Source organism: Sphingomonas oligophenolica, from assembly GCF_039522915.1.
Taxonomy (GTDB): domain Bacteria; phylum Pseudomonadota; class Alphaproteobacteria; order Sphingomonadales; family Sphingomonadaceae; genus Sphingomonas; species Sphingomonas oligophenolica.
This window is the reverse complement of the sequence record NZ_BAAAEH010000029.1, coordinates 1-93,738: the sequence shown is the minus strand read 5'-3', so window position 1 is coordinate 93,738 and position 93,738 is coordinate 1. Positions and strand designations below refer to the sequence as shown.

Genomic DNA, 93,738 nt, shown 5'->3' with positions numbered 1-93,738 from the left:
GCATCATGTCCATCGGCATGCGCGGCTGGGCTAAGGAGTTCTGACTAATGGGACTTGGTATAAGGGACGTGTTCTAGGCTACTGGACGGCAGCTATCGGGCGCATTCCTGATAGTCCGGCCTGCCAGACGTCAACGACTGCTCCCGCCAGAAGCGGTGTTTCCCATCGCAACCGGGAATGGCCAGCTATGGTCGGTAAAGGCCATCCCGGTGGTGGGTACAAAGTGTAGACTTTGACCCCCTGAGGACGCGAGCCTCTGTCGAACGCGGGCGCGTCGAGATCAACCCACCGCTACCGGCGCCTTTATGGCGCCGGAGGATGGAACCACCCAAAGACTCAAACCGCGATAGAGAAGCTGCCTTGGCAACCACCAGACCCGGTCGTTCGTGCCACCTGGCGGGAGGGTACGCGTTCGATTTTGACGCCTAGAATCGGTACCTTGCGCCGACCTTGAAGTTGCGCCCCTGGCTCGCCACGGTACCGGTATCCGGGGCGAGGGTAGGGCCGGAGCCGCCGATGCTCTGGAAGCCGCCGCCCCACATCGAATAGTTGCGATTGACGAAATCGAAGGCGTTGAGCGCCTGGAAATAGACTGTCAGTTCGTGACCATGATCCCAGGGCATCTTGAATGTCTTGGTGATGTTGAAGTCGACATTCTTGTAGCCAATTCCTCCGGGCCGATGGATGCCGAAATTGGTGAGATAGCAGCCACCGCCGCCGGGCGCCGTGGTGGGAACGTTGCACAAAACGCCGCCATAGGATGGCCCGGAGGACAGGGTGACGAAGGTGGTTGCCTTGATGTCGAAGGGCAGGCGGACGGTGCCGGTTCCGACAAACCGCCACCGTTCAAGGCCGCTCGAATTGCCCCATCCCTGGGCGCCGATGGTCGGCGCGTCGAAGTTGAAGGGATCTCCGATCGAGGCGCCGTTCCGGGTATCGTTCGATCGCGTGTTGGAGACGGTCAGCGTCGTGCTGAAGCCCCAGCCGGATTGATCAGTGTAGGGCTTGTCGGCCTGCAGATACAGAGCGGCATAGGTCGCTTTGCCGTCGCTGTTGCCGATGAAGATGCTGCCATATCCCGGCAAAGGCGCAGCAAATATGGCTGCCCCGGAATAGAAGATGCCGTCGGAGAAGACATTGCCGTTATAGGTATAAACCGGGTTTCCACCGGGGCTGTAGGTTCCGTCCGGGAGTCGGTTTCCTACCACTTCCTGATAGATGTTATGCGACTTGATGTAGGCAAGCGTTATGGACGTATTGACCACGCCAAACCGCTTTTTGACCGCGAAGTTTACCTGATCCGAGTAAGGCATTTTTGTTCTATTATTGAGCAGGTGCACTTCGCCGCCTTGCGATGCTCCCAGCGCGCGCAGCGCCGCAACGTCAGTTGGAAGCGGGTGACCCGGCGTCGGATATATAGTGGCGACCGATTCATACTGATCCTTGATCGTCTCGATCGCGGAATCGATGAACAGCGAGCGGTTATAATAGCGGCCGCCGCCAAGGGTGAACACAAGATCGCGATCGCCCTTCACATCATAAGAGATGCCAAGCCGAGGCTGAAACGCGCCCATGAACGGCTTACGGTTGTGCCCGGTCGAAATATAGTCATCGGGGTTTATGCCAGCCGCTTTCCACCCGGGATATGCGCGCAGGGCAGCCGCGATGGCCGCGGGCGTCACGAAATCCTCGTTCGTCGCATTGGACTCATAGTCCCAGCGGATGCCGCCGCTGATCAGCCAGTGGTCGTCCGGCCTCCAGTCGTCCTGGATGAACGCGCCGACTTCGGTGTTGTTGGCCGTGACCGGCTTGACCGTGGCGGTATTGATGGTCGCAGCATAAGGGGTCGACGCGCCAACGCCGGTGAAGGTCGCGGCGTCGTAGAAATAGGTGCCGTTCCCATTATTGTCCTCGAGGCGCTGCAGCTTCGTGAAATTGACCTTCAGGCCAGCCTTAACGGTGTGCGCACCGCCAAAGAACGTCACATTGTCCTTGAACAGCGTCTGGTACTGATGATCATCCTGCGCGAAGTTGGTTCCGCCGAGGATCAATACCCTCGAGGCGCCGATGTTGACGCCGTTCGTTACGACGTACGACGAACCGGCGACGTTGGGTATCGCCCCGTTGGCTGCGGCATCGCGCGCGAAAATGAATTCGTTGAGCCAGCTGTCGCCGCGATGGTTCCAGGTGAGCTGGTATCGGTGCTCGTCATTGCGATTATTGGTCGATGCGTCAGTCGTCGTCACGCCGCCATTGATCTGAAGATTGGCCTCCTTTCGGATAAAGGCGCTGACATTGACCGTATCGCGCGGTGTCGCGAAAAAGGTCAGCTTGCCAAAATACAGCTTCTCGTCGAAATCAGCCGGAAAGCTGCCGTTATATTGAGATCGCGCGCTTTGAGCATAGGCGGCTGCAGCCGGGCTTATTCCAGGGATAGTTCCCGAATAGACGTTGATGTCATTGGCACCGAAGGTCTTCTTCGTTCCTTCGAAATCGACGAAGAAGGTCAGCTTGTCCTTTATGATCGGGCCGCCGAGGTCAGCACCATAATATTTCGTGTCGAAATTCGGCTTCTTCCGGTACGGAGTCGTCGCGTTGTTGATATGGCCGGGCCGATCGTCGTAATTCTCGGTGATGAATGCCTTGGGCTGCCATTCGCCGAAGACTTCTCCGTGAAAGCTGTCGCCACCGGTTTTCGTAACCGAGGAGATGACGGCCGAACCGGCTTGCTCGAACTCTGCCTTGAAATTCTGCGTCTGGACATCGAACTGGTCAACGGCCGACGCCGGAAACGGGTTACCTGAAGACAGGTTCTGTCCAATGGTGCCGCCGTGGTTCACCAGATTCTTGATGCTGATGCCGTCGATGAAGGTGTTCGTGTTGTCCGAATTGATTCCGCCGGCCTGAACCCGCCGCGCCTTGCCGCCGAATGTCGGCGCTTCGACGGTGACCCCGGGCGCCAGGGCCGCAAAGTTCAGGAAGTTGCGGTCGCCATTCGGCAGATTTTCAAGCTGGAACCTCGAGACGTTCGTGGTGACGGTCGTAGCCTTGACGTCCTTTGCACGCGATGCCGTCACGACGACGTCTTTCGTCGTTGCCGCTTCAGCGAGCAGGTCTGCGGTAACCGCCTGGCCCAGCGGCACCACAACCACGACTGACTTGTCGCCGGAAGCGACGCGGTACGTGCTCGGCGGCAACCCGGGCAGGATATAATTGCCGTTGGCGTCGACCCTGGCGGTATCCTGATGGCCGGTGTTCGTATCGGTGAGGGTCACGATCGCTCCGGCGGCGGCGCCGTCGACATGCCCCTGGACGGTCGATGTCGTCTGCGCGGCGGCCGGCGCGGCGAGGATCAGGGCGCCTCCGCCCAGAACGGTGGTCGCGAGTGCCGCGCGCAGGCTCGCCTTCATCAGCTTGTTCATGTCGTCTCCCCTTTTTCGAAGCGGATGCCCGCCCCGTTATTGTTCTTTGGTCGTGCTCGAATCGGCCAGGCGCACGGTTCCTGTCCGCATCGGCGCGGGGCGAAGATTGATTGTGATGCCGCCGGCCGTAGCCATGCCTTGCCTCAGTCCTTCCCCGTTCCAGCGCCATGCTGGACGGAACGATGTATCGGCCTCTCACGAGCCGCGTAACCGGTTCCAGGACTTGCTTGGTAACCGGTTTCATGCGCATTCGCCAAGCAGAAAATATTCCGTTCCGACGCGCCGCGGCGATTCGGGAATGCAGATGGGCAGGGGAGATGTTGCAGTGGCTCGAATCGTCTCCCGCCGCGATCTGCTGAAAGGCGCGTCAGCGCTCGCATTCGTCTCGGCGTCGTTGCCCGTTCTGGCCAAGCGCGTGCCAGCGCGTGATCCGTTCATCGAGCGCCTGATCGCGACAATGAGCCTTCAGGACAAAGCGGGTCAGCTGTCGATCTATAGCGATCCGGCGCGCACCGACGGGCCGGTGATCAATCCCGGCCTGGCCCGGCAGAGCATGGAATCGCTCAAGGCGGAGATTGCCGCGGGCAGGATGACGGGCCTGTTCAACGGCATCGGCGTGGCCGCCGGGCGCGAGCTGCAACGGACCGCGATCGAGCAGAGCCCGCACGGGATTCCGCTGATCTTCGCCGGGGATGTGATCCACGGCATGAAGACCGCGTTCCCCGTGCCGCTGGGCGAAGCGGCAAGCTTCGATCCCGAGCTTGCCCGGCGCACCGCGCGCGCCGCGGCCGTGGAAGCGAGCGCCAAGGGCATTCATTGGGTCTTCGCGCCGATGGTCGACATCGCGCGCGACCAGCGCTGGGGCCGCGTGGTCGAGGGCGCGGGCGAAGACACCTGGCTCGGGCGACACTTCGCCGCGGCGCGCGTGCGCGGCTTCCAGGGCGACGACCTGAAGGCCGAGGATTCAGTGCTTGCCTGCCCGAAGCATTTCGCCGCTTATGGCGCGGTGATGGGCGGCATGGAGTATAACAGCGCCGACATCCCGGAGACGAGCTTGCGCGAGACGCATTTACCGCCGTTCAAGGCCGCGTTCGACGCCGGCGCGCTTTCGACCATGTCGAGCTTCAACGACATCGCCGGCGTGCCTTCGACCGGCAACCGCTATCTTCTGACTGACATCCTGCGCGGGGAATGGGGATTCAAAGGTCTGGTCGTTTCCGATTATACCTCGGACGAGGAGATGATCCTGCACGGCTTCGCCGCCGACGGACCCGATGCCGTGGTCAAGGCGCTCGACGCGGGGTGCGACGTCTCCATGCAGAGCGGACTCTACAACAAGCATTTGCCCGCGCTGGTGAAGGCAGGGAGGATCTCGATGACGACAGTCGATACCGCGGTGCGCCGTGTGCTTCACGTCAAGCAGGCGCTCGGGCTGTTCGACAACCCCTATCGCTCGCTCAGTGTCGCGCGCGAACAAAGCGATGTGCGCCTGCCGCAGGCGATCGCGCTGGCGCGCGAGGCAGCGTGCAAGTCAATCGTCCTCCTGAAGAACGACGGCGAACTGCTGCCGCTCGCCAGGTCGGCCAGGATCGCCTTGATCGGGCCATGCGTGTCCGACAAGAGCGACATGCCGGGGCCATGGGCGAGCTTCCCCGATGTCGCGACCTGCGTGACGCCGGAGGAGGGCTTTCGCGCCGCGATGGGGCCGGATGCGACGCTCATCGTGGTGCGCGGCAGCGATTATGAATCGCCGCTCGATGGCGGGATCGATCAGGCGGTCGCGGCGGCGAAGGCGTCGGATGTTGTCGTGCTGGTGGTCGGCGAAAGCGCCGGCATGTCGGGCGAAGCGCAGGCGCGGGTCGAGATCACGATACCCGATGCGCAGCTCGCGCTGGCTGACGCGGTCGCCGCGACCGGCAAGCCAGTGATCGTGCTGCTGCGCCACGGGCGGGCGCTGGCACTGACCGGGGCGGTGCGCGCGGCGCCGGCGATCCTCGCTACCTGGTTCCTCGGCTCGGAAACCGGCAATGCGATGGCGGATGTTGTGTTCGGCGATCGCGCGCCGCAGGGTCGCCTGCCGGTCAGCTTCCCGCAGGCGTCGGGGCAGGAGCCGTTCTTCTACAACCACCGCACCACCGGCCGCCCGCAAGTGACCGACGACCGCAACTGGAAAGCGCGATACCGTGAAGTGACGAACGAAGCACTCTACCCGTTCGGACACGGGCTGACCTATTCGACCGTCAGCTATTCCGGCACCGAGGTGAGCGCGCCGACGCTTGCCGGCGGTGGCTCGATCGCGGTGTCGGCAATGGTGACCAACACCGGCAAGCGGCGGGCGCATGAGGTGGCGCAACTCTATATCCACGACAAGGTCGCGAGCCTCACGCAACCGGTGCGCGCGCTGAAAGGCATGAAGCATCTCGACCTCGATCCCGGGGAGAGCGCGCGCGTGTCGTTCATGCTGACCCGCGCCGATCTGGCCTTCGTCCATCCCGATCGCCGCGCCTTCGCCGAACCGGGCGCGTTCGATGTCTGGGTTGCGCCGTCATCGGTCGGCGGCGTGCCGGCAAGGTTCGTGCTCCTGTGATCGCGTTTCGGAAAGCCTGCGCGCGATTGATCGCGGTCGCTCTGGCGCTCATGCCGGGGGCCGTAATGGCGAAGACGGTCGATCATTATGTCGCCGAGCAGAATGGCGTGACGATCGAGATCAGCGCGCCGCGCGCCGACGTCGTCCGTATCCGCGCCGGCAAGCAATCGCTCCCCGAAGACGCGTCCTGGGCTGTCCCGCCGGCAGTGCGCAGCCGGCGCGTGCCCATCGAGGTCACGACATCCGGCGATGATACCGAGCTGCGCACCGCCGCCCTCGTGGTGACGCTCGATCGCGCCACCCTGGCGATCACGATCCGCGATACGCAGGGCAGGGTGGTGCTCGCCGACGCGCCCGGCACCGCGCTTGATATCGCCAATGGCGGTTTTCGCCTCCGCAAGGCGATGCCGCCCGACGCGCATTATTTCGGGCTCGGCGACAAGACCGGCTCACTCGATCGCCGCGGTGGCGCGTTCACCTTGTGGAACAGCGACCAGTTCGGCTTCACCCCATCGACCGATCCGCTCTACAAATCTATCCCGTTCGTGCTCGGGCTGGACGGTACGGGCCACGCCTTCGGGCTGTTCATGGACAATAGCTGGCGCAGCTTCTTCGATTTCGGGAAGAGCGAGCGCGCGGCTTTTTCCTTCGGTGCCGAAGGCGGGCCGGTCGATTATTATGTGATGGCCGGGCCGGGGCCGAAGGACGTCGTCCAGGATTACGCCTGGCTGACCGGCACGCCGCCGCTGACGCCGCGCTGGGCGCTCGGTTTCCAGCAATCGCGCTGGAGCTATATGAGCCAGACCGAGGCGCAGGGCATCGCCGACCGGCTGCGCGCCGACCGCATCCCGGCCGACGTGCTGTGGCTCGACATCGATTATCAGGATCGCAACCGGCCGTTCACGATCAACACGAAGAGTTTTCCCGATCTGCCGGGCCTCGTGCAAAAGCTGAAGACGCAGGACATGCACCTGGTCGTCATCACCGACCTGCATATCGCTGACGCGCCGAACCAGGGCTACAAGCCCTATGACAGCGGCATCTCCGCCGATGTCTTCATGAAGAACCCGGACGGGAAGCCGTTCGTCGGCACGGTCTGGCCCGGCCCGGCTCTGTTCCCGGACTTCACCCAGGCGCCGGTACGCGCCTGGTGGGGCGCGCAATATCGCGACTTTGTCGGGATGGGCGTGGCCGGTTTCTGGAACGACATGAACGAGCCGGCGGTGTTCGAGCCGGTCACCAAGACGATGCCGCTCGACGTGGTCAACATGATCGACGAGCCCGGCTTCGCAGCGCGCAAGACGACTCAGGCCGAGGTTCACAATTTGACGGGCATGCTCAATTCGCGCGCCACCTATGAAGGCGTCCTCAAGCTCGCGCCCGACAAGCGCCCGTTCGTGATGACGCGCGCGTCGTTCGCCGGCGGCCAGCGTTATGCCGCCACCTGGACCGGCGACAATTCGTCGAGCTGGGCGCATCTCAAGCTTTCGGTGTCGCAGCTCGTCAGCCTAGGGCTCAGCGGCTTCGCTTATGCCGGTGACGATATCGGCGGCTTCGCCGGCGATCCGCCCTCGCCCGACCTGCTGACGCGCTGGATCGAGGTCGGCGCGTTCAACCCGATCTTCCGCGACCATTACCAGAAGGGCAAGGCGGAGCAGGAGGTCTGGGTCCACGGCAAGGAACAGGAGGATATCAGGCGGCGCTACATCGAGGAGCGCTATCGCCTGATGCCGTACATCTATGGGCTCGCCGACGAGAACAGCCGCACCGGCCTGCCGCTGATGCGGCCGGTATTCCTGGACTATCCGGCGGTGGTCTCCAGGGGCGACCGGCTCGGCGGCACCGAGGACCAGTTCATGCTCGGCGGCGATTTGCTGATCGCTCCGCCGACGACCTGGGAATCGCCTGCCCCGTACAGGATCATACTGCCCGGCCCGGGCTGGTACGATTACTGGACCGGCCTGCCGCTGACGGGAGCCGCGACGACCGAGACGCCGGCGCTGGGTCATCTGCCGGTGTTCGTCCGGCCCGGCACGATCCTGCCGCGCCAGCCTCTCGTGCAGAGCACGGTCGAGACGCCGAAGGGCCGCCTGCAGCTCGCTATTTATCCCGGCGCTGACTGCCAGGGCGGGCTGTATCTCGATGACGGGGAAAGCTTCGCCTACAAGAGCGGCGCCTATCTGCGTCAGCGGATCAGCTGCGATGCCACTTCGCTGTCGTTCGGCAACCGCGCGGGCAGCTTCAAGCCGTGGTGGACAGGGTTCGACGTGGTGATCCACGGCTGGACCGGCCCTGCGCCCAAGATCCGGCTGGACGGCAGGACAGTGGCATCGACGGTCGATGCGGCGGCCCATACGGTCAGCTTCGCATTGCCCGACATCGCGCATCCGGCACGCGTCGCGATCGGCGGGTGAGCGCGCGATGACTCCGGAACTGCGCCGCATCGGGGCGGGCCGGAGCCCGGTGGTGGTGGTCGATGATTTCAGCGAACGGCTGCCCGCGATCGTCGACCTTGCCGCCGCGATGGCGCCGTTCCCGCGGATCGTCGGAAACTATTATCCTGGCCTTCGCCGGATCATCGACGAGCGCGATGAAGCCGCGTTCGCCTATGTCAGCGAGACATTACGCACGGCGGCGCCGTTCATCGGCGGCGCGTTCGAAGCGGATGCGTTCGATCTGATCGAGGCGAGCTTCTCGATGATTACCGCGCCGCCCGCGACGCTCAGCCCGGCGCAGCGCGCCCCGCATTTCGATTCGACCGATCCCGATTACATCGCGGTGCTCCATTATCTGAGCGACACGCCGGGGACCGGCACCGCTTTCTACCGACAGCGGTCGACGGGGATCGAGGTGGTCGATGAGGCCAATATTTCCAGCTTCGTCGCCACGGCGAAGCGTGACGCTGCCGGGCGACCGGCCGCCTATATCAACGGAACGGACGCGCATTTCGAACAGATCGGCGCGGTGGAGGGCGTGCCCGACCGGCTCGTCATCTATCGCGGCAATCTGCTCCATTCGGGGATCATCCCGCCCGACATGTCGATGAGCGATGATCCGCGGACCGGTCGGCTGACCGCGAACCTGTTCGTGAAGGGGCGTCGGCCGTAGCGGCATCTCATCCGTGACGCCCGATCCTCATGTCCATGCCGGGTCGTGACGGGGCCGATCACAGATGTTTGTCGAACCAGTCGAGCACGCGGCGCTGGATGTCTTCCTGGTGCGCGGGTTCGTGGAACCAGTGCGGCTCGCGCGGATACCGCACCATCTCGGCCTGCTTGCCCAGCATCTTCAGCCCGCGATAGAATTCCAGCCCGAGCGTGGGCGGTACACGCGTATCCTGCTCACCGTGAAGTACGAGCACCGCCGCCGTAACCTTGTCGCTCAGCAATCGTGCCGGGGAACTGCGATCATAACGGGCGAGGTGCCCCGGCACGTCGCCAAAATAGCCGAGCGTGAAGTCGGGTGTGTCAGTGATCCGGGAAAAGGCGGTCAGGTCAGTCGGTCCCGCGCCGACGACCGCCGCCTTGAAGCGGTCGCCATGAGTCACTGCCCAGGCCGACATGAAACCGCCATAGCTCCAGCCGCCGATGCCGAGCCGATCGGGATCGGCGATCTTCTGCGCGACCAGCGCATCGACGCCGCTCATGACGTCCTGATAATCCATCCCGCCCCAATCATCGCCGACCGCGCGGGCGAAGTCAGTGCCCTGGCCATCCGACCCCCGCGGATTGGGCAGGAACACGACATAGCCGTGTGTCGCAAGCATCTGCGCCCATTCGTGCCAGCTGCCGAGCCAGCCGGACCACCAAGCCCATTCCGGGCCGCCATGGATCTGCACCACCATCCTGGTCGGGGTGCCCCGGACGTAACCGGGCGGCGTGACGAGGACGCCGAAGATCGTCTTGCCGTCCTTCGAGTTCTGCCAGCTGATCTCCTGAACCTTGCCCAGATGCCAAGCTGCAACCTGCGGATTGGTCCGCGTCACGACTTTCGGCACGCCACGCGCGACCACCCAGACGTCGGCGGGCCGGTCAGGGCTCGACAGGGCAAGAGCGATGGTGCGGCCGTCATGGCTGACTGAATAGCCGGCCGCTTCGCCGTCGAACGCGGCGACCGGAGAGGCCTTCCCGTCAATCGACAGGCGCACCAGTTTCGAGCGCGTGCGTTCGAACGACAGGGCGAGGATTGACCGCCCATCCGGTGACCAATGCGTGTCGCTCAACAGGCCCGGATAGTCGGCCGCGATGCGCGTGACCTTGCCCGAGGCGATATCGAGCAGCCGGGGCGCGAGCCCGATAAAGCCTGGCTGGAGGATTTCCTCGCTCAGGATCGTCCGGCCGTCGGGCGACCAGTCAGTCGGTCCGGCGACATTGTCGAGTGGCGTCGGCGTGACGGCGCCGGTCGTGAGGTCGAACAATACTACCCGCGAATGATAGAAATACTCGTTGATCGACACCGTATCGGTGACGTTGAGCGCAAGGCGCTTGCCGTCGGGCGCCCAGCTCGCGCTGCCGATATTGAGATTTTCAAGCGCCGGCTGGTGCGCGGCGTGACTGGCGATATCGACGATCCACAGTCGATTGAGGTGCTTGACCGTGTCGACTTCGATTGAATCGCGCTTCGCGGCGAGATCGGCTTTCTCCTCGGCAGTCGGCGGATCGGCCGCGAGCAGCGCAATCGACCTGCTGTCGGGAGACCAGGCAAAGCTGCCGGCATCGCTGGGGAGGCTGGTAAGCTGTACCGGCGTGCCGCCCGAGGCCGGCATCAGCCAGATCTGGCTGGGCAGAGGTCTTTCCGACGTGCTGCCACGATCGGACAGGAAGGCAATCCATTTGCCGTCGGGCGACCAGGTCGGATCGCTGTTGACGCCTTTGGTCTCGATCAGCGCCCTGGCCGGGGCGCTGCCGTCGGCGGGCACTGACCAGATCGCGATATGCGGCGAGCCGAACGTCGAGATCTGATCCTGCACCGGAAACAGGATGGTCTTGCCATCGGGGGATATTCGCGCCGACCGCGTGTCCTTCAGCTTCATGATGTCAGCCGGCGTGATCGGGCCGCCGGCATCGGCATCAGGCGGCGGCGAGGCCGCGCCGAGAAGCAAGGCAGCGGCGACCAGGAGTCCGCTATGCGCCAGGCCAGGTCGCCGCCCCACTCTCATCTCCTAAAAGCCGAGATCGATCCGCATCCCGACCGTGCGCGGCCTGATGATCGAAAAGGCGGGGCTCGTCTGTCCGGCGAACGGTCCGTTGAGCAGACCGCGCTTGTCGAAGATGTTGTTGATATACGCCATTACGCGAGCCTTTTCGAACAGGGTGACCGAGGCACGGGCATCGAACTGGCTGAAGCCCCCGCGATAGGTCGGGTTGCCGAACGCCACCGGTGCACTCGAGATATAGCGATGCGCGAGCTCGAAGGTCGGCGCGATCTTCATCTCGGGGAAGTCGAGGACCGCGTTGTTCGCGACCGACCATTTCGACGAACCCGGCAGCTGCGTGCCGGCTGCATAGCCGGGCCCATAATTGTCCGGCAGGAAAGCAGTGAGTGCCGCCTCCTGGTACGTCACATTCGAGCTCAAGCTGAGGTGACGAACCGGTTTGACGGTGCCGGAGAATTCGATCCCGACGATGTTCGCGCTGGCGGCGTTGACCACGTAAGAGAAGTAATTCGGGCCGGGTCCGAATTCGCGCGCCTGGATGTTCTTCCAGTCGATCGAGAATACGGTGGCGTCGATCAGGATACGGTTTTTCAGCAGGCCGAATTTGACCCCTGCTTCGTAATTGTCGACCTTGTCAGCGGCATAAGCGGTGGGAATGGTCGGCAACAGGCCCGCATTGGGGTTGATTCCGCCGACGCGATAGCCGCGCGAATAGGTCATATAGGCGAGGAAACCGGGCGCCGGACGGAACGAGACGGTCGCCTTGGGCGTGAAGCCATGGTCCTTCTGGTCGAGCGAGCCGGTCTTGTCGACGGTGCTGCCGCTAACATAGCCTGCCTGGTTGGTGACGGTCGCCTTCGCTTCGTTGCTGTAATAGCGGCCGCCGACCGTGATCTCGAGCGAGGGCACGGGGCGATAGGAGAGCTCGCCGAACACGCCGAAATCCTTGTTCGCCGTATCCGAGATATAGCCATAGAGCTGATCATGCGGCGCCAGCACCGAGCCGGCCACACCGCCGAAATCGGCTGGATGCGCGTTGATATAGGCCTGCGCGCCGGGGGCGAGGGTCTGGTCGTAGCTGAATTTGGTCGCATAGATGTAGCTGGTGCCGATCAGCCAGCGGAACGGCCCGTCGCCCTTTGAGGTGAGGCGCGCTTCGCCCTGCTTGATGTTCGCACTCGCGTTGGTGATCGAGATCGGCGCGAGTGGCCCGGTGGTGTGGCCGTTCAGGAAGCCATCATAGGAAGCGTCGAACTGGGTGAAGTTGGTCTTCTTGTCGACCGACCCGAAGATCGTGAAGGTCGCAAAGCCGAGATCCTGGTCGAGGCGCAGCGAGTTCAGGAAGAAGCTCGTCTTCTGCGGTTCGGGATTGGCCGTGAAGCGCGTCATGTCGGCGATCGAGGTCAGATAGGTCTCGTCGTCGAGCTTGGTCTCCTGATAGGTCGAAAGATAGGTGATCTTGGTGCCGTCGGCGGGTGTGAACACGATCGAGCCGCGCAGGCCGCGCGTACGGAAATCGTCACTACCCTTGACGCCGGTGCCGGTATTATCGGCGAAGCCCGCATCGAAGCGCTGCAGCGCCATCACCCGCACCGCGAGCTTGTCCTTGATGATCGGCACGTTGAGCATCAGCTTGCCGGCATAGTTGACCTGGCCGTTCGCATGGTCGGTATAGCCGACCGAGCCCTCGGCGGCGGCGTGGATGCCGCTCGTGTCAGCCGTCTTCACGACATAATTGACCAGGCCGCCAAGCGTCGACGAGCCGAACAACGTGCCCTGCGGGCCACGCAGCACCTCGACCCGGTCGAGATCGAAGGTGTCGACATCGGGGATGCCGATCGGGAAGCCAGGCTCGACCAGCGGGATTTCGTTCAGATAATAGCCGGTCGTGGTCTGACCCTGCTCGTGATAGGTGGTGGCTGAAACGCCGCGGATGATGACTTCGGAAACGCCGGGCTGATAGTCGTTGAACACCACGCCGGGCAGGCGGACGATATAGTCCGACAGGCTGTTGGCATTGGCCTTGGCGAGCTGCTCGCCGGTGACTGCGCTGATCGGCATGGCGACATCGCGCACCGACTCGCTGCGTTTGGTCGCGGTTACGACGATATCCTGGCTGTTCGAGCTGTCCGGCTCGGCCTGGGCGAAGGCTGGCGCGGCGAGAACGGCGGCGACCGCCACGCTGGCCACGGCACTGGCCCGAATGAAGCGAGAAGTGCGCATGATCTATATCCCCTTTGCCATCGCGGCTGGGCGCCGCGAGGAACAATCCCTGGTCCTTCGTGCTACATCCCCGGGCTGGCGCTTTGTCGCGCCTTGTCCGATGGGCGGCACCAGTGCCGCACGATCTCCCTGAAGGGACAGTGGCACCGCTTGGCTAGCGCAAAACATCCAAAATAATGATGCCGAGGGGACCAAGCTCGCACCTGCTGGCCCCTGCGGCAAGGCCGAATTGGATGGTTCGCTCATGACGGACGGCGATATGCTTGCGCGATGACCGCCGCCGAAGGAAGCAGACCATGATCGATCGCCGCATGTTCATCGGGGCTGGTGCTGCCTTTGCAGTTGCCGGTCGGGTAAGCGCCTTCGCCGCCGAAAGCGGCCTCGATATCGCGCTGATCAACGTCAATGCGTGGACTGGCGTGCCGGGACAGAAGCGCGCGACCGCGATCGGCATTGTCGGGGATCGCATTGCGGCAATCGGCGCGGACGCGGTGCAAGCCCGCACGACGCGGGCGACCCGGGTGATCGACCTGCAGGGCGCGTTCGCGATGCCCGCTTTTACCGACAACCATACGCATTTCCTGCGCGGTGCGGTGACGCTCACCCAGGCGGATCTGCTGAGTTCAACGAGCCGGCAGGATTTCGCTGACCGGCTTGGCGCCGTCGCACGCGCGCGGCCGGGGAAATGGATATTGGGCGGCACCTGGGACGAGCAGCGGCTCGGCGGCGCGCTGCCCACCCGTGAGTGGATCGACGCAGCGACCGGCGACACGCCGGTCGCGGTGCCGCGGACTGACCTGCACAGCTATCTGCTCAACACGGCCGCGCTCAGGCTCGCCGGCATCACCCGCGACACCCCTGACCCGGCCGGTGGCCAGATCGTGCGCGACGCGCGGGGCGAGCCGACCGGCGTTCTCAAGGACAATGCGAAGGACCTTGCCGAACGGGCGTTCCCGGTGCCGACCGACGCGGATACCGATGCGGCGATGCGTGGCGGCGTCGCGCATGGCCTGAGCAAGGGCGTGGCGCAGGTCCATAATCCGGAGATCGACTGGCACAGCTATGAAGCGCTGCGCCGGCTGCGCGCCACGGGCGAGATGGACATGCGCTTCTACGCGTTCGTGCCGGCGGTCGACTGGGCGAAGATGGTGGCGATCGTGAAGGCGGAAGGGCGCGGCGATGACTGGCTGCGCTGGGGCGCGATCAAGGCATTGTGCGACGGCTCGCTGGGCTCGCGCACGGCATTGTTCCGCGATCCCTATGCCGATGCCCCCGGCCAGCGCGGCGTGCGGGTGACAAGCCTGGCGGATTTGCGGGAATGGATCGGTGCGGCTGACGCCGCCGGCCTGCACGTCGCGACCCATGCGATCGGCGATCAGGCCAATGAAGATGTGCTCGATATCTATGCGGCGGTGGCGGCAGCCAATGGGCCGAGGGACCGGCGTTTCCGCATCGAGCATGCCCAGCATCTCCGCCCCGCAACGATCCCGCGTTTTGCGAAGCAGAAAGTGATCGCCTCGGTCCAGCCCTTCCATGCCATCGATGACGGCCGCTGGGCGGTTAAGCGGATCGGCGAGGCGCGGCTCGAGGGCACCTATGCGTTCCGTTCGTTGCTCGACAGCGGCGCCACCGTGACCTTCGGGTCGGACTGGCCGGTCGCGCCGCTTGATCCGTTGACCGGCGTTTATGGTGCAGTGACGCGCCGGACCATCGATGGCGCCAACCCGGATGGCTGGCTGCCCGGGCAGAAGGTCAGCGTCGAGCAGGCTCTTACTGCCTATACTCGCTCCAACGCCCATGCCGGCTTCATGGAGGACCGCAGCGGCGTGCTTGCGCCCGGCTATTATGCCGATATCGCAATTCTCGATGCTGACCTGACGGCGATCGACCCGCTCAGGATTCCTGCAGTGAAAGTGCTGCACACCTTTGTCGGGGGCAAGACACGGTTCAGCGCGTAGCGGCGGCAAGCTTTTCCAGCGCGGCGCCGGCCTCCGCCGCGCTCAGGCTGGCAAAGCCGAGCCGTAGGCCGCGTGCCGCGCCTTCATGCGTGGCGAAGGACTGCGATCGGGCGAAATGCACGCCGAGCGCCGGCGCACGTTCCTCGATCCGGTCGAGATGGGCGATGTCGGGAAAGCGCAGCCAGAAGGCGAGGCCACCGTCCGGTACCCTGAAATCGACTATATCGCCCAGCGTCCGGCGAAGGCTGTCGGCAAAGGCCGCCCGTCTCGCTGCATAGACCTGGGTCACCTTGCGGGCGTGGCGACGCACTTCGCCCTCCGCGATGAGTTCGGCCACTGCCTCCTCGGTCAGGGTGTTGCCCATGCCGTCGACCAGCGAAATGCTGTGCGCGGCCGCGTCGATAAAGGCGGTCGGCGCGGCGATATAACCGATGCGCAGCGCCGGCAGCAGCAGCTTGGAGAGCGAGCCGACATAGATGACGCGTGCCGGCGCATAGCTTGCCATCGGCAGCAGCGGCTGGGAGTCGAAATGGAACTCGTGATCATAATCATCCTCGATGATCGCGAAATCGAACTGGCGGGCGAGCTCGAGCAGGCGAAGCCGCCGCTCCGGCCGCAAGGCAACGGTGGTGGGGAATTGATGGTGCGGCGTCAGGAAGATCGCGCGCACGCGGTATGCCCGGCACTGGCGTTCGACATCCTCGACATCGATGCCCTGTTCATCCAGCCCGACCGACACGATCTTCGCCCCGCAGGCTCTGAACGCGGCGATCGCGGGCTCATAGGTGAGCGACTCCATCAGCACCGCGTCGCCGGGCGAGACCAGGGTGCGCGCGGCGATGAAGATCGCATTCTGGCTGCCGCGGGTGATGCAGATGTTCTCGGCGCTGACGGCAAGGCCGCGTTCGGCCTTCAGCATCTCGGCAATGCCGCTGCGCAGCCCAGGCACGCCGCGAGGATCGCGGTAGAGCAGGCGATTGTCGCGCGTCGTCCGCCGCACGGCCGAGCGATAGGCGCGTGCCAGGGTGTCGGCCGGAAACAGGCGCCCGTCCGGCGAGCCCTCGTCGAGCTTCACGCCGCTGCCCGCGACGAGCGCGAGCGGATGCTCGGGCGGCGCGTGAAAGCGATAGGCCGGGGTCTGAAGGTCGGCCTCGGACAGGCGCAACGCCGCGGGCAGCTTGGCGCGGCGATCGGGCAGCGAATCCGATACCATAGTGCCGCGCGTGCCGCTCGACGTCAGCCAGCCTTGCGCGATCAGATCCTCATAAGCGAGCACCACCGTCTTGCGATTGACGCCGAGCAGACCGGCCAGCTCGCGGCTGCTCGGAAGGAAGGTGCCGGAGGGAAGGCGACCCCGCTCGACCTCATGGATCAGCGCCCGGACAATCTGGAGATAGATCGGCGTCGCCCGCTTCGGGTCGATGCGATCGTCGAGCACCACTTTCCATGGCCGCAGCATTGGACCGGTAACTCCTGCAGAAAATGATGCACAAGGGAGCCAGTTACGCTTACCGCCATGGCGCGGCAAGCAGCTTGGCCCCCGCCGATTCTGGATTCTGGGGCTTGTTCGAACCGGGCGGGCGATTGATCGTGGCGCAACAGCCGGGCTGTTGACGTAGGGGACGATCGAACGTGGACAGGCACGAGACCAATCAGGCGGAGCAATTGCCGGGTGATGCCGGGCAACCTCCGGTGCCGCCACCGGCATCGCCGTTTCTACGCTTCGGCGATGCCGATATCGTCGATCTCATCGGGGATTATCCGCTCGCCTGGCTTTGCCCGGCAAAGGGCGGCGATGCGGGCCTGCCCAGCCTGTTGCCGCTGTTGCCGGAGATTGACGCCGATGGGCGGCTGGTCGGCCTGATCGGGCATATGGCGAAGCGCAATCCGCTTTACGCAGCGCTGTCCGGGGATCCGGCCGCGCTGGTGCTGTTCACAGGGCCACAGGCCTATGTCTCGCCCGGCCTGGTGACTGATCCTGCCTGGGCGCCGACCTGGAACTATGCGCAACTGCGGATCGCAGGGACCGTCGCGTTCGATCCGGAGCGCGGCCATGAGGCACTGGCGATGCTGGTCGAGGCGATGGATCGCCACGCGGGCTCAGGCTGGACGGTGGCGATGATGGGTGAGCGCTATGCCCCGATGGAGCAGGCGATCATCGCTTTCCATATTGCCGTGACGCGCATTGAGGGCAAATTCAAGCTGGGCCAGGATGAATCGCCCGAGCGATTGCGCGAGATAGTGGCGGGCCATCCTGATCCGGCGCTGGTGGCCTGGATGGAACGCTTCAATCCCGGACGCTTCTAGCTTTCCCACGCTCCCTTTTGCGGGCGGAGACGCGGCCGGGCCGGCGTTTGAGCCAGAGATAGAGCGCGGTGCCGCACATCTCCAGCGTGGCGAGGCCGAGGATCAGATCGAGCACGATGCCCGGCCAGCCGATCATCTGTCCGGTGTGAAGCGGAAACAGCGCCCGACTCAGCGCCTGGCCGGCACTGTCGGCATAGGGGCTGTCTTCATAGACGAACGTGCCGGTCGCATCGTCGAACCAATATGTCACCGGCCCAAGCGCGCGATATTCCTCGATGCCCGACGGCGTGAAGCGGAGGCCGGACAGCCCGCGGACCGGTTCGCGCTGATAGACTGCGGGTTGCCATGTCAGTTGTCGCCTCGCGGCCAGCAGTTCGGCTTTGCGCAGCAGGTCAGGGAAGGCGGGAGGGTTGGCCTTGTGCCCCGCTGGGGCACCGTCGAAAGGCGAGGGGCGGGGCGGGGACAAAAGCTGCACTGCCGGCAGGAATGCCTCGCTGAAGAAGTTCATCGCCACCGAGGTGAAGGCAAGCACCGACAGCGGGAGCAGCAGCCACAGGCCGCTCGCGCGGTGAATGTCGAGCAGCAGCCGCGGCAACGGGCTCGACCGACGGAATTGCCAGATGCGTTTCCACTGGCGGAACCAGGGGCGTCGGAGCGGCCAGGTGAGATAGACTCCGACCAGATTGCTGAGCAGCCAGACAAGGGCGACCACGCCCATCAGCCACCGACCCCAATCCCCGGCGAGCAGGGTGTAGTGAAGCAGATAGACGCCGCGCATCAGATGGGCCCGGCCCCAGCCGGCTTCGGTACGCCGGGTGCCGACGACATGTCCGTCGCGGCAATCCAGAAAGACCTGGTCGAACGAGAGGGTTTGAGCGCCGCGCGGCTCGACCAGCACCTCGACGGTCCGACCGGGTTCGGCGCGGACCGGGAAGGTGGTGGCTGCAAGCTCGGGGTGAGCGCGCTCGAGCGCGCCGGCGGCTGTCGCCGGGTCGATCGGACGCGATGTGGTGCAGGAGAATAGTTCGGGATTGAGCCAGGCGTCGAGCGGCTTCTCGAAGCTCAGCACGCAACCGGTTGCCGCAGCGATCGCGAGGAACAGCAGCATGAACAGGCCGGAATAGCGGTGGATCGCGGTCCATAGCTGCCGTCGCTCGATCTGGGTCATGCTCGCGTGTCTCCCGCCAGGCGGAAGGATGCCCGACGGCGCACGTGTCTTCTACCGCCAGATCGATCGACGCGACGGGGCCAAGCGGTCAGCGGGAGAACCGCTCGACCAGCCACGCCGCGCTCTCGGCCACTGCCCGCTCTGCGATTGGCGCGATCGATACAGCCTCGAGGAAGCTGTGCGTGGCGCCGCGATAGATTTTGCAGCGCACCATGTTGCCCGCTCCCGCCATGCGCTCGGCAATCCGACGATCGCTGTCGGCCAGCGGATCGCACTCGGCGACGATGTGAAAGGAAGGCGGCAGATCGTGCAGCGCCGCGCGGGCGGGCAGGGCGAGCGGATCGTCCGGATAGGGCGCCGGCCCCAGATAATTGTCGAGATATCGGCCCAGCTCGGTACTGGTCAGCAGCTTGCCGGGACCGCCATGATCGCGATGGCTTTCGCCGGTGAAGTCGTCATCGAAGAAGCCATAAGCCAGGAGCAGGGCGCTCAGGGGAGCGTTGCCCTCATCGCGTCGCATGAGGCAGGCGGACAGTGCCAGGTTGGCGCCGGCCGAATCCCCGCCGATCGCGACGCGCGTCGGATCGATCCCCTGGGCCTGACCCGTTTTCGTGACCCAGTCGAGCACGGCCATCACCTCGTGCAAGGCCGTGGGAAAGCGCTGCTCGGGCGACAGAGCATAGTCAACGCCGATGACCGTTGCGCCCGAGCGAGCCGCATATTCGCGCATGATGCGATCGTGCGTGTCGAGGCTGAAGGTCGTGAAGCCACCTCCATGCAGATAGACGAACACCGGCGCGAGGCCGCCCGGATCGGCGGCTGACATCAGCCGGATCGGAACGGCCCGTCCGGGGCCGGGAGCGGTGAGATCCTCGCGGCGGCGCATGACCGGTCCGCCAAGCGTCCAGCGCCGCCGCACCTGCTCGGCTGCAGCACGCTGTTCGGCGAGAGGCAGGCGGTCGAGGTTGGGAAACTCGGCCCATGCCTCGTTCAGCGCATCCACAAAGGGCAGCAGGTCAGGGTCGATTGTCGAGGGCATGGCTGACGCTAACAATGTTCAATACCATCGCCCAGCGTGAATGCTCGCGCCGCGCACCTCGGGCATCGCTCCGAACTATCGAGTGAGAGCAGGAGCGCAGTGTAGTTTAACGCGGTCGCCGTACCTTGGGAGCGCTTCCCCTATCGCGACAGGAGACGGTATCCCCAGGGTGCCAGCGTCATCGTCGCTCCTTCCCGCAGAGTCGTGGTGGTGCCGTCACGCTCATCGTGGAACGGTCCGTCGATAGGCCCATCCGTGAAGGTTATCTTCTGCGTCTCGCCCGAGAAGTTGAACACGGCGAACACCTGATCCGCGCCCTTCCGACGGACGAACGAGAAAACCTTGTCGGGATGATCGTTGACGACGCGGACCATCGGCGCACCCCATGGAGCATTGTCGAGCGCCGGGTGCGCCTTGCGGAAGGCGATCAGGCGTTTGAACAACGCTGCATTCGGATGGTCGCGCCAGACGATCGGATCGCGCTCGAAGAAGGCGAGCCGCTTCGGATTGCCGGCTTCCTGACCGTTATAGATCAGCGGCAGGCCGTCGCTGACGAAGCTCAGCGCGGTAGCGGCGGCGAAGCTCTTGCCGAACAATTCCTCGTCGCTGCCGTCCCAGCTGTTCTTGTCGTGGTTGGTGGTGAACAGCATGCGCATCGCGCCGCGCGGCCAGGCGCCGTCGTTCCAGCTGTAATAGGCGAACAGCCCGCTCGCATCGCTTTTGCCGGTCCCGATCGCGTGCATCGCGTCCCACCAGTCCCAGGCATAGGTCGCGTCGAAGGCGCGCGCGTGATAGTCGGGCCAGTTCCATTCGGCGAGCATGAACACCGGCTTGATCGCGGACAGTTCGGTGCGGGCGTTATTCCAGAAATCGACCGGGACCATGCCGGCGACGTCGCAGCGGAAGCCGTCGAAGCCGATGTCGCGCACCCAGTATTTCATCGCCGCGGTCATGTACTGGCGCAGGGCCGGCTTGTCGTAATCGAGGTCGATGATGTCCGACCAGTCGAACCATGGCGTCGGGCGGAAGCGACCCTTCCAGTCATGTTCGTACCATTCGGGATGCTCGGCCACGAGCTTGTTGTCCCAGGCGGTGTGGTTGGCGACCCAGTCGAGGATGACATGCAGCCCCAGCCTGTGCGCGGTGGCGATGAACGCCTTGAGGTCTGCGACGGTACCGAATTCGGGGTTCACGCCATAATAGTCGCGCACCGAATAGGGGCTGCCCAGCGTGCCCTTGCGGTTCTTCACGCCGATCGGGTTGACCGGCATCAGCCAGACAATATCGATGCCAAGCGCCTTGAGGCGGGGCAGCTGCTTTTCGGCGGCGCGGAAGGTGCCTTCGGGCGTGAACTGACGGGTGTTGAGCTGGTACAGCACTGCCTGCCGGCTCCATGCCGGGTGCTGGATCTTTACATAGGGCTGCGGCGTGTAGCGCGACGGAGTTGGCTGGGCGGCGGTGGGCATCGCGAAAGCGGCGATCAGCAGGGCCATGATCCAGCGCATATGCGGTCCTTCAGGCAAGCTCGGCCAGCACGGCCTTGTGGTCACGGAAATTGAGCGAGGCGCGGCGCAGCAGCTCGTCGATCGCAGCCATGTCGTGGCGCTGAGCGGCCGGCTCGGGCGCGTGCATGCGATCATCGTCGGGGAACTGGCCATAGCCGGCGAGCAGGCAGTGCCAGGAAGTCGCCGGGTAGTAAGCGGCGATGCCTTGGTCGGCGATCTCGCGTTCGAGATCCTTGCCGGTGAACCAGCAGGTCATGATCGCCTTCAGGGAATCCGACAGATTCTGGTTGGCGGCATTGTCGCGCCAATAGGGCGTGTCCGTGCGGCGGTTCATGCGATAATGGCAGACGATGTAATCGCGGATGCCGTCATAGCGCGCGGCGATGCGCTGATTGAACGCATCGCGGTTGGCCGGTGTGAAGCCGCCCTGTTCCCAGGCGGCGATGAAGCCCTCGACGGTTGCCTGGACGATGTGCAGCGCGGTCGCCTCCAAGGGCTCTATGAAGCCCTGTGCGAGGCCGATGGCGAGGCTGTTGCCCGCCCAGCTCTGCTCCACGCGGCCGACCTTCATCGTCAGGTGTCGCGCCGGCACATCATCGCCCAGCCCGCGATACGCGCGCAGTTCGGCTTCGGCCTCGTTGGCCGTGGTATAGCGCGAAGCATAGACATAGCCGTTGCCGGTGCGGCTGGTCAGCGGAATGTCCCACGCCCAGCCATTGCTGAGTGCAGTGGACTTGGTCGCGGCGTTGGTCCCGCTCGGGTCGGCCGGCGTCGGCATCACCACCGCACGGTCGTTGAACAGAGTGTCGGCGAAGGATCGGAACGGCACGCCGAGCGCCGCCTGATGGATGACCGAACGGAAGCCGCTTGAATCGACGAACAGGTCGCCGGCGATTGTCTCGCCATCCTCGGCGATGAGGTGAGTCACCGCGCCATTGTCGATCGCGACGTCGACGATGCGCCGCTGCAGATGCGTGACGCCGCGCCCGAGGGCATGGTCGCGCAGGAAGATACCGACGAGATGCGAGTCGAAATGATAGCCATAGCTCGGGCCGAGCGTGAATTCCTCGGGGGCGATCGGAGCGAGGCGCTGCGCGGCGAGGCGCGGCTGGAGGAAGAAGCGGTCGGGATGCGCCCACACGTCATTGCCGAAGCGCCGCGCCTGGCAGTTGAAGAAAAAGGCCGGCGCGGTGTGGAGGTCGAGCGGGCTGGGGAAGGGGTGGAAATAGCTTTCATGGCCAGGCCGGTCCGACCAGCCATGGAAGGAGATGCCGTTCTTGTACGTAGCGTTGCATGCCGGCATCCACGCCGCCTCGGCGATGCCGAGCGTATCGAAGAACGCCTTCAGTTGCGGGGTCGAACCCTCGCCGACGCCGATGATGCCGATCTCGGGGCTCTCGATCACCGTAATCCGCGCGGTGCCCGGCCAGCGCTGCGCGAACAGATTGGCCGCCATCCAGCCGGCAGTGCCGCCGCCGAGAATGACGATGCGACCGGGTGCCCTCATGCGAGCAACCGATCTGCTATGCGAACGATCACCGCCCGGCCACGAAGCGGATCGCCTCGCCGCCACCCGGGGCCAGCGGCAGGCTGATCTTGTCGCCCTTGCGCACCGTCCGCTTCTCGATCGTGATCGCGTGGCGTGCGTCGGTGCGATAGTCGGCGGCGGGGCCGTCGCGGTAGATCTGGGCGGTATAGCTCCTGCCGGAATCGAGAAAGTCGAGCGCCACGTCGAGCGTGCGGGCATTCTCGTCGGTCACTGCCCCCAGATACCAGTCGTTCGAGCGGCGGTCCTTGCGCGCGATGGTCACATAGTCGCCGACCTCGCCATTGAGCACGCGCGTATCGGACCAGTCAGTCGGCACGTCCTTGATGAACCGGAAGGCGCCCGGGTAGCGTGCGTAATTCTCCGGCAGGTCGGCAGCCATCTGGATCGGCGAGTAGATCACGACATAGAGCGCGAGCTGCTTGGCCATGGTAGACAGGATGTCCGTGCCGCCACGCCCTTTCAGGCTGAGCACGCCCGGCGTGAAGTCCATCGGCCCGCCGAGCATGCGCGTGAAGACGAGATTGGCTTCATGCTCGGGCGGGTTCTTGGGCACCCCCCACGCGTTATATTCCATGCCGCGCTGGCCCTCGCGTGACACCCAATTGGGATAGGTACGGCGCAGGCCCGTATCCTTGATCGGCTCATGCGTGTCGATCGCGACGTGGCGTTTGGCCGCCTCGTTCACAACCAGCAGGTGATGAACCGACGCAGCCTGCCCCTCGTGCCATTCGTAGCGGATCGCGCCGTCCGGGCCGGTTTTCGTCTTGAAGCCGCCGGCGTCCGAGACATAGCCGGTCTTGACCGCGTCGATGCCCAGCCGCTGGTCAAGATCGAAGGCGGCGCGCATCTGTTCCTCGTAATGCGCGGCATTGGCCGAGGTCTCGTGATGACCGATCAGCACCACGCCCCTGGATTTGCCATAGGCGGCGAGGCCGGGAAGGTCGAAGTCGGGATGGGGCTGCGTGAAGCTGAAGCTCTCGCCATTGGCGAACCAGTCGCCGTCCCAACCCTGATTCCAGCCCTCGACCAGCACGCCGCCGAACCCGTTCTTCGCGGCGAAATCGATCATCGCGCGGGTGTTGGCGGTGGTCGCGCCATGTTTCGGTCCCGACGCCCAGCTTTGCGTGTCGAGATGCATGCCCCACCAGATGCCGACATATTTGCGCGGGTGGACCCAGGAAACGTCACCGAGCTTGTCGGGCTCGTTGAGGTTCAGGATCAGCGGGTTGGCCATGTACAGCCCGGCCGCGTCGGGCGAGATCAGCATGACTCGCCATGGTGTCGGGAAGGGCGCTGCGCGACTGACCTTGGGACCGGTCGCCGCCGGGGTCAGCACTGCCTTCAAATTGCCGCCGACCACCTTGGCGATGTTCATCCCGGCATAATCGACCAGCGCGGCCTCGTGGAAGGCGATATGGGTGCCGTCGGCGAGCTTCACCGTAAGCGGCGTCTGGGCGATGCCGATCTCGGCCACCGGCGTGTGGTGATAGAGATATTCCTCGCGGTTGGATTCAAACGCCTCGCACCACCAAGCCTCGGCCGGTTGCGCGAGATTGAACTGGGTCAGTTCCTCGGCGATGTTGGCCTGGTGCAGGCTGGCCTGGTCGGGGAATTCGTAGCGAAAGCCGACACCGTTATCGAACACGCGGAACACCACGTCGAGCGCGCGGTGCAGCGCGCTGGTTTCGCGCAAACGAAGGCGAAGTTCCCGATAATGATCGCGCACGTTCGTCCATTCGCCCCAGGGCTGGCTCCATGTGTCGTCATGATCGGTGGCCGCCTGGCTTTCGAGCGCGAAGTTGCGCAGCATCTGGGGCGCGTCGGTGAACAGGAAGCCGAGATGCGATTCAGCGATCAGCGGCTTGCCGAGCCGGCTGATCTGATAGCCAGCACGACCCTCGCCGTTGAGCGTCACCTCGACCTTGATGCTTGCATCGGGCGAGGCGACGCTGGCGACGACCTGCGCCGACGCGGGCGCGGCGGCAAGGGCCAGCAGGGCAAGCAGGGCCGGGAGGAAACGCATCACGTGCTCCTTATGCGCCAGGTTCGGCGACCAGCGCCGCGAACGGCGCGAAATGCCAGTCGGTCACGTCCCCGACCTGTTCGACCATCCGCCACGCGTCGCGCTGGTCGGGCGCCCAGTCGCGTGGCGCTTCCCCGAAGTTGAAAACGCACAGCAGCCGTTGATCGGCGGCGATGCGCTCGAACGCGAGCAAAGTGTCGGACGCCTCGATGACGCGGATCTCGCCGGTCAGCAGCGCCGCGCTGGCGTTGCGGAAGGCGAGAAGGCGGCGGGTCAGTGCGAGCATCGAGGTGCTGTCGCTCTCCTGCTGGTCGACCGCCAGCGCTGCGTGATCGGGGCCGGTCGGCAGCCATGGCTCGACGATCGAAAACCCGAGATGCGGCGCGCCGGCGGACCAGGGCATCGGCGTGCGCGCGCCGTCGCGACTCAGCGTCAGTGGCCAGTTGGCGATTGCCTCGGGATCCCGCAGCCGGTCGAACGGGATGTCGACCTGGGTCAGGCCGAGCTCCTCCCCCTGATAGAGGAAGATGTTGCCGCGCAGGCAAACCAGCAGCAGCATCTTGAGCGCGGCGAAGGTTCCGCGATGCTCTGGCGTCACCCAGCGCGACAGAGCGCGGGGTGCGTCGTGATTCTCGAACGCCCAGCTCGGCCAGCCCGTACCCGGCGCGTCAGGCCATTGCTCGACCGCCTCGCGCACCAGCGCCGGGGTCAGCCGGTCTGCATAGAGGAAGTTGAAGCCATAGGCTGAGTTGAGCCGGCGCCCTTTCGCGGTGAAAGCATGCATCTCGCGCTCGGGCGCCTCGCCGCCGACTTCGGCGACGGTGAAGCGCGCGCCATATTGGTCGACCAGGGCGCGCAGCCGCTCGAGGAAGCCCGGGATGTCGGGGTGGCTCTGGTTGTGGATGTGCTGCTGGAAATCGAAGGGCCGGGTGCGCACGCCATTGGTTTCGGGCGCGGGCGGATTGTCGCGCAGTTCGGGGTCATGCATCGCGAAGTTGATGGCGTCGATGCGGAAGCCGTCGACCCCGCGCTCGAGCCAGAAGCGCGCGGTATCGAGCAACGCCTGCTGCACTTCGGGCAGGTGCACGTGCAGCTGCGGTTGGGCGCTGAGGAAGTTGTGCATATAATATTGCCGGCGCCGCGCATCCCATGTCCAGGCCGGGCCGCCGAACACCGACTGCCAGTTGTTGGGCGGGCTGCCATCGGCCTTCGCGTCGGCCCAGACATACCAGTCGGCCCTGGCGTTGCCGCGGCTTGACCGGCTCTCGCTGAACCAGGGATGCTCGTCCGAGGTGTGCGAATAGACCTGATCGATGATCACGCGCAGTCCGAGCGCATGGGCGCGCGCCACCAGTGCGTCGAAATCGGCAAGCGTCCCGAAGATCGGGTCGACATCGCAATAATCGGCCACGTCGTAGCCGAAATCGGCCATCGGCGAGGTGAAGAAGGGCGACAACCAGATGCCGTCCACGCCGAGCGACGCGACATAATCGAGATGCGCCGTGATTCCGGCGAGATCGCCGATGCCGTCGCCGTTCGAATCAGCGAAGCTGCGCGGATAGATCTGGTAGATCGCGGCACCGCGCCACCAGACGCGGTCGGTCGTGAGATCGGAGGCGGGAAGGGGCACCCGGACGGTGTCGGTCATTGGTGCGCCTCGCAGACTGCATAGTCGAAAGCGCCCAGCGTGACGGTGACGCTGCCCGGCGCGCTGGCACTCGCTGCGCAATGACCGGCCAGCGTGGTGAACGCGGTCGAGCCGGGCTCGACCTTGACCTGCCGCGTCAGTGGTTCGGCCGATGTGTTGAAGACGAGGAGCATTTCCTTGCCGCTTGCCGGATCGAAGCGCGAGACGGCGACCAGGCCGGGCTTGTCGTCGCGCGCGCGCAGCACGAGCCGGCCTCGGGTCAGCGCGGGGTGCGACAGGCGCAGCCGGGCGAGCGCCGCGATCTGTTTGAACAGCGGATGGTCCTCCCCGAAATGCGCCGTGGCGGTGGTCGTGTCGCTGCCGATCAGCGTGTCGTCATTATAGACCGCAACCTTGCTGGCGAACATGTCCTCGCGCGCGTCCTGGTCGCCGCCATCACCGGCGAAGCCCTGCTCGTCGCCCGAATAGATCGTCGGCACGCCGCGCCATGTCAGCAGCATCGCATTGGCGAGCATCTCGCGCTTCAGGACCTCGTCGTCGCTCGCTCCCGGGAAGGCCTTGCGAATGTAGAAGCCGAGCCGGCCGGCATCATGGTTCGAGACGAAGGTCGGGAGGGTGACCGCTGTGTCGAAGCCATGCGCGTAGAGCGCGTCGCCGAGCACCAGTCTGTCCCAGGCGCCGAATTCCTGTTGTCCGGTGACGGCCTCGAGCACTGCCTGGCGGAAGGCGAAATCGAGCACTGCCGGGAGCTTGTCGACGATCGTGGCGCGCGCGAGCAGGCCCACATCAAGCGATTCATAGGCGACTTCGCCGAAGATATGGAAGTTGGGAATGCCCCTCGCTTTCGCCCGGTCGCGCATGGCGGGGACGAACTGCGCCCAGAATTCCGGATTGACGTGGCGCGCCGTGTCGATGCGGAAGCCGTCGACGCCAAAGCGGTCGATCCAGTCGCCGAAGATCGCGATCATGCCCTGCACGACGCGCGGATTCTCGGTGTCGAGATCGTCCAGCCCGGCAAAATCGCCCAGTGTCGCGCTCTCGCCATAATAGGTCGTGTTGCCGCGATTATGGTACCAGCGCACGTCGTTGAGCCATGCCGGCACCTTGATGTTCGCCTCGGCCGGGGGGACATAGGGCGTATAGGCGTAGGTCGGATCAGTCAGCCGGGCGAAATTCTCGGGCGTCTGCACATCCTCGCCGAGAAAGCCCGGATTGATCGCAGCGCCCGCCGGGCCGCCGCGGCGCTGGAAGGGATAGTCGGCGATCGAACGATAGGGGCAGGCGCTACCAGGCCCGCATTCGCGATACTGGATCACGTCGGCGGTGTGGTTGGCGATGATATCCATATAGACCTTCATCCCGCGCGCATGCGCCGCATCGACCAGCGCCTTGAAATCCGCATTGCTGCCGAGATGCGGGTCGACCCGGGTGAAATCAGTGATCCAATAGCCGTGATAGCCGGCGGATTCCTGGCCGCGCGCTCCTTGCACCGGCTTGTTCTTGAAGATCGGCCCAACCCAGATCGCGGTAGCGCCAAGATCCTGGATATAGCCGAGCCGGCGGATCAGGCCCTTGAGGTCGCCGCCATGATAGAAACCCTTGGCGGTCGGGTCATAGCCGGTCTTCAGCCGGTCACCGGTCAGCCCGCCGCGGTCGTTCGACGGATCGCCGTTGTCGAAGCGATCGGGCAGCAGGAAATAGATCACCTCGTCCTGCGGCAGGCGCTCGCGGAAATTGGCGGCCGGCGTGGTCTGTGCGGGCGCGGGGAGCGGCAGGGTTGCCGCGACCAGCAGGGCAAGGGCGCCAAGGCGCATCGAACGGCTCATCCCACCCTCTCCCGGCGCGCGATCATGACCGTGCACCATATGTTTGACCGCCTCTTGAAATCGCCGCCGCGCGAAGCCAACCCACTGACATACGTATTCAGGCGACAGCTCATCTCGGCGCCGCACAGTGCCGGGCGATGAAGTCGACATGGCTCGTCATCCGGCCGGCCTCGCGGGCGTAGAGCAATTCGATCGTCTCCATGAACTCGCCAAGGTCGCCGCGCTCGATCTGGTCGGCGAGCGGGTGATAGCCGTGCGGGACCACGCCCTGGCCGATCAGTACCTGCAACCAGCCGACCTCGGTGAAGAGCTCCTCATGCTCGCGCACGATATTGCCATTGGCCCGGAACAGCGCGATCTTGCGCGCCAGCGTGTCGGGCAATTCCATCGCCCGGCACTCCTGCCAGAAGGGCTCGTCGCGCTGATTGGCCTGGTAATGCAGGATCAGGAAGTCGCGGATCCGTTCGATCTCGAAATCGGTCTGGCGGTTATATTCGTCGCGGTCGGCGGCCGCGACATGGCGGCCGGGCAGGAGCTTGAGCAGCCGCGAGACAGCCGACTGGATCATGTGGATGCTGGTCGATTCGAGCGGTTCGAGAAAGCCGCTCGACAGGCCGATGGCGATGACGTTGCGCTCCCAGGCGCGCCTGCGCTTGCCGGCCTTGAAGCGCAGCGGACGCGGGTCAGCGAGCGGTTCGCTATCGAGATTGGCGAGCAGCAAGGCCGTCGCTTCGTCATCGCTGAGGTGGCTGCTCGAATAGACATGGCCATTGCCGACCCGGTGCTGCAGCGGAATGCGCCATTGCCAGCCCGCCGTCAGCGCGCGGGCGCGTGTATAGGGCGTGAGCGGGCCCGTACCGGCGCTGGGCACGACCAGCGCGCGATCGCAGGCCAGCCAGTGCGACCAGTCCTCGAAGCCGCTCTCCAGCGTCTGCTCGATCAGCAGACCGCGAAAGCCGGTGCAGTCGATGAAGATGTCGCCAGCAACGCGCTCCCCGGACTCAAGCAGCAGAGCGGCGACATCGCCGCTCTTGCCGTCGCGGATGACCTCGACAATCTTGCCCTCGGTGCGCTCGACGCCGCGCAACTCGGCGAAGCGGCGCAGATAGGCTGCGTAGAGGCCGGCATCGAACTGGAAGGCATAGGGCACAGGCGGGACGGCCGGGCCCGTCAGCGGAGCACCGCGGTGCATCTTGTCGGCGCGCGCCGCGACCTCGTTGAGCGCATAATGGTCGAGGCTTTTGGCGAGGCCCAGCCGGCGCGCGCGCAGCCAGTAATGCTGGAAGGCGATCAGTCCGACATCGCGACCGACGGCCCCGAAGGCGTGCATGTAGCGCGCGCCGGGGCGCGACCAGCCGTCGAACTCGATGCCGAGCTTGAAGGTCGCCTGGGTCGCGCGGACGAAGGCGTCCTCGTCGAGACCGAGCGCCTCGTTGAACAGGCGGATCTGCGGGATCGTCGATTCACCGACCCCGACCGTGCCGATCTCCTCGGATTCGATCAGGCGGATGCGATAGCCGGTCTCGAGAAAGCGGTCGAGCGCCGCCGCCGTCATCCAGCCGGCGCTGCCGCCGCCGGCAATCACGATCGTGACCGGGTCGGGCTGTTCGGTCACGCGCATCCTCTCTCGGTCGTCATGTGAGCCCTGTATCGACCCGCGGGGCGGGTAAAGAAAAGGGCCGCCGGCAATGGTCATGCCGGCGGCGCCGAGTGAGACGGGGGGCCGTCAGAACTTGTAGGTCAGGCCGAGATAATAATCGCGGCCGTAGCGCTGATAATCGATGACCTGGCGGCGATCATTGTTTTGATAGGTGATGAAGGGCCGGTCGGTGAGGTTCTTGGCCTGTGCCAGGATCGCCAGGCCCTTGAGCAGTCCATCCTGGAATTCATACCCGATCTGCGCATCGAGAATGCCCTCGGCCACGACCTGACGATAGGTCGGGGCAGCAGACAGGCCGGCGACCTCGCCGAGGAAAGTCGAGCGGTAGCGATAGCTGCCGCGAATCTGGAAGCCGTGCTTTTCGTAATAGAGCTCGCCGCTCGCGACATATTTGGACAGGCCCGGCAGCGTAAGGGCCTGGGTCGGATTGCTGGCCAGCTTGATGGAGCTATCCGAATAGCTGCCGCTGCCGAAGAAGCCGAAACCGTCAAGCGCGCTCGAAAACGCCTTGAACGGCAGCGACAACGTCACCTCGGTGCCGAGCATATAGCCGCGACCGGTATTGGCGGGCGCGGTGACCGGACCGGTGGTCAGGTGATTGGCGGTGACGATCGCTTGTTGCGCCGGCGTCAACGCGCCCAACAGCGGGGAGAAATCATAGGCGTAGCTGTTGCCCGGGTCGACATAGTCGGTGAGGTGCTTGAAATAGCCCGCGATCGCGAAATAGCCGCCGCCCCGGAAATATTTCTCGATCGACACGTCGATATTGGTCGATTCATAGGGCCGCAGCTGGACGTTGCCGCCGGTCGAGCTGAACACCGGGTTCAATGCCGGGTTGGTGTTGTTGGGGGCGATGTTGCCGATGTTGATGGCGACGTCCTGAGTTACCCGCTCCTGGTCCATCCGCGGGCGGACCATGGTCTGCGATGCGCCGAGCTTCACATAGCCGTTGGGGATCAGTTCGAGCGAGAAGGTCGCCGACGGCAGCACGCGGTTATAGGTTACTTTCTGATAGGCCGGCGCAATCGTCACGACCCCGGCCGGGCTGACGCTGGCGATTTGCCCCGTCGAGCTTTGCTCGGTGTGGATGAACTGCGTACCGATACTGGCCTTCAACGCGCGGCCCCCGACCTCCCCGTCGATGTTGAGCTTGGCATAGCCGGTCCAGACGCTCTCGGAGACGGTGTTGTCGCGGACCAGCGAGCTGGGGCGGTTGTCGTAATAGCTGTTATAGGCGTTGTTGTAGAGATACATGGGGTCCAGCGCGAGCACCGCCGGCACGCCGAGATAGCCGAGCGGGACATTGGTCCCGAGGATGGCGCCGGCCGGGATCGCCTCGGATGTCGGGGTGCCGCTCGCAACGGTGCAATTGGTCCCGCCGCCCTTCGGACAGAGGAAGTAGGACGCGTAGGCGCTGGTCTTCTCACGCCGGCTGAAATTGCCGCCCACCTCCCAGCTCTTGAGAACGCCGGCGTCGATGTCGCCGTTCAGCGTCGCGCGCAGCGACTTGAGATCGTCCTTGAAGCTGGGCTGGTTGAGGAAGCCGGCCTGGACCACCGGTTGCGTACCGTTATAGCCCCAACCCTGCGGGTCTGTGATCTTGAAGATGCTGGTATTGGTGTAATCCAGCGTCGGCACGATGCTGTAGATGCCATTGGCCAGCTGAGTCACATGGATCGTGTCGCCCGGGCCGCTGCCGCCATAACCGGTGCCGGTATAGTTTTCGAGCAGGAAGTCGGTGCGCGTCGCGCGCGACCAGCTGGCGTCGACGTTGAGCCTCAGCTTGTCGCCCAGGCGGATATCGTTGTTCCAGCCGAACGAATAATTGTCTGCCTTGCGATCGTTGAGATCGTTGCGCTGGATGCCGTGGACGCCGGTGAAGGTGGTCGAGGTGGCGAAGCCGCCGGTCTGCTGCACGCCGCTCGCGGCGTAGGAAAAGCCAAGCGGAAATTCGATGCCGCGCAGCTTCTGCGTTTCGCGGAAGTGCGAATAGAGCGCGTCGAAGGTCGAATGGAAATTGTCGCTCGGCTGCCATTCGAGCGTGGCGACCGCACCATAGCGCTTGAGTATGTTCGACTGGACATAGGGCTTGGCGCCACCCAGCACATAGGGGTTGGCCGCGGTTCCGCTGCCGGCATAGCCCCATGCATTGTAGCGCTCGTCCTGCGAGGGATTCTGGCTCGCCGAAACGCCGATCGCGACGCCGAACGTGTCGTTGGCGAACTTGTCGACATAGGTCGCCGAGGCGCGATAGCCGTAGCGCGACGAGTCCGGGTTGAGCGCCTTGAGACCATTCATCTCACCGCGCGCCGAGATGACCAGCACGCGGTTCGCCTGATCGAGCGGACGCAGCATACGCAGATCGACCGTGCCCGAGATGCCCGAAGCGATCAGCGAGGCATCGGCGGTCTTGTAGACATTGACGTTCTTGAAGAACTCCGACGGATACTGGTCGTACTCGACGCCGCGATTGTCCCCGACAGTGACCTGCTCGCGGCCGTTGAGCAATGTGGTGCCGAAATCGGGGCCCAGACCACGAATCGAGAGGCGCTGGTCGCGGCCTTCGAGCCGCTGCGCGGTCACGCCGGGGAGGCGCGCGAGCGAGTCGGCGATCGACACGTCGGGCAGCTTGCCGATATCCTCGGCTGAGACCGAATCGACGATCAACGTCGATTCGCGCTTGATCCGCGCCGACGAGGCGAGGGAGGCGCGGATACCGGTGACGACGACGTCCTGCCCGCCGTCATCGGCGGCGGGGGTAGCCGCCGGGGCGTCCTGCGCCAGAGCAGCTTCGGCGCCGACCAGCGACGCGACTGCGCTCAGCGCGATGGCGCTGGCGCGCACCGCAAGGCGGGTTCGCGCCGAGAAACGACCATTGTCATGAGAAACCTTCATTCAAATCCTCCCCTTGCGCTGATGCGCAGCCGCCGCTCGCTCGTGGCGATCGATCTGCCTGTCGATTAGGCGCCGAGGCGGTGCCGTGGGAAGCAAGGCACATACGTATTCACATGGCGTTCATCCGGCGCCGGAGCCGGCGCGGCAATTTTGCGGCGCTAGCGCGGGCCGAGAAAGGTGTTGACGGTCAGCCGACCGGTCGAGGGGTCGGCGCTGAGCGCCATGTCCTCGGGAATATCGGCACAGTGCAGCGTGGTGCTGCGATAGAGGATCGCGCGGTTGAACACCGCGTCGAAGCGCGCAATCTGTTCGAACAGCGGGGTGTCACCCGCGATATAGGCGGGGCCGGGCAGGCCGGTTCGACGCAGATCGGCATCGAGCGCGGCGCGATAGGTACAGAGCCGGGCCGCATCGATGCTCTCGAAACCGGTGGCGCGGTGGCGGTAGAAGGCAGTGCCGCCGCGTGGGTCCGGCGAGAGATAGTGGAGCAGCGCCAGCCGCCCGTCCTCGACCCCGTCGAAATGTGGCAGGCGCTGGATCGGCGCCAGCGCAGACGCCGGCGTGGTCACCAGCGAGTAGAAGGCATCGATCACCTCGAACGGCGCGAGGCCGAAAATATCGGCGATGACCGGCGAAAGCGCCTGGAGCAGGTCGCGGAGCATCACCGGCGCGACCACCGCGCGTATGCCGGGATAATGCTCGCCGATCGGCCGAAACGACAGAAAGGCTGCGTCGTCGGTGAAGCGGCACGGGTCAGGCGCGAAGCCATCGATCACCACGACCGGCTGCTGCTCGTTGCCGAACCGCTCGACCTGCAGGCGCCAGTTGGTCGTCGTCGCGGTCATCGCTATCCTCGTTCCTTCGCTCGCCATAACGCGCCCTGACTACGCCAACCCCGTCCCAAGGGGTAGCTTCCCCCCGGCGCCCAACAGGGCTAGGCACTTAGGATCAAGGCCGCAAAGGTCCCACCTGTTTGGATGGAGGGTGATCGCCCGGCATGTCGGTGCAGGACAAACCGACCAGTTTCGATATCGCCGCATTGGCTGGCGTATCCCAGCCGACCGTGAGCCGCGCGCTGCGCGGCGATCGGACGGTGAGCGAGGGAACGCGCAAGCGCATCGAGGCGATCGCGCGCCAGCTCAACTACACCGTCGACAAGAATGCCTCGTCGCTCCGACGTGGCCAATCGAACACCCTGGCGCTGCTGTTCTTTGAGGATCCGACGCCCGACGATTCGCTGATCAACCCGTTCTTCCTGTCCATGCTCGGGTCCATCACGCGAACCTGCGCGCTGCGCGGCTACGATTTGCTCACCTCGTTCCAGCAGCTCTCCAACGACTGGCATGTCGATTACGAGGACAGCCGCAAGGCCGATGGCATCATTTTGCTCGGCTATGGCGATTACGAGGACTATCGCGCGCGGCTCGACCAGCTGGCCAAGCAAGGCACGCATTTCGTGCGCTGGGGCTCGGTCCGCGCCGGCCGGCCCGAGACGACGATCGGCTGCGACAATCTGCGCGGCGGTGGGGATGCCGGGCGCCACCTGCTCGGCCTGGGGCGGCGCCGGATCGCCTTTCTCGGCGAGGCGTCCAGCCATTATCCCGAGTTCGAGGATCGCTATCGTGGGCTCACCGCGGCGCTCGCGGCTGAAGGCATTCGGCCCGATCTCGGCCTGCAGGTCGATGCGATCACCACCGAGGCGGCCGGGCATGACGCGGCGCTGCGGCTGATCGGGCGCGGCATCCCGTTCGACGCGATCTTCGCCGCCAGCGACCTGATCGCGATCGGCGCGATGCGTGCGCTGGAGGAAAGCGGGCTGGCCGTGCCCCATGATGTCGCCGTGGTCGGTTTCGACGACCTGCCGGCGGCGAGCCTGGCGCACCCGCCACTGACCACCGTTGCCCAGGATTATCGCCGCGCCGGCGAATTGCTGGTCGATACGTTGCTCGCGCGAATCCGGGGCGAGACGACCGAAACGGCGCTGCTGCCCCCCCGCCTGGTGGTGCGCGGCACGACCTGATTCCTTGGCTGATTCCCCGGCTTGCGGGACCGAAATTGCGCTGCCACCCTCGCGCGTGAGGACAAAACACGAGGGGATCGATGACCGAACGGCCGCGCCAGTCTCTTGCCGGACTGTGGAATATCTCGTTCGGATTCTTCGGAATCCAGGTCGGCTTCGCGCTGCAGAACGCCAATATGAGCCGTATCTTCCAGACGCTCGGGAGCAGTCTCGACGACCTGCCTGCGCTGTGGGTCGCGGCGCCGCTGACCGGGCTCCTGGTCCAGCCGATCATCGGCCATCTGTCCGACCGCACCTGGTTCGGCCGGCTCGGCCGGCGGCGGCCCTATTTCCTGACCGGCGCGCTCCTTGCGACGCTGGCGCTGTTCGTCATGCCGCTCGCGCCGCAATTGCTGTTCGCCGCGGTGATGCTGTGGTTGCTCGACGCCTCGCTCAACATCTCGATGGAGCCGTTCCGTGCCTTTGTCGGCGACATGTTGCGCAAGGACCAGCACAGCGCCGGCTATGCCGTGCAGACTGCCTTTATCGGTGCCGGCGCGGTGGTCGGATCGATCTTTCCCAAGCTGCTCGATCATTTCGGCGTGGCCAATACCGCCCCGCCAGGGGTGGTTCCCGACACGGTGCGTTTCGCCTTCTGGTTCGGTGGCGCGGCGCTCTTCCTGTCGGTGTTGTGGACGGTGCTGACGACGCGCGAATATTCGCCCGAGCAGATGGCCGGCTTCGACGGCGTCGACAATGGCGGCGATCATGACGAGACATTGCGCGTGCTCGCACAGCGCAGCGTGATTGGCAGCCTGGTGTGGATCGGCGCGGGTGCGCTTGTCGTCCTGGCAGTCGAGGCGATCGGGCTCAAAAAGGAAGTCTATCTGCTCGGCGGCCTGCTGATCGCGTACGGCGTGGCAAGCATCGTTGCGATCAGGGCTGCGAAGCGCGGCGGCAAGGCCTCGATCCTGGGCCATATCGTCGGCGATTTTTCGGGGATGCCGCCGCTGATGAAGCGCCTGGCGCTGGTGCAGTTCTTCAGCTGGTCGGCGCTGTTCATCATGTGGATCAACACCACGCCGGTCGTCGCGCAATATGCATTTGGCACGACCGACGCGGCGAGCGCGACCTATCAGGCGGCGGCCAACCATGTCGACGAGCTGTTCGCGATCTACAACGGCGTGGCGGCGATCGCCGCGCTTACGCTGTTGCCGTGGCTGTCGGCGCGGATCGGCAAGAGCTATACCCATATCGTCGGGCTGCTGTGTGGGGCGGCCGGCTATGCCAGCATCTTCTTCCTCCGCGATCCTGCTCTGCTGCGCTTCAGCGAGATCGGCATCGGCATTGCCTGGGCCTCGATCCTCGCCATGCCCTATGCCATTCTCGCCTCAAGTTTGCCGCAGCGCAAGCTCGGTATCTATATGGGATTGTTCAATGTTTTTGTTGTCGTTCCCCAATTGCTGGTGGCCACGGTGATGGGCTCGATCATGAAAGCATGGTTTCCACACGATCCGATCTGGACGATGGCGTTTGCCGCCGCGGTGATGGCGCTCGCTGCGCTCGCAATGACCCGGGTGGATGCGCGGTGACCGGGCGTGGTCGACGGCGCGACCCAAGGCGGTGGTGCGAGCCACGCCTCGCGGCCGCTACTCCATCGTCCGCAGGAGCTGATCAAGCGCCACGCTCGCAAAGGCGGTGAAGGAATCGGCCACGCCATAGGGCAGTAGCAGCGTGCGCCCGACAACCAGCGCGCCGCAACTATAGGTGACATTGGGGACGGAGCCGTCGCGCATCTCGGGGCCCGGCCGGAACAGTGGTTGGCGCGATCGCGCGATCACCTTCGCGGGGTCGCGCTTGTCGAGCAGGCACGCGCCGAGGCAGTAATTCCGGATCGGCCCGACGCCATGGGTGATGAAAAGCCAGCCCTCGTCGATTTCGATGGGCGAGCCGCAATTGCCCATCTGCATGAACTCCCAGGGCCAGCGCGGCGTGATGATGATGGAGCCGCTATCCCAGTTGTAGAGATCGCTCGATTTGAGCAGCCAGATATTCTCATGGTCGTGCCGCCCGAGCATCGCAAAATGGCCGTCGATCCGACGCGGGAAAAGCGCCATGCCCTTGGTGGCGCTACGCGTGCCGCGCAGTGCGTTCAGTTCGAAGGTCACGAAATCGCTTGTCCGCAGCAGCTCCTGGCGGATCGCCTCGCCGCTGAACGCCGTGTAGGTGCCAAGGTAGGTGACGTGACCGTTATCGTCGGTGAATCGGACCAGCCGCAGATCCTCGATGCCGTGGCGCTGACGAAAGGTTACCGGAAAGATGACGACCTGCGACAGGTCCTCATGCTCGCCATAGAAAAGCCGAACGCCGGGATCATCGGGCGCGCCGCCGGGGATTTTCTCGATCTGCGGGGAAACTGCCCACCGGCTCGGCGGTGCGATCGTCAGCGCGCCGTCCGCGCTGAACGTGCCGGTGCGGAACGTGATTGACGAGACGGCGCCTTCGCCGGTGCCGCGCAGCGACAGCACGAAGCGGACGGCGCCTGGCGCAATGCCCGATTGATCCGGGTGCGGCACGATACTGGGGTTGAAGAGCGCGGCTGCCTCGAAGGAATATTCCTCCGCAAAATAGGATCCGACGAGAAGCGCCTGGTCCGCACTGACGGCACGGCCGGCGACGAAGCGATCGGCCATGTCGTAGAAACGCCGCTCGAGAATGCGTGCAACGTCGCGGTGACGGTCGGCGAGCGCGGTCAGGACGCGATCGAGTTCCGCCTTCAACTCGGCATTGCTCAGCGCAAGGACTCGGTCGAGGATATGCTCGACGCGGGATGATGCCGCTTCCTTTGACGCGAACCCGTTCTCCGCGGGAACGAAAGGCCGGAGCACAACCCGGGCGGGCTCGGGGCGCAACAGCAAAGGGAGGTTCGTAACCCCGTTTACGGGGGCGCCTCCCGCACCAGCTGTCCAGGGTGGAGCGGGAGGCACCATTGCGCGATCAGCCCTGGCTGATCGGAATCTTGCGGGCTCGCGCGCCCGCATCAGCATCCTTGGGCAGCGCGATGGTCAGCACGCCCTTCTTGAATTCGGCCTTGATCGCGGCCGGATCGACATCGGTGGGAAGCGACACTTGACGGCGGAACCCGCCGTAGCGACGCTCACTGATCAGATAGCCTTTGTCCTTGTGCTCCTCCTCCTCGCGCTTTTCGCCCGAAACGGTGAGCACACCCTCGGCGACGGCGATCTCGACTTCGTCCTCCTTGATGCCGGGGAGTTCGAGAGTCAGCCGGTATTCCTTGTCACCCTCGCTCATGTCGAGCGCAGGGATCGGCGCAAGCGCGCTCGCGCCGAAATTGAAGATGCTGCGCGCAGGCCGTCCGAAATCGTCGAACAGCCGGTCGATCTCGGTGCGCAACCAGCCGAGCGGCGCCTCGACGGGGGTAGGGCGGGTCTTCGCGGCAGAAGATGCAAGGTCATTCATCGCAATTTCTCCATCGACAATGGACCGGTGGAGTCCGTCCGGGGGATGGGCGGATGCTTCCATGCGTCAACATCAGGCAAAGCTGTCGTGCTGCCGGTCGCAGCAACGCTATGGTGCCGGCCGAAGCGCTCCTATCGGGAAGTCTACTTAGCCGTCGCGTCGCCGCGTCGCCGCGTCGCCGCGCCGCCGCAAGGCGGTGCTCACCGTGCGAGAAACGCCGGCGCGGCCTTCTCGGCGGTCAAGCCCATAGCGCGTCGTCGGACATGATGAAGGTGTGATGCCCTTCCAGCACGACCGGATTCACGCGCAACTTTCCATCGCGACCGGCTCGGGCCAAAATTGCACGGCGCGTGCGCCGGCGCTCCCGGGTGCGGGGCGGGCCTGGGCCAGCGTGTCGAAACGCGCCATGGCGCGGTTCGCCAGTCGTGCCCAGCTCATGGTCCGGCCATGGGCATACACGCGCGCCGCCAGCGCGGCACGCAAACCATCATCGACAAGCAGATCGCCGACCGCATCGGCCATCGCCGCGCTATCGTCGAAATCCACGAGCAGGCCGCGGCCATGCGCGAGCAACTCGGTTGCATGGACATAGGGCGTGGCAACGACCGGCTTTCCCAGCGCGGCGGCGTAGGACAGCGTTCCCGACGTGATCTGCTGCGGATTGAGATAGGGTGTCACATAGACGTCGGCGGCCGAGATGCGGTCGAGCAGTTCGTCCTCGTCGAGAAAGCGATTCTCCCAGCGCAGATGGGCCTCGACGCCGAGTTCGCGCGCGAGCGCCTGCAGCGACTCGCGGTACCGTTCGCCTTCGTGCGCGATAAGGTGCGGATGCGTTGCGCCGACGATGTGGTATTGCGCTTCAGGGCATCGCTCGAGGATATGGGGCATCGCCCGGATCATCGTCTCGATCCCCTTGTCGGGCGAGAGCAACCCGAAGGTGAGGATCGTCTTGCGGTCATCCATGCCGAAGCGATGGCGCGCGGCCGACGGCTCGACATAGTCGCGGTCGGGCACGCCATGCTCGATCAGCGCGATCTTGGCCAGCGGCGCGCCATAGACATGCTGCAGCGTCGCACGGGCGCGCTCGGCCATCACGATCAGGAGCGAGGCCCGGGCAATGAGCCGTTCGAGCACGCGGCGCTGGTCCGCGTTGGGCGCCTCGAGCACGGTGTGCAGGGTGAGCGCCACGGGCGCGGAAACGTCGTCGAGCAGGTCGAGCAGATAGTCGCCGGCGGGCCCGCCGAAGATGCCATATTCGTGCTGGACCCAAATGATCCGGGCACCACTTGCCTCGATGCTGCTGGCGGCGGCGCGATAGCTCGCGCGATCCTCCTGATCGATCGTTGCGGTGACCGTGCTCGGGAATGCGTAACGACGGCCCGGATCGACCATCGCATAGACGTCGACCGCGGTGCGCGGATGCTCGGCGCGCAGTGCCTCGAACACATGAGTGGTGAAGGTCGCGATGCCGCACAGGCGCGGCAGGAAATTGCCGATCAAGGCAATGCGCGACAAGAATGGCGAGTCATCGCCTGAGGTCGCGATATTGCCTCGGGAGAATTCCGCAGGACGATTAAACATTCCCGCGAGCGGGACACGCCAATATGGTCATCTTGCCGTCTCCCATATGGTTCGGACCTCGTTGTGGTCCGCCCTCATTCTATTTCCGGAGGCTGGACCGGTGCATCCGGAATTATACGCAGCCGCCGTGGCGTCGCCTCCGTGGCGCAGGCCGCGGACGCTGCTCGATTGACGGTCGGGTGAGCCGCCCCGCCGTCACGCGGAAGGACGCTCCGTGCCGGCTCATATCCATGTGCCGAGGAAGGCCGACTCACAATCGGCAGGCATTTTATCGTTGTCGGTTGGCTCAATCAGCGGCGCATCAGTATCGGAAGCCGATAAGGCTCACGACGATCTCGAAGGCAATCAAAAGGACGACCGATATTTCGAGCCGATAGGAACGCTTGTCCAGCACCAGATTGAGAAGAACATCGGCTGTGTCGCCGATTACTTCCGCCTTGCGCTCGATCGCGCGTGCCCGGTCGCCCAGTTCGAACTCGGCTTCGAGGCGGCCATAGAGGCGGTCGAGCTCCGGGTGATCCCACAGGAGATCGGGTTTTTCGCCGATTTGCGCGCGGCCCACGACGCGATGGTGGGTGGCAAGAACGTCGCCAATATGTTGCATGACCCGCTTGATCGGCAGGCGTGCGCGCCCGTGCGTTCGAAGATCGTTCACCAGTGGTTCGATGCGATCGAAAGTTTCGGCGATGCGGCTTTCGTCTCGCGCCAGCACCACGCTGCGGGCCAGCACCGTTGCGGTCAGCAAGAGCCGTTCCGGGGTGGCTTCTCGTAGCCGGATGCGGCCGTCCGCACTGACGTTCTCGTCGCTGTCGGCGCGTATCTCGATCCACGCCGTCTCGAGCTCGGGCGATGACGCCGGCTCGATCACATGGTCCATCAGTTCAGCGACCAACTCCTGCTCCAGCGCCGCCGAGGCACCGAACAGCACGAGCACGCCATAGCGAAAGACGAAGGCTGCGCCGATTCCGGACAATCTGAGGTCCTCAAGTTCGACGAACCGAGGCAGATTGCGCGTGTCGATACGCGTTCCCAGAAGAAGTGCCCTCACATCCGCATGCTGCGAGCTTCCGGCGATCGGAATACCCAGCACCTCGCGAACGCCGACGCCGCCGGGGCGGGCAGGGCCAGGCGATACCAGTTGGCGCGCTCTCGCTTGATCCGTCAAAATCTTACCCGATCCAGCTTCATGCCGCATCGCCTCAGCCAATTGCCGCGTGGCCTTGCTTGTATTGCGGCAGACGGTGTGACCCAATACGCATTCATCCTGACCTGATCATTGGAGACGCGCATCTCCGCGGCGCCAACCGGCATCAGGCGCCTTTGAGCCTCACTCGGCCCGCTGGCGCTGTACGCGAAAATGGGCCACTCAAGCACCCGCGTCACTGCCGCGAAGGTGCCCCTGACCCGTCCGGTCCGCCCCCTGCCAACGGCGGCCGCGCCCTCCGGTATATTGCGAATACCGGCCGAGAAACGGCTGTACCAAAGGTCGCCAGTCGGTTCGCTCTGGAGGTGATCATGAAGAATATTCTCGTACTGGTGCACGACGATCCGGGCCAGGAAGCACGCATTCAGGCAGCGCTCGACATCACGCGTGCCCTGGATGGTCATCTCACTTGCCTCGATATCGCCGTGATGTCGGTGTTCGCCGGCGACGTCATCGGCGCTGCCGCAATCCTCGCAGCAGACGAACGGCGTGCGGAGGTCAGCAACCGTGCGCGCCTGGAGCCGCGCATTCAGGCGGAGGATGTGCCCTTCGACTGGATCGAGCAATGCGGTTATCTTGAGCAGACGGTTCTGGACGCAGCGGGGCTGGCGGACGTGATCGTGCTCAATCGCGACCTTGATGACACGAGCAGCCCCGACATGTACGGACTGGTCGGCGAAGTCCTGATCCGCGCCGGCAGGCCCATTGTCGCCGTGCCGCGGGATACGCGCGGTTTCGATGTCTATGGACACGCACTGATCGCCTGGGATGGATCGCCGCAGGTCGATGCGGCACTTCGCGCCGCGACCCCCTTGCTGCGCCTTGCCGCTACCGTGACCTTGCTTGAAATCGATGATGGGTCGCTGCGCCTGCCGGCGACGGAGGCTGCCACCTATCTTTCACGTCACGGCATTCACGCTGCGGTCCGTCAGGAGCGTGCAACCTTCGATCTGCCGAGTACGATCATCCTGGACACGATCGACGAGAAGAAGCCCGCTTATCTCGTCATGGGCGGCTTTGGGCACAGCCGGTTCGCCGAAGCCGCGCTCGGCGGTGTGACGAAGCGCATGCTGCATGAGTGCACGATCCCGATCTTCCTCGCGCATTAGGAAGGTCGGCTTCGCCTCACCAGAAGGGGCGGGCGCGCATCAGTGAGGCATGGGCTTGCTCTGCGCTGGCCCGCAGCCGCCTGCTCTTTTTCGCAGGCGGGATCTCGATCCCGTGCCGTACCGCAAGCTCGGGGCCGACGACACGGTCGTTCAACGTGCCCAGAAAGGTCTGAAGTTTCTCGAGCCTCGCGACGAACCGCCGCCGCCGCTGTCGGGCCTTGTCCGAGACATAGAGCGAGGCGAAGAATTCCGCCGCGTATCGCAGCTTCTTCGCTTCGATCCGGACCTTGTGGCGCTGCGGGGCGTCAAGCGCAGCGAGGCCCTTCCCATCATGGTCGAGTCGCTTCCTCAGGCGGTCGAGGCGCGCGCCGGCGAAGCGCATCAGATCGCAGTCACCCGCGGTCGTTCGCCAGGCGCCGACCGCCAGCCACTCAGCCAGATCGATCATGAGGAGGCGGGTCCGCGCTGAGGCAAGCTCCGCCTGCGCACGCGCAAAGGCCCGGTCCCGTATCTCGCGCAACATATCCCTGGCTTCGCCGTCGACATGGTCGATCAGGACATCGATATTGCGCACTTCGCCAAGCTCGGCGGCAAGCCAGCGCAACTCGGCATTCAGCAGGGCAAGCTTTCCGTCATCGCCGAGCAAGGGCTTGCAGATAGAGAAGGCCGAGCGGAGCCGGCGCAGTGCTACACGCGCCTGGTGCAGCGCCTCCACATCGCCGGAGCGCAACAGCACCGCTTCGTTCAGGCGGAAATGGCGGATACAGGCCTGGGCGATGGCGCAAAAGGCATCGCATGCGTCGCCGTCGCGATCGAGCGAGAGCGGCTCGGCCTTGAAGGCGTGGGGATGCGGGTCGGCCCCGAGGCAATAGCCGCGCTCGGATTTCGAGCGCACGCCGAGCCGCAGCGGCACTACTTCGTTGAGGCGCCGGGCGAGATCGAACATCTGCCCGATCGATCCGCTGCGATGTTCGAACTCGATTTCGCTGAGCGGCTCGCAAAGCTCGCCGCTCCGGATTTCGCCGACATCGACCGCAATTTCCATATCGCTATCCGCACCGGCGACCCGGAACGTCCGGCGCCGCACGTCTGTCACGAAGGCGGGCCTGAGCCGGGCGAGCTTTCTCGCGCCCATTGCCCGAACGATCGGACCGCTTCGCGCATCGAACAGAGGCTGCTCGCCTGCAATCGGATGCTCCCATTCCGGGCGCTCGAACAAGCCCGCTGAGGCGGCGCCAACTGCCTTCACCGTCTGAACATGGCGCTTGCCGCTCTGGCGTACGCGCAGCGTATAGCCAGCCTTCAGCAGGTCCCTGCTCGGCGTATCGAAATAGGTTGTGACGAGGTGCCGGGGCCGCGCGCCGGGCTTGGGGGCGATCGCCGCTTCGAGCCTCGGCCGATCGCCCGGTTCGAACTCGAGCTTCAGTTCAAGTTCAAGCATATGGGCCATTCGCGTCTCCGGGCGCGCCATGGGCGGCAGGCACGCTGCACTGTGCCGATTGAATGCTCTTTCCGCCAGCCGGCGATTCGATGCGACGAATCAAGGGATCCGATTTCCCTTCCTCGGATAGCTCGAGGAAGATCCGCTCGGTATCCTCGCGGCGTGCCAGCATGCCGGCCGGCGTCATGACCGTGGCGGCACCCGCCGCCATGCCGTAGCGCACTGCGTCGCGCATCGTCATCCCCCGCGACAGGCCGAGCGTCATCGCCCCCACCATGCTATCGCCGGCGCCGACCGCGCTGAGGACGGGTACATGCGGGGCCGATATCATCTCCTCCTCCGTGGCGGTGACGAGAAGGACGCCTCGGGCGCCGTTCGACACGATCACGGTTTCCGCGACGTCGGCGGCGATCAGGCACCGGGCCGCGTTCACCCGCTGATGGCGGGTCCGGAGGGGCCTGCCGGCGGCCTTTTCCAGCTCGAGAAGATTGGGTTTGATCAGCAAGGCGCCGGAGCCTGCCGACCCGGCGAGCACTTCGCCCGGGGCATCGAACAACAAGCGCGCGCCGAGCGCGCCACAGATGCTGCCCAGGCGGAAATAGAAATCGCCCTCCACCCCCGGCGGCAGGCTGCCGCTCGCGACGATGTAGCGCGGCGCCGGGGAAAATTTCGCCAGGGTTTCGAACAGCATCGCCTGCTCGCGCACCGTCAGCCAGGGGCCCGGCAGGATGAACCGATATTGGCGCCCGGTATTCGTCTCGTCGACGTTGAAGCTTTCCCGCGTATCTCCCGCTATCGGCACCGCCTTGAAGGGCACCCCGGCCTTTCCGAGAAGCTGCTCGATCATCCGGCCGGCAGGGCCGCCCGACGGGAACAGCGCGGTCGCCTCTCCGCCCAGGGCGGCGATCACCCGCGCGACATTGATGCCGCCACCGCCGGGCTCGTGGCGCGGTTCGCCGCAGCGCAACTTCTCAGTCGGCCGGAGTTCGGGCGTCCGGGTCGAGACATCGAGCGCCGGATTCATCGTCAACGTCACGATTCCGGTCGTATCGGGAAGGGCCATGTCAGGGCGCCGGGATTTCGGCATGCTCGGCCTTTGCCACATGCCGAAGCGTGGCGACGAAGCTGTCCGGGTTCAGCGAGATCGAATCAATCCCGGCATGGACCAGAAGCTCGGCGAATTCGGGATAGTTGCTCGGCGCCTGGCCGCAGATGCCGATCTTGATGCCGCTGGCATGCGCGCGGTGGATCACCTCAAGAATGCTGCGGGCGACGGCGGCGTTGCGCTCGTCAAAGAGCGGCGCGAGCATCTCGGAGTCGCGATCAACCCCAAGGATCAACTGGGTGAGGTCATTGGAACCGATGGAGAAGCCGTCGAAGCGGCTCGCAAATTCCTCGGCGAGGATCACGTTCGCCGGAATCTCGCACATCATATAGATTTGCAGGCCGTCCTCACCGCGCACGAGGCCGTGACGGGACATTTCCGCGAGCACCCGGTCGGCTTCATCGACGGTGCGGCAGAAGGGCACCATCACGATTACGTTGCTCATCCCGATCGTCTCGCGGACGCGCCTGATTGCCCTGCACTCGAGCGCGAAACCGTCGCGATAGCGCTCGTGATAATAGCGCGAGGCGCCGCGGAAGCCGAGCATCGGATTTTCCTCGGTCGGCTCGAAATCGGCGCCGCCGATCAGATGGGCATATTCGTTGCTCTTGAAGTCGCTGAGCCGAACGATTGCGGGATGGGGATGGCAGGCTGCCGCGATCCGGGCGATGCCGCGGCTCAGCGTGTCGACGAAATACTCCGTCTTGTCCGAGTAGCCGCACGTCAGCGCCTCGATCTCGGCCCGCGCGGCGGGATCGGTGACCCGCTCGGGATGGACCAGCGCCATCGGATGAATCCTGATCAGGTCGCTGATGATGAATTCCATGCGGGCAAGGCCGACGCCCTTGGCTGGAAGCCGCCACCAGCGGAACGACGATCCGGGCGTCGCCAGGTTGATCATCAGGTCGGTCCGCGCCTCGGGCAGCGCGGCCAGATCGACATCCTCCCGAGTGAAGGGCACGGCACCGTCATAGACAACCCCGCGATCGCCCTCGGCGCAGCTCAGCGTGATCGTCTGGCCGTTCTTCAGGACGGCGGTCGCGGTGCCGGTGCCGACGATCGCCGGAACGCCGAGCTCGCGGCTGACGATCGCTGCGTGGCTGGTCGCGCCGCCATGATCGGTGATGATCCCGGCGGCGCGGCGCATCAGCGGCGTCCAGTCCGGGTCGGTCATTTCGGTGACGAGGATCGCGCCATCGGGAAAGCGTGCCAAATCCCGGGGATCGCGAATGATGCAGGCCGGGCCGCTGGCGATCGCTTCGCCGACCGCCGCGCCAGTCGTGAGGGCCACGCCCTTGCCGGTCAACCGCCACAGGCTGAGCGACGCCTTGCGTCCGGCACCGGCCGTCTCGGGCCGCGCCTGGACGATGAAGATCTCGCCGGTCTCGCCGTCGCGCGCCCATTCCATGTCCATCGGGCGGCCATAATGGTCCTCGATCAGCACCGCCCAACGGGCGAGCTCCAGGATCTCGTCGTCCTCAAGCACGAAGCTGCGGCGTTCATGGTCGCTCGTCTCGACCAGGCTGGTGCGTGCCTCGCCGCTGGCGGCGTAGATCAACTTGGTGGCCTTTGCGCCGAGCCTCTTGTCGAGGATCGGCTTCAGCCGGCCGTCGCCCAGCAGGGGCTTGAACACGACATATTCATCGGGGTCGACCGAGCCCTGGACGACCGTCTCGCCCAGCCCCCAGGCGGCGCTGATCGCCACGACGCGCGGGAAGCCGGATTCGGGGTCGATCGAGAACATCACGCCCGAGCCCGAAAGATCGGACCGCACCATCGGCTGCACGCCGATCGACAGCGCAACCGCGAGATGGTCGAATCCCTTGTCCTCGCGATACGCGATCGCCCGATCGGTAAAGAGCGATGCGTAGCAGCGGCGGCAGGCATCGAGCAGCGCCGCTTCGCCGACGATGTTGAGAAAGGTCTCCTGTTGCCCCGCGAAGCTCGCGTCGGGGAGGTCCTCGGCGGTGGCGCTTGAGCGCACCGCTACCGCTGGTTCGGTCTTGCCGGTTCGTGCCGACAGCGCGTGGTAGGCAGCGCGGACGGCGGCCGCCAATGGCTCGGGCAGCGTCGCTTCGAGAAACAACCGGCGGATCGCGTCGCCGGTTCGCGGCAAGTCCGCGTCGCCGCGGCGATAGGCTTCAAGCGCGGCGCGCAGCCGGGGCTCGATGTGGTTTGTGGCCACGAAGCCTCGATAGGCGGATGCGGTGGTGGCGAAGCCATCGGGAATTCGGACGCCGCTTGGGCGAAGCGCCGCGATCATCTCGCCAAGCGAGGCATTTTTGCCGCCGACGGTCGCGACATCGCGATTGCCGACCGTCTCGAGCCACAGGACCAGCGCCGGCTCGGGCTGCGTCGGCTGGTTGGCCGTGATCGGATTTGCTGAAGGCGGCGGTGCGACGGTGATATTATCGGTCATCATACCGAGAGAATGATCGGGGCGCCGCCTCGGCTGAATAAGGAAAGGTACGGAGAAGGACTCCCGCCCTGCGCTCCCGAAACCGCTGCGTAGCTTTGCGGATGGCGAGCGTCGTCCGGCGTCGGGCACAGAGCGCTCGGAGTCGCGATCGTATCCCGGTTGGGGACCGCCGCGGCCAGAACCGAGCAATGGAGTATCATCATGGCAACCCAGCCCCCGCCTGACACGATCGAACCCCGATCGCCGCCCGAATCGCCTTTTTCGGAGCCAGTCGAACGGCCCATGCCCAATGCGCCCGAGATCGAGCCGACACCGCCGGATCGCGACTTCCCGGACCAGGCGCCGCTGGAGGACCCAGCGTCTCCTTACTGATCCTCCAACAGGGCCTCGAGACGGTCCAGCAAGGAAATGCTGCGCAGCCTTCGCTCTGAATCGCGGTCGTAAGCAATGGCGAGCGTGACGATAGGTTTCGTCATGCGGGTTGCGCACTGCTCTCGCGCTATGTGCCCGGACCGGGGTGGGCGCCCCCTTGATGGCGCGTGGCCGCGGGATAGACGAGGAAGTCTGTCTGAGCGGGATCGTTCAGATCCTCCCTGGCCGCACCGCGAAGCGTCTCGGCCCGCGTCGCTGGCGCCGCGATCACCAGCAGATCGGGTGGACATCGGGTTGCCCGTTGGGCGGCCGGGTCACCGTTGACCGGCCCGCCGGCTTCATCGAATCTTCCGTCTGCTGACAGGACGATCTCTGCCCTGGCGCCCGAGATGTGGGCGGCAAGCACCAACGCGTCCGGGGATCCTCCAGCGCCGGCACCTAGGACATGCACATGTTGATAGGGGCCCTGCACCGCCCTGCGGGCGACGAGCAGCGGCCGGGAAAGACTATTCAAAAGATGGTCGACCGTGGTGCCGAACAGCGAATCAAGCGCATGTCTGGATCGATGGCCACCGATAATGATCAGGTCGGCGCTCAGGTCCTGTGCCTCGCCCTCGATCGCCGAGGCAGTCGGCGCCCGTCGAACGCTCGAGCGCACCGCGCGGAGGCAGGGATGATTGAGCGCCAGCGCGCGCGCCATCTCAGCCAGCTCTTCAGCGCGCATGGCGCGATCGATGCTTCCCATCGAGCGCGGCACGACGTGAAGCAGGTGAAGGGTGGCGCACCACCCCGCCCCGATCTGGCAGGCGCGTGCGACGGCGATCGCCGCTCCTGGCGAAAGGTCTGTCGCCACAAGGATGTGCTGCATGGCGGGATCCGATCCGGTTGAGGCCACAGCATGCCGATTCGGTTGCTGAGCGATATTCGGGACTTTCCGGAACCGATCGCCCGGTGCCGGCGCGCGCGGCAGCCTACGGGAAACTTCGTATTCTACTCGCGAACGGCTTCTCTCAGACTGAGGGTCTGCCAAGGGAGTCGTTCAATGAAGACCGCCATCGCCGCCGCAATGATGATCGTCGCCCTGGGTGGGTGTCATCGCTCCTCGCCGCAGGACAAGGTCGCCACCCCGGCGCCGTTGGCTACCGCCACGCCCTCGACCGCTGATGATTATCTGCAGCGCATAAACCGCCTGCCCCAGAAGCAGCGGGACGTGACCTTCTTCCGGGCGATCGACGACGCCGGCTTCGAATGCCAGGGGGTCAAGGCCTCGGAACGTCGCAGCGACGTGCAGGGATATCCGGCCTGGGTCGCGCATTGCATCGATGGCCGTGACTGGGTCGTCGTTCTCGAAGCCAACGGCACCGTCCAGGTCGCCACGCCCGCGCAAGTGCGCGGTGCAAAGGTGGCCGGCGCGCCCGGAAACGAGTCCGGCCGATGACCTACAACGTGCCCGGGCAATCAAGGCTCGAGCCCTCCGATGCACTCGTCGCTGCGCTGCGGGCGGCTGCGGAGCCTCTCCCCGATCCCGCCGACGCGAGCGCCTTCGGCGCCCATTTCGATCGCTTCGGCGACGCGCGGATCGTGCTGCTCGGCGAAGCGACCCATGGCACCGCCGAATTCTACCGGGCGCGGGCGGCGATCACGCGACGCCTGATCGAGCAACACGGCTTCACGATCGTTGCGGTCGAGGCGGATTGGCCCGACGCGGCCCGGATCGACGATTATGTGCGCCACAAGGCTGACCGGCCGCGGCTCGGCGATGTCTTTACCCGTTTCCCGACCTGGATGTGGCGCAATCTCGAGGTCCTCGACTTTGCTGACTGGCTGCGGGCGCACAACAGCGCCTGTTCGGAGGATGCACGCACCGCCTTTCGCGGGCTTGACGTCTACAGCCTGTCGGAATCGCTGAACGCGGTTCTGCGCTATCTCGATTCAGTCGATCCCGCCGAGGCAGGGGTCGCGCGCCGCCGCTATGGCTGCCTTACGCCGTGGCAGGATGCGCCGGCCGATTATGGGCGCGCGGTTCTCTATGCCGGCCAGCCGACGTGCGAGGATGCCGTGGTCGCCCAGTTGCGCGAGCTGCTCCATCAGCGCCTCGCCTATATGCACGGCGATGGCGAGCGCTGGTTCGACGCGGTCCAGAACGCCCGGATCGTGCGCGCCGCCGAGGAATATTATCGGGCGATGTACCGCGGCGCGGCCGAAAGCTGGAATTTGCGCGATCGGCACATGTTCACCACCCTGCAGGCGCTGCTCGACGAGCGCGGCCCGGATTCGAAGGCAGTGGTCTGGGCGCATAATTCGCATGTCGGCAATGCCGCCGCCACCGCGATGGGCTGGCGGGGCGAGTTCAATATCGGCGAACTGTGCCGCATGGCCTATGGCGACGAGGCGGTGCTGATCGGCTTCGGCACTGACCGGGGCACGGTCGCCGCAGCGACCGACTGGAACGGCGACATGGAGATCAAGGCGGTGCGCCCGGCGCGCGCCGACAGCCATGAAGCCGCGTTCCGGCGCGCGGGCGTGCCGCGAAGCCTGACTGACTGGCGATTGCCCGCACGCCGCGCGCTCGCGGAGCAGCTCAGCGTGCCGCTCCTCGAACGCGCGATCGGCGTGATCTACCGCCCCGAGACCGAGCTCCAGAGCCATTATTTCCAGGCAGTGCTCGCCGAGCAGTTCGACGCCTGGGTGTGGTTCGAGGAAACCACCGCGGTGACGCCGCTCGGCGCCGAGCATCCGCGCGGCGCCCCCGAAATCTATCCGTTCGGACTATGACGATGGCCACTCATATCCACGACCAGCAGTCGATCTTCATCGAATCAGCTGGGATCAAGGGCCTGCTCGGTGTTCCCGAACCGGCGCTCGGCATGGTCGTTTTCGCCCATGGCAGCGGGAGCGGCCGATTCAGCCCGCGCAACAATTACGTCGCTGAAGGGCTGCGCTCGGCGGGCTTCGCCACGCTGCTCGTCGACCTGCTGACTCAGCGCGAGGAAGATGACCGGGCGAATGTCTTCGATATCGCGCTGCTCGCCAACCGCCTTGCAGCGGCGACTGAATGGCTGCTCGAAACGCCTTCGATCGCCGCTCTGCCGGTCGGCTATTTCGGGGCGAGCACCGGGGCGGGCGCCGCTCTTCTCGCTGCCTCCGCCGCACCGCGGCGGATCGGTGCCGTCGTCTCCCGCGGCGGACGTCCCGACCTTGCCGGATCGCCCGCGCTGGCACGCGTGCGGGCACCCACCCAGCTCATCGTCGGCGCCAGGGACCTGCCGGTGATCGAGCTCAACCGCGAGGCGATGCGCCACCTGCGCTGCGAGCATGAGCTCGTGATCGTGCCGAACGCCCATCATCTGTTCGAGGAGCCCGGCACGCTTGACGAGGTCATCGGCCACGCCACCCGCTGGTTCCGGAATCACCTCGTTTCCTGAAAGGACGGCAATGTTCAGGCGCCCGATCTTCCACAATCGCCAGGATGCGGGCCGGAAGCTCGCCGCCGCGCTCGAATCGTTCCGTGACCGTGATCCGCTGGTGCTTGCGTTGCCGCGGGGCGGGGTGCCCGTCGCCTTCGAAGTCGCTCGGGCGCTCGACGCCGAGCTGGATCTTCTCTTCGTTCGGAAGATCGGCGCGCCAGGCCATGAGGAGTTCGGGATCGGCGCCGTCGTCGATGGGGCGGAGCCGCAGCTTGTCCTCAACGACGAGGCCATTCGCCTGCTTGCCCCCGGGGAAGACTATATCCGGGCTGAACTGGGCCGCCAGCTGATCGAGATCGAGCGGCGGCGCCAGGCCTATGTCGGCGGCCGTCAGCCGATCGCGATGCGCGGCCGGACCGTTATCATCGTCGACGACGGCATCGCTACCGGCGGCACGATGAAGGCGGCGTTGAAAGGCGCGCGCAAGAATCAGGTCGCGCGCCTGGTGCTGGCGGTGCCGGTCGCGCCGCAGGACTCACTTGCTGAGCTTCGCCAGGATTGCGACGACATCATCTGCCTGGCGACACCCGATCCGTTCGGCGCGGTTGGCGCCTTTTATGCCGACTTTACCCAGACGACCGATGAAGAGGTGGTCTCGCTGCTCGCAACCGCCGCGAGCGCGCGCCGGCGCAGCGCGGCATCGGTGGCCGGGTCGCAATAGCAGCCGGAAAGTCTCCGCAGAGTCGGTCCTGGAATCGAATCTGCACGCTGAAATCCGGATCACCGGACTTCGGAAATCGGCTCAGCTTGCTTATGCCTGGCCCTGAGTGGATCCGACCGCGAGCCCAGCCGCGACCTCGATTCCCGCTGTTCCCCGCTGTTCCCCGCGATTTTTTATTTTCGCCGCTGTTATGTTGGAGTTTTCGTTCAATTTCCCCGTTAATTATCAATGTTTTACAGGGCATCCCGCTGTTATTCAGGAACAGCGGGATAACAGCGGGGGAACAGCGACGATAACAGCGACGATAACAGCGGCGGAACAGCGGGGAACAGCGGGGAACAGCGGGCCTGTGCGAATGGCGGCCCGCCCGTCGAATAAAATGGTCATGTCAAAGAGCGGGGCGGAACCGGGACAGCATTCCACCCGCTCGCGCTCCTTCCACACTCTCCCCCGGGATTGAATCGAACCGATCCCTTCCTGCCCGAGCAGGGTTCACGCACGCCGCTTTAGCCACGCACCTTCACGCCGTCCGCCACCGCGTCGCCCGGGTGCAGGATGACGCGGTCGCCGACGGCAAGTCCGCCACGTACCTCAGCCACCTCGTCGTTGATCTTCCCGATCGCCACCTGTCGGAGCCGCGCGTGGCCGGTCTTGTCTACGACGAAGGCGCTCCAGAGATCGCGATGGCGAAAGATCGCGCTGATGGGAACGCGGCGAACCTTGCTCGACGACCAGACAGTGATCCGGACATTCGCGCGAAAGCCGTGGCCGAGCCGTTCCCAGGCAGTGCGCGGATCGGCGAAATCGATCACCACGTTCACGCGCTGCTCCTCGACACCAAGCGCCGAGATCTTGAGGAAGCCATAGGGTTCGACGAGGCGCACTTTCCCCCTGAGCGGACGATCGCCGCCCCAGTCCTCGATCGCGACGTCGGCGCCAGGCAGCACCCGCACCGCATCAGCCGAGAGAAGATCAGTCACGATTTCGAGGTTCGCCGGGTCTCCGATCGTCACCAGCGGCGTGCCGGCCACCACGACCCGCGCGCTTTCCTGCGGGACGGTCAGGACCGTGCCCGATACCGGGCCGGTGACGGTGACGTCGCCCCGGCTGCGCCCGGTGCTTCCTGGCGCGATCAACCCGGCGCGCGCTGCATCCAGGTTGTAGCGTGCGGAAGCAGCGGCCTGGCGCGCCGCTGCGCTCGTCGCCCGCGCGCGATCGCGCGCTGCCTGCGCCTGGTCGAGCGACGCCTGGGTAACGAAACCGCGCGCGCTGAGCTTGCGGGTGCGGTCGAGCTGGCGCTCTGCCAGCAACTGCGCTGCCGCTGCCTCGCGTACCTGCGACTGCGCCGACGCGGCCTGCGCGTCGAGCGCGCGGATCGTTGCCTCGGTTTGCGCCAGCGTCCTGGCGTCGAGCGCGCCCGGCTCCGCAGGGCGGATACGGGCCAGCACGGTCCTGCCGGCGATCACTGCCGCGCCGGGCTTCAGCGGCACGCGGAGCAGCTCGCCCGTGATCGGCGCCGAGACGGTATACATGTCGCGAACGCGGGTTTCGCCCTGGTCGTTGATGGTGACTGCCATCGGCCCGACATCGACGGCACCGGTCTCGACGTCGATCGCAGGAGTCCGTATCGCGAAGAACAGCGCGACCCCGAGGGCAATCGCCACGAGCGCCATGATGATCCTGGGGCCGGTCACGAATTTGGTCATCGTCATTCCCGAGTCTTGAGTGCACGGACGAGATCGAGGTGATCGACCCGGTGGCGGACGAGGATCGCCGTGCCGGCGGCGGCGGCCGCGACGACGAGAACGCCTTGCCCCACCACGCGCGGATCGATCACGAAGGGGATGGTGAACATGTCGGTGTCGAAGCGCCTGATCATGAAGCGCCAGAGCTCGATGCCGGCGAAAATCCCGAGCGGCAGCGACGCGATCACCAGCAGCGCCTGTTCGCCGAGGAGCACGAAGGCGACTTCACTCCGGCGAAACCCGAGCACGCGCAGCGAGGCAAGATCGCGCGCCCGTTCGGAAAGGCTGATCCGGGCGCTGTTATAGACAACGCCGATCACGACCAGCACCGCGAGCCCGGTGTAGAAAAAGGTCATGGTGTTGAAATTCTTCTGCACCGTCTCGCGGATCGCGTGGCGCATACTCGCGCGGACGGTGACGCCCGCCACCATCGGGCTTTGTTTCAGCCGGGCGTAGATCTGCGCCAGCGCGCGTGAATCGATTTCGAGATAGGCGCCCGACAGCGTATCGCCTTCGCGCAGCAGCCGGTTGAAGGTCGCGCGGTCGACCACCGCCGAGCTGCCGAACGGGCTGTCGAGGATATCGGTCACGCGGAGACGGAGCGTCGGCCGCTCGCCGTCGGTGATCGCCACCGTCACGAAGTCGCCCCGGCGCACGTCGAGCAGCTTCGCCATCCGCCCGGTGATGACCGTGCCCTGTGGCGGCGGCTGCGACATCACGCCGTGGACATCGACCATATGGTTGAGATCGCCGCCGGCTTCGACTCCCGACAGCCCTTCGCGCATCACGCGGTGCCCCGCGCGGATCCGGGCGCCGGCCGCGCGGAACGGCTGGACGTTCATCACGCCCGGGATTCGCTCGAGTTCATACAGCGCCCGCGCATCGCGCGGCTCTGCGAAAGTGACGATCAGGTCGGAACGGTCGGCTCGTTCGAGGCCCAGGTCGATCATCCGCTGGATGCTGGCATGCGGGCTTTGCGAGGTGACGTAGAGCATCAGCCCCGCGGCGAGCCCGATGACGCTCAGGCCCGAACGCAGGGGCGTGCGCAGCAGGCCCCGCAGGATGATCCGCGACGGCTCGTCGGGGCCGAGCGCGCTGGCGATGGTGCTGGTGATGCGCCCCGAATAATCGGGCGGCGCGGCGGGCCGCATCGCCTGTGCCGGGGTCAGCCGGGCCGACCGCCACACCGCGGTCGTGGCGCCGAGCGCAACCGGCACCATGGTCGCCGCCGCAGCGAACCAATAGACATCGGCATCGGCGCGAAAGGAGAGGAACGGAAAGGAATAGAAGCGCTGATAGAGCCCCGCCAGCCCTCGGCCCAGCCAGCCGCCGAGCACGACACCGAACGCAAGCCCGCCGAGCGAGAGCAGCACCGCCAGCTGGACATAATGGAACATGATCGCGCGGGTCGGAAAGCCGAATGCCTTGAGCAGGCCGATGATCTCACGCTCGGTATCCACCAGCCGCGCCAGCACGATGTTGAGCAGGAACGCCGCGACCAGCAGGAAGACCGGCGGCAGCACCCCAGCCATCGTCTTGAGCTGATCGATCTCGCTGCTGATGAAGCGGTCCGAGATCTGGTCGGTGCGCGCATAGGCGCCGGCGCCGCCATAGGGTGCGAGCAGCAGGTCGAGCCGCCTGATCGTCTCGTCGGGGCGCTCGCCCGGGCTGAGCCGGATCAGCACGTCGTTGAACGCCTGGTTGAGGTCGAGCGCCGCCGCCAGGGGCTCGCGCCCCATCCACACGATGCCGAAGCGGCGATTGTCGGGAAAGATCTGCCCGGGCGACAGGGCATAGATATATTCCGGCGACAGCACGGTGCCGACGAGCCGCAGCGTGGCCTGCTTGCCATAGAGGACCGCCCTGATCGGATCGCCCAGCTGCAGCCCGGCACCCTTGGCGAAGTCCTGGTTGACGACGACCTCGTCCGGCCGGTTCGGATCGGGCAGCCGCCCGCTGCGGAGCACCAGCCGGTTGAGCGCAGAGGCATCGGCACGCGGCAGCGAATGGACCTTGGCCGAGATCGGCTCGGGTACCTGCGCGACATCGAGCGTGGCGCCGGTGCTGATCCGGCTCTCCGCCGTCGCGACGCCGGGCAGGCTGCGGATTTGCGCCATCAGTGGTTCGGGCGCGCGCTTGAGCGGCGCGAACACATCGGCGAAGCGATATTGATCATAATAAGCGGCGCGCGTCGTCTCGAGCGACCGGATCAGCCCGACCGCCATCACCATCGTCCCGACCCCCGCGCCGATCACCAGCGCGATCGCCAGCGCCTGGCCCCGCAGCCGCCACAGGTCGCGGAACAGCTTGACGGTGAGGGTGGAGCGAAACCGCATCACCAGCGCAATTCGAGCGGTGGGGTGCGCGATGCGTTGTGGCGCTTGCCCGAGATTTGCCCGTCGCCGAACAGCAGCACTTCGTCGGCCATGTCGGCGATCACCATATTGTGCGTGATGACGAAGGTCGTGGTGCCGAGATCGCGATTGACGGTGTCGAGTGCCGCCAGCACCCGCGTGCCGGTCGCGCTGTCCAGCGCGCCGGTCGGCTCGTCGCACAGCAGCACCTTGGGCCGCTTCGCGATCGCGCGCGCGATCGCAACGCGCTGCTGCTCGCCGCCGGACAGCTGCGCCGGGAAATGATCGAGCCGCGATTCAAGCCCGACCAGCGCGAGCGCGTCGGCTGGGTTCATCGGATTGTCCGAAATCTCGGTGATCAGCGACACATTCTCGCGCGCGGTGAGCGAGGCGACGAGATTGTAGAACTGGAAGATGAAGCCGACGCTGTGGCGGCGATATTCAGTCAGCGCGTCGTCGTCCCAGCCAGTGATGTCGCGGTCGTAGAACCAGGCATGGCCCGCGGTCGCATGGTCGAGGCCGCCCAGGATGTTGAGCAGGGTCGACTTGCCCGAGCCCGACGCGCCGAGCAGTACCAGCATCGCACCCTCCTGCACGGTAAAATCGACTCCGCGCAGCGCATGGACGGCGTTGGGGCCGTCCCCATAGGTTTTGGTCAGCCCCTCGACGCGGTAGATCGGCGGTCGAAGCGTCTGGGTATCGGAGCGCGAAGGCGGCGTTGGTTCGGGGGACGTCGCCACTCCAATTCCTTCGATGCTGCGATTGATTGCTTCGCCCTAGCTGCTCGCCGCATTGCCCGGCATTCGTAGCTTCCCGTATCGTGGCGTGGCCTGGTCAGGGCGCAGCTCAACCGATCCAGTGGATTTCCGGTGCCTTTCTGGGCACTGGTGCCATCGCCTTCACCTTGGGATGCCCGACGATGATCGGGGCCACCGGTACGCATCCGGCCGGAAGCTCGAGCGCCGCCTTGCCCTCGCTGGTGCCGAGCCACCCCTGGGCGAAGCCGATCCAGCAGGATCCGAGCATCGCATCCCGGGCAGCCAGCATGAGGTTCTGCGCGGCAAGCGCGCAGTCGGGGACTGCCCATGGTCCGTCCTCGACTGAGGAGATCACGATCAGTGCGGGCGCGTGATAGAAGATGTCGAATGCCTCGTCGCTCAGCAGTTGCTCGAAATGATGGGATATGAGTGCGGCCGGGGACGACCGGAGCATATGCGCCTTGGCCTCGCGGGAGATGCGCGCCAGCAACGCCCTGTCCCGCACGACCGAGAAACACCATGGCTGGCGATTGACGGCGCTGGGCGCCTGGATCGCCGCGTCGATCAGTGCGCGAAGCTGGGCCTCTTCGACGTCGTCCTCAGTGAACTCGCGAACCGCGCGGCGGCTGTAGATTGCGTCCAGCAGTTCCATCACGAGTCTCGCCTGCAGGTTGTCGGGGTGTCCAGACTGGACCGATTCCGCATGCCGCTTCCATTGGGATAATCCCGAATATCGAGGCTGCCCGCGGTGCCCCACGGTGCCCGGGCAATGTGGTGGCGGGAGAGGTCGGGCCGAGTGATGAGAAGTCGTCCTTTCAGCCCTGGCGATCTCTCCCGAACGGGTGCCGGCCGCTTCTCGGCCGCGATCGACCGCGCCCGCCGGGCAGAGCGCAGCACCGCGCTCGATTTCATGGCGCGATCATGTCCTTCAATGAGGTTGGCCCTCATGTCGCTCCTTCTTGTCGGAATGGCGCCGGCAACAGGCGCCGTGATGGCGGGACCGCAGATCGGCCAGGCTCCGGAATGCGGTTTGCGCGACGCCGCCGCGGCGGCTTGCGAGGCGAAGGCGCTCCGCCAGGCCGAGAGCGCATTGGCGGCAGCGCGGCAGGGCGCCGCACAGGCGATCGCAGCGCCGGACGAACGCTTCGAGTCAGACGAACGCAAGGAATGGAGGAGCGCCTTCGATGCCACGATGACGCTGTGGCTGCGCTTTCGAGATGCGCGATGCGACAAACGCCTGATCGGCTATGAAATGGCGGGAACCGCCGCGCCTGCCTTCAATGACGCGTCGGCGTGCACGCTGGCCATAACCCGGGTCATCGCCGAGGATGTCAGCTTCCGTTATGCTCTCGGAACGGCGGAACATCCGCGAGAGTCGGCAACGCGGGCGCTGGTCGTCGTGCCGAACCCGGCGAGCGACGAGGAAGGCCCCTGTGCTGATGTCGATCCTGGAGAATGTGATTATTGCGGCGCCAACCGCTGCTGGGAGAAGCGGCTCGTGCTTGCCGATCGGGACTTGAATCGGGCCTGGGCGCGGGCGCTGCAGGCGATCCGGGAGCGGCCGGGCCTGCCGGTTGATCAGCGTATCGACTGGATTGCCCGGCTCAGAGCGGCGCAGCGGGCCTGGCTTGCCTGGCGCGACGCCGAATGCGCGCTCGAACCCTGGGAAACGCCGAACCGGTTCGCCCATTCGATCTATGCGACGTTGATCGCGCCCTGCCTCGAAGGCGAAACGCTTGCGCGGATCAGCGATCTCAGCGCCAGCTATCGGCTTGGCGACCGCTGAGCGCGGGACATGGCACGGCTGTCACTTCCGGTCTCGGCTATCGCCGTCGGATTGGCGGTCGTGGCGCCGACGCAGCTCAAGGGCATGCCGGGGCCGGCCATTCCGGATGGGGCGGCGCGGATTCGAGGCGAAGTCGACGGTGCCGGCCCGAGCCACATGTTCTGGCTCGCGCATCGTGATCCCGGCTCCGAGATCATCGGGATCGTCGACCCGCTCTACGCGGCGATCCGGCTATATGCTGTCGCCGACGCCAACCCGGCACGCGGTTCGATCGCCGCCCGGCTGACCGCGATCGGCGCCTGTGCGCTGCCCGTGTCGTTGCGGCCCTGGCGGCTCCACCAGTTGAAGGATCGGGTGCTGATCGAATCGATGCCCGAGCCCGGCACCGGCGGATACCGGGTCACGACGACTGCGCTCGAAACGCGGATGTACCGGGTGCGCAGGGATCTTGTCGGGCCCGGGTCCGCGGCCAGGCTGCGTGCCGCACTCTCCCTGGTTGATGGCAAGCACTGGAACCCCGAAACGGCGCTTCCCTGCGGTGCATTGGGGCCCAGGCGGCCGATCGGCGCGGGCGATTCAGTGGTGTCACGCCCGGGCGCTCGCCACGCCGCCCGAACGATCACGCTTGAAAATGGTTCGGCAGCCCTCGCGCCGCGCGGGCGGCTGACCGTGCGCGGCGGCGCCGGATCCCGGCTGCTCAGCGCTTATGAGCTCGAGCCGGCCGGTTCGCGACGGATTGTCCAGACCTCCGAGCAGCTTCCCGCTTCGGACGGTGTCGTCCACATCCGGCGGAGCCTGGTGGTCCTAGCCCGGCGCAACGGGCATGTCGTACGGCGGATCGATATCGTCGGTGGCGAATGGTCGGGCAAGCCTGCCTTCAGGGACGTCGCCGTGCTGCCGACCGGCGAGATCCTGGCCCTGGGCAGGCGTTTCGGGCGCGGCCGCCCCGATTTTGCCCTGTTCAGTTGCGGCACCGTCAGGGCAGATAATCCGAAGGGCGGCGGGATTTGCAGGATCTCGCAAGGTTCTGTTCCGGAACCTGTGTCGAGCGTCTCCAGTGGCCCGGTCCCGACCCGGCAGGGTTCGTCACTCCACCCCTTCAACGCCCGGTCGATCTTCGCCGCGGTGCGGCCGCTGAGCGAATATCGCTGGTCAGTCGATACGCGCGGCCTGGCCGAGTCGTGTCGTGCAGCGACGGGCTGCCCGGTCCGTGACCAGAACCTGAATTTCGTGCCGCTTCGGGGGATTCGGCTGACTCGCGGCATCTACGAGCATATCGGCGTGCCTTACGCCCAGACCGAGAGCCTCGCCGAGGTCGATCGTTTCATGAGCACCAGCGCGGGCGATCTCTCTGCCGCGCTCGCCCATGCCACCGAGGGGAAGCGCGGCTGGCCGGGCAACCTTGCCGACGGCGTGCGTGGGGACCTGGGCATCGATTGCTCCGCCTTGGTCCAGGTCGCCTGGGGTCGCCGGCAGGCAACGACCCGCTGGAGCACGGCGACCATCACCAATTTCGCTGATGACGCGTTGTGTACGCGCCGGCTGCCTTCACCCGACTGGTTGCGTGCTGGTGACGCGATCGGCTTGCGCACCGGCGTGACGAACCATGTAATGCTCTTCGCCGAGCCCCTGCGCGTCGACGGCGCGAACATCGCCTGGCTGGTGCTCGAATCCTCCAGCAGCTGCGACGGCGTGTGCTGGTCGGTCTATGATCCCTCGAGCTTCGATGGCTGGAGCCTGTACCGCGCGGCCGGGCGAAGTGACGTGCCGTGCCCGCGCAGCTTTCGTTACCCGGCCGGTACCGGCGCCACGCCGATCCGAAGATCGAGCAGATAGTCTCGCCCTCCAATCGATCCCGTGATCGAAACGCACCGATCATAGCGCTAAATTGCCCCAACCTGCCGACCGGCAGGATCGAAATCCCCGTCTGATCGTATTGCCGGGGTCGACCATCTCCCATGAGGCTGGCGACGCAGGGACGCGATGATAAGGGACATGCTGGACGACCGGGCCGGGCCATGCCGCCATGTTCCCCTTGCGCTGGTGCATCGGCGCGAGCTTGCTTTGCATGGCGTTGTTGCCTCCAGCCCCTGGAGGCACCCCAGTGTCGGCGGCCTTGCCGGGATGCAGAAAATATCCATGGCACTGCCTGCGGGAGCCATCGTGACGTCGAGGCTTTCCCTCCTTCTCGTGCTGATGGCAGGCCTGGTTCCGCAGGCCGCATCGGCGCAGCGCAGTCCCGATCCGCTCGAGAAGGCGCGCGCCGAGGCCCGACATCAGGCGGATGCGCAGCGGGCGGCGACTGACGACAGCATCATCCCCGATTCGCAGTTCCAGCAGGCGCTGCCACCGATCGATCCCGCGCTGACCCAGGCCCTGGCGCCGATCGAGAGCATCGATGCGATCCCCGCGCCTCCGCCGCCCCTTCCGGCGACGCGGACAAGTGCCGCGGGAGCGCCCACGCCCGCATCAGCTGCGACCGCACCGGCCGCAATCGACCCAGCCCTGACCCAGCCTCTGCCGCCGCTTGCGGGTTTCGACGTCGAGCCGCCGGCTGCCACCCAGGCCGAGGTTGCGGATACCGTTCCCGAGGTCCGTTACTCAGTGCAGATCGACGGATTGCAGGCGGTCGGGCTGGAGGGGCGTTTCCGCGCCTTGTCGGATCTCGAGCAAGGCCATGGCAAGGGCGCGAATGGCGCGGTGATTTCAGCGCGCGCCCGGGAGGACGAGGCGCTCGGGCTGCGGTTGCTGCGCTCCGAGGGCTATTATGATGGCGTCGTGTCTTCCCGGGTCGAGCCCGTTACCGGTCAGCCGGGCCGTGCCACCGCGACCATCAGCGTCGTGCCCGGCACGCGCTACACGCTCGGCACGATCGCGATCGACGGACCCGATACGATCCCGCCCGGACTGGTACGCGAGGCACTCGTCTTGCGGACCGGAGATCCGATCGTAGCGCCCGCTATCGAGGCAGCGGAAGGGGCCGTGGCGCTCAGGCTGCCCCAGCAGGGCTATCCCTTCGTGAAGGTCGGCGAGCACGACATCGTGCTCGACGACGGGACCCATCAAGGGGATTATACGCTGCCCGTCGATCCGGGGCCGAGATCGTCCTTCGGTACCTATTCGACCAAGGGCAAGCTGGCCTTCGACGCCCGTCATGTCGGCGTCCTCGCCCGCTTCAAGCCCGGCGAGCTCTATGACGAACGTCAGGTCAATGATCTGCGCGAGGCGCTGGTCGCCACCGACCTGTTCGACAGCGTTGCCATCGAGCCGCAGCGCACCGGTCAGATCGCCGCCGACGGCACCGAGATGGTCGACCTGGTCGTCACCCAGAATGCCGGCAAGCCGCGCCGGCTGGCGGCAACCGCAGGCTATTCGACCGGCCAGGGAATCCGCGTCGATGCGAGCTGGACCCACCGCAACCTGTTCCCGCCCGAAGGCTCGCTCGCCTTCACGGTGACCGCGGGCACCCAGGAGCAGGGTGCGACGGCGACCTTCCGCCGCGCCGATGCCGGCCGGCGGGACAAGACGGTGCTGCTGTCGCTCTCCGCCCATCGGCAGGACTTCCAGGCCTACAAGGCACTGACGCTTGGGCTCAGCGGCCGCATTTCGCTCGATTCGACGCCGATCTGGCAGAAGAAGTGGACCTGGGCTTACGGCTTCGAGATCCTCGGCACGCGCGAGAACGCCTATCAGCCGGCGCTCGGCAAGCGCGACTATCAGAATTACGCGATCGGCGGCGTCAACGGCCAGCTCGGCTTCGACAGCACTGACAATCTGCTCAACCCGACCAGGGGCTTTCGGGCGCTGATCCGGCTGAGCCCCGAGACCGAGCAAACCCGGGGCAGCAATTATCGTTATATCCGCGGGCAGATCGACGGCAGCGCCTATTATTCCTTGTCGAAGAGCCTGGTGCTGGCGGGTCGGGTCCGCGCTGCCTCGATCGCGGGCGCGCCGCGCGATGCGATCGCGCCGTCTCGCCGGCTCTATTCGGGTGGCGGCGGATCGGTGCGCGGCTATGGCTTCCAGGAACTTGGCCCGCGCGACCCCGGCAATGATCCGATCGGCGGCCGCAGCCTGGTCGAGGCGGCGGCGGAGCTGCGCTACCGCTTCGGCGATTACGGGATCGTCCCCTTCATCGACGTGGGTCAGGCCTATGCCTCGACTGCGCCGCAGTTCACTGATCTGCGATACGGGGCTGGCATCGGCGGGCGCTACTATACCAATTTCGGCCCGCTCAGGCTTGACGTCGCGACCCCGATCGGGCGCCGCAAGGGTGAGCCGAAGGTCGCCATCTATATCTCGATCGGGCAAGCCTTTTGATGGCCGACGAGACCGACTCCTCCGCAGTGGCTGCGCAGCCGGCGCTTGCACGGCGCATCGCGAAATGGGCCGGCATTGCGGTGGCCGCCATGCTCGCGCTCGTGGCGCTGGCGCTGCTCGCGATCGACACCGGGCCGGGCCGCCGCTTCCTGGTCGATCGCCTGTCCGGATACGAGACTGCCTCGGGCCTGAAGGTCGAGTTCAGCCGGCTCGACGGCTCGCTCTACGGCAAGCTCACCATCCGCGACCTGCGCATCAGCGATTCGAAGGGCGTATTCGCCACCGCGCCGCAGATCGATCTCGACTGGCGCCCCTTTGCCTTCATCCGCAACCATGTCGATGTCCGCACCGCGAGCGCGCCGCTGATCACGCTCGCCCGGCTGCCGGCGCTGAAGCCGGTGCCGAGCAATCCCAACGCCCCGACGCTCCCCGATCTCGATATCGATATCGGCAGGCTCGAGATCGCCAGGCTCGTGCTCGGCGCTCCGGTCACCGGCACGCGCCGGGTGATGACGCTCGATGGCGATGCCCATATCGCCGATGGCCGCGCGCAAATCCATGGCAATGCAGCCGCGCTCGACGCGGGCGACCGGCTCGCGCTGACACTGGACGCGGTGCCCGACCAGGATCGGCTGATCCTCGATGCGCGCCTTGTCGCGCCGACCGGCGGCATCATCGCCGGCATGGCCGGGCTCACCCGACCGCTTATCGTGCAGATCGCCGGACGAGGCAGCTGGTCGAGCTGGCAGGGCAGCGCTCGGGCGAGGCTCGGCGGCCAGCCGCTTGCCGATCTCGACCTGAACGCGCGGAGCGGTACCTTCGCCGTCAGGGGCCCGCTCCACCCCGGGCTGATCATGGCCGGCCCGGTTGCACGGCTGACCGCGCCCAGCCTGATCGTCGATCTCACCACGACACTGGCACGGCGCCGGGCCGATACGCACATGACGCTGCGGTCGGATGCGCTGGCGGTCACCGCGAACGGATTGCTCGATCTCGCAAACAGCCGTTTCGGTGGCGTCCAGGTCGACGCGCAATTGCTCACCCCGGGCTCGATCGCGCCGAACCTCAAGGGAAGCGGCGTGCGCGCCTCGCTTCGGCTCGACGGCGCCTTCGCCCGGCCAGTGGTCGACTACAAGATATCTGCAGCCGCGCTCGGCTTCGACAAGACGGTGGTGCAGGGCCTTTATGCCGAGGGTCGCGCAAGGGTCGATGCCGACCGCATCCTGATCCCGGTGACGGCGCGAATCGCACGCGTAACAGGGCTTAACGCGGCAGTCGGCGGGCTGCTCACCAATGTCGCGGTCAACGGTGATCTCGCGATCAACGGACATACCATCCTGTCGGACAATCTGCGCATCCGCTCGCCGCAGATCGACGCGACCGCCATCATCGTCGCTGATCTTTCGACCGGCATCTATCGCGGCGGTCTCAAGGGCCGAGTGAACAATTACCGGATTCAGGGCGTCGGCATCATCAACCTGACCACCGACATGAAGCTGGTGACGGTGCCGTCGGGCGGGTTCGGGCTGCAGGGCCATTTCGGCTTCGTGACGGCGCGGATCGACAACGCGACCGCGGCGAATTTCCTTGGCGGGCGCACCGTGGTGACCGGGGATATCGGCTATGATCCGAAGGGCGTGGTCGCGATCCGCAACCTGCGCGTCGCGGCGCCGAGCTTCCACCTCGCAGGGGGGCAGGGCAGCTACCGGCCCGACGGCAGCATCGCGTTCATTGCCCAGGGGAATTCAGCCCAATATGGGCCGCTCGCCGTGATGGTGTCGGGCACTGTCGACCGCCCGCTCGTCCGCCTCCGCGCGAGCCGCCCGAATGTCGGCGTCCAGCTTTCCGATGTCGAGGCGATCGTCAGCGGCACCGCCGCCGGCTATGCGGTCACGGCCCATGGCGGCTCGCCTTACGGGCCGTTCGATGCCGATATCCTGGTGCGCACGGGCGGCGGGCCGCTGACGATCGATGTGCACAAGGCGCATTTCGCCGGCATCCTGTTCGCGGGCCTCGTTCGGCAGGGTCCGGCAGGGCCGTTCGTCGGCAACCTGACCGCGAACGGCTCGGGGGTGACGGGGGTAGTGACGCTTGCCGCGGTCGGCTCGGTGCAGAGCGCCCGGATCTCGGCGCGGGCGAACGGGGCGCATATCCCGGGCCAGGCCGGGCTCGTGATCGACCGCGCGATCATCGAGGCAACCGCGACGCTCTATCCGCGCACGCCGGAGATCGTCGCCGATATCCAGCTCGCCGGCGTACGGCAGGGCGGCTTCACGCTGCAGGCAGCGCGGGCCAAGGTCAATTATCGCGGCGGGCGGGGTGCCGCCCAGCTCGTCGCAAGCGGCGATAGCGGCGCTGCCTTCCGGATCGCCGCAAATGCCCTGCTCTCGCCCGATCTCTACCGCGTTGCCGCGCAAGGCCAGGTCGGCGCGATTCCCTTCCACCTCGCGCAGCCGGCGTCGATCCGGGTGGCCAATGGCAGCTATACGTTGTTGCCGGTCGCGATCGTCACGCCCAACGGCCAGATGCGCGTCGCCGGCCGGTACGGCGCAACGCTGGAACTCCAGTCGCGCTTCGACAATGTCGATCTGGCGATCCTCAACAGCTTCGCCGCCGGCGCAGGCGTTGGTGGACGCGCGACCGGCAGCCTGGATTTCATGCAGGCGGGCAGCGGCTTTCCGCGGGCCGACCTGCGGCTCGAGGTCCACGGATTTACCCGTTCAGGGGCGGCGATCGTGTCGACGCCGGTCGACATCGCCGCGCTCGGTACGTTGCGCCCTGAGGGCGGTACGCTCGCGGCGCTGATCCGTCGCGGCGGTGCGGTAATCGGGCGGGCCCAACTTCGGCTGCAGCCGGTCGGCGGCGGGGCCTGGACCACCGCGCTCGCCAACGCGCCGCTCGGCGGCGGCATTCGGTACAACGGTCCGGCCGACGTGCTGTGGAGCCTTGCCGGGATTGCCGACCAGCAGCTCTCGGGCCCGATCGGCATCGCCGCCGATTTCTCCGGCCGCATGTCGAGCCCGCAGCTGAGCGGTGTGGTCCGCGCCAACGCGCTCGCCTATGATAACGAGACCTATGGCACCCGGATTACCGCGATCCGCCTGACCGGCCGTTTCACCAACGACCGGCTGGAGATTTCCGAGTTCACCGGCCGCGCCGGAAGTGGCACCGTCTCGGCGCATGGCAGTGTCGGTTTCGGGGCTGATTCCGGATTTCCCATCGACGTCAGCGCGACCCTCGACAAGGCGCAGCTCGCGCGCAGCGATGCGCTCGGCGCCACGGTTTCGGGGACCCTCGCGATCGCCAACAGCAAGGCGAACGGCGCGTCGATCTCCGGCGACTTGCGGCTGCCGGAAATCCGCTATGCGATCGTTCGCCAGGGTGTAGCCGAGATCCGCGAGCTGCAGGGCGTGCGGCGCAAGGGCACGACCCGTGCCCAGGCCGCGCAGCAAGCCGCGGCGGCCGCGCCGCCCGGGCTGTTCAAGCTCGACCTGCACATTCGGGCCGACAACCGCCTCTTCGTCAGCGGCATGGGGCTCGACAGCGAATGGAGCGCCAATCTCCGCGTACGGGGGACTTCGGCGGCGCCCGAGGTCGTCGGCAACGTCAACCTCGTCCGCGGCACCTACAACTTCGCGGGCAAGCGTTTCGAACTGGACTCGACCAGCGTCATCCGCTTCGAAGGCGGACAGGTGTCGAATCCGACGCTGTCGATGACAGCGACGGCGACCCTGTCAGGCACTGCGATCACCATCAATATAGCCGGCCGCGCGCAGAATCCGCAGATCACCTTGACCTCGTCGCCCAGCCTGCCGCAGGACGAGTTGCTGTCGCGGATCCTGTTCGGCGATTCAATCACGTCGCTCACGCCGACCCAGGCGATTCAGCTGGCGGCGGCGCTCAATTCGCTGCGGGGATCGGGCGGCGGGCTGAATCCGCTCGGCAAGCTTCGCTCCGCCACCGGGGTCGACCGGCTCGAGGTTCTCGGCGCTGACGAGGTGACCGGGCGCGGCACGGCGGTCGCTGCCGGAAAATATATCTCCAACAACATCTATGTGGAGATCGTCACTGATACGCGGGGCTTCACCGCAACGCAGCTCGAAATCGCCCTGTCGAAAACGCTGAGTATCCTCAGCCAGACCGGCGGCTCGAACGGCACGGCGCTCAACCTGCGTTATTCGAAGGATTATTAGGCCGGGCGGGATTCGTCCCGGCCAGCTCATGGCGCCGGCGCGCCGCTGCCTGGCCTATGGTTATCGCGCATGCACCTGACGGCGCCCATGTCGTCTGCGACTGACTGGCGAGCCTATGGCCACTGTCCCTTCCTTGGGTCTGGGAGAAGAGGGCGGCTTGATCAGAACGTCGCAATGTTCGCGTAATCACGACCGGCTAGTATTGGTGGTTCAGAGGGTGAGGCAGAGTATGCGCATATTGTTGGTGGAGGACGACCCGGAGATGGCAATCGCACTCCGCTCTGCGCTGGCCTCTGCCGACATCATCGTCGATCTGGCGCCGACGATCGACCTTGCGACGGCCGCGATCGCGATCACGTCCTATGACGTCATTGTGCTCGATCGCGGCCTGCCGGACGGCGATGGGCTGACCCTTCTTGCGGATTTGCGGGGCACAAGCTGCGATACACCTGTCATCGTTCTGACGGCGAAAGGTGACGTCGCCGACAGGATCGACGGGCTTGATGTCGGCGCCGACGATTATATGGTCAAGCCTTTCTCGACAGAAGAATTACTGGCGCGGCTGCGCGCGGTGCAGCGTCGACCGTCGGCGCTTGCGCCGTCGACCGTCCGCGCTGGACGACTCGTTTTCGACATGGGCCAGCGCGTGGCGACGATCGGCGACATGCATCTCAGCCTGCCGCGCCGGGAACTGCTGTTGCTCGAAGTGCTCGTGCGCAGGCTCGGGCGCACCGTGCAACGCGCTATCATCGAAGACGCGGTCTATGGTTTCGATGACGAGATTCAGTCCAACTCGCTCGACGCGCACGTGTCGCGGCTTCGCAAGAAACTGACCGAAGGCGGTGCCCGCGTCGAAATCCACGGCATCCGCGGTGTTGGCTATCTGTTGAAGCCGTCGTGACCGACAGTCGCCGTGCACCCTCGCTTCGCCGTCAGTTCCGCTGGCGGCTGGCGATGCTCCAGGCGGCCATTCTGTCGATCGTGGTGACGACGCTGGTGGCCGTCCTGATCTTCCAGGGCGCCTTCAATCCGATCGAGCCGGGCGACGATGTTATTGCCGCCGTCCGCGATGCATCGACACGGACAGCCACCGGCGACCTCGCTCTGCGACCAACGCCAGCGCTCGCGACGCTGCGAGCGGAGGTGCCTGGTCTCTGGTTCAGTCTGCGGGACCGGGCGGGGCATCGCCTGTCCGAAGGCCCCGTTCCGTCTGAGTTCGCGAAGATCGGCGCGTCGCTGGACGAGGTTGGCCAGGCGAGATTGGGGTGGAACATTGGTGACCCGCCCCGGCCTAGCGCTCGGGTTCAATGGATCCAGACCGAGGTCGGCGCCCTCCAGGTCATTACCGGGCCCGGCGCCCACGCCCCATGGCTTCAGACACTGGGCGCCGGACTCTTCGCGGCGCTTGTCTTTCTCTTTCCCATCCTGGCGATCATGTTTCTCGCGACGTGGCTCGCGACGCCCGCCGTCATGCGCGCGGCCATGAGTGGGCTCGATGACGTGATCGACGAAGCAGGGCGAATCGATATCGAGCAGCCCGGGGTGCGCTTGCCCGTTGCCACTGTCCCGCAGGAGGTTAGGCCGCTCGTGGATGCCGTCAACACGACATTGGGGCGGCTCGACGAGGGCCATGAGCGCCATCGACGTTTCCTTGCCGACGCAGCGCACGAGCTCCGAACACCGATCGCGATCCTCACGACGCGCCTTGGCCTGTTGTCGCCGGGACCGGATCGCTCCCGGCTGCTGGAGGATGCCGGCCGGCTCGCCACTCTCGCGGAGCAACTACTCGATCTCGAGCGCCTGCGCCGCCACCGGCTGGAAACGATGGCGGCGGTAGATCTCGTCACGCTGGCACGCGACGTGGCGGCCGACCTCGCGCCGATGGCGATCGATGCCGGCTATACCCTGGCGGTCGAGGCCATGGTCGATCGCATGGATATAATGGCTGACCGCGCGTCACTCGAACGCGCGCTGATCAATCTCGTGCAAAATGCCGTTCAGCATGGCGGCCGGCGCGGCGCGATTCTGTTGCGGGTGGAAGCGGAGGGCCGTGTCGAGGTCCAGGACGAGGGGCCGGGCATCGCCGAGCATGACAAGGCGCATGTCTTCGAGCCCTTCCGCCGCCTTGGCGCTGGGGCGATCGGCGCAGGGCTGGGCCTTCATCTGGTCAGCGAAGTCGTGGCTTTCCACGGTGGGCGTATCGTGGCGCTGGACGGCCCAAGCGGCGGCCTGTGCATGCGCATCGAGTTCCCGGTGCCGGGCGCGGCTCGACGCAAGGCTGACGCAATGCAGCGCGCGTAACCCCTCGGCAAGGGCGGGCACATGCCGGCCCGAGGGAATGCGATGAAACAGACAGAGATGATTTCCCGCGCCTTGAATGGCGTCACTGATGCACTGATGTTCATCCGCGCGGGGCTGGCGAAGCCGCGCCAGGTCGGTGCCTTGCTGCCTTCGGGAGCAGCCCTGGCGCGACTGATCACCAGTGAGATCCGCCCCTCGGGCGGCGGGGTTATCGAGTTTGGCCCCGGTACGGGCGTATTTACCCGGGCGCTGATCGATCGTGGCATTCGCGAAGAGGATTTGACGCTGGTCGAGGCCAGCGAGCATTTCGCGCCGATATTGCGTCGGTGCTTCCCGGCGGCACGATTGCTACAGTGCGACGCGGCCCGCCTGACGGCGAGCGATCTCCTGAGCGTCCAACCGGTCTGCGCGGTGGTCAGCGGCCTGCCTCTGCTGAACATGCCGTTTCGCAAGGTTTTCGCCATCGTCGCAACCGCTTTCGGCCATCTCGGCGCGGGTGGGGCTCTGTATCAGTTCACATACGGCCGGCGTTGCCCGATTCCGCGCCCGATCCTCGACCGGCTCGGGCTGAAGGCCGTCCCCATCGGCCGCGCCGTGCGCAACGTGCCCCCCGCGACGGTCTATCGAATCTCGCGCCGCGCGCCATTGCGGGCCGGGATGCGCGGGTCATGACTGTCGGGAATATCGTGGCGCTGGTCGCCGGACATGCCGTGCTGGGGGCCGGACTCCTTGCCTTGGCGGAGAAATTCCTGCCGATGGTGCCATCCTCCGCTCTCCTCATCTTTCTCGGCATGAAGACTGTTGCCGGGCCGGGCGACCTCGCGCTGATGGTGGTTGCGACGACGATCGGCTCCAGCCTGGGCTGCCTCTGTCTGTATGCGCTTGGACGCGCCCTGGGCGAAGCGCGATGCGCGGCGTTCGTCGCGCGTTATGGCCGTTGCATATTGCTGAGCCCCGAGCGCTATGATCGCCTGGTCATGGACTATCGGCGGCGTCACTTCCAGGTGACGTTGTTGGGCCAGACGATCCCCACCGCGCGCGCCTGTCTGCCCGTGCCCGCGGGCATATTCCGGATGGCGCACGGCCAATTCGTGCTGGCGATCCTGTTGGGGACGTCGATTTGGAATGGTGGCTTCCTGACCATTGGTTACGTCATGCGGCTCGGGGCATGATCGCACCTCAATCAGCGATTCCAATCGCCGGGATCGGAACAGGACACATCGCCATGCGCCGCGCTCTCATCCTCCTGCTTTCACTGCTCGCGGCGACCGCACGCGCCGCCGATTATAAACCCGCAAGCTGTTCGATGCGCGCGCCCTATGCCGGTCGGCTCCACGCCGGTGTGGTCGTGCCGCCACCAGCGATCGTGCCCGAAGCCGCGCTGGGTCCGGCGGTGACCGCGCGCCTCGACGCCGCGCTTGCCATGATCAGAGACAGGACCGGCGCGCCCGCCGTGACCGCGGCGATCGGGATCGAGGGCAGGGGATTGTGGACCGGCGGCGATACCGCCGACCCGATATTGTTCTGGGCGAGCGCCGGCAAGACCTTCACCGCCGTCGTCGTCCTGCAACTCGTGCAAGAGGGTAAAATTTCGCTCGACGACCGGGTATCCCGCTGGGTGAAGGATGTTCCCAATGGCGATGTCGTCACGGTGCGCGATCTTCTGGCACATACGGCCGGCCTTTTCAGCGCGAACGAGGATGTGAAGGCCCATGCCGACCCGCGCTATCGCGGCCCCGCCGAAACGCTGGCGATCGCGCGCCGGCATGGTGCGATGTTCTGCCCAGGGGCAAACTGGCGTTATTCCAATACCGGCTATGACGTGCTGGGCGAGATCGTGCGGATCGCCGATCATCGGCCGATCGACGAAGCGATTACGGCGAGGATCATCGCGCCTCTGGGACTGAAGACGCTCCGCGCGCTGGCGCCGGGCGGTGGCGCGAATGGGGTGGCGCCGCTCGTTTCGAAGCAGGAGAAGCCGATCGATCCGAGCTGGGCGGGCGCTGCCGGCCCGATCGCCGGCAGCGCGGGCGACATGGTCCGCTTCTGGGCCGCGCTGCTGGATGGTCGTCTGATCAAACAACCTCTGGTGGCGGCGATGACCGCGACGCTCCATCCGATGTTCGATCAGGGCACTTTCTACGGCCTCGGCGCGATGGTGTTCGACGTGCCGGACGGCAACAAGCGGCTCCTGTGGATCGGCCATGCGGGCGGTACCCCGGGCGCCAGCGCATTGGTCGCCTATTCGCCTGCCGACCACGCTTTCGTCGCAGTGGCGCTGGCCGGCGATGGCTCGGCGGTGGCCTCGGCCAATGCTCTCCTGAAGGCGCTGTAGCCGCGTACGAAAGAATCGCGTTCGTTCCCCGGGCGCTACCATCCTATCGCAGTGCACATATGCTCGAGCGCCGGCCTTTCAGCGGCAGCCATCGGCTCGACGCGCGCGAAACTGCCATTATCCTCAACAAAACGAGCATGTCGCAGCGTGTGCTGGACGACTTTGCAATCCTCACGCAATCCTGATCATCTATCCCGTCGCCGGCGCGGAGGAAAATCGGATTATGCACAATCTGTTCAGGCTGCTGATTGCCGCTGCGATTTTTCCGATTGCCTGCGCGGCGAGCGCGCAATCATATCGCGACATCGTAACCACGGCCGGCGAAGGGTCGGGATTCAACGGCGTGACACTGGTCGGGCATGGCCGGACGGTCGATGACGTCCAGACGATCGGCACGGCCCGCGCCGCCTACGGTGTGCCGATGACGGCCACCACACGCTTCGAGATCGGATCCGTGTCGAAATGGATTTCCGCTATCATCGTGATGAAACTCGTCGATCAGGGAAAACTCGACCTCGATCGACCGATCTCCGCATATCTGCCCGACTATCGCAAGGACACCGGGGGCAAGCTCACGCTCAGGCGCCTGATGAGCCACTCGAGCGGCCTTCCCAACGATGTCCAGAAAGCCCGGCAGGCCGACCCGTCGATCCGGGGGGGCGAACTTGACCAGGCCGAGGCGGTCCGTCGATATGCAAGCGGCGACCTCGCCTTCGCACCCGGCACCGGGTGGGACTATTCACACTCGAACTGGCTGCTGGTCAAAGCCGTGGTCGAGCGGATGACGGGCACGCCCTATGCCAGGCTCGTAGACCGGCTTCTCGTGCGTCCATTGAGGCTCAGAAACAGCGGGATGTTCCATGGCGATTCCGCGACGACGCCGGGTATGGCGCAGGGCTATGCGACGTTACTGCCTGTCCCACAGGAAAAGCCCAATCCGATCCCCGATTTCATGGCCATGGCCGGCGGCTTCTACACGACCGCGCCGGACCTGCTGGTCCTCATGGACGCTGTGCTGGACGGCCGCTATCTCAGCGCGGCCAGTCGCAAGACACTGATGACCGTACTGATGCCGGATCAGCATTACGCTCTGGGTGGCCGCGTTCGGATCGAACGCATTGCCGGCAAGGAGCGTGAGGTCGCCTGGGAAGATGGTTCCAACGGCGGCTTTCGCATGATTGCTCGACGGGTTCTTACCGATGGCCATACCGTTATCGTGCTGAACAATACGAGCTTCGACTATGCCGCGCTCGGCCAACTCGGCGGCGAGCTGATGGAGGCCAGCTATGCGGCGCACACCCATCGCCGATGAAGACCGTCGCCAGGACGCCCCTATGACATGCCGCGCCGAACCGGCATGGCGCATCGCTACTCGTGATGATCTCCGGCGTCTTGATCGCGGCACGTTTTCTGATTGTGAGTGCCCGGGCGGCGGCGACGCAATGCCGGGCACCGATTCTGCAGCCGGCACCATGATTCGATGGAAAAGCAGAGCGATGATATCAAAGCCCTTGATGGCCCTTGCACTGGCCCTCTGCACGACCTTGGCTCCGACTGCGCCGTCAGGTGCCGCGCCCACGGAGTCGATCGCGGGTCCGGTGATCGAAACACGCGATATCGATCGGTTCTGGACCGCCTATGAGGCCGTGCGATCGGCAACCGATCGTCCGACCAAGCTCTCATCGTTCCAGCGCCTGTATCTCGATCCGGCGACACCTGGCTTGCAGGCGCTGATGGCAGCGCGGCGCTATACGCCGGCCCAATATGTCGATGCGATCGATAACTACCCAAAATTCTGGGCCTCGATCCGCCCGCTGACCGCACGCGCCAAGGAGGCGGCCGCGCCGCTGGCGAAGGACCTTGCCACCTTTCGGCAAATCTATCCCGAATTGAAGCCCGCCAGCATCACCTATGCGATCGGCGTCTTGCGTACCGGAGGCACGACAACGGGCACCATGGTGCTGATCGGCGCCGAAATCGCGCTCGCCGACGAGACGGTCGATGTCTCGGAGCTGCCCGAACCGATGCGCAGCCGTCTCGGCACCTTTTTCAGGACGCGGCCCTTCATCAACAACGGACAGAACAACGTCCATGAATATGTCCATACCCAGCAGCAGGAGTCCGGCGACAGCCTCGCCGCACGGGTCGCCTATGAAGGCGTCGCGGAGTTCGTCGCTGAACGGGTGACGGGCCACCGCCCGCCGCTGCAACTCTATGTCTATGGCTCCGCGCACCGGAATGCGGTGCGCGCGCGGTTCCGGGTGGACATGGCGAAAACCGATTGGGACGATTGGCTCTACAACAGCGATCGCAATGTGTTCGGCGTATCCGATATGGGCTATTTCGTCGGTTACGAGATCGCCAGGGGCTTTTATGACCGCGCCCATGACAAACGTGCCGCGATCCGGGCGATGATACAGCTGCGCTACGGCGACGAGGCGGCCGTGCGGGATTATATCGCGAAGTCGGGCTATCTGACGGGTCCAGGTACCATGCCAGGCCTGTCGGGCCAGCGATCCAGCTTCAGGAAGACGCTTTCAAAGCCCGGCGACGCGGTTCATCGATCCGCGGCCCACCAGAGGACTTCATAAGGGCTCAATACGACTGGGCCCGAAGCCACCTCGCGCCCCGAAAGGACATCCCGGCCGGGCCCGTTCCAGCGCTCCGGACGATCGACGATGTGTGGATCAGCGGAGAGATTGGCCAGGCAAAGAAAAGGTCGACCTGCGTCCCGGGCAAAGCCCAATATCGCTGACGGCGCCAGGACGACGGGCACGGCCCGCCCTCGTACGCCCAGGCCGTCGAGGGCGCGCGCGGCCTCCCCATAACGGCGCATCGCCTTCAGCATCTGCTCGCTCGGAGCGTCGGCCGCGCGCGACGATCTGGTCTGGTCCCAGTCCATTGCCGGACGATGAAGCCAGCGGCCTTCGTTGCGTCGCGCCGGATCCGACAAATAGCCCTGATCATTCCCCAGGGCGATCTCGTCGCCCATATAGATCAGCGGCCACCCATCCAGGGCATGGATCGTGGCGTAGAGCAGCTTCAAGCGGGCGAGGGCGGCACCCTCGTCGATACCGGGCCGGCCCAGCCCGACGAGTGCTGCCGCCATGCCGTTGGTCGACGGCACGCCGCCAGGGGCTGTCTGGAATCGCTGACCGTCCGAGAAGCCGTTGCCATCGTAGAAATTGGACCAACGCGCCAGATCGTCCGGCGAAGCCTGCCCGGCCAGCGCGTTCCAGATGACATCATCATGGCACCGGACATAGTTGAGCCACACGGCATGGTCCGGCCGTTCGGCTGACGCGGCGAGGGCTTTGCGCACGATCGTCGCATCCTGATCGGCCAGCCCCCCCCATAAAGCGGTCATCACCCCGTTGTTATAGGCGAGATCGCACCCTCGAGAGTCGGTGCCGAAGAATGGCATGACGTCTTCGGGGCTTTCGATCGCCTCGGTCAGCAGGACGACGCCTGGCGCTGCGATGTCCAGCGCAGCGCGTAGCGCCGCCACGATGGCATAGGCCTCGGGCTGGTTGCGGCAGGTGGTGCCCATGCGCTTCCAGAGAAACGGCGCGCTGTCCAGACGAAACCCCTGCACACCCTTGTTTGCCAGGAACAGCAGCACGTCGAGCATTTCGAGAAAGACGTCGGGATTGGCGTAGTTCAGATCCCACTGGAATGGATAGAAAGTCGTCCAGACCCAGCCGCCCATCGCAGCGTCGTAAGTGAAATTGCCCGGGGCGGTATCGGGAAAGACATCGATCAGCGAGGCTTCCCAGGCATCCACTTCCGCTTTGGTTTCGATGACATGATAATAGGCGCGATATTTGGGATCGCCGTGTCGCGCCCGTTCGGCCCATGCATGTTCGCGCGCCGTATGATTGCAGACGATATCGAGCAACAGGCCCATGTTGCGGGCGCGCAGTTCGGACGACAGGCGCTCCAGATCAGCCATGTCGCCCAGTTCGGGCTCGACGGCGCGGTAATCGGCGACTGCAAAGCCACCGTCGCTTTCGCCTGGCCGGGCCTTGAGCAACGGCAGGGGATGAAGCCAGCGAATGCCCAATGACTGCAGATAGTCGAGCTTGTCGATGACCCCGTCGAGCGTCCCCGCGAACCGATCGACATAGAAGGCATACACGGTGTTGCCGGATTGTTCGATCCAGCGCGGATTCTCCGCACGGTTGCGATCCAGCGCCTTCAGATCCGTCGAACGCTGCTGCGTTGCCCGATCGAGGAGGTCGCAGGCGCGCGAAAACACCTCCGGCGCTGCCTCGCGGTAAATTCGTTCGAGACTATGGGAAAGGGCGTTGCGCGCGCTGTCGGTTTCAGGCTCCATTGGCTTGTCGGGGTCCTCGATCATCGTGTTCAGGCGGCGCATGGCAACGACATGCAATCGGTTGCAATCAAACTCAAGCTATCTGTGCTGCCCTGCGGCGGTGCCGTTGTCGGCGCGGCATCGTGGCGGCTCGGATCAGTGTCAGGAAATGGTTGCGCGTTCGATCGCGTCTGCATCATGTTCGATATGGATCTGGTCGTCGAAGATCATCGACGGGATTCGTGTTGGCGTTACCGGCTCCCATCTCGGCAGCGTGGCGTGGTTGGGATCGCCGCTCCGCGCGAAGGCCAGGAGCGCATCGGCCATCTGCGCGCTCAGTGTCGCCGCCCGGGGGCCGCCACCTGTCATGCTTGCACAGCGTTCGGTGTTGGCGAACATGAACGGGATGTCGAGGCAATGGAATGCGCGCGGCCTGCCATCGAGCACCGGCGTCCGCCAGGTGAACCAGTAAAGATAGGCGCGTGCCGGGCTGTGCTTCGCCTTGGCCAACACCTGATCGATCGCGCTTTGACGGACAGGCGCGGTCGCAATGCGCGACCAGAGGTCGAAGGGCGACGCCCGTGGTGTTCGCCGCCGGAATGCCGCGATCACCGGACCGGATCGCCCGGGATAGAGCGCATCGACCTTCGCTTCCAGCTCGGCTTCGCTCATCGCCTCGAACTCGGGGTGGTTGATGCCGGTAACGAATTCGTTGAGCGTCGTCCCGACCATCATCGGAACGTCGATCGACAGGTCAGGCATGTCGGGGCGCTCGGGCGAAGCACGCAAGGCCTTCCCGTCGACGACGGGGGCGAAGGTCAAAGCCCTGGCCATGCGGCGGACGTCGACGACGCCATTGGACGGTGGATTGACTCGGGCCAGCACGGCCTCGCTCGCTCGTCTCAGGTCCGAATAGGGCAGGGTGTGCAGTCGATCGACATCGCCCGGCGGAATGCCGAGCTCGGCGAGCATCAGCTCCGCCAGCCGACCGGATTTTTCCGGCGTGGTACACGGCGCGAACGAACCGCTCATGACGACGGCACGGTGGAACAGTCCGCGCGCCGCCGGCATGGCCATCAGCGTACTGACCTTCGCGCCGCCGCCGGACTGGCCAAAGATCAGCACCCGGTCTGGATCACCGCCGAAACGGGCAATATTGTCGCGGATCCATTGAAGCGCCGCGACGATATCGAGCATCCCGACATTTCCCGACTCGGCGTAGCGCGCGCCGTAGCGCGAGAGATCGAGAAAACCGAGAAGGTTGAGCCGGTGGTTCAGCGTCACCACGACAGCGTCGCCGCGCCGCGCCAGATTGTGGCCGTCGAACGCGGGAAGATCATGCCCCGAGCCCGCGGCGAACCCGCCGCCGTGCAGCCATAGGAGCACGGGACGGCGTCGGTCATCGGTGCCGGGGGTCCAGACGTTGACGCGCAGGCAGTCTTCGCTCTCCACGCTGTCGTTCCACTGGAAGATGAACGCCTCTTCGTCGTTCAGCCGGCCAGTCCCCTTGTCCTGCGGAGCAACCGGCCCATGGGAACGTGCGCTGCGCACGCCGGTCCACGATGGCGGCGGCTGCGGCGGGCGAAAACGGTTGGCCCCTCCCGTATCCGCCCCGTAGGGGATGCCCTTGAACACGAGAATATCGTCCTGGGCGTAGCCGGCGACGCGCCCGGATCGGGTCGCGGCGATCGCGATTTCCGCTCCGGCCGTGATCGCGCCGATGCCGTGCCGGCAATCGGCACCGCGCATCCCACCGCCCGCCATGCGGGACGGCGCTTCGGACGATATCGCCGCCGCCGCTGATGATGCCGTTATCGCCGCTGCGGTAGCCGCGCCTTTCATCAGCGTACGACGGTCGATCCCGACATGGCCCTTGCCTGACACATGCGATTGTTCCGCCATGGTTCGTGCACCTTGTCCCAGTCGCCGCGGCGTTCGATGTGGATGACGGTGCGCCGATCGTGCCGGGCGCACCGCCATATACTGGTTAGTTCGAGTTGAGGCGGAAGGTGATGCCGATGGTCCGCGGGCGCGGACCCGCCAGCAATGTCGGCCCGTTGGCGGCGGTCGGTCCGCGATAATCGGACAGATTGTCGGCAAACAGGCGTATCTCGTACCGATCGAAGCGGACCCCCGTGCTCATGTTGTACAATTGATACGGGTTGATCGTGTTGACGGTTGCATCGCCGTTCCGCGCGCGGCCGATCGCGGTCACCGAGCCTGTTGCGAAGAAGTCATATGCTCCGAAATGATGATCGTAGGACGCGTCGCCGCGCCAATTGAACGGCGGCGTGTTGAGCAGGCGCTGCCCGTTGCCGATGCGCGGGTTGGCCGTGCCGAAAGCGGGCAGGACATTGGTGAACTTCGAATCGTTGACGTTGCCGACGACCGACAGCACCAGACCCTTTGCCGGCGTCCGCCACGTCGCCTCGACGTCGATGCCGCGGGACGTCCCGTCCCCGAGATTGGCGAACGCGGCCAGCCCGATGGACGTGTTGAACGCGCTTTGAATGTTGGTGTACTTGATGTCGTAGAGGCTCACCGCAAGGCGAAGCGCGCCATCGAACACGGTGCCCTTGGTCCCGATTTCGAGATTGCGCAGCTTGTCCGGCGTGAGCGAGATCGAGCTCGGGACGCCGTCGGCGATCACGGCATCCGCTTGCGCCTTGGACTGGAGGATGCCGCTGCGGAAGCCGGTGCCGGCATTGAAGAAGAACAGCCAGTCCTTGCTCGGATAATAGGCCAGGTTGGCGCGCCAGGTCAGCGCGTCGGGGTTGGCATTGCTGAGTACATGCGTGCCGTTCGACAGCGAATCCGACTTTCTCGTATCGTTGAAATAGCGCAGGCCGACCAGTGGCACGAGCTTGCCGCCGAACAGCTCATAGCTCACTTCCGAGAAGACAGCGACGTTCTCGGTCTTGGTAATCGTGCTGCCCTTGAGCGCGAGCGTCGGGAAGTTGATGTCGAAGGTGTAGAGTCCGGTCGCATTTTGATAAAAGACGCCGGCGACGCCGTGGAGTGGCCCCGTACCTGAGGTCGCGACCCGGAATTCGTTGACGAAATTGTGCGCGTTTCCGCCATTGTTCAGTACGCCGATACCGAGCGGCGCGCCGAGATTGAGGCCGACCTGAAAGCCGCCGGGCAGCGATTTCTGATAGGACGTCGCATTGGTCACCGTGAACTTTCCGACATCGCGGATGATCGTGCCCGAGAAATATTCGGCCCTGCGCCGATCATAGCCGACGACATCGCCTTGATAGGCGGCATAAGGCGGGTTCACCGAGTTGATGACGTTCAGATAATCCTGGTCAGTGCTGAAATACCAGGCGCGGAGGCGGACGGTGGTCAGGTCATCGGGCTTCCACAGCAGGACGGCCTGAATATCCTTGGCGACGACGTCGTTGGCGTCCTTCGCCCTCGGCGTGCCCGTCGGCGCGCCGGCATAGATATCGGCGGTGCCGGCGCGATAATCATATCCGCCGCTGATGCGCAGCCCGAGCCTGTCCGTCACCAGCGGGATCGATAGCGCCGCGGCGGCGCGGTAGTTGATCTTGCTGGCATCGTTCGTCGTCGAGATTTCCGCCTCGCCGGCTTCGGTGACCTTCTGCAGGTCGGGATTCTTGGTGTGGTAGATGATCGTGCCGGCGGCGGATCCCTGGCCATAGAGCGTTCCCTGCGGTCCGCGCAGCACTTCGACCCGGTCGATGTCGAAATAATTGATCGGCGGGGCGCTCTGGTTGTTGGGCACGCCGAAGGGCGTGTCATCGAGATAATAACCGACGAGGCCGTCGCCGATCGGACCGCCGGCACCCGAGCCGCGGAAGGAGTAGATGCGATAGCCGGCGCCGATCTCCTGTGCCTGCGAGGCGCCGGGGATGAGCTGAATGAGGTCGGCACCGTCGCGGATGTTCCGCTCCTTGAGCGTCGCGCCGGAAAACGCCTGAACTGCCTGCGGTACGCGACTGAGCCGTTCGGCACCCGTTTTCGAAGCGGTGACGACGATGTCTTCGTTATCCGCCGCGGGAGCGGTGCTGGTCGATTGCGGGGCCGAATCGGGTTTGGCCGGCGCGGCCTGCTGGGCGAATGCCGGCATCGCTGCCATCGCCGCGAGGCAGGCGGCAAGCGACACGCCGGCGCGGATAGCGGCGACCCCGCCCTTGCTCCGGCCGTCCGGACCTTGGTGATCTGCCGCGTAGCAGCCGGCGGCGCGCGAGTGCTTTGTCATGATTTTCCTCTCCTGATTTCGACTGTTCTCTGCAATCGGTTGCATACTGCTATCACGGCGTAACGATCTCGGCAAGATGCCACTTGCGGAACAATCGCAGGAAGCTGGAGGCCGTTTTCCGAATGGGCTCAAAAGCGTGTCGTAAAGGCCGCCCGCAAGGCGCTCTTCCATGCTGCGGCGAACTCAGTGGCGACGCGGGACTGGGGCGCGATGAAATCGAACCCGTGATAGGCTGCCGGCGTCACATGAAGCTGGGTCGGAACGCCGGCACGGACGAGGCGCGCCGCATAGGCGATATCCTCGTCGACAAAGAGATCGATTGCACCGACTCCGATGAAGGCCGGTGGAAGCCCGGCAAGGTCTTCGACGCGCGCCGGAACCGCGCCATAGGGAACGCGGGCTGCACCGGCCGGACGCCCCAGAAAGCTGCTCCAGCCGAATCGATTGCCTGCCTCGTTCCAGCCGACCCTGCCGATAAAGGGCGGCACGCGCCGCGTGCTGCCGGTGCGGTCGTCGAGCATCGGATAGATCAGCACCTGGTAACAGACGGGAATTTTCCGCCGGTCGCGCGCGGCGATCGCCAGCATCGCGGCCAGGCCTCCGCCCGCGCTTTCGCCCATGATCGCGATGCGCGTTCGATCCACGCCCAGCGCAGCCGCGTTGTCGTAAAGCCAGGCGAGCGCGCTGTAACAATCCTCCACTGGCCCGGGAAAGGGGGTTTCCGGAGAGAGCCGGTAATCGACCTCGACCACTACGCAATCGAGCGCTGCGGCCAGGCGCTGCGACGCGACGATGGTATCGGCAACGCGGCCGAGGATCATGCCGCCGCCGTGGATGTGCAGGACTGCGGGGCATGGCGGGCCGCCTGGCCTCGCACCGATCACCGTGACCGGCACGGGCGGCGCGCCGTTCGCGCCCGGTACGATGCGGCGCTCGACCGCCGCCGCGGGGGGCGGGAGCGGCGGCGCGGCGGCGGGCGCCTTTTGCCGCATGGTTCGGACGGCGGCCGGCGTCAGCGGCGATGGAAGCGGTCGCGACAGGATCATCAGCGCGCCGGCGCGAAGCTCGGGATCGACTCGCCGCAGAATCTCATCCGTAGCCGGGTCGGCATGGACAGGATCGCCGTCAAAGGCGTCGGCAAGCGCGGGCAGCAATGCTCCCGAGGCAAGCAATCCAAGCTGAAATCCCCGGCGCGTCACGGTCATTGCTGTCTCCTCCCGATGGTCGGCGCTGAGGCGCTCTCTCCGCGGAGAAGGTTGCCGATTAAGCAATCGATTGCAAGAATAATGCGGATAGCCTTGCAAACGATTGCGGAGTGTTGCTTATCTGCAGCCGCGACGAGGCAGACCTCGCGTTCGGATCAGGAGTGTCGGTCATGCGCGCCGACATCGGGCAGGAGAGGAAGCGACATGAGGGCAGGGTTATTCGAGCGCATTGGCGGCGCGCTGCTGGCGGTACTTGCGGTCCTGACCATGTCGCAGCCGCTCGCGGCGCAGGCCGACAGGCCGGCACAGATCAAGGTCGACGAGCAGGGCACGGTGCAGGTCCCCGCAATGACGGTGCCGGTGTCGAGCATGCTCAGCCCCGAGGCCAGGGTCTATGTCGCTGATCATCTGCATCAGATGCAGCAGCCGGCCCTGTTGCAGCAGAAGAACGGCGTGCCCGTCTTCATGGAACCGTATCTGGCGCGCCAGAACGCGCTGTTCGCGCACAAGCGGGTCGAGGCGCAGATCGGCGGCGTGCATGTCTATGATTATGCACCGGCGGCAGGCATTGCGCCGGACAATCGGAATCGGGTGCTGATCAACCTGCACGGCGGCGGTTTTTCGGGCTGCTTCCCCGGCTGCGCCGAACTCGAATCGATCCCCCTCACCACGCTCGGTCGCATCAGGGTGGTGTCGGTCGATTATCGCGAAGGGCCCGAGCATCGCTTCCCGGCGGCGAGCGAGGACGTCGCAGCGGTGTACCGCGCGCTGCTGAAGCGATATCCGGCCCGGAATATCGGCATTTATGGTTGCTCGGCGGGCGGCATGCTGACCGGCATGGCGACGGCGTGGTTCCAGGTGCACGGCCTGCCGCGGCCCGGCGCGATCGGCATCTTCTGCGCCGGTACGACGATGTCAGGCTTCGGCTTCGGCGGCGATGCCGATTTCGTGACGGCGCCGCTCGGCGAGGCGCGCGCCGCTCCGGCCTGGCCGCCCGCCGACCCGGGCACGGCGTCCAGATTGCCCTATTTCGCCGGCACTGACCCGAAGGATCCGCTGGTATCGCCCGGATCGTCCGACTCGGTGATACGCCGATTTCCGCCGACGCTGATCATCACCGCGTCGCGTGGCTTCGAATTCAGCGCGGCGGTCCATGCCCATAGCCAGATGGTCCGGCTCGGGGTCGATGCCGATCTCCATGTGTGGGAGGGGTTGTTTCACGGCTTCTTCTACAATGCCGATGTACCGGAATCGCGCGAGTCCTATGACGTGATGCTGCGCTTCTTCGATCGCCACCTTGGCCGCTAGTCTTGCCATGGCGATGCGCCGGGCGCGGCGGCCGTGACCCAGGCGGGCGCGGCACGCGGCGGCTTTGCGCCGCTGGCGCCTCCCTCGGGTCGCGGCCAGCTGTTCGTCCGTCGCGCCTTCGCGTCGCCCGAGCTGCTTCCGCGCGACCTGTTCGTCTGGGTTCCCGACACCGCTGCCCCGCCGGACGGATTCCCGGTGCTCTACATGCAGGACGGGCAGAATCTGTTCGATGCGCGGCTGGTGCCGTTCGGGACGGCGTGGGAGGTCGACCGCAGCATGGCGCGTCTCGCCGATGCGGGGACCATCATGCCGGCCATCGTGGTGGGAATCGCCAGCACCACCGACCGGTTCCTGGACTATGCGCCCGCGTTGATCCTGGACCGACTATCACCTTCGGCGCGCGGCGCGGTTGAATCCGCCTGGGGCGGCGCGGCGCGCTCCGCCGCCTACGCCAGGCTTGTCATCGAGGATGTTAAACCCCTGATCGACGCGCATTTCGTTACCTGCCGGAGCGCCGACAGCTCGTTCCTTGCCGGCTCCTCGCTGGGCGCCGCGATCGCGCTCGAGACGCTTGCGCGCTATCCCGATCGTGTCGCCGGCGCGGCGTGCCTGTCGGCGCATCTCAGCCTGCTCCCGGTGACTGAAAGCGAGACGCTGCCGCCGGATTTCGCTGCCGATGTGACGATGGCGGTGGCTGATTTCGCAAACGCCTGCCTGCCGCGGGCAGGCCGCCATGCGGTCTGGATCGACCGCAGCGGGCAGGGGATCGACCGCTTCTATGGCCCGACTCATGCGGCTGTCGCGACCGCTCTGTCACGCCTCGGATATGCCGAGGGCATCGATGTCGTGGCGCGCTGCTATCCGGGCGTCGGCCATGACGAGGGGGCGTGGCGCGCGCGCCTCGATGATGCGCTGGTCTTCCTCCTCGGCCATGCCGAGCGATCGCGCCGCGGGCAAGCAGGGCTCACGTGACGGCAGCGATCCTGCCGCGCGTCGGCCGCGGCTCGCGCGCCCAGAGCACGCACAGCGCGGCCAGCCCCATCAGGACGCCGCACAGCGTCAACACGTTGCGCGCATCCCCGCCGAGCCAGCTGTCGAAATAGAGCGGCATCGTCGCAGCGTTGAGCAGCATGGGCGCGACGATCATCATGTTGAAGATGCCCATATAGACGCCGGTGCGCTCGGGCGGAATCGCATTCGACAGGATGATATACGGGTTGCCCATGATGCTGCCCCAGCCCAGCCCGATGCCGATCGCGGGGAGGAACAGCCAGGTCGTGTCGGCGATATACGGGATCGCGATCATGCCGCAGCCGGCCGCGACGAGGCATAGCGAGTGCATCCTCGCTGCCCCCCAGCGCCGGGTCAGCGGCACCATCGCCAGTGCCGCGACGAACGCCACGCCATTGTAGAATCCGCCGAGCACTCCGTTGTCGAGCACCGCGCGACGAAAGCCCTCGGACAGCGGATTGCTCTCGCCATAGACCGAGCGGCTGATCGAATAGATCACATAGTTCCAATAGGCGAACATCGCATACCATTGGAACAGGCTCATCAGCGCCAGCTTGCGCATCGTCGGCGGCATGGTGACGATCGCATCCCAGATTTCGCCCAGCGTCGCGCCGATCGTGCGCGGCTTGGCGGCGATGGCCGCACGCTGCTGGTCGCTCAGCGGCAGTTCGGGAACGCGCAGGATCGACCAGGCGATCGTCGTGAACGAGAGTATCGCGCCGATCGTGAAGGCAGCGCGCGTGATGACCGGGATGTGATGCGAGTCCACGGCGTTGACGTTGAAGCCGAGGGCGTTGACCATGAATGTCGGCGCCAGATAGGCGAGCATCTGCCCAAGGCCGGTGAATGCGCTTTGCGACAGGAAGCCGAAGGCGCGCTGGTCGTCGGACAGGCGATCGCTGACATAGGCTCGGTAGGGCTCCATCGTGATGTTGTTGCCCGCATCGAGGATCCACAGCGTGCAGACCGCCGCCAGGATGGTCGGGCTGAGCGGCATCACGAACAGGCCGATCGAGCAGAGGATCGCGCCGAACAGGAAATAGGGTGTCCGCCGGCCCCAGCGCGATGCCGTCCGGTCGCTCATCGCGCCGATCAGCGGCTGGACGAGCAACCCCGTCAACGGCCCCGCCAGCTGCAGCAGCGGCAGGCTCGCCTCGTTTGCGCCGAGATAGGAATAGATCGGCGCCATGTTCGATTGCTGCAGCCCGAAGCTGAACTGCAACCCGAGAAAGCCGAGATTCATCTCGATGATCCGCAGCAGCGATAGATGCGGCTTACGCGCGTTGGTCACGAAGTTGTCTCCAGGCAGCGGCCCGCGGGCCGACAGGACGTCATTTCGCGCCAAGATGCTGGCCAAGCCACAGATCGAACATCGCCGGCCAGTGTCCGGTCGGCGCATCGGGAGAGCCGAGGCCGAAGCCGTGCCCGCCGCGTTCGAAGAAATGCGCTTCGGCTGCGACACCCGCCGATCGCAATGCCGAGAGCATCATGAAGCTGTTCTCGGGTGGAACGGCGGAATCGTCGAGCGCGTGCGCCAGGAAAGTCGGCGGGGTCGCGGTCGTGACATGAAGGTCAGCCGAGCGACGCGCAATCAGTGCATCGTCCGGTGTGGGGCCGAGCAACGCCGCCGCGCTTTGCGCATGGGAATATCGGGGTGAGAGGGTGATCACCGGATAGATCAACCCGGCCGCCGACGGTCGTGGATCGTGCGTGTCGATCGCGTCGCGCGGGGAGTAGACCGGCTCCGCGAATTCCGTCGCCAGGGACGCGGCGAGATGCCCCCCCGCTGAATAACCGAGCACCGCAACCCTGGCTTCGTCGACGGCGTAGCGCTTCGCGTTCGCGCGAATGAGCCGTATCGCTCGTTGCGCGTCCTGCAGCGGGACGTTCCAGCGATTGGTCCAGCCTTCGCCGGGCAGGCGATAGGTGAGCACGAATACCGTGTAACCAAGCCTGGTGAGCGCATCCGCGGTATCGGCCCCCTCATGCGTGCCGACGACGAACGTGTAGGCTCCGCCCGGTATCAGCAAGACCGCGCGGCCGTTGCCGAGGCGCGGACGGAACAGGTGGAGCGTCGGCACGGCGACGTTGCGCAGGAAACCGGGGGGAGACCCGGGCGGGACCGGCATCGCGCGGAACCCCTGCTCGGGAGCTGCTCCCTGCCATAAGGGCAGGACTTCGGCGTGCCGCCAACTCGCCGAAAGCGGACCGAGCGGCCCGGATGGGGCGGGCCGGATCTCGGCCGTGGCGGCTTGCGACAGCATGATACCCGCGCCGGCTGCGGCCAGCACGGCACGACGATGGATTCCGGTTACCTTTGTTTCGTCATGCATTCGACCAACCCCTCGCTTTATTCGATCCTGCGCATCAGGCGCCTGCGGCGAAGGCGGCCTTGAGCGCACTCTTCCAGGCCGCGGTGAATTCCCGCGAGACGCGTGCGTCGGGCACGACGAAGTCGAAGGCGTGATAGGCGCCCGGCGTGACGTGAAGCTGGGTCGGCACGCCCGCCGCAATCAGGCGCCGCGCATAGGCCATGTCCTCGTCGGCGAACAGATCGATGGCGCCCACGCCGATAAAGGCGGGGGGCAGCCCGTCCACATTGGCGATCCGGGCGGGCACCGCGCCGCGCGGTACCCCGTCCGAACCGGCGGGCACCCCCAGAAAGGCGCTCCATCCGAAGGCGTTCGCTTCGGCGGACCATCCGATCCGGCCGATCTGCGCCGGCACCGGGCGCGTGCTCCCGGTCCGGTCGTCGAGCATCGGGTAGATCAGCAGCTGGTAGCAGATCGGCACCTCGCCGCGGTCGCGCGCGACGATCGCCAGCAGCGCGGCAAGGCCGCCGCCGGCGCTTTCGCCCATCACCGCGATCCGCGCCCGATCGACGCCGAGCTGCGCTGCGTTCCGGTAAAGCCATGTGAGCGCTGCGTAATTATCTTCGACCGGTCCCGGATAGGGGGTTTCCGGCGACAGGCGATAATCGACATTGAGCACCACGCAGTTGAGCTCAGCCGAAACCGTCTGGCAAAACGCGGTCATGTTCTGCGCCCGACCCGAGATCATGCCTCCGCCATGGATGTGAAGGATCGCGGGCCGGCCTGTCTGGCCGGAATTGGCGCCGATCAGCTGCACCGAGACGTCGGGGTCGCCGCGGCGCCCGGGAATCTGGCGGGTGACAACCGCTGGCGCGGGCGATGGAAGCGAGGGCGGCGCGACCCACGACGCGCGCATCTCCGGCAGCGCCTGCCGGGTCATTGGCGGGAAATGCTGCGCCAGCATCGCCTTCGCCGCGGCGCGCAGCTCGGGGTCGACGAGCGTGAGCGGATCGCCCGTGCCGACGGCCGCCAGGGCCCGCGCGGCAGGGGCCAAGAGAAGCGAGGCCCCGGCCGCCGCCGCGAATTTGTGCAGTTCGCGCCGGGTCAATATCATCGAGCCTCTCCCTGGTCATGCCGTCGCAGTGAAAACCTGCAATCGATTGCGCACCCCTCCTCTACAGCCAGACGGCTCCAACCGCAATCACCGCCTCGACATTGCCCGACCATCTCCCGGCAGCGATGCGTGGCGACGACGTCGTGCGTTGCACCGAGCCCACGATGCGGTATGTAGCCGCATGCGACCGCCAAGGGCCAAGGACGACGAGAAGGGCAAGACTGCCGGTCCCCTGAAAATGACCGACATCGCCCGGCTCGCCGGCGTCTCGACGTCGACCGTCTCGCGCGCGCTTGCCGAAAGCCCGCTGATCCCGGCAACCACGCGTCGCCAGATCCAGCAGATCGCGATCGACCACGGCTATGTCATCGATCAGCGTGGGCAACGGCTGAGGTCGAATCGCACCCGCACGATCTGCGTTGCGATTCCGCTCGGGCACGAAGCCGACCAGCTCATTTCCGATCCCTTTTTCCTGCAGCTGTTCGGGCATCTCGCCGACGAGATATCGGCGCGTCATTATGACGTCCTCCTCTCGCGGATTCCCTCGCCGGCGCCGGGATGGCTCGTGCGCCACGTCCAGTCGCAAAAGGCCGATGGCTATATCATCGTCGGCCAGAGCAATCAGCACGAAGAGATCAACGCCGCCGCGCGGGCCTTCCTGCCGCTGGTGGTGTGGGGCGCCCATCTGCCCGAACAGGCCTATTGCTCGGTAGGGTCCGACAATGTCGGTGGCGCACGTGCGGCCGTCGACGCCCTTCTCCAGGCGGGGAGGCGGCGCATCGTGTTTCTCGGCGCGACCGCCTTGCCCGAGATCCAGATGCGCCTGCGCGGCTATATGAACGCGCTCGAGCGGGCTGGAATCCCGGTTGACGAGGATCTTATCCAGCCTGCGCATTTCACCGGGGATACTGCCCTGGCGGCGGTGCAGGGGCTCATCGCCCGCGGCATCGCCTTCGATGCTGTGTTCGCCGCCTCCGACGTGATCGCGCTGGGGGCGTTGCGTGCCCTGCAAACCAGCGGCGTCCAGGTGCCGACCGACGTGTCGGTGATCGGATTCGACGATCTCGATCTCGCCGAACATTCGCATCCGCGGCTGACCACGGTTCGTCAGGATCTGAAACACGGTGCCGCCGCGCTTGTCGAGTTTCTGTTTCGCCGGCTTGAGGGCGAGGAAACACCTTCGGCGACCTTGCCGGTTCGCATTGTCAGGCGCGATTCGCTCTGATCGAACCGGAATCGGGAAGCGGCGCCGACACCGAGGCGGAAGATTCGCGCCCCTGTTTCCGCCCGGCTTCCACGAACCGGCAGGCAAGTCCATCACCAGCCACCTGCACCGGGTGACGCGCGGGCAAAAGCTGCCCTCCGAGGTCGCAAGCGGTTGAGAGTAACCGTCTGGTTACGAGCGTTTCCGTGGGTGGAAAGGAGCGTTATGCAATCGATTGCTATCTCGATTGCTATGGGGTATACCATATCCCCTAAGCCGGATCGCGTAAGACGACTGGCATCCAGGGGAGGTAAAAATGAAACCAGAAATGCTGGGATTCACATCCACCGTCACGATTGTCACGGCGCTCTTGTGGGCCCCGCCCGCGACCGCCCAGGCTCAGGAGGCGCCAGCTCCCCAGGCCGATCAGACCGGTGTCGCGGACATCATCGTGACGGCGCAGCGGCGCGAGGAGAAGCTGCAAAGCGTTCCCATCGCGGCGACCGCGCTCACCTCAGACGAGCTGAACCAGAAGGCAGTGACTCGGCTCGGCGACCTCCAATATGCAGCGCCGTCGCTCTCGATCACTGATCAGGGCCTCACTCAATCAGTCAATATCCGCGGAATCGGCATCTCCAGCGGTTCGCCGCAGGTCGCGAACGGCGTCGCCACCTATATCGACGGTGTATTCCAGCCGCCGATCGTGACATCGTCAAGCTTCTACGACATCGGCTCGGTTGAAGTCCTGCGCGGGCCGCAGGGCACTTTGGTCGGATCGAATTCGACCGGCGGCGCGATCTTCATCAACACGCAGAACCCTTCGACTGACAAGATGAAGGGCTATGCCCAGGCGAGCTATGGCAGCTACAACGCGGTCAGTGCCGAGGGTGCCGTAAACCTGCCCATATCAAGCACGCTCGCCGTCCGTTTCGCCGGGGTCACGCGCTGGCGTGACAGCTATTATCACGATGTCGGGTCGTTCCATAACAAGCCTGACAGCCTCGACGAACAGGCGGGGCGCATCGGCATCATGTGGAATCCCGCCAATTTCCGTGCGGTCGCCAAGGTCGAATGGGTCGACAAGAATACCGGCGGCTATGCCTATCGTCCGATCCTCACCACCGCTTTCGCCGCTGACCGGCTACCCGATTTCCGCGAGCTGGATTATAACGCGCCGACGCTCAACCACGAGCGTGCGTTCAATTCGAGCCTCGAATTGCGCTATGAACTGGACGGCGGCATCGTGCTTCGTTCGGTAAGCGGCTACACCAACAAGCGCATCAACAACCTGTACGACACCGATGGGGGCAGCCTGCTGGGCGCTCATGGCGAGAGCCCGAACCAGACCCAGGATCAGTTTGTCCGCGAACGCGAATATACCGAGGAAATCAACATCATCTCGCCCACGACGGGCGCGTTCAACTGGATCCTCGGCGGCTATGCCCAGAAGAACAAGATCGATGTGATCATCAAGTCCCTCGCTGGCGCCGTGACCGACCCAACCGACATTCGCAACTTCCAGGACAAGCTCACCCTGGGCGCGTTTGCGCAGGCCGGCTACAAGATCACGCCGGCGCTCGAGGTGCAGCTCGGCGTCCGCTATTCGAACTACAAGGTGACGAGCAGTGGGAACGTGGTGATCGGGGCGGGTGGTCCGATCTTCGGCCCAACCGGCCTCCAGGTCGCGGATCTTGCCGCCAGCCACAATGACGGGCGCCTGACCGGCAAGCTCGGCCTCAACTGGAATCTCGGCGGAGAGGGCTTGATCTATGTGTTCGCGGCGCGCGGCTACAAGCCGGGCGGCGCCAATTCGGTGAGCTCTGAATTCGGGCCCGAGACAGTGTGGGATTATGAAGCGGGCTGGAAATCCAGCTTCTTCCGAAACCACCTCCGCACCCAGCTCGGCATTTTCTACATGGATTATCACGACTTCCAGTTCGACACGGTCGAGCCGAGCACTGGCCAGAGCGGGGTCGTCAACATCTCGAATGCGACGATCAAGGGTGCCGAATTCCAGGCACAGGCGAAGTTCGGCGGTCTCAGCTTCGATGGGGGCATTGCCTATGTCGACTCGAAGCTCGCCGCAGTCACCATCGTCAATTCGCGCGCGCTGCCGTCGATACCACAATATGGTCCGCAATGCCCGGCGGGCACACCCTCCAATCCGCCGGTTTGCTTCAACTACACGCCCTTCCTGGTGACGGCAGGGGGCGGCCCCAACCTGTTCTCGCCCAAATGGTCGTACAATGCCGGCGTCCAATATGAGGCCGGGCTTGGCGATGGAGTATCGCTCACGCCGCGGCTCAACTACGCCTTTGTCGGACCACGCTGGACCAACCTGCTCTATGTGCGGGCGACCGATTATCTGCGCGCGCGGGGCCTGCTCTCGGCGCAGCTGACGCTGAAGGTCCATGACTGGACGATCGAGGGCTACGCAACCAATCTGGCGGACAAGGTCTATGTCAGCGGGCAATCCGGGAACAACGAGTTCTACGGCGCGCCGCGCGAGTTCGGCGTCCGCGTGGCGACGAGGTTCTGATGGTCATGCGCGCAACCCTGCTGGCCGGCTCGGCGATGGTCGGTGCCCTGTTGTCCACGGCCAGCGGGGATCGCCCGCCCCCCGGCAATGCTGCGGCTGACGGGCCGGCGCGCACCTTCGAAGCGCGCTGCGCTGCGATCGGATCCGAAATGAAGGGGGCCTGGCCTGTCCCCGCTACCAGGATCGTCGCCAGCGTCTATCGCGTAGCGGGTCCAGCGCCGACTCCTCCGGGGCCACCGGGAATGGCGATGCCGCCGGCCACGCTGCCGGTACATTGCGAGGTCACCGGCACGATGCACGAGCGGACCGGGATCGACGGGCAGCATTACGCGATCCGGTTCCATCTCCGCCTGCCCGAAAACTGGAATCACCGCTTCTTCTTTCAGGGCGGTGGCGGAACCAACGGTGATCTCGGCGATGCGATCGGCCGGTTGACCGGGGATGCCGCCCCCGCTTTGACTCAAGGCTTTGCGGTGCTCTCGCAGGATTCGGGGCATGACAATGCCACCAACGCGTTGCCCGACCGCGGCGGAGCGACGGCGTTCGGCTTCGATCCGCAGGCGCGCGCGGATTTTGGCGGCGCCTCGCTTGCCCCGGTGACGCGCGCCGCCAAGGCGGTTGTCGGCAAATTCTACGGCGCTGCGCCGCGCTACAGCTACTTTGTCGGCTGCTCGAAGGGCGGGCAGGAGGGCATGGCGCTCGCGCAGCGCTATCCCGAACTTTACGACGGCATCGTCGCGGCCGCGCCTGGCTTCTCGCTGCCGCGCGCTGCGCTCGCCGAGGCGTGGGATACCCAGAGCTTCGCGCAGGTTGCCAGGGCGAAAGGCGAACGGGTTACGCCGGCGTCCCTGGCCGCCACCTTCAGCGATTCGGATCTCGGGCTGGTTCGCAAGGCAGTGCTCGAGGCCTGCGATGCCGACGACGGCCTGAAGGACGGGATCGTGGGCAATTTCCGCCAATGTACATCCGCCAAGGTGCTACCAGCACTGGCGCGGAGCACGTGCACGGGGGAGAAGCAGGATTCCTGTCTCTCCAGGGCGCAGGTCGGCGCGCTCGTGCGGGTTCATGACGGGGTCGCCACGACGGCGGGCAAGCCGCTCTACGCCGGTTTCCCATGGGACGCAGGCTGGTCGGACATGGGCTGGCGAATCTGGAAGATCGGCCTGGCTGATGGCCATGTTCCGGCGATCAACGTGATGATGGGCGCACCGGCGCTCGCGACGATCTTCACCGTGCCCCCCAAGGTCCCTGGTGTGGGTTTGGAATCGATGCTCGCTTACCATCTCGGCTTCGATTTCGATCGCGATGGCGGCGCGATCTACGCGACGAGCAAAATCTATCCGCGTTCGGGTTGGCAGGATGTCGGCGCGCGCTCGCCTGACCTCGCTGCCTTCCGCAAACGTGGTGGCAGAATGGTGGTGCCCCAGGGCGTCTCGGATCCGGTATTCTCGATCAACGATACGATTGCCTGGTGGAACGAGGTCAACAGCAAGGTCGATGGCACGGCGTCGCAATTCGTTCGGGTGTTTCCGGTGTCGGGAATGGGGCATTGTGCGGGCGGCCCAGCGACCGATCGTTTCGACTCATTTGGCGCGCTGGTGCAATGGGTCGAGCAGGGCAAGGCGCCTGACCGGATCGAAGCCTCGTCGGGGCCGATGTCGCCATGGCATGGACGGACGCGCCCGCTGTGTCGCTATCCGCTCATCGCACGGCCGAAGCCCGGCACGGTTGGCGGCGAGCGGGCGGAAAGCTTCGTCTGCGCGAGGGGCTGAGTTGCACCCACAATGCCGATGCGGCAGCGACGATTCCAGGTCTTGGCCGGGTTGGTCATGCTGCCATTGCGGGCAGCGTATGGCGAGGATCATCGCTTACCGCTGATGAGGTCGCGATGATCGGCGACCCGTGTCCGTAATTCTACCAAGTGTCGGCTTGGGAGGGGCGCCTTACCCTCAGGCGCAGGAGAATCACCATGACCGATCAGCTCAAACCGCCGACGCCACGCCATGTCGTCATCCTCTGCCATCCCGAGCAGGGCAGCTTTAACGCGTCGGTCGCCACAGCCTATGCGACGACGGTGCGGGAGCTTGGCCATGAAGTCGTGGTCCGCGACCTCTATGCGATGGGCTTCCATCCCGTGCTCAAATCTGCGGAACGGCCGGGAGACACGTTCCATGTGTTTCGGGATGTCGAGGACGAACTCGAAGTGCTCAGCGCCACCGACGTCTTCGTGCTGGTCTATCCGATCTGGTTCGGATCGCCGCCGGCCATGCTCAAGGGCTATGTCGAGCGGGTGCTCGGCAGTGCCGTCGTCCCTTCCGCCGTTCGTCAGGGCGCCGCGAAGGGGGTATTGGCGGGCAAGCGCATGGTGAGCTTCACCTCGTCGGGTCTGAAGGAGATCTGGCTCGACGAGGTCGGCCAGCTCAACGCGCTGATCCATGGCTTCGATCGCTATATCGAACATGCCTTTGCGATGCTGCCGTCGCGCCATCACCATGTCGGGTCGATCGTAGCCGGCATGGAGCCGCGCTGGGTAGAACAGCATCTCGAGGATGTCCGCAGCCACGCGCGCAAGATCGTGCGCGACCTCAATGAGGAACGCGCCCTTGCCGCGGCCCCGGCCGGAGCGCCCGTCACGCAATCCTGATCCGCCGACGGCGGATTCGTCCGCTGAGTCACATGAGGCTCGTTCGATCGACCGGGTTGGTCGATTCAACAGGATCGCGGGCTGTTGCAGCACGGAGCAGGGCAGGCTGCCCCTAGGTAGCTCGCCCCCGCTCTTTCTCAGATTGAATCACAACAAGACGACACTCGCCACGCCGGCCCGGGGGAGGTGCTGGCTGTTACCTGGCTGTTACCTGGCTGTTCCGGCGAAAAAGCTGGCTGTTATGCTGGCTGATACCTGGCTGTTAT

64 protein-coding genes are annotated in these 93,738 nt (G+C 65.5%); 31 read left to right on the top strand and 33 right to left on the bottom strand.

Annotated features, from left to right (window positions below):
- Window positions 1-425 precede the first annotated feature (425 nt).
- Window positions 426-3,422 (bottom strand): TonB-dependent receptor, encoded by a 2,997-nt coding sequence (locus ABD050_RS14690; RefSeq protein WP_343890165.1) that lies wholly within the window; start codon window positions 3,420-3,422, stop codon window positions 426-428.
- 325 nt (window positions 3,423-3,747) lie between these two features.
- Between ABD050_RS14690 and ABD050_RS14685 the strand changes: the two genes are divergently transcribed.
- From ABD050_RS14685 to ABD050_RS14675, 3 genes are all read left to right on the top strand, one after another.
- Window positions 3,748-6,009 (top strand): glycoside hydrolase family 3 N-terminal domain-containing protein, encoded by a 2,262-nt coding sequence (locus ABD050_RS14685; protein WP_343890164.1) that lies wholly within the window; start codon window positions 3,748-3,750, stop codon window positions 6,007-6,009.
- Window positions 6,010-6,074: 65 nt separating this feature from the next.
- Window positions 6,075-8,423, top strand: a complete 2,349-nt coding sequence (locus ABD050_RS14680; RefSeq protein WP_343890163.1) for a glycoside hydrolase family 31 protein — start codon at window positions 6,075-6,077, stop codon at window positions 8,421-8,423.
- 7 nt (window positions 8,424-8,430) lie between these two features.
- On the top strand, window positions 8,431-9,117 hold the full coding sequence (locus tag ABD050_RS14675) for a DUF6445 family protein (RefSeq protein ID WP_343890162.1): 687 nt from the start codon (window positions 8,431-8,433) through the stop codon (window positions 9,115-9,117).
- A 58-nt stretch (window positions 9,118-9,175) separates the two neighbouring features.
- Here the strand turns inward: ABD050_RS14675 and ABD050_RS14670 are convergent, their stop codons facing one another.
- On the bottom strand, window positions 9,176-11,161 hold the full coding sequence (locus ABD050_RS14670) for a S9 family peptidase (RefSeq protein WP_343890161.1): 1,986 nt from the start codon (window positions 11,159-11,161) through the stop codon (window positions 9,176-9,178).
- 9 nt (window positions 11,162-11,170) lie between these two features.
- Window positions 11,171-13,387: a TonB-dependent receptor gene (locus ABD050_RS14665; protein ID WP_343890160.1), complete on the bottom strand. Its 2,217-nt coding sequence runs from the start codon at window positions 13,385-13,387 to the stop codon at window positions 11,171-11,173.
- A 296-nt stretch (window positions 13,388-13,683) separates the two neighbouring features.
- Here ABD050_RS14665 and ABD050_RS14660 point away from each other — a divergent pair, with 296 nt between their 5' ends.
- Window positions 13,684-15,345 (top strand): amidohydrolase, encoded by a 1,662-nt coding sequence (locus ABD050_RS14660; protein ID WP_343890159.1) that lies wholly within the window; start codon window positions 13,684-13,686, stop codon window positions 15,343-15,345.
- On the opposite strand, the gene pdxR is transcribed toward ABD050_RS14660, so the two are convergent.
- A complete protein-coding gene (gene pdxR / locus ABD050_RS14655; RefSeq protein ID WP_343890158.1) occupies window positions 15,335-16,804 on the bottom strand; it encodes a MocR-like pyridoxine biosynthesis transcription factor PdxR in 1,470 nt (489 codons plus the stop codon). The genes ABD050_RS14660 and pdxR overlap by 11 nt on opposite strands.
- Before the next feature lie 173 nt (window positions 16,805-16,977).
- Between pdxR and ABD050_RS14650 the strand changes: the two genes are divergently transcribed.
- Entirely contained in the window at window positions 16,978-17,652 is a 675-nt protein-coding gene (locus ABD050_RS14650) for an FMN-binding negative transcriptional regulator (RefSeq protein WP_343890157.1), read from the top strand.
- Here ABD050_RS14650 and ABD050_RS14645 read toward each other — a convergent pair.
- From ABD050_RS14645 to ABD050_RS14600, 10 genes are all read right to left on the bottom strand, one after another.
- Entirely contained in the window at window positions 17,633-18,820 is a 1,188-nt protein-coding gene (locus ABD050_RS14645; protein WP_343890156.1) for a PepSY-associated TM helix domain-containing protein, read from the bottom strand. The genes ABD050_RS14650 and ABD050_RS14645 overlap by 20 nt on opposite strands.
- A gap of 88 nt (window positions 18,821-18,908) precedes the next feature.
- Complete coding sequence (locus ABD050_RS14640) at window positions 18,909-19,859, bottom strand: alpha/beta hydrolase (RefSeq protein WP_343890155.1); 951 nt, start codon at window positions 19,857-19,859, stop codon at window positions 18,909-18,911.
- Between the two features lie 140 nt (window positions 19,860-19,999).
- Window positions 20,000-21,364, bottom strand: coding sequence for an alpha-amylase family glycosyl hydrolase (locus ABD050_RS14635; protein WP_343890154.1), 1,365 nt, complete (start codon window positions 21,362-21,364; stop codon window positions 20,000-20,002).
- 10 nt (window positions 21,365-21,374) lie between these two features.
- A complete protein-coding gene (locus tag ABD050_RS14630; protein WP_343890153.1) occupies window positions 21,375-22,871 on the bottom strand; it encodes a tryptophan halogenase family protein in 1,497 nt (498 codons plus the stop codon).
- Between the two features lie 28 nt (window positions 22,872-22,899).
- Window positions 22,900-24,936 (bottom strand): glycoside hydrolase family 97 protein, encoded by a 2,037-nt coding sequence (locus tag ABD050_RS14625; protein WP_343890152.1) that lies wholly within the window; start codon window positions 24,934-24,936, stop codon window positions 22,900-22,902.
- A 10-nt stretch (window positions 24,937-24,946) separates the two neighbouring features.
- Window positions 24,947-26,584, bottom strand: coding sequence for an alpha-glucosidase (locus tag ABD050_RS14620; RefSeq protein WP_343890151.1), 1,638 nt, complete (start codon window positions 26,582-26,584; stop codon window positions 24,947-24,949).
- Window positions 26,581-28,410, bottom strand: coding sequence for an alpha-amylase family glycosyl hydrolase (locus tag ABD050_RS14615; protein ID WP_343890150.1), 1,830 nt, complete (start codon window positions 28,408-28,410; stop codon window positions 26,581-26,583). Before ABD050_RS14615 ends, ABD050_RS14620 begins: the two co-directional genes overlap by 4 nt.
- Before the next feature lie 109 nt (window positions 28,411-28,519).
- Window positions 28,520-30,031 (bottom strand): tryptophan halogenase family protein, encoded by a 1,512-nt coding sequence (locus ABD050_RS14610; RefSeq protein WP_425542463.1) that lies wholly within the window; start codon window positions 30,029-30,031, stop codon window positions 28,520-28,522.
- A 105-nt stretch (window positions 30,032-30,136) separates the two neighbouring features.
- Entirely contained in the window at window positions 30,137-32,965 is a 2,829-nt protein-coding gene (locus tag ABD050_RS14605; RefSeq protein ID WP_343890148.1) for a TonB-dependent receptor, read from the bottom strand.
- 158 nt (window positions 32,966-33,123) lie between these two features.
- Complete coding sequence (locus ABD050_RS14600) at window positions 33,124-33,810, bottom strand: DUF6445 family protein (protein ID WP_343890147.1); 687 nt, start codon at window positions 33,808-33,810, stop codon at window positions 33,124-33,126.
- 152 nt (window positions 33,811-33,962) lie between these two features.
- On the opposite strand from ABD050_RS14600, the gene ABD050_RS14595 reads away from it, so the two are divergent.
- Complete coding sequence (locus ABD050_RS14595) at window positions 33,963-34,985, top strand: LacI family DNA-binding transcriptional regulator (protein WP_343890145.1); 1,023 nt, start codon at window positions 33,963-33,965, stop codon at window positions 34,983-34,985.
- 80 nt (window positions 34,986-35,065) lie between these two features.
- Window positions 35,066-36,556: an MFS transporter gene (locus ABD050_RS14590; protein ID WP_343890144.1), complete on the top strand. Its 1,491-nt coding sequence runs from the start codon at window positions 35,066-35,068 to the stop codon at window positions 36,554-36,556.
- A 57-nt stretch (window positions 36,557-36,613) separates the two neighbouring features.
- Here ABD050_RS14590 and ABD050_RS14585 read toward each other — a convergent pair whose 3' ends face one another.
- The 4 genes from ABD050_RS14585 to ABD050_RS14570 all read right to left on the bottom strand — a co-directional run bounded on the left by ABD050_RS14585 (window position 36,614) and on the right by ABD050_RS14570 (window position 41,277).
- On the bottom strand, window positions 36,614-37,852 hold the full coding sequence (locus tag ABD050_RS14585; protein ID WP_343890143.1) for a glycoside hydrolase family 130 protein: 1,239 nt from the start codon (window positions 37,850-37,852) through the stop codon (window positions 36,614-36,616).
- 109 nt (window positions 37,853-37,961) lie between these two features.
- Window positions 37,962-38,444: an Hsp20/alpha crystallin family protein gene (locus tag ABD050_RS14580; RefSeq protein ID WP_343890142.1), complete on the bottom strand. Its 483-nt coding sequence runs from the start codon at window positions 38,442-38,444 to the stop codon at window positions 37,962-37,964.
- A 300-nt stretch (window positions 38,445-38,744) separates the two neighbouring features.
- On the bottom strand, window positions 38,745-39,959 hold the full coding sequence (locus tag ABD050_RS14575; RefSeq protein WP_343890141.1) for a glycosyltransferase family 4 protein: 1,215 nt from the start codon (window positions 39,957-39,959) through the stop codon (window positions 38,745-38,747).
- Window positions 39,960-40,326: 367 nt separating this feature from the next.
- A complete protein-coding gene (locus tag ABD050_RS14570; protein ID WP_343890140.1) occupies window positions 40,327-41,277 on the bottom strand; it encodes an RMD1 family protein in 951 nt (316 codons plus the stop codon).
- 263 nt (window positions 41,278-41,540) lie between these two features.
- Between ABD050_RS14570 and ABD050_RS14565 the strand changes: the two genes are divergently transcribed.
- Complete coding sequence (locus ABD050_RS14565) at window positions 41,541-42,338, top strand: universal stress protein (protein ID WP_343890139.1); 798 nt, start codon at window positions 41,541-41,543, stop codon at window positions 42,336-42,338.
- Window positions 42,339-42,354: 16 nt separating this feature from the next.
- Here ABD050_RS14565 and ABD050_RS14560 read toward each other — a convergent pair whose 3' ends face one another.
- Genes ABD050_RS14560 through ppsA form a run of 3 tightly spaced genes read right to left on the bottom strand, consistent with a single transcriptional unit; the run spans window position 42,355 to window position 47,306 of the window.
- Window positions 42,355-43,788: a CYTH and CHAD domain-containing protein gene (locus tag ABD050_RS14560; protein ID WP_343890138.1), complete on the bottom strand. Its 1,434-nt coding sequence runs from the start codon at window positions 43,786-43,788 to the stop codon at window positions 42,355-42,357.
- Entirely contained in the window at window positions 43,772-44,842 is a 1,071-nt protein-coding gene (locus tag ABD050_RS14555; protein WP_343890137.1) for a 1-phosphofructokinase family hexose kinase, read from the bottom strand. The genes ABD050_RS14560 and ABD050_RS14555 overlap by 17 nt, the downstream gene beginning before the upstream one ends.
- 1 nt (window position 44,843) lies before the next feature.
- On the bottom strand, window positions 44,844-47,306 hold the full coding sequence (gene ppsA / locus ABD050_RS14550; RefSeq protein ID WP_425542462.1) for a phosphoenolpyruvate synthase: 2,463 nt from the start codon (window positions 47,304-47,306) through the stop codon (window positions 44,844-44,846).
- 198 nt (window positions 47,307-47,504) lie between these two features.
- Between ppsA and ABD050_RS14545 the strand changes: the two genes are divergently transcribed.
- Entirely contained in the window at window positions 47,505-47,675 is a 171-nt protein-coding gene (locus tag ABD050_RS14545; RefSeq protein ID WP_343890134.1) for a hypothetical protein, read from the top strand.
- A gap of 127 nt (window positions 47,676-47,802) precedes the next feature.
- Here ABD050_RS14545 and ABD050_RS14540 read toward each other — a convergent pair whose 3' ends face one another.
- Window positions 47,803-48,543: a universal stress protein gene (locus ABD050_RS14540; protein ID WP_343890133.1), complete on the bottom strand. Its 741-nt coding sequence runs from the start codon at window positions 48,541-48,543 to the stop codon at window positions 47,803-47,805.
- Window positions 48,544-48,717: 174 nt separating this feature from the next.
- On the opposite strand from ABD050_RS14540, the gene ABD050_RS14535 reads away from it, so the two are divergent.
- The 4 genes from ABD050_RS14535 to ABD050_RS14520 are packed head-to-tail and all read left to right on the top strand — an operon-like array spanning window position 48,718 to window position 51,803.
- Complete coding sequence (locus ABD050_RS14535; RefSeq protein ID WP_343890132.1) at window positions 48,718-49,113, top strand: hypothetical protein; 396 nt, start codon at window positions 48,718-48,720, stop codon at window positions 49,111-49,113.
- Entirely contained in the window at window positions 49,110-50,450 is a 1,341-nt protein-coding gene (locus ABD050_RS14530) for an erythromycin esterase family protein (protein ID WP_343890131.1), read from the top strand. Before ABD050_RS14535 ends, ABD050_RS14530 begins: the two co-directional genes overlap by 4 nt.
- Before the next feature lie 2 nt (window positions 50,451-50,452).
- A complete protein-coding gene (locus tag ABD050_RS14525) occupies window positions 50,453-51,100 on the top strand; it encodes a dienelactone hydrolase family protein (RefSeq protein WP_343890130.1) in 648 nt (215 codons plus the stop codon).
- Window positions 51,101-51,110: 10 nt separating this feature from the next.
- Window positions 51,111-51,803: a phosphoribosyltransferase gene (locus tag ABD050_RS14520; protein ID WP_343890129.1), complete on the top strand. Its 693-nt coding sequence runs from the start codon at window positions 51,111-51,113 to the stop codon at window positions 51,801-51,803.
- Window positions 51,804-52,309: 506 nt separating this feature from the next.
- On the opposite strand, the gene ABD050_RS14515 is transcribed toward ABD050_RS14520, so the two are convergent.
- The 4 genes from ABD050_RS14515 to ABD050_RS14500 form a co-directional block, all read right to left on the bottom strand.
- Window positions 52,310-53,509: an efflux RND transporter periplasmic adaptor subunit gene (locus tag ABD050_RS14515; RefSeq protein ID WP_343890128.1), complete on the bottom strand. Its 1,200-nt coding sequence runs from the start codon at window positions 53,507-53,509 to the stop codon at window positions 52,310-52,312.
- A 2-nt stretch (window positions 53,510-53,511) separates the two neighbouring features.
- Complete coding sequence (locus ABD050_RS14510; protein ID WP_343890127.1) at window positions 53,512-55,884, bottom strand: ABC transporter permease; 2,373 nt, start codon at window positions 55,882-55,884, stop codon at window positions 53,512-53,514.
- On the bottom strand, window positions 55,884-56,642 hold the full coding sequence (locus tag ABD050_RS14505; RefSeq protein WP_343890126.1) for an ABC transporter ATP-binding protein: 759 nt from the start codon (window positions 56,640-56,642) through the stop codon (window positions 55,884-55,886). The genes ABD050_RS14510 and ABD050_RS14505 overlap by 1 nt, the downstream gene beginning before the upstream one ends.
- A 106-nt stretch (window positions 56,643-56,748) precedes the next feature.
- Window positions 56,749-57,312 carry a nitroreductase family protein gene (locus ABD050_RS14500; RefSeq protein WP_343890167.1) on the bottom strand — a complete coding sequence of 188 codons (564 nt, stop codon included), beginning with the start codon at window positions 57,310-57,312 and terminating at the stop codon, window positions 56,749-56,751.
- Between the two features lie 315 nt (window positions 57,313-57,627).
- Between ABD050_RS14500 and ABD050_RS14495 the strand changes: the two genes are divergently transcribed.
- From ABD050_RS14495 to ABD050_RS14440, 12 genes are all read left to right on the top strand, one after another.
- Window positions 57,628-58,446 carry a lysozyme inhibitor LprI family protein gene (locus ABD050_RS14495; protein ID WP_343890125.1) on the top strand — a complete coding sequence of 273 codons (819 nt, stop codon included), beginning with the start codon at window positions 57,628-57,630 and terminating at the stop codon, window positions 58,444-58,446.
- Window positions 58,447-58,455: 9 nt separating this feature from the next.
- Complete coding sequence (locus ABD050_RS14490) at window positions 58,456-60,282, top strand: hypothetical protein (protein ID WP_343890124.1); 1,827 nt, start codon at window positions 58,456-58,458, stop codon at window positions 60,280-60,282.
- Between the two features lie 303 nt (window positions 60,283-60,585).
- Entirely contained in the window at window positions 60,586-62,766 is a 2,181-nt protein-coding gene (locus ABD050_RS14485; protein WP_343890123.1) for an autotransporter assembly complex protein TamA, read from the top strand.
- Window positions 62,766-66,959 carry a translocation/assembly module TamB domain-containing protein gene (locus ABD050_RS14480; protein ID WP_343890122.1) on the top strand — a complete coding sequence of 1,398 codons (4,194 nt, stop codon included), beginning with the start codon at window positions 62,766-62,768 and terminating at the stop codon, window positions 66,957-66,959. Before ABD050_RS14485 ends, ABD050_RS14480 begins: the two co-directional genes overlap by 1 nt.
- Before the next feature lie 157 nt (window positions 66,960-67,116).
- Window positions 67,117-67,860 carry a response regulator transcription factor gene (locus ABD050_RS14475; RefSeq protein ID WP_343890121.1) on the top strand — a complete coding sequence of 248 codons (744 nt, stop codon included), beginning with the start codon at window positions 67,117-67,119 and terminating at the stop codon, window positions 67,858-67,860.
- Window positions 67,857-69,260, top strand: coding sequence for a sensor histidine kinase (locus tag ABD050_RS14470; RefSeq protein ID WP_343890120.1), 1,404 nt, complete (start codon window positions 67,857-67,859; stop codon window positions 69,258-69,260). The genes ABD050_RS14475 and ABD050_RS14470 overlap by 4 nt, the downstream gene beginning before the upstream one ends.
- A gap of 42 nt (window positions 69,261-69,302) precedes the next feature.
- Window positions 69,303-69,932, top strand: coding sequence for a class I SAM-dependent methyltransferase (locus ABD050_RS14465; RefSeq protein ID WP_343890119.1), 630 nt, complete (start codon window positions 69,303-69,305; stop codon window positions 69,930-69,932).
- On the top strand, window positions 69,929-70,432 hold the full coding sequence (locus tag ABD050_RS14460) for a DedA family protein (protein ID WP_343890118.1): 504 nt from the start codon (window positions 69,929-69,931) through the stop codon (window positions 70,430-70,432). The genes ABD050_RS14465 and ABD050_RS14460 overlap by 4 nt, the downstream gene beginning before the upstream one ends.
- 53 nt (window positions 70,433-70,485) lie before the next feature.
- Window positions 70,486-71,595 (top strand): serine hydrolase domain-containing protein, encoded by a 1,110-nt coding sequence (locus ABD050_RS14455; RefSeq protein WP_343890117.1) that lies wholly within the window; start codon window positions 70,486-70,488, stop codon window positions 71,593-71,595.
- A gap of 59 nt (window positions 71,596-71,654) precedes the next feature.
- Complete coding sequence (locus tag ABD050_RS14450) at window positions 71,655-71,780, top strand: hypothetical protein (RefSeq protein ID WP_343890116.1); 126 nt, start codon at window positions 71,655-71,657, stop codon at window positions 71,778-71,780.
- A 38-nt stretch (window positions 71,781-71,818) separates the two neighbouring features.
- Window positions 71,819-72,907, top strand: coding sequence for a serine hydrolase domain-containing protein (locus ABD050_RS14445; RefSeq protein WP_343890115.1), 1,089 nt, complete (start codon window positions 71,819-71,821; stop codon window positions 72,905-72,907).
- 286 nt (window positions 72,908-73,193) lie between these two features.
- A complete protein-coding gene (locus ABD050_RS14440; RefSeq protein ID WP_343890114.1) occupies window positions 73,194-74,186 on the top strand; it encodes a DUF2268 domain-containing putative Zn-dependent protease in 993 nt (330 codons plus the stop codon).
- Here the strand turns inward: ABD050_RS14440 and ABD050_RS14435 are convergent.
- From ABD050_RS14435 to ABD050_RS14420, 4 genes are all read right to left on the bottom strand, one after another.
- Complete coding sequence (locus tag ABD050_RS14435) at window positions 74,153-75,973, bottom strand: alpha-amylase family glycosyl hydrolase (RefSeq protein ID WP_343890113.1); 1,821 nt, start codon at window positions 75,971-75,973, stop codon at window positions 74,153-74,155. The genes ABD050_RS14440 and ABD050_RS14435 overlap by 34 nt on opposite strands.
- Before the next feature lie 99 nt (window positions 75,974-76,072).
- Window positions 76,073-77,812, bottom strand: coding sequence for a carboxylesterase/lipase family protein (locus ABD050_RS14430; protein ID WP_343890112.1), 1,740 nt, complete (start codon window positions 77,810-77,812; stop codon window positions 76,073-76,075).
- 85 nt (window positions 77,813-77,897) lie between these two features.
- Entirely contained in the window at window positions 77,898-80,135 is a 2,238-nt protein-coding gene (locus ABD050_RS14425) for a TonB-dependent receptor (protein WP_343890111.1), read from the bottom strand.
- Between the two features lie 128 nt (window positions 80,136-80,263).
- The gene (locus tag ABD050_RS14420) at window positions 80,264-81,340 is read right to left on the bottom strand and encodes an alpha/beta hydrolase (protein ID WP_343890109.1); all 1,077 of its coding nucleotides are present in this window, start codon (window positions 81,338-81,340) and stop codon (window positions 80,264-80,266) included.
- A 204-nt stretch (window positions 81,341-81,544) separates the two neighbouring features.
- Between ABD050_RS14420 and ABD050_RS14415 the strand changes: the two genes are divergently transcribed.
- Window positions 81,545-82,648 (top strand): alpha/beta hydrolase, encoded by a 1,104-nt coding sequence (locus tag ABD050_RS14415; RefSeq protein ID WP_343890107.1) that lies wholly within the window; start codon window positions 81,545-81,547, stop codon window positions 82,646-82,648.
- Window positions 82,649-82,681: 33 nt separating this feature from the next.
- Window positions 82,682-83,620, top strand: a complete 939-nt coding sequence (locus ABD050_RS14410; RefSeq protein WP_343890106.1) for an alpha/beta hydrolase — start codon at window positions 82,682-82,684, stop codon at window positions 83,618-83,620.
- Here the strand turns inward: ABD050_RS14410 and ABD050_RS14405 are convergent.
- The 3 genes from ABD050_RS14405 to ABD050_RS14395 form a co-directional block, all read right to left on the bottom strand.
- On the bottom strand, window positions 83,613-84,902 hold the full coding sequence (locus ABD050_RS14405; RefSeq protein WP_343890166.1) for an MFS transporter: 1,290 nt from the start codon (window positions 84,900-84,902) through the stop codon (window positions 83,613-83,615). The two genes, ABD050_RS14410 and ABD050_RS14405, sit on opposite strands and share 8 nt — an antisense overlap.
- Window positions 84,903-84,990: 88 nt before the next feature.
- Window positions 84,991-85,992, bottom strand: a complete 1,002-nt coding sequence (locus ABD050_RS14400; RefSeq protein WP_343890105.1) for an alpha/beta hydrolase — start codon at window positions 85,990-85,992, stop codon at window positions 84,991-84,993.
- A gap of 34 nt (window positions 85,993-86,026) precedes the next feature.
- A complete protein-coding gene (locus tag ABD050_RS14395; protein ID WP_343890103.1) occupies window positions 86,027-87,085 on the bottom strand; it encodes an alpha/beta hydrolase in 1,059 nt (352 codons plus the stop codon).
- A gap of 238 nt (window positions 87,086-87,323) precedes the next feature.
- Between ABD050_RS14395 and ABD050_RS14390 the strand changes: the two genes are divergently transcribed.
- The 4 genes from ABD050_RS14390 to ABD050_RS14375 all read left to right on the top strand — a co-directional run bounded on the left by ABD050_RS14390 (window position 87,324) and on the right by ABD050_RS14375 (window position 93,472).
- The gene (locus tag ABD050_RS14390) at window positions 87,324-88,310 is read left to right on the top strand and encodes a LacI family DNA-binding transcriptional regulator (protein WP_343890102.1); all 987 of its coding nucleotides are present in this window, start codon (window positions 87,324-87,326) and stop codon (window positions 88,308-88,310) included.
- A gap of 295 nt (window positions 88,311-88,605) precedes the next feature.
- Window positions 88,606-90,828 (top strand): TonB-dependent receptor, encoded by a 2,223-nt coding sequence (locus ABD050_RS14385; RefSeq protein ID WP_343890101.1) that lies wholly within the window; start codon window positions 88,606-88,608, stop codon window positions 90,826-90,828.
- Window positions 90,828-92,600 carry a tannase/feruloyl esterase family alpha/beta hydrolase gene (locus tag ABD050_RS14380; protein ID WP_343890100.1) on the top strand — a complete coding sequence of 591 codons (1,773 nt, stop codon included), beginning with the start codon at window positions 90,828-90,830 and terminating at the stop codon, window positions 92,598-92,600. The genes ABD050_RS14385 and ABD050_RS14380 overlap by 1 nt, the downstream gene beginning before the upstream one ends.
- Before the next feature lie 197 nt (window positions 92,601-92,797).
- The gene (locus ABD050_RS14375; protein ID WP_343890099.1) at window positions 92,798-93,472 is read left to right on the top strand and encodes an NAD(P)H-dependent oxidoreductase; all 675 of its coding nucleotides are present in this window, start codon (window positions 92,798-92,800) and stop codon (window positions 93,470-93,472) included.
- The last annotated feature ends 266 nt before the right edge of the window (window positions 93,473-93,738 follow it).

Coding starts and splice junctions, on each gene's coding strand:
- ABD050_RS14690 (WP_343890165.1), bottom strand. CDS start 3,422: ATGAACAAGCTGATGAAGGCGAGCCTGCGCGCGGCACTCGCGACCACC.
- ABD050_RS14680 (WP_343890163.1), top strand. CDS start 6,075: ATGGCGAAGACGGTCGATCATTATGTCGCCGAGCAGAATGGCGTGACG.
- ABD050_RS14675 (WP_343890162.1), top strand. CDS start 8,431: ATGACTCCGGAACTGCGCCGCATCGGGGCGGGCCGGAGCCCGGTGGTG.
- ABD050_RS14665 (WP_343890160.1), bottom strand. CDS start 13,387: ATGCGCACTTCTCGCTTCATTCGGGCCAGTGCCGTGGCCAGCGTGGCG.
- ABD050_RS14660 (WP_343890159.1), top strand. CDS start 13,684: ATGATCGATCGCCGCATGTTCATCGGGGCTGGTGCTGCCTTTGCAGTT.
- pdxR (WP_343890158.1), bottom strand. CDS start 16,804: ATGCTGCGGCCATGGAAAGTGGTGCTCGACGATCGCATCGACCCGAAG.
- ABD050_RS14645 (WP_343890156.1), bottom strand. CDS start 18,820: ATGACCCAGATCGAGCGACGGCAGCTATGGACCGCGATCCACCGCTAT.
- ABD050_RS14640 (WP_343890155.1), bottom strand. CDS start 19,859: ATGCCCTCGACAATCGACCCTGACCTGCTGCCCTTTGTGGATGCGCTG.
- ABD050_RS14635 (WP_343890154.1), bottom strand. CDS start 21,364: ATGCGCTGGATCATGGCCCTGCTGATCGCCGCTTTCGCGATGCCCACC.
- ABD050_RS14630 (WP_343890153.1), bottom strand. CDS start 22,871: ATGAGGGCACCCGGTCGCATCGTCATTCTCGGCGGCGGCACTGCCGGC.
- ABD050_RS14625 (WP_343890152.1), bottom strand. CDS start 24,936: ATGCGTTTCCTCCCGGCCCTGCTTGCCCTGCTGGCCCTTGCCGCCGCG.
- ABD050_RS14620 (WP_343890151.1), bottom strand. CDS start 26,584: ATGACCGACACCGTCCGGGTGCCCCTTCCCGCCTCCGATCTCACGACC.
- ABD050_RS14615 (WP_343890150.1), bottom strand. CDS start 28,410: ATGAGCCGTTCGATGCGCCTTGGCGCCCTTGCCCTGCTGGTCGCGGCA.
- ABD050_RS14610 (WP_425542463.1), bottom strand. CDS start 30,031: ATGCGCGTGACCGAACAGCCCGACCCGGTCACGATCGTGATTGCCGGC.
- ABD050_RS14605 (WP_343890148.1), bottom strand. CDS start 32,965: ATGAAGGTTTCTCATGACAATGGTCGTTTCTCGGCGCGAACCCGCCTT.
- ABD050_RS14600 (WP_343890147.1), bottom strand. CDS start 33,810: ATGACCGCGACGACGACCAACTGGCGCCTGCAGGTCGAGCGGTTCGGC.
- ABD050_RS14595 (WP_343890145.1), top strand. CDS start 33,963: ATGTCGGTGCAGGACAAACCGACCAGTTTCGATATCGCCGCATTGGCT.
- ABD050_RS14590 (WP_343890144.1), top strand. CDS start 35,066: ATGACCGAACGGCCGCGCCAGTCTCTTGCCGGACTGTGGAATATCTCG.
- ABD050_RS14580 (WP_343890142.1), bottom strand. CDS start 38,444: ATGAATGACCTTGCATCTTCTGCCGCGAAGACCCGCCCTACCCCCGTC.
- ABD050_RS14565 (WP_343890139.1), top strand. CDS start 41,541: ATGAAGAATATTCTCGTACTGGTGCACGACGATCCGGGCCAGGAAGCA.
- ABD050_RS14560 (WP_343890138.1), bottom strand. CDS start 43,788: ATGGCCCATATGCTTGAACTTGAACTGAAGCTCGAGTTCGAACCGGGC.
- ABD050_RS14555 (WP_343890137.1), bottom strand. CDS start 44,842: ATGGCCCTTCCCGATACGACCGGAATCGTGACGTTGACGATGAATCCG.
- ppsA (WP_425542462.1), bottom strand. CDS start 47,306: ATGATGACCGATAATATCACCGTCGCACCGCCGCCTTCAGCAAATCCG.
- ABD050_RS14545 (WP_343890134.1), top strand. CDS start 47,505: ATGGCAACCCAGCCCCCGCCTGACACGATCGAACCCCGATCGCCGCCC.
- ABD050_RS14540 (WP_343890133.1), bottom strand. CDS start 48,543: ATGCAGCACATCCTTGTGGCGACAGACCTTTCGCCAGGAGCGGCGATC.
- ABD050_RS14535 (WP_343890132.1), top strand. CDS start 48,718: ATGAAGACCGCCATCGCCGCCGCAATGATGATCGTCGCCCTGGGTGGG.
- ABD050_RS14530 (WP_343890131.1), top strand. CDS start 49,110: ATGACCTACAACGTGCCCGGGCAATCAAGGCTCGAGCCCTCCGATGCA.
- ABD050_RS14525 (WP_343890130.1), top strand. CDS start 50,453: ATGGCCACTCATATCCACGACCAGCAGTCGATCTTCATCGAATCAGCT.
- ABD050_RS14520 (WP_343890129.1), top strand. CDS start 51,111: ATGTTCAGGCGCCCGATCTTCCACAATCGCCAGGATGCGGGCCGGAAG.
- ABD050_RS14515 (WP_343890128.1), bottom strand. CDS start 53,509: ATGACCAAATTCGTGACCGGCCCCAGGATCATCATGGCGCTCGTGGCG.
- ABD050_RS14510 (WP_343890127.1), bottom strand. CDS start 55,884: ATGCGGTTTCGCTCCACCCTCACCGTCAAGCTGTTCCGCGACCTGTGG.
- ABD050_RS14500 (WP_343890167.1), bottom strand. CDS start 57,312: ATGGAACTGCTGGACGCAATCTACAGCCGCCGCGCGGTTCGCGAGTTC.
- ABD050_RS14495 (WP_343890125.1), top strand. CDS start 57,628: ATGGCGCCGGCAACAGGCGCCGTGATGGCGGGACCGCAGATCGGCCAG.
- ABD050_RS14490 (WP_343890124.1), top strand. CDS start 58,456: ATGGCACGGCTGTCACTTCCGGTCTCGGCTATCGCCGTCGGATTGGCG.
- ABD050_RS14485 (WP_343890123.1), top strand. CDS start 60,586: ATGGCACTGCCTGCGGGAGCCATCGTGACGTCGAGGCTTTCCCTCCTT.
- ABD050_RS14480 (WP_343890122.1), top strand. CDS start 62,766: ATGGCCGACGAGACCGACTCCTCCGCAGTGGCTGCGCAGCCGGCGCTT.
- ABD050_RS14465 (WP_343890119.1), top strand. CDS start 69,303: ATGAAACAGACAGAGATGATTTCCCGCGCCTTGAATGGCGTCACTGAT.
- ABD050_RS14460 (WP_343890118.1), top strand. CDS start 69,929: ATGACTGTCGGGAATATCGTGGCGCTGGTCGCCGGACATGCCGTGCTG.
- ABD050_RS14455 (WP_343890117.1), top strand. CDS start 70,486: ATGCGCCGCGCTCTCATCCTCCTGCTTTCACTGCTCGCGGCGACCGCA.
- ABD050_RS14450 (WP_343890116.1), top strand. CDS start 71,655: ATGCTCGAGCGCCGGCCTTTCAGCGGCAGCCATCGGCTCGACGCGCGC.
- ABD050_RS14445 (WP_343890115.1), top strand. CDS start 71,819: ATGCACAATCTGTTCAGGCTGCTGATTGCCGCTGCGATTTTTCCGATT.
- ABD050_RS14435 (WP_343890113.1), bottom strand. CDS start 75,973: ATGCGCCGCCTGAACACGATGATCGAGGACCCCGACAAGCCAATGGAG.
- ABD050_RS14430 (WP_343890112.1), bottom strand. CDS start 77,812: ATGGCGGAACAATCGCATGTGTCAGGCAAGGGCCATGTCGGGATCGAC.
- ABD050_RS14425 (WP_343890111.1), bottom strand. CDS start 80,135: ATGACAAAGCACTCGCGCGCCGCCGGCTGCTACGCGGCAGATCACCAA.
- ABD050_RS14420 (WP_343890109.1), bottom strand. CDS start 81,340: ATGACCGTGACGCGCCGGGGATTTCAGCTTGGATTGCTTGCCTCGGGA.
- ABD050_RS14415 (WP_343890107.1), top strand. CDS start 81,545: ATGAGGGCAGGGTTATTCGAGCGCATTGGCGGCGCGCTGCTGGCGGTA.
- ABD050_RS14405 (WP_343890166.1), bottom strand. CDS start 84,902: ATGAATCTCGGCTTTCTCGGGTTGCAGTTCAGCTTCGGGCTGCAGCAA.
- ABD050_RS14400 (WP_343890105.1), bottom strand. CDS start 85,992: ATGCATGACGAAACAAAGGTAACCGGAATCCATCGTCGTGCCGTGCTG.
- ABD050_RS14395 (WP_343890103.1), bottom strand. CDS start 87,085: ATGATATTGACCCGGCGCGAACTGCACAAATTCGCGGCGGCGGCCGGG.
- ABD050_RS14390 (WP_343890102.1), top strand. CDS start 87,324: ATGACCGACATCGCCCGGCTCGCCGGCGTCTCGACGTCGACCGTCTCG.
- ABD050_RS14385 (WP_343890101.1), top strand. CDS start 88,606: ATGAAACCAGAAATGCTGGGATTCACATCCACCGTCACGATTGTCACG.
- ABD050_RS14380 (WP_343890100.1), top strand. CDS start 90,828: ATGGTCATGCGCGCAACCCTGCTGGCCGGCTCGGCGATGGTCGGTGCC.
- ABD050_RS14375 (WP_343890099.1), top strand. CDS start 92,798: ATGACCGATCAGCTCAAACCGCCGACGCCACGCCATGTCGTCATCCTC.